102 protein-coding genes, 1 pseudogene and 1 riboswitch (2 of these 104 running past the window's edge) are annotated in these 111,489 nt (G+C 70.5%); of the genes and pseudogenes, 37 read left to right on the top strand and 66 right to left on the bottom strand.

What is annotated here, in order from left to right; genetic code table 11:
- Positions 1-2,519: the 3' portion of an AAA family ATPase gene (locus ACFQ6X_RS04815; RefSeq protein ID WP_383175921.1), read on the top strand. Its footprint begins 556 nt before the window's first position; the window shows 2,519 of its 3,075 coding nt (coding positions 557-3,075); its start codon lies off the left edge, out of view; the stop codon is at positions 2,517-2,519.
- Here the strand turns inward: ACFQ6X_RS04815 and ACFQ6X_RS04810 are convergent.
- Positions 2,509-2,955 carry an Lrp/AsnC family transcriptional regulator gene (locus tag ACFQ6X_RS04810; protein ID WP_383175918.1) on the bottom strand — a complete coding sequence of 149 codons (447 nt, stop codon included), beginning with the start codon at positions 2,953-2,955 and terminating at the stop codon, positions 2,509-2,511. The two genes, ACFQ6X_RS04815 and ACFQ6X_RS04810, sit on opposite strands and share 11 nt — an antisense overlap.
- A gap of 94 nt (positions 2,956-3,049) precedes the next feature.
- Between ACFQ6X_RS04810 and ACFQ6X_RS04805 the strand changes: the two genes are divergently transcribed.
- Entirely contained in the window at positions 3,050-3,535 is a 486-nt protein-coding gene (locus ACFQ6X_RS04805) for a rhodanese-like domain-containing protein (protein ID WP_383175915.1), read from the top strand.
- Between the two features lie 149 nt (positions 3,536-3,684).
- On the opposite strand, the gene ACFQ6X_RS04800 is transcribed toward ACFQ6X_RS04805, so the two are convergent.
- The 3 genes from ACFQ6X_RS04800 to ACFQ6X_RS04790 form a co-directional block, all read right to left on the bottom strand.
- Positions 3,685-4,578 carry an ATP-grasp domain-containing protein gene (locus tag ACFQ6X_RS04800; RefSeq protein WP_383175912.1) on the bottom strand — a complete coding sequence of 298 codons (894 nt, stop codon included), beginning with the start codon at positions 4,576-4,578 and terminating at the stop codon, positions 3,685-3,687.
- A 205-nt stretch (positions 4,579-4,783) separates the two neighbouring features.
- On the bottom strand, positions 4,784-6,469 hold the full coding sequence (locus tag ACFQ6X_RS04795) for a DUF885 domain-containing protein (RefSeq protein ID WP_383175908.1): 1,686 nt from the start codon (positions 6,467-6,469) through the stop codon (positions 4,784-4,786).
- 68 nt (positions 6,470-6,537) lie between these two features.
- Positions 6,538-7,050, bottom strand: coding sequence for an Lrp/AsnC family transcriptional regulator (locus tag ACFQ6X_RS04790; protein ID WP_383175905.1), 513 nt, complete (start codon positions 7,048-7,050; stop codon positions 6,538-6,540).
- Positions 7,051-7,109: 59 nt separating this feature from the next.
- On the opposite strand from ACFQ6X_RS04790, the gene ACFQ6X_RS04785 reads away from it, so the two are divergent.
- Positions 7,110-8,342: a trans-sulfuration enzyme family protein gene (locus ACFQ6X_RS04785; protein WP_383175902.1), complete on the top strand. Its 1,233-nt coding sequence runs from the start codon at positions 7,110-7,112 to the stop codon at positions 8,340-8,342.
- Here the strand turns inward: ACFQ6X_RS04785 and ACFQ6X_RS04780 are convergent.
- The 5 genes from ACFQ6X_RS04780 to ACFQ6X_RS04760 all read right to left on the bottom strand — a co-directional run bounded on the left by ACFQ6X_RS04780 (position 8,260) and on the right by ACFQ6X_RS04760 (position 17,168).
- Complete coding sequence (locus tag ACFQ6X_RS04780; protein ID WP_383175899.1) at positions 8,260-9,666, bottom strand: GNAT family N-acetyltransferase; 1,407 nt, start codon at positions 9,664-9,666, stop codon at positions 8,260-8,262. The genes ACFQ6X_RS04785 and ACFQ6X_RS04780 overlap by 83 nt on opposite strands.
- 31 nt (positions 9,667-9,697) lie before the next feature.
- Positions 9,698-12,454: a DUF6493 family protein gene (locus tag ACFQ6X_RS04775; RefSeq protein WP_383175896.1), complete on the bottom strand. Its 2,757-nt coding sequence runs from the start codon at positions 12,452-12,454 to the stop codon at positions 9,698-9,700.
- The gene (locus ACFQ6X_RS04770) at positions 12,451-13,842 is read right to left on the bottom strand and encodes an SWIM zinc finger family protein (protein WP_383175893.1); all 1,392 of its coding nucleotides are present in this window, start codon (positions 13,840-13,842) and stop codon (positions 12,451-12,453) included. Before ACFQ6X_RS04770 ends, ACFQ6X_RS04775 begins: the two co-directional genes overlap by 4 nt.
- 107 nt (positions 13,843-13,949) lie before the next feature.
- A complete protein-coding gene (locus ACFQ6X_RS04765) occupies positions 13,950-15,545 on the bottom strand; it encodes an alkaline phosphatase D family protein (protein ID WP_383175891.1) in 1,596 nt (531 codons plus the stop codon).
- Positions 15,546-15,710: 165 nt separating this feature from the next.
- Complete coding sequence (locus ACFQ6X_RS04760) at positions 15,711-17,168, bottom strand: PLP-dependent aminotransferase family protein (RefSeq protein ID WP_383175888.1); 1,458 nt, start codon at positions 17,166-17,168, stop codon at positions 15,711-15,713.
- A 47-nt stretch (positions 17,169-17,215) separates the two neighbouring features.
- On the opposite strand from ACFQ6X_RS04760, the pseudogene ACFQ6X_RS04755 reads away from it, so the two are divergent.
- A pseudogene (locus tag ACFQ6X_RS04755) lies at positions 17,216-17,629 on the top strand (EamA family transporter); the annotation flags it as partial.
- A gap of 552 nt (positions 17,630-18,181) precedes the next feature.
- On the opposite strand, the gene ACFQ6X_RS04750 reads toward ACFQ6X_RS04755, so the two are convergent.
- Positions 18,182-19,012, bottom strand: coding sequence for an alpha/beta fold hydrolase (locus tag ACFQ6X_RS04750; RefSeq protein WP_383175885.1), 831 nt, complete (start codon positions 19,010-19,012; stop codon positions 18,182-18,184).
- 201 nt (positions 19,013-19,213) lie between these two features.
- Between ACFQ6X_RS04750 and ACFQ6X_RS04745 the strand changes: the two genes are divergently transcribed.
- The gene (locus ACFQ6X_RS04745) at positions 19,214-20,098 is read left to right on the top strand and encodes an RNA polymerase sigma-70 factor (protein WP_383175882.1); all 885 of its coding nucleotides are present in this window, start codon (positions 19,214-19,216) and stop codon (positions 20,096-20,098) included.
- A 318-nt stretch (positions 20,099-20,416) separates the two neighbouring features.
- A complete protein-coding gene (locus ACFQ6X_RS04740) occupies positions 20,417-21,184 on the top strand; it encodes a GntR family transcriptional regulator (protein WP_383175879.1) in 768 nt (255 codons plus the stop codon).
- Between the two features lie 82 nt (positions 21,185-21,266).
- On the opposite strand, the gene ACFQ6X_RS04735 is transcribed toward ACFQ6X_RS04740, so the two are convergent.
- The 3 genes from ACFQ6X_RS04735 to ACFQ6X_RS04725 all read right to left on the bottom strand — a co-directional run bounded on the left by ACFQ6X_RS04735 (position 21,267) and on the right by ACFQ6X_RS04725 (position 24,352).
- Positions 21,267-22,424, bottom strand: a complete 1,158-nt coding sequence (locus ACFQ6X_RS04735; protein WP_383175876.1) for an ROK family protein — start codon at positions 22,422-22,424, stop codon at positions 21,267-21,269.
- A 100-nt stretch (positions 22,425-22,524) separates the two neighbouring features.
- On the bottom strand, positions 22,525-23,175 hold the full coding sequence (locus ACFQ6X_RS04730) for a response regulator transcription factor (protein ID WP_329213378.1): 651 nt from the start codon (positions 23,173-23,175) through the stop codon (positions 22,525-22,527).
- A gap of 4 nt (positions 23,176-23,179) precedes the next feature.
- On the bottom strand, positions 23,180-24,352 hold the full coding sequence (locus tag ACFQ6X_RS04725) for a sensor histidine kinase (protein ID WP_383175872.1): 1,173 nt from the start codon (positions 24,350-24,352) through the stop codon (positions 23,180-23,182).
- Between the two features lie 107 nt (positions 24,353-24,459).
- Between ACFQ6X_RS04725 and ACFQ6X_RS04720 the strand changes: the two genes are divergently transcribed.
- Both ACFQ6X_RS04720 and ACFQ6X_RS04715 read left to right on the top strand, forming a co-directional pair.
- Positions 24,460-25,395 carry an ATP-binding cassette domain-containing protein gene (locus tag ACFQ6X_RS04720; protein WP_383175869.1) on the top strand — a complete coding sequence of 312 codons (936 nt, stop codon included), beginning with the start codon at positions 24,460-24,462 and terminating at the stop codon, positions 25,393-25,395.
- Positions 25,396-25,406: 11 nt separating this feature from the next.
- Complete coding sequence (locus ACFQ6X_RS04715) at positions 25,407-26,144, top strand: ABC transporter permease (RefSeq protein WP_383176175.1); 738 nt, start codon at positions 25,407-25,409, stop codon at positions 26,142-26,144.
- A 48-nt stretch (positions 26,145-26,192) separates the two neighbouring features.
- Here the strand turns inward: ACFQ6X_RS04715 and mug are convergent, their stop codons facing one another.
- From mug to ACFQ6X_RS04660, 11 genes are all read right to left on the bottom strand, one after another.
- Complete coding sequence (mug, locus tag ACFQ6X_RS04710) at positions 26,193-26,777, bottom strand: G/U mismatch-specific DNA glycosylase (RefSeq protein WP_383175866.1); 585 nt, start codon at positions 26,775-26,777, stop codon at positions 26,193-26,195.
- A gap of 19 nt (positions 26,778-26,796) precedes the next feature.
- Complete coding sequence (purB, locus tag ACFQ6X_RS04705; protein ID WP_383175863.1) at positions 26,797-28,239, bottom strand: adenylosuccinate lyase; 1,443 nt, start codon at positions 28,237-28,239, stop codon at positions 26,797-26,799.
- 108 nt (positions 28,240-28,347) lie between these two features.
- Entirely contained in the window at positions 28,348-29,142 is a 795-nt protein-coding gene (locus ACFQ6X_RS04700) for an SAM-dependent methyltransferase (RefSeq protein ID WP_383175860.1), read from the bottom strand.
- Between the two features lie 142 nt (positions 29,143-29,284).
- Positions 29,285-30,121: an SGNH/GDSL hydrolase family protein gene (locus ACFQ6X_RS04695; RefSeq protein WP_383175857.1), complete on the bottom strand. Its 837-nt coding sequence runs from the start codon at positions 30,119-30,121 to the stop codon at positions 29,285-29,287.
- A gap of 101 nt (positions 30,122-30,222) precedes the next feature.
- Entirely contained in the window at positions 30,223-31,245 is a 1,023-nt protein-coding gene (locus ACFQ6X_RS04690) for a hemolysin family protein (RefSeq protein WP_383175854.1), read from the bottom strand.
- Positions 31,242-32,579, bottom strand: a complete 1,338-nt coding sequence (locus ACFQ6X_RS04685) for a hemolysin family protein (protein ID WP_383175851.1) — start codon at positions 32,577-32,579, stop codon at positions 31,242-31,244. Before ACFQ6X_RS04685 ends, ACFQ6X_RS04690 begins: the two co-directional genes overlap by 4 nt.
- 370 nt (positions 32,580-32,949) lie before the next feature.
- Positions 32,950-33,390, bottom strand: coding sequence for a GNAT family N-acetyltransferase (locus ACFQ6X_RS04680; protein ID WP_383175848.1), 441 nt, complete (start codon positions 33,388-33,390; stop codon positions 32,950-32,952).
- A gap of 66 nt (positions 33,391-33,456) precedes the next feature.
- Entirely contained in the window at positions 33,457-35,136 is a 1,680-nt protein-coding gene (atzF, locus tag ACFQ6X_RS04675) for an allophanate hydrolase (RefSeq protein ID WP_383175845.1), read from the bottom strand.
- Positions 35,133-38,693 carry a 5-oxoprolinase/urea amidolyase family protein gene (locus tag ACFQ6X_RS04670; protein WP_383175843.1) on the bottom strand — a complete coding sequence of 1,187 codons (3,561 nt, stop codon included), beginning with the start codon at positions 38,691-38,693 and terminating at the stop codon, positions 35,133-35,135. Before ACFQ6X_RS04670 ends, atzF begins: the two co-directional genes overlap by 4 nt.
- Complete coding sequence (locus ACFQ6X_RS04665) at positions 38,690-39,328, bottom strand: urea amidolyase associated protein UAAP2 (protein WP_383175840.1); 639 nt, start codon at positions 39,326-39,328, stop codon at positions 38,690-38,692. The genes ACFQ6X_RS04670 and ACFQ6X_RS04665 overlap by 4 nt, the downstream gene beginning before the upstream one ends.
- Complete coding sequence (locus ACFQ6X_RS04660) at positions 39,325-40,143, bottom strand: urea amidolyase associated protein UAAP1 (protein ID WP_383175837.1); 819 nt, start codon at positions 40,141-40,143, stop codon at positions 39,325-39,327. The genes ACFQ6X_RS04665 and ACFQ6X_RS04660 overlap by 4 nt, the downstream gene beginning before the upstream one ends.
- 180 nt (positions 40,144-40,323) lie before the next feature.
- Between ACFQ6X_RS04660 and ACFQ6X_RS04655 the strand changes: the two genes are divergently transcribed.
- The gene (locus tag ACFQ6X_RS04655) at positions 40,324-40,959 is read left to right on the top strand and encodes a TetR/AcrR family transcriptional regulator (RefSeq protein WP_383175834.1); all 636 of its coding nucleotides are present in this window, start codon (positions 40,324-40,326) and stop codon (positions 40,957-40,959) included.
- 54 nt (positions 40,960-41,013) lie between these two features.
- Here the strand turns inward: ACFQ6X_RS04655 and ACFQ6X_RS04650 are convergent, their stop codons facing one another.
- A complete protein-coding gene (locus tag ACFQ6X_RS04650) occupies positions 41,014-42,549 on the bottom strand; it encodes an amino acid permease (RefSeq protein WP_383175831.1) in 1,536 nt (511 codons plus the stop codon).
- 355 nt (positions 42,550-42,904) lie between these two features.
- Here ACFQ6X_RS04650 and ACFQ6X_RS04645 point away from each other — a divergent pair, with 355 nt between their 5' ends.
- Positions 42,905-43,132, top strand: a complete 228-nt coding sequence (locus tag ACFQ6X_RS04645; RefSeq protein ID WP_329213408.1) for an antitoxin — start codon at positions 42,905-42,907, stop codon at positions 43,130-43,132.
- A complete protein-coding gene (locus ACFQ6X_RS04640; RefSeq protein WP_329213409.1) occupies positions 43,129-43,500 on the top strand; it encodes a fic family toxin-antitoxin system, toxin component in 372 nt (123 codons plus the stop codon). Before ACFQ6X_RS04645 ends, ACFQ6X_RS04640 begins: the two co-directional genes overlap by 4 nt.
- Positions 43,501-43,600: 100 nt before the next feature.
- Here ACFQ6X_RS04640 and ACFQ6X_RS04635 read toward each other — a convergent pair whose 3' ends face one another.
- The 4 genes from ACFQ6X_RS04635 to bioB all read right to left on the bottom strand — a co-directional run bounded on the left by ACFQ6X_RS04635 (position 43,601) and on the right by bioB (position 47,511).
- Positions 43,601-44,293, bottom strand: a complete 693-nt coding sequence (locus tag ACFQ6X_RS04635) for a class I SAM-dependent methyltransferase (protein ID WP_329213410.1) — start codon at positions 44,291-44,293, stop codon at positions 43,601-43,603.
- 66 nt (positions 44,294-44,359) lie between these two features.
- Positions 44,360-45,049: a dethiobiotin synthase gene (bioD, locus tag ACFQ6X_RS04630; protein ID WP_383175826.1), complete on the bottom strand. Its 690-nt coding sequence runs from the start codon at positions 45,047-45,049 to the stop codon at positions 44,360-44,362.
- A 1-nt stretch (position 45,050) separates the two neighbouring features.
- Complete coding sequence (locus ACFQ6X_RS04625; protein ID WP_383175824.1) at positions 45,051-46,355, bottom strand: adenosylmethionine--8-amino-7-oxononanoate transaminase; 1,305 nt, start codon at positions 46,353-46,355, stop codon at positions 45,051-45,053.
- Positions 46,348-47,511, bottom strand: a complete 1,164-nt coding sequence (bioB, locus tag ACFQ6X_RS04620; protein ID WP_383175821.1) for a biotin synthase BioB — start codon at positions 47,509-47,511, stop codon at positions 46,348-46,350. Before bioB ends, ACFQ6X_RS04625 begins: the two co-directional genes overlap by 8 nt.
- Before the next feature lie 143 nt (positions 47,512-47,654).
- Here bioB and ACFQ6X_RS04615 point away from each other — a divergent pair, with 143 nt between their 5' ends.
- On the top strand, positions 47,655-48,803 hold the full coding sequence (locus ACFQ6X_RS04615; protein ID WP_383175818.1) for an 8-amino-7-oxononanoate synthase: 1,149 nt from the start codon (positions 47,655-47,657) through the stop codon (positions 48,801-48,803).
- Here the strand turns inward: ACFQ6X_RS04615 and ACFQ6X_RS04610 are convergent.
- Positions 48,796-49,014 carry a DUF397 domain-containing protein gene (locus ACFQ6X_RS04610; RefSeq protein ID WP_383175815.1) on the bottom strand — a complete coding sequence of 73 codons (219 nt, stop codon included), beginning with the start codon at positions 49,012-49,014 and terminating at the stop codon, positions 48,796-48,798. The two genes, ACFQ6X_RS04615 and ACFQ6X_RS04610, sit on opposite strands and share 8 nt — an antisense overlap.
- Positions 49,015-49,045: 31 nt before the next feature.
- Positions 49,046-49,903 carry a helix-turn-helix domain-containing protein gene (locus ACFQ6X_RS04605; RefSeq protein ID WP_383175812.1) on the bottom strand — a complete coding sequence of 286 codons (858 nt, stop codon included), beginning with the start codon at positions 49,901-49,903 and terminating at the stop codon, positions 49,046-49,048.
- 232 nt (positions 49,904-50,135) lie between these two features.
- Here ACFQ6X_RS04605 and ACFQ6X_RS04600 point away from each other — a divergent pair, with 232 nt between their 5' ends.
- Positions 50,136-50,567, top strand: a complete 432-nt coding sequence (locus ACFQ6X_RS04600) for an ATP-binding protein (protein WP_383175809.1) — start codon at positions 50,136-50,138, stop codon at positions 50,565-50,567.
- A gap of 2 nt (positions 50,568-50,569) precedes the next feature.
- Here the strand turns inward: ACFQ6X_RS04600 and ACFQ6X_RS04595 are convergent, their stop codons facing one another.
- Positions 50,570-51,487, bottom strand: coding sequence for a LysR family transcriptional regulator (locus ACFQ6X_RS04595; RefSeq protein ID WP_329213423.1), 918 nt, complete (start codon positions 51,485-51,487; stop codon positions 50,570-50,572).
- 72 nt (positions 51,488-51,559) lie between these two features.
- Between ACFQ6X_RS04595 and ACFQ6X_RS04590 the strand changes: the two genes are divergently transcribed.
- Complete coding sequence (locus tag ACFQ6X_RS04590) at positions 51,560-52,195, top strand: LysE family translocator (protein ID WP_383175805.1); 636 nt, start codon at positions 51,560-51,562, stop codon at positions 52,193-52,195.
- Between the two features lie 68 nt (positions 52,196-52,263).
- On the opposite strand, the gene ACFQ6X_RS04585 is transcribed toward ACFQ6X_RS04590, so the two are convergent.
- The 4 genes from ACFQ6X_RS04585 to ACFQ6X_RS04570 all read right to left on the bottom strand — a co-directional run bounded on the left by ACFQ6X_RS04585 (position 52,264) and on the right by ACFQ6X_RS04570 (position 55,348).
- Positions 52,264-52,734, bottom strand: coding sequence for a C40 family peptidase (locus ACFQ6X_RS04585; protein WP_329213427.1), 471 nt, complete (start codon positions 52,732-52,734; stop codon positions 52,264-52,266).
- A gap of 2 nt (positions 52,735-52,736) precedes the next feature.
- A riboswitch (cyclic di-AMP (ydaO/yuaA leader) is annotated at positions 52,737-52,910 on the bottom strand.
- Between the two features lie 440 nt (positions 52,911-53,350).
- The gene (locus ACFQ6X_RS04580; RefSeq protein ID WP_383176172.1) at positions 53,351-54,262 is read right to left on the bottom strand and encodes a haloalkane dehalogenase; all 912 of its coding nucleotides are present in this window, start codon (positions 54,260-54,262) and stop codon (positions 53,351-53,353) included.
- A complete protein-coding gene (locus ACFQ6X_RS04575) occupies positions 54,255-54,659 on the bottom strand; it encodes a pyridoxamine 5'-phosphate oxidase family protein (protein ID WP_383175801.1) in 405 nt (134 codons plus the stop codon). The genes ACFQ6X_RS04580 and ACFQ6X_RS04575 overlap by 8 nt, the downstream gene beginning before the upstream one ends.
- Positions 54,656-55,348 (bottom strand): NAD(P)-dependent oxidoreductase, encoded by a 693-nt coding sequence (locus ACFQ6X_RS04570; RefSeq protein WP_383175799.1) that lies wholly within the window; start codon positions 55,346-55,348, stop codon positions 54,656-54,658. Before ACFQ6X_RS04570 ends, ACFQ6X_RS04575 begins: the two co-directional genes overlap by 4 nt.
- A 75-nt stretch (positions 55,349-55,423) precedes the next feature.
- On the opposite strand from ACFQ6X_RS04570, the gene ACFQ6X_RS04565 reads away from it, so the two are divergent.
- A complete protein-coding gene (locus ACFQ6X_RS04565) occupies positions 55,424-56,110 on the top strand; it encodes a TetR/AcrR family transcriptional regulator (RefSeq protein WP_383175796.1) in 687 nt (228 codons plus the stop codon).
- Between the two features lie 7 nt (positions 56,111-56,117).
- On the opposite strand, the gene ACFQ6X_RS04560 is transcribed toward ACFQ6X_RS04565, so the two are convergent.
- Positions 56,118-56,426: a hypothetical protein gene (locus ACFQ6X_RS04560; RefSeq protein ID WP_383175793.1), complete on the bottom strand. Its 309-nt coding sequence runs from the start codon at positions 56,424-56,426 to the stop codon at positions 56,118-56,120.
- A gap of 6 nt (positions 56,427-56,432) precedes the next feature.
- Positions 56,433-57,068, bottom strand: a complete 636-nt coding sequence (locus ACFQ6X_RS04555; protein ID WP_383175790.1) for an ATP-dependent Clp protease proteolytic subunit — start codon at positions 57,066-57,068, stop codon at positions 56,433-56,435.
- 290 nt (positions 57,069-57,358) lie between these two features.
- Between ACFQ6X_RS04555 and ACFQ6X_RS04550 the strand changes: the two genes are divergently transcribed.
- The 3 genes from ACFQ6X_RS04550 to ACFQ6X_RS04540 all read left to right on the top strand — a co-directional run bounded on the left by ACFQ6X_RS04550 (position 57,359) and on the right by ACFQ6X_RS04540 (position 58,504).
- Positions 57,359-57,493 carry a hypothetical protein gene (locus ACFQ6X_RS04550; protein ID WP_383175787.1) on the top strand — a complete coding sequence of 45 codons (135 nt, stop codon included), beginning with the start codon at positions 57,359-57,361 and terminating at the stop codon, positions 57,491-57,493.
- A gap of 165 nt (positions 57,494-57,658) precedes the next feature.
- Positions 57,659-58,054, top strand: coding sequence for a PPOX class F420-dependent oxidoreductase (locus ACFQ6X_RS04545; protein WP_383175784.1), 396 nt, complete (start codon positions 57,659-57,661; stop codon positions 58,052-58,054).
- 162 nt (positions 58,055-58,216) lie between these two features.
- Complete coding sequence (locus tag ACFQ6X_RS04540) at positions 58,217-58,504, top strand: type II toxin-antitoxin system Phd/YefM family antitoxin (RefSeq protein WP_383175781.1); 288 nt, start codon at positions 58,217-58,219, stop codon at positions 58,502-58,504.
- 80 nt (positions 58,505-58,584) lie between these two features.
- Here the strand turns inward: ACFQ6X_RS04540 and ACFQ6X_RS04535 are convergent, their stop codons facing one another.
- Positions 58,585-59,577: an ABC transporter permease gene (locus ACFQ6X_RS04535; protein ID WP_383175778.1), complete on the bottom strand. Its 993-nt coding sequence runs from the start codon at positions 59,575-59,577 to the stop codon at positions 58,585-58,587.
- 106 nt (positions 59,578-59,683) lie between these two features.
- Here ACFQ6X_RS04535 and ACFQ6X_RS04530 point away from each other — a divergent pair, with 106 nt between their 5' ends.
- The 8 genes from ACFQ6X_RS04530 to ACFQ6X_RS04495 all read left to right on the top strand — a co-directional run bounded on the left by ACFQ6X_RS04530 (position 59,684) and on the right by ACFQ6X_RS04495 (position 66,699).
- On the top strand, positions 59,684-60,313 hold the full coding sequence (locus ACFQ6X_RS04530) for a TetR/AcrR family transcriptional regulator (protein WP_383175775.1): 630 nt from the start codon (positions 59,684-59,686) through the stop codon (positions 60,311-60,313).
- Positions 60,314-60,449: 136 nt separating this feature from the next.
- Positions 60,450-60,752 (top strand): urease subunit gamma, encoded by a 303-nt coding sequence (locus ACFQ6X_RS04525; protein ID WP_329213448.1) that lies wholly within the window; start codon positions 60,450-60,452, stop codon positions 60,750-60,752.
- 15 nt (positions 60,753-60,767) lie between these two features.
- Positions 60,768-61,079 carry an urease subunit beta gene (locus ACFQ6X_RS04520; protein ID WP_356425701.1) on the top strand — a complete coding sequence of 104 codons (312 nt, stop codon included), beginning with the start codon at positions 60,768-60,770 and terminating at the stop codon, positions 61,077-61,079.
- The gene (locus ACFQ6X_RS04515) at positions 61,072-62,793 is read left to right on the top strand and encodes an urease subunit alpha (protein WP_383175770.1); all 1,722 of its coding nucleotides are present in this window, start codon (positions 61,072-61,074) and stop codon (positions 62,791-62,793) included. The genes ACFQ6X_RS04520 and ACFQ6X_RS04515 overlap by 8 nt, the downstream gene beginning before the upstream one ends.
- Positions 62,794-62,810: 17 nt before the next feature.
- Complete coding sequence (locus ACFQ6X_RS04510; RefSeq protein ID WP_383175767.1) at positions 62,811-63,476, top strand: urease accessory protein UreF; 666 nt, start codon at positions 62,811-62,813, stop codon at positions 63,474-63,476.
- 35 nt (positions 63,477-63,511) lie between these two features.
- A complete protein-coding gene (gene ureG / locus ACFQ6X_RS04505; RefSeq protein WP_383175764.1) occupies positions 63,512-64,189 on the top strand; it encodes an urease accessory protein UreG in 678 nt (225 codons plus the stop codon).
- On the top strand, positions 64,186-64,971 hold the full coding sequence (locus tag ACFQ6X_RS04500) for an urease accessory protein UreD (protein WP_383175761.1): 786 nt from the start codon (positions 64,186-64,188) through the stop codon (positions 64,969-64,971). Before ureG ends, ACFQ6X_RS04500 begins: the two co-directional genes overlap by 4 nt.
- Before the next feature lie 150 nt (positions 64,972-65,121).
- Positions 65,122-66,699: an alpha/beta hydrolase gene (locus ACFQ6X_RS04495; protein WP_383175758.1), complete on the top strand. Its 1,578-nt coding sequence runs from the start codon at positions 65,122-65,124 to the stop codon at positions 66,697-66,699.
- A 66-nt stretch (positions 66,700-66,765) separates the two neighbouring features.
- Here the strand turns inward: ACFQ6X_RS04495 and ACFQ6X_RS04490 are convergent, their stop codons facing one another.
- The 7 genes from ACFQ6X_RS04490 to ACFQ6X_RS04460 form a co-directional block, all read right to left on the bottom strand.
- Positions 66,766-67,815, bottom strand: a complete 1,050-nt coding sequence (locus tag ACFQ6X_RS04490; protein WP_383175755.1) for an NAD-dependent epimerase/dehydratase family protein — start codon at positions 67,813-67,815, stop codon at positions 66,766-66,768.
- Positions 67,816-67,880: 65 nt separating this feature from the next.
- On the bottom strand, positions 67,881-68,591 hold the full coding sequence (locus tag ACFQ6X_RS04485) for a lysophospholipid acyltransferase family protein (RefSeq protein ID WP_383175752.1): 711 nt from the start codon (positions 68,589-68,591) through the stop codon (positions 67,881-67,883).
- A 155-nt stretch (positions 68,592-68,746) separates the two neighbouring features.
- Positions 68,747-68,905, bottom strand: a complete 159-nt coding sequence (locus ACFQ6X_RS04480) for a hypothetical protein (RefSeq protein ID WP_329213465.1) — start codon at positions 68,903-68,905, stop codon at positions 68,747-68,749.
- A gap of 66 nt (positions 68,906-68,971) precedes the next feature.
- Positions 68,972-69,922: a cytochrome c oxidase assembly protein gene (locus ACFQ6X_RS04475; RefSeq protein WP_383175749.1), complete on the bottom strand. Its 951-nt coding sequence runs from the start codon at positions 69,920-69,922 to the stop codon at positions 68,972-68,974.
- A gap of 110 nt (positions 69,923-70,032) precedes the next feature.
- Positions 70,033-71,058, bottom strand: coding sequence for a 6-phosphofructokinase (locus ACFQ6X_RS04470; RefSeq protein WP_383175746.1), 1,026 nt, complete (start codon positions 71,056-71,058; stop codon positions 70,033-70,035).
- A gap of 203 nt (positions 71,059-71,261) precedes the next feature.
- Positions 71,262-71,990 carry a glutamine amidotransferase gene (locus tag ACFQ6X_RS04465; RefSeq protein ID WP_351178879.1) on the bottom strand — a complete coding sequence of 243 codons (729 nt, stop codon included), beginning with the start codon at positions 71,988-71,990 and terminating at the stop codon, positions 71,262-71,264.
- A gap of 34 nt (positions 71,991-72,024) precedes the next feature.
- Positions 72,025-73,263: a MurT ligase domain-containing protein gene (locus ACFQ6X_RS04460; RefSeq protein ID WP_329213472.1), complete on the bottom strand. Its 1,239-nt coding sequence runs from the start codon at positions 73,261-73,263 to the stop codon at positions 72,025-72,027.
- A 114-nt stretch (positions 73,264-73,377) separates the two neighbouring features.
- On the opposite strand from ACFQ6X_RS04460, the gene def reads away from it, so the two are divergent.
- Positions 73,378-73,923, top strand: a complete 546-nt coding sequence (gene def, locus ACFQ6X_RS04455; protein WP_383175742.1) for a peptide deformylase — start codon at positions 73,378-73,380, stop codon at positions 73,921-73,923.
- A 20-nt stretch (positions 73,924-73,943) separates the two neighbouring features.
- On the opposite strand, the gene ACFQ6X_RS04450 is transcribed toward def, so the two are convergent.
- Positions 73,944-74,594: a TetR family transcriptional regulator gene (locus tag ACFQ6X_RS04450; protein WP_383175739.1), complete on the bottom strand. Its 651-nt coding sequence runs from the start codon at positions 74,592-74,594 to the stop codon at positions 73,944-73,946.
- Positions 74,595-74,776: 182 nt separating this feature from the next.
- Here ACFQ6X_RS04450 and ACFQ6X_RS04445 point away from each other — a divergent pair, with 182 nt between their 5' ends.
- Entirely contained in the window at positions 74,777-76,003 is a 1,227-nt protein-coding gene (locus tag ACFQ6X_RS04445) for an acyl-CoA dehydrogenase family protein (protein WP_329213478.1), read from the top strand.
- A 60-nt stretch (positions 76,004-76,063) separates the two neighbouring features.
- Here the strand turns inward: ACFQ6X_RS04445 and ACFQ6X_RS04440 are convergent, their stop codons facing one another.
- The 3 genes from ACFQ6X_RS04440 to ACFQ6X_RS04430 are packed head-to-tail and all read right to left on the bottom strand — an operon-like array spanning position 76,064 to position 77,725.
- A complete protein-coding gene (locus tag ACFQ6X_RS04440) occupies positions 76,064-76,555 on the bottom strand; it encodes a glutathione peroxidase (protein WP_383175736.1) in 492 nt (163 codons plus the stop codon).
- Between the two features lie 32 nt (positions 76,556-76,587).
- Positions 76,588-77,130, bottom strand: coding sequence for a GNAT family N-acetyltransferase (locus ACFQ6X_RS04435; RefSeq protein WP_383175733.1), 543 nt, complete (start codon positions 77,128-77,130; stop codon positions 76,588-76,590).
- 19 nt (positions 77,131-77,149) lie between these two features.
- Positions 77,150-77,725: a helix-turn-helix domain-containing protein gene (locus ACFQ6X_RS04430; protein ID WP_383175730.1), complete on the bottom strand. Its 576-nt coding sequence runs from the start codon at positions 77,723-77,725 to the stop codon at positions 77,150-77,152.
- Positions 77,726-77,873: 148 nt separating this feature from the next.
- Between ACFQ6X_RS04430 and ACFQ6X_RS04425 the strand changes: the two genes are divergently transcribed.
- Positions 77,874-78,305 carry a hypothetical protein gene (locus ACFQ6X_RS04425; RefSeq protein ID WP_383175727.1) on the top strand — a complete coding sequence of 144 codons (432 nt, stop codon included), beginning with the start codon at positions 77,874-77,876 and terminating at the stop codon, positions 78,303-78,305.
- On the opposite strand, the gene ACFQ6X_RS04420 is transcribed toward ACFQ6X_RS04425, so the two are convergent.
- From ACFQ6X_RS04420 to ACFQ6X_RS04410, 3 genes are all read right to left on the bottom strand, one after another.
- A complete protein-coding gene (locus ACFQ6X_RS04420; protein ID WP_383175724.1) occupies positions 78,262-79,593 on the bottom strand; it encodes a chloride channel protein in 1,332 nt (443 codons plus the stop codon). The genes ACFQ6X_RS04425 and ACFQ6X_RS04420 overlap by 44 nt on opposite strands.
- Before the next feature lie 129 nt (positions 79,594-79,722).
- Positions 79,723-81,153, bottom strand: coding sequence for a DUF2252 domain-containing protein (locus ACFQ6X_RS04415; RefSeq protein WP_383175721.1), 1,431 nt, complete (start codon positions 81,151-81,153; stop codon positions 79,723-79,725).
- A gap of 115 nt (positions 81,154-81,268) precedes the next feature.
- Positions 81,269-82,222: a DUF389 domain-containing protein gene (locus tag ACFQ6X_RS04410; RefSeq protein ID WP_383175718.1), complete on the bottom strand. Its 954-nt coding sequence runs from the start codon at positions 82,220-82,222 to the stop codon at positions 81,269-81,271.
- 87 nt (positions 82,223-82,309) lie between these two features.
- Between ACFQ6X_RS04410 and ACFQ6X_RS04405 the strand changes: the two genes are divergently transcribed.
- Complete coding sequence (locus tag ACFQ6X_RS04405) at positions 82,310-84,124, top strand: glycoside hydrolase family 15 protein (protein WP_383175715.1); 1,815 nt, start codon at positions 82,310-82,312, stop codon at positions 84,122-84,124.
- A gap of 54 nt (positions 84,125-84,178) precedes the next feature.
- On the top strand, positions 84,179-84,409 hold the full coding sequence (locus tag ACFQ6X_RS04400) for a DUF6011 domain-containing protein (RefSeq protein WP_383175712.1): 231 nt from the start codon (positions 84,179-84,181) through the stop codon (positions 84,407-84,409).
- A gap of 14 nt (positions 84,410-84,423) precedes the next feature.
- On the opposite strand, the gene ACFQ6X_RS04395 is transcribed toward ACFQ6X_RS04400, so the two are convergent.
- Together ACFQ6X_RS04395 and ACFQ6X_RS04390 are read right to left on the bottom strand one after the other, a co-directional pair.
- Positions 84,424-85,302, bottom strand: a complete 879-nt coding sequence (locus ACFQ6X_RS04395) for an acyl-CoA thioesterase (RefSeq protein WP_383175708.1) — start codon at positions 85,300-85,302, stop codon at positions 84,424-84,426.
- Positions 85,303-85,336: 34 nt separating this feature from the next.
- Complete coding sequence (locus tag ACFQ6X_RS04390; RefSeq protein WP_383175705.1) at positions 85,337-87,850, bottom strand: DEAD/DEAH box helicase; 2,514 nt, start codon at positions 87,848-87,850, stop codon at positions 85,337-85,339.
- Between the two features lie 156 nt (positions 87,851-88,006).
- On the opposite strand from ACFQ6X_RS04390, the gene ACFQ6X_RS04385 reads away from it, so the two are divergent.
- The gene (locus ACFQ6X_RS04385) at positions 88,007-88,798 is read left to right on the top strand and encodes a metal-dependent hydrolase (RefSeq protein ID WP_383175702.1); all 792 of its coding nucleotides are present in this window, start codon (positions 88,007-88,009) and stop codon (positions 88,796-88,798) included.
- A 55-nt stretch (positions 88,799-88,853) separates the two neighbouring features.
- On the top strand, positions 88,854-90,389 hold the full coding sequence (locus ACFQ6X_RS04380) for an ATP-dependent DNA ligase (RefSeq protein ID WP_383175699.1): 1,536 nt from the start codon (positions 88,854-88,856) through the stop codon (positions 90,387-90,389).
- A 46-nt stretch (positions 90,390-90,435) separates the two neighbouring features.
- Here the strand turns inward: ACFQ6X_RS04380 and ACFQ6X_RS04375 are convergent, their stop codons facing one another.
- From ACFQ6X_RS04375 to ACFQ6X_RS04350, 6 genes are all read right to left on the bottom strand, one after another.
- On the bottom strand, positions 90,436-91,797 hold the full coding sequence (locus tag ACFQ6X_RS04375) for an NAD(P)/FAD-dependent oxidoreductase (RefSeq protein ID WP_383175696.1): 1,362 nt from the start codon (positions 91,795-91,797) through the stop codon (positions 90,436-90,438).
- Positions 91,798-91,942: 145 nt separating this feature from the next.
- Positions 91,943-93,724, bottom strand: a complete 1,782-nt coding sequence (locus ACFQ6X_RS04370) for an ABC transporter ATP-binding protein (protein ID WP_383175693.1) — start codon at positions 93,722-93,724, stop codon at positions 91,943-91,945.
- Positions 93,721-95,559 (bottom strand): ABC transporter transmembrane domain-containing protein, encoded by a 1,839-nt coding sequence (locus ACFQ6X_RS04365; protein ID WP_383175691.1) that lies wholly within the window; start codon positions 95,557-95,559, stop codon positions 93,721-93,723. The genes ACFQ6X_RS04370 and ACFQ6X_RS04365 overlap by 4 nt, the downstream gene beginning before the upstream one ends.
- Before the next feature lie 246 nt (positions 95,560-95,805).
- Positions 95,806-97,257, bottom strand: a complete 1,452-nt coding sequence (locus tag ACFQ6X_RS04360; protein WP_383175689.1) for a Gfo/Idh/MocA family protein — start codon at positions 97,255-97,257, stop codon at positions 95,806-95,808.
- 564 nt (positions 97,258-97,821) lie between these two features.
- Entirely contained in the window at positions 97,822-100,764 is a 2,943-nt protein-coding gene (locus tag ACFQ6X_RS04355; RefSeq protein ID WP_383175686.1) for an FAD-binding and (Fe-S)-binding domain-containing protein, read from the bottom strand.
- A 45-nt stretch (positions 100,765-100,809) separates the two neighbouring features.
- Entirely contained in the window at positions 100,810-101,256 is a 447-nt protein-coding gene (locus ACFQ6X_RS04350; RefSeq protein WP_383175683.1) for a MarR family winged helix-turn-helix transcriptional regulator, read from the bottom strand.
- 137 nt (positions 101,257-101,393) lie between these two features.
- Here ACFQ6X_RS04350 and ACFQ6X_RS04345 point away from each other — a divergent pair, with 137 nt between their 5' ends.
- Both ACFQ6X_RS04345 and ACFQ6X_RS04340 read left to right on the top strand, forming a co-directional pair.
- A complete protein-coding gene (locus ACFQ6X_RS04345; protein WP_383175680.1) occupies positions 101,394-103,199 on the top strand; it encodes an ABC transporter ATP-binding protein in 1,806 nt (601 codons plus the stop codon).
- Positions 103,200-103,249: 50 nt separating this feature from the next.
- The gene (locus ACFQ6X_RS04340) at positions 103,250-103,867 is read left to right on the top strand and encodes a hypothetical protein (protein ID WP_383175677.1); all 618 of its coding nucleotides are present in this window, start codon (positions 103,250-103,252) and stop codon (positions 103,865-103,867) included.
- Between the two features lie 312 nt (positions 103,868-104,179).
- Here ACFQ6X_RS04340 and ACFQ6X_RS04335 read toward each other — a convergent pair whose 3' ends face one another.
- Positions 104,180-105,295, bottom strand: coding sequence for an FAD-dependent oxidoreductase (locus ACFQ6X_RS04335; protein WP_383175674.1), 1,116 nt, complete (start codon positions 105,293-105,295; stop codon positions 104,180-104,182).
- Positions 105,296-105,379: 84 nt separating this feature from the next.
- Between ACFQ6X_RS04335 and ACFQ6X_RS04330 the strand changes: the two genes are divergently transcribed.
- Positions 105,380-105,802, top strand: a complete 423-nt coding sequence (locus ACFQ6X_RS04330; protein WP_383175671.1) for a secondary thiamine-phosphate synthase enzyme YjbQ — start codon at positions 105,380-105,382, stop codon at positions 105,800-105,802.
- 68 nt (positions 105,803-105,870) lie between these two features.
- Here the strand turns inward: ACFQ6X_RS04330 and ACFQ6X_RS04325 are convergent, their stop codons facing one another.
- The 3 genes from ACFQ6X_RS04325 to ACFQ6X_RS04315 all read right to left on the bottom strand — a co-directional run bounded on the left by ACFQ6X_RS04325 (position 105,871) and on the right by ACFQ6X_RS04315 (position 109,732).
- The gene (locus ACFQ6X_RS04325; RefSeq protein WP_383175668.1) at positions 105,871-107,133 is read right to left on the bottom strand and encodes a DUF6357 family protein; all 1,263 of its coding nucleotides are present in this window, start codon (positions 107,131-107,133) and stop codon (positions 105,871-105,873) included.
- Positions 107,134-107,203: 70 nt separating this feature from the next.
- On the bottom strand, positions 107,204-107,857 hold the full coding sequence (locus ACFQ6X_RS04320; RefSeq protein ID WP_383175665.1) for a hypothetical protein: 654 nt from the start codon (positions 107,855-107,857) through the stop codon (positions 107,204-107,206).
- 366 nt (positions 107,858-108,223) lie between these two features.
- Positions 108,224-109,732, bottom strand: coding sequence for a DUF4246 domain-containing protein (locus ACFQ6X_RS04315; protein WP_383175662.1), 1,509 nt, complete (start codon positions 109,730-109,732; stop codon positions 108,224-108,226).
- Between the two features lie 294 nt (positions 109,733-110,026).
- Between ACFQ6X_RS04315 and ACFQ6X_RS04310 the strand changes: the two genes are divergently transcribed.
- On the top strand, positions 110,027-110,752 hold the full coding sequence (locus ACFQ6X_RS04310) for a DUF4232 domain-containing protein (protein ID WP_383175659.1): 726 nt from the start codon (positions 110,027-110,029) through the stop codon (positions 110,750-110,752).
- A gap of 53 nt (positions 110,753-110,805) precedes the next feature.
- On the opposite strand, the gene ACFQ6X_RS04305 is transcribed toward ACFQ6X_RS04310, so the two are convergent.
- Positions 110,806-111,489 carry the 3' portion of a PP2C family protein-serine/threonine phosphatase gene (locus ACFQ6X_RS04305; protein WP_383175656.1) on the bottom strand. Its footprint extends 498 nt past the window's final position, so the window shows 684 of its 1,182 coding nt (coding positions 499-1,182); its start codon lies beyond the right edge, outside the window — the gene reads right to left on this strand; its stop codon occupies positions 110,806-110,808.

Here is a 111,489-nt window from a genome sequence, read left to right as displayed (position 1 = left end):
GGTTCGCCGCGGTGGAGGACCACCTGGCCGAGCTGCGCCGTCGGGCGGAAGCGCAGGTCCGAACCGGCGACGAGCACATCCTGGCCCTCGCCCAGCGCATCGCGCAGGCCGCCGGCCCGGCCGCCCGGGAATCGCCCCTGCCCGAGGACCGGCCCGGTGAACCCGGACTGGCCGAGGGCGTACTGCAGTGGGCGGCCGTCGCCCGCGGCGGTGCGGGCGAACGGCTCGACGTCGCCCGGTGCGCACTGTCCGCGGCGGAGGCCCGGAACGACGCCGCGCGCCACGCCCTGGACGCCGAGCGCGAGCTCGCCCGGCTGCAGCAGCGGTACGCGGAAACACGTCGCCGCGCCGCCGGACTCGAGGAGCGCCGCCTCGAGCGCGACCGCTGCCACGAACAGCTCACGCGCGCACGCAAGGCGGACCTCGTCGCTCCGGCGCTCGAGCTGCGCGAGGAGGCCGAACGCGCCCACCGGACGGCGAGCGCGGCCCGTGAACGCTCTCGAGCGGAGCTGCCCCCTGAGCTGGCCGACGCGGGCGTCGAACAGCTCGCCGGCGCTGAGCGCACCCTCCGGTCGGACCTGGGCGCACTCGAGGCGGCGCGCCGCGCCGAACGGCGCAGCAGGCGGATCGACGCCGAACGGGCGGAGATCGAACGGCAGTCACGTGCCGACGACGAACTGATCCAGGAGGCGGCGGACTGGCTGGCCGACTGGGACGGTGTCCACCGGGAACTGCGGGAGCGCATCGAGAGCGCGCAGGAGGCCGCGACCCGTGCCGAGCAACTGGCCGGCCGACTGGACCCTGCGCGCCGCAGGCTGGACGCGGCGCGGCGGCGCGACGCACTCGTCGTTCGGGAAGGGGCTGCCGGGGACAGTCTGACGGCGGCCCGCGAACACGCACTCGCGGCTCACGAGACCTGGCTCGGGCTGCGGGAGCGGCGGCTGCGCGATATCGCGGCGGAGCTGGCCGCGGGGCTTGCCGACGGCGTGGCCTGCACCGTGTGCGGGTCGGCCGATCACCCGGAGCCGGCCCGGCCGCGAGACGGCCATGTGGACCGCGCGACGGAGGAAGCGGCACTCGCCGCGCACCGGCGTGCGGAGCAGTCCCGCGCGGAGGCGGAGCGCGAACTCGGCGTCCTGCGCGAACGGCTCGCCGCTGCGCGGGCGGAGGCTTCGGGGGACCTGTCCGGGGACCTGGCGGAGCCGGAGGACCAGGGGACGGCGCAGGCTGCCGGCCGGGGTACGGCCTCCGTGGCCGAACTCGAGGCGGTCGTCACCGGGCTGACCCGGGAGCACGCGGAGGCGCACCGGCTGGCGGCGGGGATGCACGGCGCCCGGGAGGCACTCGCCGCCGCCGAGCGGGAGCACCTGGGACGGCTCGACGCCCGGCAGCAGGCCGAACGGCGCGCAGCGGCCCGTGCCTCGCAGCGGGAAGCACTCGAGCGCGAACAGGCCGCGCTGGAGGCCGAACTGTTGACGGCACGGGGGGCGTCGGGCTCCGTCGCCGCACACGCGGACCTCCTGGAGCGGCGGGTCTCCCTGCTCGCCGATGCCGCGGATGCGCTGCGGGCCGAACAGAGCGCCGCGCAGCGCCGCAAGGAGGCCGACGGCACACTCGCCGATGCCGCCTTCCGGGCCGGGTTCGACACCCCGCAGGCCGCTGCTTCGGCGCTCGTCGACGGCACCGCCCAGCGGGAACTCCAGCACCGGATCGACGCCTGGCAGGCGGAGGCCGCAGCCGTCGCCGACCGGCTTGCCGAGGAGGACGCCCGGGCAGCCGCCGCGCACCCACCCGCGACGCCGGATGCCGCGCAGTCGGCGTACGACGCTTCAGGACGGCTGCTGCGTGACAGCGCGGCCGCGCTCGCCGCCGCCCAGGAGCGCTGCACGGAGCTCGGCCGGCTCTCCCGGCAGACCGCGGACGAGGTGCGCAGGATGGGGCCGCTCCGGCAGGAGCACGAACGGGTCGCACGCCTCGCCGGGCTGACCGCGGGCACCTCGGCCGACAACGAGCGCAAGATGCGGCTCGAGGCGTATGTGCTCGCCGCCCGCCTGGAACAGGTCGCCGCAGCCGCGACAGCCCGCCTCCAGCGCATGTCGTCGGGCCGCTACACCTTGGTCCACTCCGACGCGCGGAGCGGTGGGCGCAGAGCAGGACTCGGGCTGCACGTCGTGGACTCCTGGACGGGCCGCGAGCGCGACACGGCGACCCTGTCCGGCGGCGAGACGTTCTTCGCCTCGCTCGCCCTCGCGCTCGGCCTCGCCGATGTCGTGACGGACGAGGCCGGCGGTGTCCGGCTGGACACGCTCTTCATCGACGAGGGCTTCGGCAGCCTGGACGAGCAGACACTGGACGAAGTCCTCGACGTCCTGGACTCGCTGCGCGAACGCGACCGCAGTGTCGGCATCGTCAGCCATGTCGCCGATCTGCGGCGCCGCATCCCGGCACAGTTGGAAGTGGTGAAGGAACGGCACGGGTCGGCGGTGCGGCATCGCGCCGCGGGCATGCTCAGCGGCTGATCGCCCGGCGGGGGAGCGGCGAGGAGTACACGATGCTGGTGGTCACGGAGCCGAGGGTGCCGATCCTCCCCGTGACCTCCTCGAGGTGGCGCATCGAACGGGCGGTCACCTTCAGTACGAAGCAGTCGTCCCCGGTCACGTGGTGTGCCTCCACGATCTCCGGCGTCGTTTCCGTCAGATCGTGGAACGGCTTGTAGTTGCCGTTCGGATAGCGCAGCCGTACGAGGGCCAGGATCGGCATCCCGAGCCGCTCGGGGTCCACCACCGCGGTGTAACCGCTGATCACCCCGACCTCCTCGAGGCGGCGGACCCGTTCGGTGACGGCGCTCGGGGACATGGCCACCGCGCGGGCCAGCTCGGCGAAGGTCGCGCGTCCGTCGCGTTGCAGCACCTCGATGATGCGCCAGTCCGTGGCGTCCGGGGAATAGTCGGTCATGGTCCACAGACAACAGGGCGATCCCCGGCAGATCAAGCGATGTGCCGGGGATCGTCACTTCCGGCAGACGATCACCGACCGTAGATTTTTGGACATGACCTCACAGCTCACCCCTACGGACAACCCCGTCCTGCGCGTGGCGCCGGCGACCCCCGCAGCCGCTGCCGCGTATTTCGGCGCCTCGCTGGCCTTCCACGCCGACGTCTCCGACGTGGCCGCTGCACTGGCGGCCGGCGGCGACCCGGGCTTCGTCGTGCTGGATTCCCGGTCCACCGCCGCCTGGGACCAGGGACACGTTCCCGGCGCGGTGCACCTGCCCACCGCACTCGTCGCGGAGCAGGCGCCGGGACTCCTGGACCCGGCGGTACCTGTGGTCACCTACTGCTGGGGCCCCGGCTGCAACGGTGCGACCCGCGCCGCGCTGGCCCTCGCCGAACTCGGCTATCAGGTCAAGGAGATGCTCGGCGGATTCGAGTACTGGGCACGCGAGGGCTTCGAGTTCGAGACCTGGCAGGGCCTGGAGCGGCGGACCGCCGACCCGCTCACGGCACCGGCCGATGCCGACGACTGCGGCTGCTGATGCCCGCCCCGGGCTGACGGCTGCCGCTGCTGCCCACCTGGCCGGGTCGGCGCCCGCGAGGCAGACCGCAGCGCCCTCGCGACCGGCCGGGTCGGCCCGTGAGACCGACCGGGTCAGCCCGTGCGACGTGCCGGTCGGCGACGTGCCGGTCAGCGCCTGCGGGACCTGCCCGCGGCATGGAGGAGGGCAGCGAACACGGCCTCCCCGTCGTGGCCGGCAGGCAGTCCGCTGACCTGCCCGTCGCCGACCTCCACCACCCGCCAGACCCCGTCGTCACGCAGGGCCATGTCCGTCGTCACCCAACGGCAGTCGAGGCCGCGCACCGCCTCACCGACGGCGTCGAGCCCCGGCGAGGGCACCTGGGCGGGCGTGTCGGGGTGGGCGGTCACCAGCACGGCCTCACCGTCCACCCACCACACCCGGGCCTCACCGCCCGGAACGAACGACTCATAGGTACGCAGGACCACACCACCGGTGAGGAAGTCGCCCTGCAGCTCGACGAACCGGCCGACGACCGAGGCGAGCCGAGGACCGTCCGACAACTCCGGTACGAAGCAGGCCTCGTCCCACTCGTGCTTGCGGGACTTCACGAAGTCCTTCACGATGCCCGCCCCGGAGCCGAGAGGCCCGGCGAGGCGTGACCAGAACTCCGGGCCGGCGGACGCGGCGTCGTCGGGCGGCAGCGAGCACCAGACACTGTGCGGTGTGAGACCGGCGAATGTCCCGTACCAGCCGGGCAGTTCATGCGCGGTGCGGTACGCGCCGGCATCCGTGAGGAGCGAGCAGCCGCGCCCTGCCAGCGCCCCCTCCAGTTCCTCGTAGCGTTCCGGAGGAATCATCCAGCCGCGGTACCAGAACGGCCCCGAATCCCGCGGGACCCGCCCGACGGACGCTTCCGGGTCCCCGGCGAGCAGCGCGTCGTGATCGACCAGGACGACCTGCGCACCCGCCCTGCGGGCAGCGCCGGCCTCCTGCGCGAACTGGGGGTCGGGGCGTCCGGGGCGCAGAGGGTCGGAGCAGAACAGGAAACCGGTCGGCGTCATGCGGAACCGTTCTCGATCTTTCGCTCGGGACTTCGGCGGAAACGGGAGGGAGCGTGCAGGGGCGGGGGTGTCGCGGGCGGACAGGGCCGGTGATTCCACCGGTCCCGTCGGCCGCGCGGACCGGAACGCGGAACCCGATCCGCGGAACCCGATCCGCGGAACCCGATCCGCGGAACGGATCCAATTCAGGGCGTTCGCCCCGGCGTCAGATCCTGGACAGCTCGTCCACCAGATCGTCCAGGCCGAGCGAACCCTGCGAGAGGGCCGCCATGTGCCAGGCCTTGAGGTCGAACGCGTCACCGTGGGCCTTGCGTGCGTTCTCCCTGCCCAGCAGCCAGGCGCGCTCGCCCAGCTTGTACCCGATGGCCTGCCCCGGCATCGACAGGTAGCGGGTCAGCTCGCTCTCCACGAAGTCGGCGGGCCGGCCGCTGTGCCTGCCGAAGAACTCCTGGGCCAGTTCCGGCGTCCACCGCTCGCCCGGGTGGAACGGCGAGTCCGCGGGGATCTCCAGCTCCAGGTGCATGCCGATGTCCACGATCACCCGGCAGGCACGCATCATCTGCGCGTCCAGATATCCGAGCCGCCGCTCGGCGTCGGGCAGGAAGCCCAGCTCGTCCATCAGCCGCTCCGCATACAGCGCCCAGCCCTCGGCGTTGGCACTGACATGGCCGATCGACGCCTGATAGCGGGAGAGGCTGTCGGCGACGTGGGTCCACTGGGCGATCTGCAGATGGTGGCCCGGTACTCCCTCGTGGTACCAGGTGGACACCAGGTCGTACACGGGGAAACGCGTCTCGCCCATGGTGGGCAGCCAGGTGCGGCCGGGCCGGGAGAAGTCCTCGGAAGGACCCGTGTAGTACGGAGCTGCGGCTCCCCCCGCCGGAGCGATCCGGGACTCCACCTTCCTTACCCGCTCGGCGAGTTCGAAGTGGGTTCCGTCGAGCGCGTCGATGGCTTCGTCCATCAGCCCCTGCAGCCACACACGGACCTCGTCCACGCCCTCGATGTGCTTGCCGTGCACATCGAGATGGGCGAGTGCCTCCCAGGGGCCGGAGCCCGGAAGGATCTTGTCGGCCTCGGTCCTCATCTCGGCCAGCAGCCGGTGGTACTCGGACCAGCCGTACGCGTACGCCTCGTCGAGATCGAGGTCCGTGCCGTTGTACTGGCGCGCCCAACGTGCGTAGCGCTCACGGCCGACCGTGTCGGGGGCGCCCTCGATCGCGGGGGCGTAGACCTCCCTCAGCCACCCGCGCAGCGCGAGGAGCCCCTCGGTCGCCCGGCGTGCGGCGTCGTCCAGCTCAGCGCGCAGCGACTCCGGACCCGGGGCCACGAATTCCTGGAAGAACCCGGTGCCGTTCTCCCCGGCCCAGGTGCCGAGTTGCTCGATGAACGTGGCTGTCGGGCGCGGGCCCGCGTACAGCTTGCGGTCGAGACCGAGCGCGAGCGAGGCACGGTATCCCTCCAACGCCGCCGGGACCGCGAGCAGTCGGTCCACGACCGCCGCCCAGTCCTCGTCCGTCGCGGTCGGCGTCGCCGTGAAGACGTCCCGCAGGCTGTGCGCCGGTGAGTGGATGTTGGAGATGGTCCGCAGGCCCTCCTCGGTCTCGTGGATGGCGAGTTCGGCCGTCAGACGCTCGCGCAGCAGCCGCGCGCAGCGCTGCTCGGCGTCGGTGTCCGAGCCCGGCGCCTGCTCGGCGGCGTCGAGCTCCACCAGGGTGCGGCGGATCAGCTCGGCAACGGCTTCCTGGCCGGCCGGAGAGAAATCGGGCAGCCGGCGAGAGCTTTCTGCGACACCCAGGTAGGTACCGGTGATCGGGTCGAGTTCGATGAACGCGTCGACGTAGGCGTCGGCGACCTGGCGCGGCAGCGTGCTGCTCGATGTGTCTGACATGTGGACATCCTCATACGGCGAAGGGCTCTGCGTCACCCGGATAGGACTTCGGTCGCCGTGGAGATCCATTACGGCGTTGTGGAGTCGGGGTGCACCTCGTTGGGGCCTGCGGTGGGCGGCAGCAGCGGACCGCACTCCCACTGCTGGAAGATCAGCCGCGTCTCCACCCGCGCCACCTCACGTTGCGAGGTGAACTCGTCCAGGACCAGCCGCTGCAGGTCCGCGGTGCCGGCCACGGCCACATGGACGAGGTAGTCGTCGGGCCCGGTGAGGTGGAAGAGCGCGCGGGACTCGGGCAGTGCGCGGATGCGTTCGACGAACGGTCCGATGAGTTCCCTGCGGTGCGGTCTGACCTGCACCAGGAGCAGCGCCTCGAGGCCCCGGCCGAGCCGCGCAGGATCGAGCCGCAGCTGGTGCCCGAGGATGACGCCGGAGCGGCGCAGCCGGGCCACCCTGTCCAGACAGGTGGACGGCGCCACCCCGACTTCGGCGGCCAGCTCCCGATACGTCATCCGTGCATCGTTCTGCAGCAATCGCAGAATATGCAGATCCACCGGGTCCAGAGCGACAGATTCAGCCATCGGGCGAACGTAACACGGGATTCTCGCCCTACTGGCCGGTCACTGTTCAGAGTAGTGACATGGACACCGAAGCCTCCTCGCTGACATCCCCGGCCCCCCTCCGGTCCAGGGCGCTCGCCACCGAAGCCGTGCACGCCGGACGCGACGATCTCGCCTCTCTCGGACTGCACGCCGCGCCCATCGATCTGTCCACCACCTACCCCTCGTACGACTCACGGGGTGAGGCCGAGCGGATCGATGCCTTCGCCGCCACAGGAGCCAGGCCGGACGGGCCGCCCGTCTACGCCCGGCTGGACAATCCGACGACCGCCCGCTTCGAGACGGCACTGGCCCGTCTGGAGGGGACCGAGAGCGCTGTGGCCTTCGCCAGCGGAATGGCGGCGCTCAGCGCCGTGCTGCTGGCCCGCGCGAGCATGGGGCTGCGCCATGTCGTCGCCGTCCGGCCGTTGTACGGCTGCAGCGACCACCTCCTCGGCGCCGGGCTGCTCGGGACCGAGGTGACCTGGACCGATCCGGCGGGCATCGCCGAGGCGATCCGCCCGGACACCGGGCTGGTGATGGTCGAGACCCCGGCCAACCCCACGCTGGCCGAGATCGACATCCGGGCGGTGGCGCACTCCTGCGGTTCCGTACCGCTGCTCGTCGACAACACCTTCGCGACACCCGTCCTGCAGCGTCCGGTCGAGCACGGTGCCCGGGTCGTGCTGCACAGCGCGACCAAGTACCTCGGCGGCCACGGCGATGTCATGGGCGGGGTCGTGGCGTGCGACGAGGAGTTCGCGGCGAAGCTCCGGCAGGTCCGGTTCGCCACCGGTGGCGTGCTGCATCCGCTGGCCGGCTATCTGCTGCTGCGCGGCCTCGCCACACTGTCGGTGCGGGTCAGGGCCGCGTCGGCGAGCGCCGCCGAACTCACCCGCCGGCTCTCCGCCGACCCCCGCATCGCACGGGTGCACTACCCGAAGCTGGGCGGCGCGATGGTCTCGTTCGAGGTCTACGGGGACCCGCACCGGGTGATCGCGGGAGTCGGGCTCATCACGCCCGCCGTGAGCCTCGGCAGCGTCGACACGCTGATCCAGCATCCGGCCTCCATCAGCCACCGCATTGTGGATGAGGGAGACCGGCAGGCCGCGGGCGTCGGCGACCGGCTGCTGCGGATGTCCGTCGGCCTGGAGGACGTCGAGGACCTCTGGGCCGATCTGTGTCAGGCGCTCAGCGACGGGCCTGCGGTGTCTGCTCGGTCTGCCCGTGCGGGGCGGCCGGCAGGACTGGAGTCGCACCCAGCCGGGCTGTGATGACGAGGGTTCCTTCTTCGATCTGGTAGTCGAGGGGCAGCGAGAGCGCACGCATGGCCGCGACCATGCCGGTGTTGTGCGCCTGGGTGACGGCGTACACGCTCTCGCAGCCCGCCTCGACGGCCAGGGCCACCAGCCGGCCCAGGAGTTCGGAGCCGATGCCCCTGCGCTGCCAGTCGTCCTCGACCATCAGGGCGACCTCGGTCTCGTCCCCGTCCCAGAGCAGGTGGCCGAGCGCGACCAGCCTGCCGGAAGCCGTCTGAACAGTGAGGGTCCGGCCGAAACGCGGGCTCAGCAGGTGGTCCAGGTAACGGTCGGCGTCACGCACCGGGCCGTGGTACCGCAGACCGAGGGTGCGGTCGGAGCAGCGGTCGTGCATGGCGCGGGCGGCAGCGAGGTCGCTGCGGTCCGCGCGGCGCACCGTGATCTCGTTGCCCTCGGGAAGAGTGAGGACGTCCTCGCTGCGCGGGACACGCGGCCCGAGACGGGCATCGAGCTCCACCAGGGCGCGGGCCCTGGCGAATTCGGTCGGGGTGAACGGAAGATAGGGCCGCTCGACGGTGATGACGCCGCCGGAGGGATCGCGAAGCCTCATCACGGTCTCCTCCAGAACTCCCTCCACGGGAGCACTCTCCCCGGTGGGCCGCCCCGTGATCGACAGGGCCGGCAGCGAATGGATGGTGCAGCGGCCGAGCAGCTGGCGCAGCGCGAGAGGAAGCTCCGCCGCGTCCAGAGCGGTGCGGGTCGCGAGGCCGAGGACCCTGGTGGGCGCGTCCACCAGGTCGTGGGCGTCCGCTCGCTCGATCCAGGTGGCGGACCCGCCCGCGGCGGAGATCTCCCGGGTGAGCTGCTGAGCCGGCAGCGCTGCGGGCGCCCGCAGCAGGAACTCGTCGACCGTGCCCTCCGCCAGCGGGTGTGTCTGCAGCGTGAGAATGTCGATCCGGTGCCGGGCCAGGGCGATGCAGAGGGCGGCCAGGGTGCCGGGAGTGTCCCGCACCGTCGTCCGCATCCGCCACAGCACCGTCTCCAGGTCCTCCTCCACGCCGGAGGACGCGAGCGCGCCGTCCGTGTCGCCTGTGTCCGTATCGGTCTCCGGCGGCGGGGCGTGGCTGTGGCGTCGTGCCCACCATGTGTGGAACGCCGCTGTGACCGCGAGGGCCACGGCCGAAGCGACCAGCAGGTACGGGCCGTCGGGGGTGTGCCCGATCAGATTGGCGATCGCGTCGGCCACCGCGACCGCTGTGAAGAGGGCGGCCAGCTCGATCAGGTCCCGCCGCCAGTGGTGGGGGCGGCGGGCACTCTTTGCGGATGTCACATCAGTCATGTCCTCACGGTGACCGAACGGTGTTGCCTGATCACGAACGCATTGTGACTGATGGGTTACGTGTGGATCTGGCGTCTATCCATACCTTTTGGCTGCCCCCGTCGACGGTCTCCCCGCCGCACCCCGGTCCGGACGCCGCCAGCAGCCGGGCGGCCTGCCGCACCAGCTGCGAGGACCCCCGCCGGCCGGCCGTCGCGGCGAGGCCGGCGATCGGCTCCGCGGCCACCGGTCCGCAGCGTTCCGCGCACGCAGCCGCCACGGCCAGGATGTCGCCCAGCCCGTGCGGCGCCTTCTCGTAGGCCAGCAGGCTCGGCAGCGCTGCCGTCAGCACCGAGAGGACCGTCCGGTTCGCACCGGTGGCGGCGGCTGTACGGGCCGAGTCCGCGAGCCGGTTCGGCTTCACGAGATCGTGGTCGACGAGAATGGCGAGCTCCCGGCCGAGCAGCCCCGCGTCCAGGCGCCCCTGTGCGGCGAGTACGAGGAGGGTGTCCACCGCCGAGAGGCGGTCCTCCGCATGGCGTGCCCCCAGCCCGTACGCCAGGGCGAGATGAATGGCATCGGCGGCAGGTCCACCCGCCTCGGCGAGTCCCGGGAGGACCCAGGCCCCGCCGTCCGGGCCGTCGTCGGCGCCGTGCATGAGGGTGGGTATCAGCCAGGCCGCCAGCGCCTCGCCGTCTTCGGGGAGGGCCGCGAGCCAGTGCTCCGAGCGTGCGGCGGCCCAGTGGTAGCAGGGACTCTGATCGGGGTAGTGCGGCCTGCCCAGCCAGTGGAACGCCCGTGGGAACTCCTGCTGGATGTCGAGGCGTTCCTTCGTGGCGAGCAGCACCCGCCGGGTCCCGGTGGCGGACCGCTGCCACCAGGTACCGGAGGTCGGACGGTCGCTGTCGGACCGGTGCCGCAGGACGGGTGCGACCGGTGTGTCCGCCCGCAGCCACGAGGCGAGCCGGTCGCCCTCCGCCGTGCCGAGCAGGGCGGCGTCTTCCGCTGCCCGCAGGCTGTCGGTCCTTCGCACGCGAAGCAGCGCCTGCGCGAAGTCGGCGGGCCCCGGCCGGACGCCGAGCCGACGGTAGGCACGCAGCCTCTCCACGAGCTCGTCGGCGTCCAGAGAACCGGTGTGCCAGGTCGGCGTGGCCAGCAGGAACGGCACCTGCCCCGTCGTCGCGAAGGCGGCCGCCTCCCACAGCCTCGCGTACATCACCCCGTCCAGCGCCGCGTGCGGGCAGGTGCCCGCTGCCGTCCAGCGGTTGCGTCCGTCGTGAACGGACCGGAACGAGATCCGGCCGAGCAGCGATGCGGCGACAAGATCGAGACCGCCGGGATTCCTGGTGAACCACCGGTCCACCTGCTCCTGGCGAAGGTCATCGAGCCACCATTGTCCGGCCATGGCCTCGCGCAGTGCCTCCGTCAGCGCCGTACGGTCGGTCCGGGCATGACGGATCAGCCCGTCGAGCGCGCGCTCGAACGAACCGACCTCCCGTGAACCGGAGTTCACGAGGGCGGCGACCTCCTCGACGAGCTCGGCCACCGTCCCCGGAGCCGGTCCGACGAGACGCGCGGCGGGCACCGGCGGCAGGGTCTCCTCGTAGGGCCCCTCCGCGGGTCCCTCGTCCAGCAGGTCCCCGAACACCTCCTGGGCGGCAGCACGGTGCATCGGTCCCAGCTGCGCCGCGGCAACGGCGAGATCCTCACGCACGGCCCCACCGGCCGAGCGGAGATGACGTGCCGTCAGCTTCAGGGCCCGCTCCTGGATGTCCATGTCCTCGTGCCCGAAGGCCTCGGCGACGACCGGAAGCAGCTCGTCGGCGGTGGACGCGTCCCGGCGCAACACCTTGCCGATCAGTATCAACTGGGTCCGCACCAGCTTCTTCTCCGTGCGGAACAGCACCGATCCCGAGACCTCGGCGAGGACACGCGTGGGCAGTTCCCCGCGGGCGTCCAGCCGGGAGAGGACCTCCTGCGCATGGCCCGCGACGATCGGAATGCCGTCCCCGGCCATCCCCGACCAGTCCGGGACACGCGCACTCTCCTCCTCCTCGGTCAGGCCGAGCGCACGCACCACGGCCAGGTAGAACCGCAGACTCCCCGGCTTTCCCCCACGCAGCAGACGCTTCACGGCCCCGTCGACCAGGACGGCACGGTCCAGCACCCCTTCCGCAGCCAGCGTCGCCAGTGCGGCCGGCCAATGATCGCCGGAGTCCGGATCGTCGTACCAGTACAGGGTGGACGGTGGCTCGGACCCCTCGAACAGCCTCGGCACCATGGTCCTGAGATGCGGATCGGCGCGCAGGATCTCGATCAGGGGGTTCCGCTTGTTGCCGTGCCACCTGCTGGAACCGACGTACGACAGCCAGGCCTCAACGATGGTGTCCGTGACCGGCATCGGGCACTGCGCGATGCGCACCAGTTCGGCGACGAACCGGTAGTCGGCGTCCGTCGAGGCCATCGACGGACGTGCGGCCAGCCGATGGGCGAGGTCGGCGAGCCAGGTCGGATCGCGGTCCGCGAGGACCTTCAGGACCAAGGGGTACGGAGTGCTCGACCAGTCGCGCAGGTCTCTGCCGCCGATCCAGGCCGCGCAGGCCGCAGCACCGGTGTGACACCCCGCACCCGCGACCAGCAGCGTGTTCTGGACGGCTGCACGCTGCTGCCAGTCCCAGCCCCGGGCCTCCTTGCGCATGGACTTCAACTCGGCGAGGGCAGCCCTGCGTCCCGCGCGGTCGAGTCCGGCCACGAGTTCGGGCACGGCCTGTTTGCGGCCTTCCCGGACGGCCGCGAGGAGCTCCTTCATCGCACACCGCCCGCGACCGGGGTGCCGCCGGCAACCGCGGCACCGCGGCGGACCATACGGACCGCCAGCGCGTGCTTGCAGGGACCGCGACGTCCTCGGTAGTCCGCCCACCACTGGCAGGTACAGCTCAGCACCCCGTCCCTCTCCCGTACCTGATAGCGGCGTTCACCGGAGGAGACGGCCGCCAGCTCACCGTCGACGACGACCGCTCCCGAACCGGCCAACTGCCGCGCCGCGACCAGACGCGGATTGTGCCGCTCGGCCCGGCGCGCGTCGTACGGAAGCTCCCGGTGGAAGTACGCCGCGTTCGCGAGGTCGTACCCCACGCGCCCGGCCGTGCCCAACCGGGTGAGCGCCGCCCGGATCCGTTCCACCGTCAGCCCCGACTGCTCGGCCAGATCGGCGGGTTCGATCCTGGGCTCCCACGCCAGCAACACGGACACCAGTTCGGCATCCGCCGCGGCATCGTCCGTGGCCAGCGCCTCCAGCACTCCTCCCTCACCGGAGAACCCGCGGGACGCGTCGGGCGACAGGGTCAGTGTCAGCCGCATTCCCGGCAGCACCACCTCCCAGGCGCTCGCCGTCGCCGCACCGTCGGCCACCGGACCGTAGATCCGCAGAGCCGTCGCATGCCGCAACACCCGCTGCAGCGCGACCAGTCGCTCCGGACCCGGCAGGCAGACCGCGCCCGCGACGGGGCGGGTCGTCGGCCGCAGGGTCTTCCCGGCGGGCACGACCCACTGGGCTCCCCGCGAGGCGTTCCCCGAGGAGCGCGGCAGCGAACGGAGGAACCGTACAGCCTCCGCCGCCGGAAGCTCGGCCCTCAGATCGAAACCGGCGGACACCACCTGGGCCTCGGCGAAACCGCGCAGCCAGCGGCCCGGCAGCGGCACCTTCTTCTCCACCACCGGGCCGTCCACGGTGGTCACCGCCATCTCGTCGGGCCCGACCCGCAGATGCAGCGGATCGTCCGTGGTTATCCGCGACAGCGCCTCACGCAAGGGGTGGTTGACATCCACGTTCGTCGTCCCGTGCCCCGTCTCCGCCCCGTCGAGGCCGTCCTGCAGCACATCGAGGCGCGCGTACACCCCGCAGCATCCGGAGAACGACTCGAAGCGCAGCCGGTCGCCGTTGCCCGTGACCACCGGGTCGAGGGACGACGGCAGCATCCGCTGGTAGTAGCGGGCGGACGCCACATCGGCGACGGCCAGGAGCCCCCGCGCGGCGATCCTCGGCGACGTGAGGAATCCGGAGAAGAACCGCGGGTGCGCCTCGGTGCCGCGCGGCGTGAGACCGCCCGCGGTCTCCAGTCCGAGCAACTGCCCGGCCTGCGAGGACTCCAGGACGGACGGGCGTGAGTAGGCCAAGGCCTGAACGGATCGGGTCATGGGAAAACCGTAGGACCCGCCACTGACAACGGCCCCGGACGCGAACCCGGGGCCGGTCCTCGATGCCGCCGCTCACCAACCCGGGGCCGGTCCTCGACGGCGCCCGCTCACTGCCCCGTATGCCCCGGCTGCAGCACCTTGGTGAACAGAACCGTGCCACCCTGCGCCCGCAGCCGCACCGTCAGTTCCCCGCTCCCACCGTCGATGTCGACCTCTCCGAAGAACTGCGGGGACTCCATGGGCGACACGTTCGCCCGGTCCGGCGCCCGGACGAAGACCCGCTCGGGGCCGAACGTGCCGTCGAGCGCGTTGGCGGGGAAGCCGCCTGCGGCCAGCGGACCCGAGACGAACTCCCAGAAGGGTGCGAAGTCCTTGAACGCCGCACGCTCGGGTGAGTAGTGCTGGGCGCTGGTGTAGTGCACGTCGGCGGTCAGCCAGACCGTGCCCGTGATCCGACGGTGCTTGATGTACCGCAGCAGCTCGGCGATCTGCAGCTCACGTCCCAGCGGTGCGCCGGGATCACCCTGGGCGACCGCTTCGAAGTTCGTGGCCCCGTCGGGGACGACCAGGCCGAGCGGCATGTCCGCGGCGATCACCTTCCACACCGCGCGCGACTGCGAGAGCTCGCGCTTGAGCCAGCTCAACTGCTCGGCGCCGAGGATTCCGGTGGTGTCGTCGGGCTGCCGGCCGGGGGAGTTGGCGTTGCGGAAGGACCGCATGTCCAGGACGAACAGGTCGAGCAGCGGGCCGTGCCGCACGACGCGGTGCATGCGCCCTTCCCTGGACGAACCGTGCGCGGAGGAGCCGTGCAGGGCCGACGCGGGGAAGTACTCACGGAACGCGCGCATCGAGCGGGCGGCCAGGAGATCCACGTTCTTCTCCGTGTAGCGCACGTCGTCGAGGATCTGACCGGGGTACCAGTTGTTCCGGACCTCGTGGTCGTCCCACTGGATCACGGAGGGAACCTGTGCGTTGAACGCGCGCAGATTGTCGTCCAGCAGGTTGTACCGGAAGTTACCTCGGTACTCGTCGAGGGTCTCGGCGACCTTCGACTTCTCCTGGGTCGTGATGTTGCGCCAGGTCCGGCCGTCGGGCAGCGCCACGCTCGGTTCGAGCACGCCGTCCGCGTAGATGTTGTCGCCGCTGCACAGGAAGAAGTCCGGGTCCAGGCGCCGCATTTCGTCGTACACCACGTAGCCGCCGATGTCGGGATTGATGCCCCACCCCTGGCCCGCGATGTCACCCGACCACAGGAAGCGCACCCCCTCGCGGCGCCTGGCGGGGGCGGTGCGGAAGGTTCCGTACACCGGCTTGCTTGTACGGCGCGGGTCGTGCGGGTCCGCGAGCGTCACCCGGTAATGCACCTGCTCGCCTGCGGGCAGGCCGTACAGGGGGGTCGTGCCCGTGAAGTCCGTTCGGGCCCCGATCAGCGGACCGTGCCATCTGCGGGCCCTGCGGAAGGACTCGGTGGCCGACGTCTCGACCAGCATCCGGGCCGGTCGGTCCGAACGCACCCATACCAGGGCCGACGACGCCGTCACATCGCCCACCTGCACACCCCATGTCGCGCTCGGCCTGCCCGAGAGCGCGAAGGCGGGAGCGGCGGCCAGGGTGGTGGGAACGGCGGCCGCGGCCGAGGCGAGCAGCGAGCCGCGCAGCACGGTGCGACGGCCCGGGGCCGGTACGCGAGGACGGTTCGACATCGGGTTGCCTCCAGGGGCGACGGGACGGGCGGCCTGCCGGAACGGCCTTGCACGCATGGCTGGTTGCCGACTCATGCCTAGTGCCTGGCGGCAGCCGGAACGCCAACCCCGGATGAACAGGCGGCATGTTCCTTCCAAGGACGGAACATGCTGCCCGTTCCTTCCCTAGGACGCCTTGAGCCCGTGGGCCAGCAGACGGATCCCGTGCGCGATATCGGCCGGGGCCAGATGCGCGTAGCCGAGTACCAGACGGACCGCGGGGTCCTCGGTGCCGGCCGTCCCGTAGTCGCTCAGCGGGCGCAGGGCGATCCCGGCCGCCGCCGCCCGGACCAGGATCTCCGTGCGGGAGCCGCAGCGTTCGGGCAGACGGGCGATGATGTGCAGCCCCGCGGCGATCCCGCTGACCTCCGCCCCGGGAAAGTGTTCCGCCAGCGCAGCGGTCATGGCGTCCCGGCGTTCCCGGTACGCGCGCTGGCAGCGGCGCAGGTGACGGTCGTAGCCGCCGCGGGTGACGAAGTCCGCGAGGACGGCCTGGTCGATGGCGGGATTGCCGAGGTCCATGGTGCGCTTGCGGTCGACGATCTCGTCGGTCATCGACGCGGGGGCGATCAGCCAGCCCAGCCGCAGTCCCGGCGCCAGCGACTTGCTCACCGAGCCCGTGTACACGACATGCTCCGGGTCCAGACCCTGGAGAGCCCCGACCGGTGCCCTGTCGTAGCGGAAGTCGCCGTCGTAGTCGTCCTCCATGATCACGGCCGAGGAACTGCGGGCCCAGTCGAGGAGCCTGCTGCGCCGCTCGGCCGAATAGGCGATCCCGGTGGGGAACTGATGCGCCGGGGTCGTGACGAGAGCGCGCACGCCGGAGCGCAGCAGGGGTGCCACGGCGAGTCCCTCGTCGTCCAGCGGAAGCGGGACCGTCCCGAGCCCTGCCGAGGCGAACAGCGTGGCGTGCTCCGGGCTTCCCGGGTCCTCGACGCCGACCGCCGCGGCGCCGCGCGCCCCCAGCACGAAGCCGAGCAGCGTCGTCGCCTGCGCCACCCCCGAACACACCACCAGCCGCTCGGGATCGGCCACCACCCCGCGGCGCCGCGTCAGCAGGGCGGCCAGCGCCTCGCGCAGTTCCGGAAGCCCGCGCGGGTCCGGATAGCCCAGAGCACTGTGCGGCAGCCGGCCGAGGACCGCGCGGTGGGCGGCGCCCCAGGCACTCCGCGGGAAGAGGGAGAGGTCGGGGGTGCCCGGGCGGAAGTCCACCCGTACGCCCGGCGCACGCGGCGCCAAGTCACGCGCCCCCTGGGCGGCCGGCCGCACCCCACCGCTCACCCAGGTGCCCGCGCCTCGGCCGCTGCGCAGATAACTCTCGGCCGTGAGCTGCTCGTACGCCTCCGTCACCAGACCGCGTGACACCCCGAGGTCGGCGGCGAGTTCACGGCTGGCCGGAAGCCTGGTCCCCGCCGCGAGCCGGCCCGAACGCACGGCCTCGCGCAGCGCCGACTGCAGAGCACGCCCGCGCCGGCGGGCGGGCGCGGAGACTGCGGGCACCAACAGCTCCCAGGCGGCGGTGGCGAGGGGCCGCTCTTCCTGAACGCCCGGGTCGGGTCGCGAATTGGTCTCCGAAGACGTCATGGAAGTGGACCTTAAACCGGACCGCGCCGGAACCTAGCGTCGGTTCCATGAACGCTACCGAGCTGCGCGGCGCCCTTCTCGCTGCCTTCGCCTGCACCCTGGTCGGTGCCTCCTTCACCGCGAACAGCCTCCTCGGCGACTACCCGTACGCGGGCGGACAGGCACTGAGGTACGGCCTGGCCGCACTGTTACTGCTCCCGCTCCTGCGCAGCGGCGGCACGTCGGGGCTCGCAACTCTGCGTACCCTCACACGCCGTCAGTGGGGCCGCCTCGCGGCCCTCGCGGCCATCGGCATGGTCGGCTTCAACCTGGCGGTGCTGGCCGCCGAACGCTCGGCGGAGCCTGCCGTTCCGGGCGTGTTCGTCGGCTGCGCGCCCATCGTCGTGGGCGTCATGGTGCCTGTGATGGAAGGCCGCCGCCCCTCCCGGACCGTCCTGTACGCGGCCGGCTTCGTCGCCGCCGGGGCGTTCACCGTCCAGGGCTGGGGCCGCACCGACCTGGCGGGCATCCTCTTCTCGACGGGCGCGCTCGCCGGTGAGGTCGGCTTCGCGGTACTGGCCGTGCCGGTGCTGCGTCCGCTGGGCCCGAAGCTGCTGTCGGCGACCGTCTGTGCCGTCGCCGCCGTGGAATCGGCGCTGCTCGGCGTACTGCTGGACGGGGCGGGATTCGTACGGGTGCCCACGGGGGGAGAGGCGTTGGCGCTGCTGTGGCAGGCGGCCGTCGTCACGGTGATCGGATTCGTCTGCTGGTACAGCGGTATGCGGCGCATCGGTGCCGAGCGCGCCACGCTCTTCTCCGGGCTGATCCCGGTCTCGGCCGCACTCACCGCGCCTGTCGTCGGTGTGGGGGTGTACGGCATGGCGCAGGGGGCGGGCAGCCTTCTGGTGGGCGCGGGTGTGGCCCTCGGCTCGGGCGTCCTGAGGCGCCGCCTTCCCGCAGCCGGGAGGGCTGCCGCTGCCGTAAGCGGTGCGGGCCGTTCCGGGGCCGGGGCCGCAGCGCTGCGCGTCGGGCGTTCAGCGGCTCGTGTCGAGGATGACGCGCGCCACGGGGGCGGGGTCGTCGTTCATCGGAACATGACCGCAGTCGGGGAGCCGTACGAGCCGGGCACCGGGGATGAGGCACTTGGCACGGATCCCCTGCCGACGCAGGAGCAGACGGTCCCGGCTGCCCCAGGCGATGGTGACCGGAAGATCCGGCACATCATCGGTGAACGCGAGGCCCCGGCCGGCGGCAAGAGTCTGGTGGAAGCCCGTCGCCCCGCGCAGAGCGACCGTCTCGGACACGACGGCATCGGGTGAACGGCGGCCGGGCCGTGCGTAGATGGTGCTCGTCAGCGCCGCACGGCCGGCCGAGCTCCGCGAAAGCCGCTCGATCACGGGCATCGGCATCGTCAGCGCACCGCGGCGCATCGTGCGCAGCACCCCGAAGGCGTAGCGGCGCTCGCCCTCCGTCCAGAACCCGGCCGGGGACAGGGCCGTCACCGAGGAGACGAGCTTCTCGCGGCCCAGCTCCAGAGCCAGGAGCCCTCCGAGGGAGTTCCCCGCGACGTGCGGGCGCTCCACCCCGATCGCCTCGCAGAAGGCGGCGAGCACCGGGACCACGGTCCCCAGGTCGTAGGGGAGGCCGTCCGGCAGCGCCGGTGAGTCCCCGAACCCGGGCAGGTCCACGGCTATGACATCCCGCTCGGCGGCCAGGATCCGTACGACCGGGTCCCAGGCCTGACGGTGGTGACCGATGCCGTGGAGCAGGAGCAACGGCTCGCCGGACCCGGTTCGTTCGTACGCCATGGACACGGTGTGCCGGCCGACGGCCGAATCGACTGCGAACGAGACCGTGGTGGCCATGCTGCTCCTCAGGTGATCCGTCCCCGGGTGGGCGGGGGATGAGTGGACAGGCCCCTCGTCAGCAATAATTACCGCCCGGTAGCTTGTAGTTCAATAGGTGTGCCCGATTCCTGCTGTCCCGCGGTTCCTGCTGTCCCGCGGTTCCCCCTGTTCCTGCTGTTCCTGCTGGACAGCGTCCGACGTGTCCGCTGGGATGGGGAAGTGACTGCCGACACCGTGACCGATCTCTTCGAAGAAAGCCGGCCCGTCCTCACCGGGGTCGCCTACCGCATGCTCGGCCGCATCGCCGACGCCGAGGACGTGGTGCAGGAGGCGTGGCTGCGCTGGTCGTCGGCGGGACGCGAGGACGTGCGGGAACCGAGGGCCTTCCTCGTACGCATCACCACCCGGCTCGCCATCGACCGGCTGCGTCACCTGCAGTCCAGGCGCGAGGCGTACGTGGGGCCGTGGCTGCCCGAGCCTGTCGTCACCGAGTTCGGGCCTTCCGTCCCCGACACCGCGGAACAGGCGGTCCTCGCCGACTCCGTGTCCCTCGCCGTGCTGGTCGTCCTCGAGTCGCTCTCGCCGCTGGAGCGCGCGGTGTTCGTCCTCCGCGAGGCCTTCGGATTCCCCTACGCCGAGATCGCGGTCACCCTCGACCGGACCGAGGCAGCGGTTCGCCAGCTCGCCGGGCGCGCCAAGCGGCACGTGGAGGAGCGCAAGCCGCGCTACGACGTGGATCCGGCTGTTCGCCGTGATCTCACGGAGCGGTTCCTCTCCGCCGCGTCGGGTGGCGACATCGAGAAGCTGCTCGACCTGTTGGCGCCCGACGTACGGCTGGTCAGCGACAGCGGGGGCAAGTCGAAGGCGCCGCTGCGGATCATCGAGACCGCTGACAAGGTCAGCCGCTTCCTCTACGCGGTCGGGCGGGACATGTCCGTGGAAATGGAGGCGCGGACCGTGGAGCTCAACGGTGGTCCGGCCGTGGCGTTGTTCGACGACGGAAAAGTGGACACGGTCTTCCAGGTGGACGTCGAAGGGGGATTCATTCAATGCGTCTATATCGTTCGTAATCCAGACAAACTTTCTGGATTGTCCGTGAGTTAGGTGGCCGCTCGGCGGATAACCGTCCGCCTTCCTCTCCGCGGCGGCCCTTCTCCCGGCACCCGCGAACCCATGAACCCGCGCGCCCATGAACCACCTGAGCCCCACGAGCCTCCTCGGACGTGGGGCTCAGTGCTGCGTGGTGCCCACCGCTCCGCGAACGTCCTGTGAACGCTCTGCGGCAGTGGACCGTTTCGCTCCGTTACGGGGTGAGGATTGGTCTTGACCAAGGTGGTACGCCGTCCTAAGGTCTCCATGTTAAGACAGGGACCTTTAATAAATAACGTCGCGGAAAGACGCCGGGCGAATGCGGAGGACAGGGTGGGGACCACGCAGCTGGAATCGGTACAGGAGCCGAAGTACTGGCACCTCAAGACCGTGCTCAGTGAGGCACTCGACTCGGACTTTGCGGTAGGAGAAATCCTGCCCAACGAGCGTGACCTCGCGGCGCGTTTCGGAGTCGCCAGGGCCACGCTTCGACAGGCTCTCGAGCAGCTCGAACTCGAAGGCAGACTGCAGCGACGTCGGGGCGTCGGCACGACCGTCGCTCCGCCTCGTGTCGGTGTGGCCGTCGCTGCCGCGCAGCACGACTGGGCGGGCGGAGGCTCGGACGAGGCATGGCAGCCCGTCGAATGCACCGTTGCGACAGCTCCCGCCGCGGTTGCCGCCGTGCTGGAGTGCGACGCCGAGGAACCCGTGCACGTGGTGCGCCGCATCCGTGTCACCCATGGGCAGTCGGTGGCGGCGGAGCTCCTGTACGTCCCCTCGTCGTCCGTACCGGAACTCTCCGCGATCGAAGCGCCGTCCGGGCCCACCCGGGCCCGCAGCGTCCTGCGTGAGCTGCACCGACTCGGCCTCGACGGCCAGGACCGCTCGGTCGAGCTCGGCTCGGCCCGCGCGGACGACGCCAAGGAGCTCGACCGGCTTCCGGGTGCCCCGGTTCTCGTGGTCACGACACGCTACTTCGCCGCCTCCGGTACGGCGGCCGTATCTGTCGCCACGTACCGGGCCGACACCTGCCGCCTGACCTTCGGGGACTCGGGGGCGCTGGAGATCAGCCACGACGAGCAGGAGCAGCAGGCCTCCTGACCTGAGGGCGCAGCGGTTCCTGTCCCCGGCACCCGAGCCCGGCCACTCGCTCGTGCCATGGCCAACGTGCGGCCCGTCGCAGTCAGCGGCGGGCCGTTACCGTTGCCTCCACCGCGAAGAGCTGCTCCTCGACATGGTCCAGCGCGAGCCGCAGGGCGCCCGTGGCCACGGCCGCCTCGCCCAGCAGTGACAGGGCAACCCGGGGCGGCCGCAGGCAGTAACGGGCCAGCTCGTCCCGGAGCGGGTCGAGGACACCGTCCAGGCCGGCGGCCCAGCCGCCGATGACCACGAGCTCCGGATCGAGCGCCAGCACCAGGGCCGCGACGTCGTGCACCAGACGCTGGATGAACCGCTCCACAGCGGCTTGCGCGCCGGCATCGCCGTGCTTGGCCTTCGAGAAGACGGCGGCCACGGCGTGCTCGTCCAGCGGGTCCAGCGGGGTGTCGGTCGTCGAGAGGAGATGCTCCGGGGTGACGTCCCGACCCAGCAGGTGCAGCGCGCCGATCTCGCCGGCCGCCCCGCCGAATCCGCGGTGCAGCCGTCCGCCGATCAGTGAACCCGCCCCGGGGCTCAAGCCCGCGAGAACGAAGACGATGTCATCGGACTCGGTTGCCGCACCCTTCCAGTGCTCGGCCACCGCCGCGGCATTGGCGTCGTTCTCCACCAGCACAGGGCACCGGAAGGAGCGCCGCAGCTTCTCGCCGAGCGCCAGGCCGGTCCAGTCCGGCAGAGCGGTGGCCAGCCGCACGGTCCCGTCGGCCTCGACAATTCCGGGGCTGCCCACCCCGACCGCGCGCAAACTGCTCCGCGCGACTCCGGTACGCCGCAGTACATCGGCGATCACGGCCCGGACCTGATCGATCCTGTCATCCGCGCACGCGGTCTCGGAGACCTCACGCGAGCCCGCGCCCACGATCCTTCCGTCCAGCCCGGACAGCAGCGCGGAGACCCGGTGGGGGCCGATCTCGACACCCAGCAAGTACCCGGCCTCGGCACGGAACCGGAACCGCCTGGCAGGCCGCCCCTGCCGCCGTGCCTCGCTCTCGTCAGGCGGGGCCTCGACGACCAGGCCTGCCTCGAAGAGGCCCTCGACGACTCCCTCGACGGTGGGGCGGGACAGCCCCGTGAGCCGCGTCAGATCCGTGAGAGTGGGTGACTGGGCCCCCCGCAGGGCGTGCAGCACCACCGCGGAATTGATCCGCCGGAGCAGAGACGGGTCCCCACCGGTCAGCCGGCCCACGGTGTGTCCTCCCAGGTCGCGCGCATGTCTGCCGGATCGTACTCGCTGACCCAGGCTGCGGCGACCGGCTGCGGAAGCCGGTACCGAGAGGTGACCTGAGTCAGCCCGGAGCCACGAAGCCGGACTCGTAGGCGGCGATCACCGCCTGGGTACGGTCCCTGGCGCCCAACTTCGCCAGAACCGCGCTTACATGGCTCTTCACCGTCTCCACCCCGACCGTGAGTTTCGCGGCGATCTCCGAGTTGGACAGGCCCCGTGCCATCAACCGGAGCACTGCGGCCTCACGGTCGGTGAGAGCCGCACGGTCCATCGCCGCCCGCGCCTTGCTCGTGCCGTACTCCGCCGCGAGCCGGCGGACCGCAGCGGGGAACAGCAGCGACTCTCCCTCCGCCACCAGCCGCACCGCGTGCACGATCTCCGCAGGCCTGGCGCGCTTGAGGAGGAACCCGTCCGCACCGGCACGCAGGGCCTCGTACACGTACTCGTCGTTCTCGAAGGTCGTCACCACGAGGATCTTCGGCGGATCGGCAACCGTGCGCAGCACCAGCCGGGTCGCCTCGATCCCGTCCATCAAAGGCATACGGACGTCCATCGCCACGACGTCGGGGCGCAGTTGACGCACGAGAGGGATCACCGCGGCACCATCGGCCGCCTCACCCACCACGGTGATATCGGGCTGCGCCTCGAGGACCGCACGCAGTCCCGTGCGTACGAGGGGCTCGTCGTCGACCAGAAGTACGGTAACCGGCATCCGGTCAGCGTATGTGGTCCAGCGGGAGGCTCGCGTGCACCATCCACTCTCCTTCGTACGGGCCCGTCTTGGCCTTTCCGCCCAGCATGGAGGCTCGCTCCCGTATGCCCCGCAGGCCGCTGCCGCCGCCCCGCGCCTTCGATGATCCGTCGAGCGGATTGGCCACCTCGAGCTCCAGCCACCCGTCTATCACCGCGAGCCTCACCCGGACGGGTACGGGGCCGGCGTGACGCAGCACGTTGGTGAGTGACTCCTGAAGAATGCGGTAGCCCTCGCGGGAGACGGGGTCGGGGACCAGATCCAGCGGCCCAGACACATCCGCTTTGATCTTCGCACCGGCGCCGCGAGCCGAGTCCAGCAGTCTGTCGGCCTCGAGCAGCGTGGGCCGCCGGCTGACGGGGGTGCCCGACTCCCGCAGTACGCGCAGGACGCGCTCCAGATCGTCCAACGCGCTGCGGCCCGTCTCCTCGATGGCGGCGAGTGCCCGGTCGGTGAACTCGGGGTCGCGCGCAGTCCGGGCGGCCCCCGCCTGCACGACCGCGACCGTCAGCGCGTGCCCGATCGAATCATGGAGCTCGCGCGCTATCCGGTTGCGCTCGAGCAACTGCTCGGTGCGTTCTTCCAGGGCGGTCATCCGCTCCACCCGCGACGGGCCGAGCAACCAGCGGGCAACGGCTGTGACCAGGTGGCCGAGCACAACGACCAGCCCGAGCAGCAGCAGGATCGGCAGGGGAGCGAGCAGCGCGAACCACCAGCTCGGCTCGACGCCACGGACCAGCCAGTCACCGCTCAGCGGGGTCCCGAACGAGGCGCTGACGAGGTCGACCGTCGTGGCCGGCAGCCAGACCGTTGCGAAGGTGGCCGCGGTCGCGAACAGCAGCCGTGCCTCCAGCCAGGCCGCGGTGCGCCAGCGGTCCGCCCATGTCGCCGCGGGCGCAATGGAGATCGCGGCGTCCGGGCGGCCGCGCTCCCGCGGTGTGAGGAGCAGTTGGGCCTGCACTCCTTCGGCGAGACGCATCGCGGGAATCAGCCCCACAGGAATCGCGAGGAAGAAGGGAACCCACGGCCGTTCCGGGGAAATGAAAAGCCACACACTGACGACCGCGGACGGGATGAGCAGGTGAAGCCATCGGCTGTAGGTGGCGGGGACTGCCAACGGTCTGAGGAGGCGGCGCATGCTGCCATCGTGCCAGTGCCGAACGGCGGGAGGCTCCCCCGTGAGAGGGAGACGGTCCACTCGGGCGGGGGAGGCCACGGACCGTGGCCGGCGGCCAGTCTGGGGTCATGACCAGCATCGACGTTCACGAGCTCACAAAGGACTATGGACCTACCCGCGCCGTGGACCACCTCACGTTCAGCGTGCGGCCGGGCCGGGTGACGGGATTTCTCGGTCCGAACGGCGCCGGGAAGTCCACCACCATGCGACTCGTCCTCGGCCTGGACCGGGCCACGGGTGGTTCCGCCACGATCGGCGGACAGCCCTACGCGTCGCTCGCCGACCCGCTGCGCCGGGTCGGCGCCCTGCTCGATGCGCAGGCGGCGCACGGTTCGCGGACAGCGCGCAACCACCTGCTGGCGCTCGCCGCGAGCAACCGCATAGCAGGCAGCCGGGTCGAGGAGGTGCTCGAGGAAGCCGGTCTCGGCGCGGTCGGCGGGAAGCGGATCAAGACGTTCTCGCTCGGCATGCGCCAGCGTCTCGGTATTGCTGCCGCCCTGCTCGGAGATCCGGAGGTGGTGATGCTGGACGAACCGTCGAACGGACTGGACCCGGAAGGCATCATCTGGATCCGTGAGCTGATGCGGCGGCTGGCCCGGGAGGGCCGCACCGTCCTCGTCTCCAGCCACTTGATGAACGAGACCTCTTCCTTCGCCGACCACCTGGTGGTCCTCGGCCGGGGCCGGCTCCTCGTCGATCTGCCGATGCAGGAGTTCCTCGACTCGCGGAGCCGTCCGCGCGTACGTCTCAGGACGACCGAATCCGCGCGTCTGAGGGATGTGCTGATCCGCAAGGGATACGCGCCGGAGCAGGGAGACGACGGCCGCTGGACGGTGGAGGGAGTCAAGGCGGAGGAAATCGGTGCCATCGCCGCCTTCGAAGGAATCCCCATCCTTGAGCTCATCGATGAGCAGGCCACCTTGGAACAGGCGTATCTCGACCTCACCGCGGCCGAAACGGAATTCGCCGCCTCTACTTTACCCACCGCCCGCCAGGAGGTCTGATCGTCGTGACGATGTCGCCAACTGCTGTTCTCCACTCCGAGTGGATCAAGATCAAGTCGGTGCGGTCCGTGTCCGGATCCCTGATAGCGGTCTTCGCCGCCACCCTCGCCATCACCGTGCTCGCGTTCGCCACGGTCGGACAGGCGGAGGCGGACAACGCGGACGCGGAGCCGGTCTTCGACGCCTTCTACGCACTGAACTTCGGCCAGATCGCCGCTATAAGTTTCGGTGCGACCGCCCTGTCCTCCGAGTTCCTGAACGGGGCCCTGCGGATATCGCTGTCGGCCGTTCCACGCCGAGGCCTCTTCTACGCGGCCAAGATGTCCGTGGTCGGCGGACTCGCTCTCGCTGTAGGGATGATCACCAGCTTCGCCACGTTCCTCGTGGGGCAGATGTTCATGGGCGACTACGCGATCGGTCTGGGAGAACCCGGCGCTCTGCGTGCGGCGTTCGGCGGGGGTATCTACCTCACGCTGATGGCGCTGTTCGCGGCGGGACTGACGGCGCTGCTGCGCAGTGCGGTTGCCGTCCTCAGTCTGCTCATCCCCTTCATCCTGATCGTCTCCTTCGTGGTCGGAGACATCGCGGGCGGTGTCGCGCAGTATCTTCCGGACCGGGCAGGGCAGTTGGTGCTCCACCAGACTCCCCAAGGAAGTCTCGGGCCGTGGACGGGGCTGGCCGTCACCGCCGCATGGGCCGGTGCCGCGCTGTTCGCCGGCTGGTGGGCGGTGCGCAAGAGGGACGCCTGACCGGCGCCCGACGGGCACAGGAGCTCCGGTGCTCAGGAGCTCCGCGGCTCAGGGGCGCTCAGGGGTGTGGCGGCCAGGGGCGGGAGGTGCGGATGTCTCCTGTCCCACGGCCGTGCGCAGGCGGGCGAATTCCTCCGCCATCGTCCTCACGGTCCAGTGGGCGTTGAGCCCACTGGGGTTGGGCAGGGCCCAGACACGGGCGCCGCCGATGGTTCGCTCCTGAGGGCCGATCTGCGCACGGCGTTCACCGAAAGCTGTGCGGTAGGCGGTGACGCCGACGACAGCGAGCCACGAAGGCCCGAACCGCTCCACCTTCGCCGACAGAAGTTCGCCCCCTTCGCGGAATTCCGCGGGGCTCAACTCGTCCGCACGTGCCGTGGCGCGGACCACCACGTTGGTGATGCCGAGCCCATGGGTGAGCAGCTCGTACTGTTCCGACGGTTTCAGTTGCCTCGGAGTGAAGCCCGACAGATGCAGAACGGGCCAGAACCGATTGCCCGGGTGGGCGAAATGGTGGCCAGTGGCCCCGGTCATGAGACTCGGGTTGATGCCGCAGAAGAGCACACGCAGACCACCCGCGACCACATCGGGGACGATGCGGTCGCGGGCGGCCAGGAGTTCCTCGGGTGTCATGCGACGGTGGTACGGACCGTCAGAGGATGGAACCGGGCGTGTAGCCGGCCGCTTCCGGGTGCTGCTTGGTGATCTCCTCGATCCGGGCCACCAGAGCGGCGACCTGGTCGCCGGCCGCGCCGGTGAAGGACAGCTTGTCCGCCATCAGGGCGTCCAGCTGTGCACGGTCGAGCGGGATGCGCTCGTCGGCGGCCAGCTTGTCCAGCAGCTCGTTGCGTTCCGCACCCTGCTCGCGCATGGCCAGTGCCGAGGCGACAGCGTTCTCCTTGATCGCCTCGTGGGCGACCTCACGGCCGACCCCTGCCCGTACCGCGCCCATCAGCACCTTGGTGGTGGCGAGGAACGGGAGGTAGCGGTCCAGCTCACGCGCCACGACCGCGGGGAACGCACCGAACTCGTCGAGGACCGTCAGGAAGGTCTCCAGCAGACCGTCGAACGCGAAGAACGCGTCCGGCAGTGCGACGCGGCGGACCACGGAACAGGACACGTCGCCCTCGTTCCACTGATCGCCCGCCAGCTCGCCCGTCATCGACGCGTAGCCGCGCAGGATGACCATCAGGCCGTTGACGCGCTCGCAGGAGCGGGTGTTCATCTTGTGCGGCATGGCCGACGAGCCGACCTGACCCGGCTTGAAGCCTTCGGTCACCAGCTCGTGGCCGGCCATCAGCCGGATGGTCTTGGCGACCGACGAGGGTGCAGCGGCCAGCTGGACCAGCGCGGTGACCACGTCGTAGTCGAGAGAGCGGGGGTAGACCTGGCCGACCGAAGTGAAGGCCTGCGCGAAGCCGAGGTGACCGGCGATGCGGTGCTCCAGGTCGGCGAGCTTGTCCGCGTCGCCGCCCAGCAGGTCCAGCATGTCCTGGGCGGTTCCGACGGGGCCCTTGATGCCACGCAGCGGGTAACGGTCGAGCAGGTCCTCGAGCCGTCCGTAGGCCACGAGCAGCTCGTCCGCGGCAGTCGCGAAACGCTTGCCGAGCGTCGTCGCCTGTGCGGCGACATTGTGGGAGCGGCCCGCGATGACCAGCTCGCGGTACTCGGCGGCCAGCTTGCCCAGGCGGGCCAGAACCGACACCGTACGGTCGCGCATGAGCTCCAGCGAGAGCCGGATCTGCAACTGTTCGACGTTCTCGGTGAGGTCCCGGGAGGTCATGCCCTTGTGCACCTGCTCATGGCCGGCGAGGGCGTTGAACTCCTCGATCCTGGCCTTCACGTCGTGCCGGGTCACCTTCTCGCGCTCGGCGATCGAGGCCAGGTCGACCTGGTCGATCACCCGCTCGTAGTCGGCGAGCGCTGCGTCGGGCACCTCGATCCCGAGGTCCTTCTGAGCGCGCAGCACCGCCAGCCACAGCTGACGCTCCAGCTTCACCTTCTGCTCGGGGGACCAGAGGACGGCCAGCTCCGTGGAGGCATAGCGGCCGGCCAGGACATTGGGGATGCGAGGCTTCGCAGACACAGCAGTCACGTGTCCAGATTCTACTGGCGGTTTCTGCAGGCCGACGCCGCGGGCCGGTGTGTGCTTTCCTACGAACGCGATGCCGGGCCTGATCCCAAGGCCTTGCCAGGGGAGGCCCTACCGCTTCGCGGCCACGAATCCCCACTGGTCGACCGGCTCACCGGTGACGGGCTCCTCCGGGCGCCACAGGCTGATCGACCCGAAGCCCGGCTCGACCAGGTCCAGACCGTCGGAGAAGGAGCGCATGATCTCCCTCGGCCGTGAGATGTAGGGCATGGCGCCGCCGCTGGCATAGTCGTCGGACGCCGCCCGGGTCTCCTCCGTCTCGATCGTGTCGCACAGCATCAGGAAACTTCCGGCGGGGAAAGCGTCGAGGTAGCTGCGCAGAAGGGCGGCGGCCTCGCCGCCGTCCGCGATGTGCCCCAGGGTCGAGAGCACCATCAGGGCGACCGGCTGCTGGAGATCCAGTGTCCTGGCGGCCTCGCGCAGTACCGTCCCGGAGTCCCTCAGATCCGCGTGCACGTAGTCCGTTGCGCCCTCGGGCCGGCTGGTCAGCAGGGCGCGCGCGTGGGCCAGCACGATCGGGTCGTGGTCCACGTAGACGATGCGGGCCGAAGGGGCGACCGCCTGGGCCACCTCGTGCGTCGCGTTCGCTGTCGGCAGGCCGGTGCCGAGGTCGAGGAACTGCCGTACCCCGGCTTCCTGGGCCAGATAGCGAACAGCCCGCGCCTGGAAGAGTCGGGAGGCACGGGCGATGTCGATGATCTGCGGGTACGACTCCTCCATGGCCGCGCCCAGCAGGCGGTCCACCTCGTAGTTGTCCTTGCCGCCCAGCCAGTAGTTCCAGACGCGAGCCGAGTGCGGTGTGCCTGTGTCGATCCGGTCCGCCGGCGCCGAGGTGTCGTCACTCATCGTTCATCCCTGTCCTGGTGCCCAGGGTGGCCCTGCGCGGTGGACGACCAGCCTGGCTCATCCGCCTCTTGCGTACCAGGTGCAACTGCGCCAACTCGGCCGCCGGGCAATGAAGTCGGGAAGTCGGGCCCGCGCTAAGGCGTCAGCCGTCCAGCCGGCGCCACTCCGTCACAGGCCCGGGGTTCGCCGCGTCCACGGGCGTGACATAGAAGGCACGCCCGAGCCCGGCGTCGAACTGAGCGCCGGCCCGTCCGTCGCCGGACGAGCGTCCGGTAAGACGCCGCCCGATCCAGGGCATCAGATGCTGGCGGGCGAACCTGACGTCATCGACGCGCCGTCTCGCCCAGCGGGCCGGCTGGGAAGCCGGCACGGGGGTCTGCCAGTCGCTCTCCGCAGGCAGTCCGAGCGTCTGCCAGACCGCCTCGGCGACCCTTCGGTGTCCCTCGGGCGTCAGATGCAGCCGGTCGACGTCCCACATCCGGGGATCCCCCAGAGAGGGCGCGCCGTACAGATCGGCCACCACCGCGCCGTGCCGTTCCGCCAGGTCGTCGACCAGCGAGAAGAGCTCCTCCATGCGCGGACGGAAGCGTTCCATCACGGGACCGTTGCGCCCGGGGCTGCGCATCAGCACCAGCTTCTTGCACGACGGCGCGAGACGCTCCACGGCCTCCTCAAGCCGACCCCGCACCATGCCCATGTCGCACTTCGGCCGCAGGGTGTCGTTGAGCCCGCCGACGAGCGTGATCACGTCGGGCTGCAGCGCTGCCGCGACGGCTACCTGCTCGTCGACGATCTGGCTGATGAGTTTTCCGCGCACGGCCAGATTCGCGTACCGGAATCCGGGCGTGTGGGCCGCGAGCCGGGCAGCGAGGACATCGGCCCAGCCGCGGTAGGAACCGTTGGGCAGCAGGTCCGACATGCCCTCGGTGAACGAGTCGCCGACCGCGACAAGACTGGTGTAGGAGGCATTCAATTCCATGACCATGCGATCTTACCGTGGTGGGAACACGCGGCCGGATCCCGACGGAAGAGGGGCGCGACCGCAGTCGCGCCCCTCGCCACTCCCGCAGGACACCGGCGTCAGCGTGCCTGGGCCCTCCCCACCAGCTCACGCAGCACGTCCTCCATCGTGACCATGCCGACCAGCCGGTCGTTGTCCTCGTCCAGCACGGCTGCCAGGTGTGTACGGCTCCGTCGCAGCGCGGTCAGGACATCGTCGAGCGGCGTATTGGCCCGCACCCGGGCGATCGGCCGCATCGCCGTCACCGGGAACGGAACGTCGCGAGGTGTGGCGTCCAGGGCGTCCTTCACGTGCAGGTACCCGAGAATCCGCTGCTCGCTGTCCATGACGGGAAAGCGGGAGAAGCCGGATTCCGACGAGAGCCGCTCCAGCTCTTCGGGCGTAGTCCCGACCCGCGTGTACAGCACCCGGTCGACCGGCAGCAGGACGTCCCGGACCGGTCGTCGGCCGAGTTCCAGGGCATGCCGCAGCCGCTCCGCCGAGCGGTCGTCGACGAGGCCTGCGTCACCCGCGTCCTTGACGAGCCGGGCCAGCTCGTCGTCGGAGAAGGTCGCGGACACCTCGTCCTTGGTCTCCACCCGCAGAAGTTTCAGCAGAGCGTTGGCGAAGGCGTTGATGGTGAAGATCACCGGGCGCAGCCCCCTGGCCAGGGTCACGAGCGGCGGTCCGAGCAGCAGCGCGGTGCGGGCCGGTTCGGCCAGCGCGATGTTCTTCGGCACCATCTCGCCCAGCAGCATGTGCAGATAGGTTGCCACGGTCAGGGCGATCACGAACGAGATCGGGTGCACCAGTCCGTGCGGCACCCCCACCGCGTCGAAGACGGGCTCCAGCAGGTGCGCGATGGCGGGTTCCGCGACGATACCGAGCACCAGCGTGCAGAGCGTGATGCCCAGCTGCGCCGCGGCAAGGAGCGCCGACACATGCTCGAGGCCCCAGATGACGCTGCGCGCCCGCCGGTTCCCGGCCTCGGCCTCCGGCTCGATCTGGCTGCGCCGTACGGAGATCAGTGCGAACTCCGCGCCGACGAAGAAGGCGTTCACGACCAGGGTCAGCAGCCCGATGAAGAGCTGCACGGCGATCATCGTTCGTTCTCCGTCGGATCGTCGGTACCGGGCAGCGGTGCGTGCAGCAGGGCGCGCGCGGCGCGGTGCCCCGAGGCGTCCACCACATCGAGCCGCCAGCCCGTGAGCTCGACGGTGTCGCCGACCACGGGGATGCGGCCGACTTCGGTCGCGATGAGCCCGGCGAGTGTCTCGTAGGGCCCGTCCGGGACCCGCAGCCCGATGGTCCGGAGCTGGTCCGTGCGTGCCGCGCCGTCGGCGGACCACAGGGTGCGGCCGTCGGCGTCCTCGCCGGCGGGTGCGAGGTCGGGCGTCTCGTGCGGGTCGTGCTCGTCGCGTACCTCTCCGACGACCTCCTCGACGATGTCCTCCAGCGTCACGACGCCTGCCGTGCCGCCGTACTCGTCGATGACGACAGCCATGGCGAGTTTGCCGGACAACCGGTCCAGCAACCGGTCCACGGTGAGGGTCTCGGGCACGAGGAGCGGCTCGCGCAGCATGTCCGACACCCGTTTGCGGGGCCGCTGCGCTGCCGGGATGGCCAGCACGTCCTTGATGTGCGCGACTCCCACGACCGAGTCCAGGCTGCCCCGGTAGACGGGGAAGCGGGAGAGACCGGTCGCCCGGGTGGCGTTCGCGACGTCCTCCGCGGTCGCCCGGATCTCGAGGGCGGTCACCTGGACGCGCGGCGTCATCACGTTCTCCGCGGTCAGCTCGGACAGGTTGAGGGTGCGGACGAACAGTTCCGCGGTGTCGGCCTCCAGGGCGCCCTCCTTCGCGGAGTGACGCGCCAGGGCCACCAGCTCCTGAGGGCTGCGCGCGGAGGCAAGCTCCTCCGTCGGTTCGAGGCCGAAGCGGCGCACGATCCGGTTGGCGGTGTTGTTGAGGTGGCTGATGAACGGGCGGAAGACGGCGGTGAAGACCCGCTGCGGAGTGGCGACCACCTTGGCGACGGCCAGCGGGGACGAGATCGCCCAGTTCTTCGGGACGAGCTCGCCGACCACCATCAGGACCACGGTGGACAGGGCGGTACCGATCACGAGCGCCAGCGTGGAAGCCACACCGGGGGAGGCCCCCATGGCCTCGACCGGTCCCCGGATCAGCTTGGCGATGGACGGCTCGGAGAGCATGCCGACCACCAGATTGGTGACGGTGATACCGAGCTGCGCGCCGGAGAGCTGATAGGTGAGGCTGCGGACAGCCTTGAGTGCTCCCGCCGCACCTCGTTCCCCCCGCTCGACGGCCCGTTCGAGGTCGCCGCGCTCCACTGTGGTCAGAGAGAACTCCGCCGCCACGAAAGCGCCGCAGGCGAGTGAGAGCAGCACCGCCACGAGGAGCAGAAGCACTTCGGTCATCGGTTCACCTCCGTCCCATGATCGGGCAGGGGCAGGAGGTTCGCGCGATGTCGGCGGGATCTACTACTGGGAGGCTCGCCCATGGGCGGACGCTCACACCTTTCGAAAAGTGGGACGGTTGAGGATCCATAGTAAAGGGTCGGCAAAATGCCGGGTGCGCCGGGCGTTCCCGGAGGCCACCCATGGTCGCAGCCGGTGAGGTGCTCCAGTCCTCTGCCCGCATCGGATTCCGGCATGCGCCGGAGGAAGGTCCGAATCCGCCGGAGGAGGGTCCGAATCCGGTGGAGGAGGTTCCGAATCCCGCCGGAGGAGGGTCCGATCCGCCGGCGAAGGGCCGAATCCGGCGGAGTCCGCAGCGTCCCACGCGTGGCTACAGCGTCTTCACCCATCGCCGCCAGTGATCCTCGCGGTGGTACCCGGTCGCCGCCCATGTGCGGTGCGCCGTCGCGTTGGCCTCCAGGACCATGGCGTCGACCCGGCGCCCGCCCAGGGCGATGAACCGCTGCTCGGCTGCGTCCATCAGGGCGCCGGCGATGCCTTGCCGGCGGCAGTCCGGGTGCACGGCGAGCCGGTAGGCGGAGCAGCGCCAGCCGTCGAAACCGGCGATGACGGTTCCCGCGAGGACACCGTCGCGCTCGGCGAGCAGCAGGGCTTCCGGGTCCCTCGCGATGAGCCCGGCCACCCCGTCGTAGTCGTCACTGATACTCGTCCCCTCCGCGGCCTCGCCCCAGAACCGCAGCACGGTGCTGATGTCGGCCGGAGTCGCGCAACGGATCGCGAGGATCGCGGAAGGGACAGGGAGATCGCTCATGGGGCGACCCAAGCAGAGCGCCGACCTGTTCTGCGAACCATTTCCTCGCCGAGGACGGGCGCGCGGTCATGAGGTGGCCGCGTGCCCGCCCCCGCCGGTTTCCGCTGCGAGGTACGCCCGCCAGCCACCGTGCGCCGTGATGTCCGCGGCCCCGTGCAGTGCGTACGGCTCACAGAGGAATCCAGGGGCCGTGGTGCCGTCGGCGAGGTCGATGCGGCCCAGCGTCATCGGGTGCGGGAGCTGCGCCGTCAGAGTCCCCAGCCCCTCCGGCGGCAGTTCCCAGATCTCCGTCTCGACGGATGCGCCGTCCTCGGCGACCCGTTCAAGGCCCGGCTTGGCGGGAGCCGTACGCAACGCGTGCAGTCTGTAGGTGGGCGCTGTCCTCGTCGTACGGACCAGCCGGGCACCCAGCGCGAGGAGCTGTGAGTTGAGCGGCTGGCCCGTCAGGTGGGCGCCGACCACGGCGAGCTGTACGGGCGGGGTCAGGAGTGCCGCGATCCGGGGCAGCCGTTCGTCGGTGTCCGCCGGGCCGATCAGCATGACGCCGAAGGGCAGTCCCGCGATGTCGCCCGCGGGCACGGCGAGCGCGCACATGTCGAACAGGTTCGTGGAGTTGGTGAACCGTCCCAGTCGGGTGTTCGTGCCGACGGGGTCGGCGGCCACATCGGCGAGAGTGGGGTGCCCGGGCGTGGTGGGGAGCAGGAGGGCGTCGGCGTCGCCGAGTGCGCTCAGGGCCGCTGTACGGAGACGGGCCAGGCGGTCCCGGTCGGCGAAGAGGCGGTGCGCGGGGATGTCGCGGGCGGCGGAAATGATCGCGGCCACCGTGGGGTCGAGATCCGGGGGCGCGGGAGTGCTGTCGATGAAGTCACCCACGGCGGTGTAGCGCTCGGCCACGAACGCCCCCTGGTACAGCAGGGCCGCCGCCTCGGTGAACGGGGTGAGGTCCAGCTGCCTGATCTCGGCACCCGCCGCGCGGAACCGCTCGACGGCAGCGTCGTACGCCTCTGGCCAGCCGGGGTCGAGCGTTCCCAGCTGCTGGACGGGAGGGACGGCGACGCGCCAGGGTCCCGGTGTCCGAGGAGGGACGGCACGCGGTGCGGGAGCGCTCATCAGGCCCAGTGCCTGCTCCGCCTCGGGGAGCGTACGGGCGAACACCGTGACGCAGTCCAGGCTCGCGCAGGCCGGCACCACCCCCTCGGTCGGGACAAGACCTCGGGTCGGCTTCACACCGACGATGCCGTTGAACGCCGCGGGAACGCGCCCCGAGCCCGCGGTGTCCGTGCCGAGGGCCAGGTCGGCGATGCCCAGGGCGACCGCAACTGCCGACCCGGAACTCGAACCGCCGCTGACGCGCGAGGGGTCGACGGCGTTGCGCACCGCACCGTACGGGGAGCGGGTCCCGACCAGACCGGTGGCGAACTGGTCGAGGTTCGTCGTGCCGATCACCAGCGCACCGGCCGCGCGCAGACGGGCCACGGCGGGAGCGTCGGCGGCGGGCTTGTACGCGTACGAGGGGCAGCCTGCCGTGGTCGGCAGCCCGGCCACGTCGATATTGCCCTTGACCGCCAGGAGGCGGCCCGACAGCGGAAGGTGTTCGCCCGCCGCGATGCGGGCGTCCAGAGCGCGGGCCTCCTCCTCCAAGTCGGCGAGCGGACGCAGGTCGATCCAGATCTCGGGCCGGTCGACCTTACGGACACGCGCGTGGGCTGTCCGGACCCGCCGGAGAACGGGGCTGGGGTCGGTCATGGTGCCACCTCGGGTCGGCGGGACAGGACGAGCAGCGGTGTTCCCGATTCCACCTGGGCGCCGGGCCTGGTGAGGATCCGGACGACCGTGCCGTCCATCGGGGCATGAACGCGGGACTCCATCTTCATCGCCTCCAGGGCGAGCAGCGGCTGACCCGCCGTGACCGTGTCCCCCGCGGCCACATTCAACTGCCAGACGGATGCGGCGAACTCGGCTTCCAGCAGCCGGCCGCCCTCCGGTATCTCGATCTCCACCGGAACCTCGGGAGGGGCGGTTGCCGCCTCGGCCCTGGTGAACTCCCCGGCCTCCTCCCAGGCGTCACGCTCGGCGCCGAACGCGGTGCCCTGCCGGGCGCGGAACGCGGCGATCGAGGTGGCGTTCCCGTCGAGGAACGCCTGGTACCGCGCCAGCGAGAACTCGCCTTCCTCGATACGCGGTACGAAGCGCCCGGACGCGATGTCCGCGCGGAGCTCGAGGAGTTCGTCCGCCTCCACCGGATACCACTTGATGCGGTCGAAGAAGCGCAGCAGCCAGGGCGAGCCCGGCTCGAAGGCACCGCGCTGCTGCCAGCCCGACCACACCTGGGTCGTGCGGCCCACGAACTGGTAGCCGCCGGGGCCCTCCATCCCGTAGACACACAGGTACGCGCCGCCGATGCCGACCGAGTTCTCGGCCGTCCAGGTGCGGGCCGGGTTGTACTTCGTGGTGACCAGCCGGTGGCGCGGGTCCAGCGGAGTGGCGACGGGCGCGCCCAGGTAGACATCGCCGAGCCCCATCACCAGGTACTCGGCGTCGAAGACCGTGCGGTAGACGTCGTCCACGGAGTCCAGGCCGTTGACCCGGCGGATGAACTCGATGTTCCACGGGCACCAGGGGGCGTCGTCCCGGACCCCCGCCATGTAGCGCGCGATGGCCTCGCGGGTCGCCGGGTCGTCCCAGGACAACGGCAGATGCACGGTCCTGGACCGTACGACGAGGGCGTCGGTCGGCGGGAGCGCGGCCTCGGTGCGGTGGAGCAGCTGCAGAAGGCGTTCCTGCGGAAGGACCGAGGGGTCGGTCTGGATCTGGAGCGAGCGGATGCCGGGTGTGAGGCCGGTGATGCCGGGGACGGCCTGCGCCGTCAGCGCCTCCATCAGCGCGTGGATGCGCATCCGCAGCGCCAGGTCCAGCTGCATCGGCCCGTACTCGACCAGGACGTTGTCGTCACCGCTGCGGCGGTAGGTGAGGGTGCCGTCCTGGAACAGGATGCCGCCGTCGACGATCGCGGGGCGCGGCGCACCGGTGATCGTGACCGGCTGGAAGCGGACCGTGTCGCCGGGGCGGAGCTGCCCCAGCTTCCAGCGTTCGCCCGTCACCACCGTCGCCGGGCAGACGAACCCGCCCAGCGAGGGCCCGTCGGGACCGAGGAGCACCGGCATGTCGCCGGTGTAGTCGACGGCGCCCACGGAGTAGGGCGTGTCATGGATGTTGGACGGGTGCAGGCCGGCCTCGCCGCCGTCGGTGCGGGCCCAGCGCGGCTTGGGACCGATCAGGCGCACACCGGTCCTGGCCGAGTTGAAGTGGACCTTCCAGTCGGCCGCGTAGAAGTCGTGGATGTCCTCCTCGGTGAAGAACTCGGGCGCTGCGTGGGGGCCTTCGGCCGCCCCGATCCGCCACACGGAACCGAAGTGGGGACGTGCACCCGCCGGGACGGCGACGCCCGCGGTCGCGCCGGTCTCGTCGGTGGCGCCGGTCCCGTCGGTCCCGCAGTGCAGGACGTCGCCGGTGCGCAGCGCCCGCCCGCCGTGGCCGCCGAAGCCGCCGAGCGTGAACGTGGCGGCGCTGCCCAGGAAGTCGGGAACGTCCAGACCCCCTCCCGCGAACAGGACGTAGGTCCGCAGTCCGTGCTCCGCCGGGGTGCCGACAGCGAGGGTGGCGCCGGCCGGGACGGTCACGGGCTCCCACTGCCCGACCGGCTCGCCGTCGAGCGTCACCGGGGCGGGTGCGCCCGTGACACAGACCGTCGTCGTACGGGTGAAGCGCAGCGTCGGGCCCTGGAGCGTGCATTCGAGGCCGGGCGCGCCCGGGGCGTTGCCCAGGGCGGTGTTGCCGAGCCGGAAGGAGAGGTTGTCCATGGGGCCCGAAGGCGGTACGCCCACCTGCCAGTAGCCCGTGCGACCGGGCCAGTCCTGCACGGTGGTGAGTGTGCCGCCGGACACCACCTCGATACGGGGGGTCGGGTCCGTGACCGTGGCCAGGGTGGCGGTCGAGTGTGCGGCGTCCCTGACCCGGTCGTCGGCCAGGGCGGCCCGCACCAGGCCCAGATTGGTCTCGATGCCGTCCACCCGGGTGGCGGCCAGGGCCTCGTCCAGCCGGGTGAGGGCGTCGGCGCGGTCGGTGCCGTACGCGATGACCTTGGCCAGCATCGGGTCGTACGAGGTCGTCACCTCCGTACCCGTCTCGATCCAGGTATCCACCCGGATGCCCTCGGCCTCGGGGAACGCGACGCGGGTCAGCAGGCCGGCGCCGGGACGGTGGTCGCGCGTCGGGTCCTCGGCGTACACGCGGGCCTCGACCGCGTGGCCGCGCGGAGCCGGCGGATCCTGCACGACGCCGGTGTCGCCCTGTGCCAGGCGCAGCATCCAGGCGACGAGATCGACACCGAAGATCTCCTCGGTGACCGGGTGTTCGACCTGGAGACGGGTGTTGACCTCCAGGAAGTACGCCTCCTCGCGGGCGGCGTCGTACACGAACTCCACCGTTCCCGCGGACCGGTAGTCGACGGAGGCACACAACTCACGTGCCGAAGTGGCCAGTCGGCTGCGGATGTCGTCCGGGAGGCCCGGGGCGGGGGCCTCCTCCAGGACCTTCTGGTTGCGGCGCTGGAGCGAGCAGTCGCGGTCGCCGAAGGTGACCACGCGGCCCCGGCCGTCACCGAAGACCTGCACCTCCACATGCCGCGCGTGCTCGACGAGCCGCTCCAGGAAGACCCCAGCCGAGGCGAAGGACGCGGCGGCGACGCGCTGCACCCGCTCCCAGGCGTCGGTCAGCTCCTCGGCGGACCGGCAGGCCGACATGCCGATCCCGCCACCTCCTCCGGTGGCCTTGAGCATCACCGGGTAGCCGATGTCCTCCGCCGCGGTGAGGGCCGCGAGCAAGTCGGGGAGCAGCCCGGTGCCGGGCGCCAGGGGGACACCCGCCTCCTCGGCCGCCGCGCGCGCGGTGTGCTTGGCGCCGAACAGTTCCAGCTGATCGGCGGTCGGACCGACGAAGACGATGCCGGCGTCCTCGCAACGCCGGGCGAACTCCGCGTCCTCGGAGAGGAATCCGTATCCCGGGTGGATGGCACCGGCGCCGGTGTCCTTGGCGGCCTTGAGTACCAGGTCGGCGTCGAGGTACGACTCCTTGGCCGGCGCCGGGCCGAGGCGCACCGCCTCGTCGGCGAGCCGGACATGAGGGGCGGAGCGATCGGCGTCGGAGAACACCGCGACGGTACGCAGGCCCAGTTCGCGGGCCGTCCGGATGATCCGGACGGCGATCTCGCCGCGGTTGGCGATCAGGAGGGTGTCGAAGGTCATCGCGCGGCCCCCGTCGCCCCGGGGGTGGTGATGGTGGCCTCGACGGCTGTCGGGTCGAAGCCGTTGCACGGGTTGTTGATCTGGGGGCAGTTGGAGACCAGGACGAGGACGTCCGTCTCGGCGCGGAGGGTGACCTTCAGGCCGGGAGCCGAGATGCCGTCCACGATGCCGAGGGTGCCGTCCTTCTCGACCGGCACGTTCATGTACCAGTTGATGTTGGAGACGAGATCCCGTTTGCCGAGCCCGTGCCGGGCGCCCTCCGCGAGGAAGTTGTCCACGCAGGCGTGCTGCGACCAGGTGTGGTGCCCGTAGCGCAGGGTGTTGGATTCCTTGGAGCACGCGCCGCCGACGGTGTCGTGCCGGCCGCAGGTGTCCTCGGTGACCGTCATGAGCGGGGTGTGCTCGTTCGACATCAGCACGCTGCCGGTGGTGAGGAAGATGCTGCCCTGCGCGTGGAGGGTGTCCGGCGCGCTGTAGCGGACAGCGGTGTCCCGGGCGTCGTACACAAGGAAGTCGACGGCCTGATTGCCGTGCAGGTCGGTGAGGGTGAGGTGCTCGCCGGCGCGGACCACGGCGGACCACGCGGCCCGTGCGGGGATCGTGGCGGAGGTGGTCGTGGCGGTCGTCCGGGTCATGCTCGCCCCCTGGCGGTGAGGAAGTCGTACGTGTTGAGGAAGGCCCGGCGCCCCTCGGGTGCGGCGTCCCAGAGCGGGTCGCCGGGCTGCGTCGGCCGGGCACGCCAGGCGAGCACCTCCAGCGAGGTGCAGGTGTACGCCGGGCGGGGATCCAGCGGATGCGGGACGTTCGCGACGAGCACCGTCACGTCCTGCTCGGCGCGCAGTGTCACGGCCGTGCCCGCTCCCGCGGAGCCGGTGAAGTCCAGGGCGCCGTCCTCGCGTATCTCCACGCCCTGGAAGAAGGAGAGGGAGGGTGGCAGATCCCGGGGCTCGAGGCCGTTCTTGGCGGCGGCGAGCTTCAGCAGTTCACGCCCGGCGGGGGACCCGGACTGCGCAGTGCCGTCCCCGTACCGCGCGGTGTTGCGCAGGAGGGTCGACGTACCGCACAGCGCGTCGTGCCGGCCCGAGGAGTCGGCGATCACCGAAGCGAGGACGCGCCCCTGGTCGGAGAGGAGCAGCCGGTCCGCGCCGAGGTAGGCATTCCACTGCACCTTGATCGTGTCGGCGGTGTTCAGCCGCTCCCACGGGCGGTCGTCGGCGTACAGGAGCACATGGGCGCAGGCGTCGCCGTCGAGGTCGGTGAGGCGCAGTTCCGTACCGCGGGCGAGGACGCGGTGTGTGTAGTTGCCTCCCGCGACGGTCTCGGCCCACACGGGCTCGCCCGGCAGGCCGGCCGGCCAGTCGGCCGCGGGCACCATCGGCATGTCACGGGTACGGGTGACGTGTTGGGAGCGGGCGTGCTCCCGCGCTCCGTGTGTTGTCGCTGTCGCCATGGCTGGACCTCCGGTCGGCGGTGGCATCACTGCGCGGCTCGCTCGGGGCCCCGCGCCAGTTTCTGTCGCTCGACAGAAATTAAGTCGCCCGGGATTCGGGTTCGTTGCCCGTCCATTGCGGGTGCGTTACCGACTGCTCACCAAGATCCGCGCAGTCCGCGATGTGCGACGATCGGCCCCATGCCTCCCACCGGAAGAAAGGTCGGTCGCCCGCGCGCCCAGCAGCGGCCCGACAGCGGTCTGTCCGCACGAGACGAACTGCTGGGCGCGGCCGCGGAGCTGTTCACCAGTCGCGGCTACTCGGCGACCACCACCCGGGCCGTCGCCGAACGGGCGGGCATGCGCCAGGCGACGATGTACCACTACGTCGCGGGCAAGGAGGACCTGCTCGCGGAGCTCCTCGAATCCACCGTCACCCCGTCCCTGGCGGTGGCCAGGCAACTGCTCGCCGATGACGCGACCAGTGCGGAGGACCGGCTGTGGGAGCTGTGCCGCTCGGATGTGGCCCTGCTGTGCGCGGGCCCGCACAATCTGGGTGCGCTGTACGTGCTGCCCGAGGTGCAGGCGGAACGGTTCGCCGGATTCCATCGCGTCCGGACCGAGCTCAAGGACGCGTACGCGCAGCTGCTGGCAGGCACGGAGGCGTGCGCGGATCTCGACAAGGACGAGCTGGCGCTCCGTACCGATCTGGTCTTCGGCCTGATCGAAGGGGTGATCCTGGTGCACCGCTCCGACCCGGACAGGTCGGCCGACGTGTTCGCCGCCGCGACGGCGGACGCGGCGCTGCGGATCGCCGGGGCGCGGCGCGACGGGTAGGGCACACGGCGGCCCCGGACACCGGCGGTTCTGCCGGGATCCGGGGCCATCGGGTCAGCGCGCGGAAGCGGCTCGCCTGCGGTACGTGCGGTACGCGGCGCCCAGGACGACCGTGCCGGTCAGGAACAGGACCGTGAACCACTGGAAGTACCAGTGGCCGCCCGCCGGGTCGTAGACCTCTGCCCTGGGCCAGGCGAGGTTGACCGTCATGAACAGGCCGTAGAGCAGGGCCAGAACATTGACCGGCAGGCCCCAGCGCCCCAGTGAGAACAGCGGCTTGCCCGCCTCGTCCAGGGCCTCGGTGCGGGGGCTGTACGTGCCGCGCAGCCGGCGGACCAGGAGCGGGCCGGTCACCATCGAGTACGCGAGGTACAGCATCACGATGCACGTGGTGCCGATGGCCAGGAACGCGTCGGGCGAGGAGAAGTTGAGGAGCAGAAGGGCCGCGGCGAGTACCCCGACGACCACCGCGGGTGCGGTCGGCATCCCGGTGCGGCGGTTGACCTTGGACAGCAGGCCGGAGCAGGGCAGCTGGCCGTCACGGGCCATCGAGAACAGCATCCGGCACGCCGCCGTCTGGACCGCCAGCGTCGCCACCACGATGGCGACCACCACATCGGCCAGCAGAACCCGGCCCAGGCCGTCACCCAGGCTGCTGGTCAGGACGTAGCTCATGCCGTCGGCCACGAGGTTCCCGTCCGTGAGACTGGGCGCGGCCAGCAGCCCGCCCAGTACCAGCAGGCCGCCGAGCAGGCCGGCCGCCCCGAGCGCGGACAGGATCGTGCGCGGAGCGGTCCGGAGGGGATCGCGGGTCTCCTCGCTCATCTCCCCGGCGCTGTCGAAGCCGATCATCACGTACGCGGCCGTGAACGAACCCACCAGCAGGGCGCCGAACAGGCCCGTCTCCGCGCCACTCGTGTGAAAGGTGATCCCCGGACTGCGCTCGGAGTGCGTCAGCAGCAGTACCACGATCAGGACGGCGCCGATGATCTCGGCCGTCACCCCGATCCGGTTGATCACCGACATGACGCGGTTGTCGATGACGTTCACCCAGGTCGTCAGTACCAGCAGCAGCGTACCGAGGACCGCCGCGTTGGCCGCCCCGGTCGGCGACAGCGGTGACGGGTCGCCGCCGAGTACCTGGAAACCGGACCAGATCGGGGGCATCACCATCTGGAGAGCCAGGGCCGCGGCTGCCACCACCACGACCTGGCCGATGACCATGATCCAGCCCGCGAACCAGCCGAAGGTCAGATTGCTGAGCCGGGACGACCACTGGTAGATCGCACCCGAAATCGGGTAGCGGGCGGCGAGTTCGGCGAAACACGCGGCGACCAGCAGCTGTCCGGCCAGCACGGCCGGCCAGGCCCAGAAGAAGACCGGGCCACCGAAGGCGTAGCCGACGGCGAAGAACTGAAAGACCGTCGTCAGGACGGAGATGAACGAGAATCCGGCGGCGAAGGAGGCGTACCGGCCGAGGCTGCGGTGCAGTTCCTGTCGGTAGCCGAACTCCTCGAGGGAGGAGCCGGCTTCCGCGGCCGGGGGTACGGGCGGGTCGGGACGTAGGTCGGCGGGGGCGGTGGCGGCCATGGCTGGACCTGCTCTCAGGGGGAGGGCGGACGGGTTCCGGGAGCGCGGGGCAGTCGGCCGAAGCCGTATTCCTGTCGGACGATAGAAATTAGGGAGAGGGTGTTTCCGCCGGATGACGCAGCCGTGTCCGCACGGAGCCGAAGCGCTCACTCCGCGTGGGGCGCGCCCGTGGCCCACAGGTGTGCGGCACTCGGGTGCATGCGGCACGGCGGAGGCGTGCGGCGGCGTTGTCCCAGCTCACCGGCGTCCCGCCGGGCAGTGTGGGGGCGTGCGTCCTGCAGGTGGTGGCACCGGTGCACGGGGCACGCGCCGGTTCCTCTTGCCGGTGCTAGCGCAGGCACGCTAGCGTAATGGTGTGCCCAAGACTCAGCTGAACGTTCGAGTGGACGAGGCCACCGCCGAAGCAGCGCGACAGCGCGCGCTGCAGCGGGGGATGAGCGTGAACCGCTACATAGAGGAGCTCGTCAAACAGGATGCGGGCGAGGTGGGACACACCTTCGTCGAGGCCGCGGCCGACTTCATGAAGCAGTACGAGTCGGTGTTCGCCGAGGAGTTCGGCACGGAGCGCAAAGGCAGCCGTTGAACCTGCAGATCGACCTTTCCTGGCTGCTCATGGTCGCCGAGCACAAGACGCCCGGTGATCCGCAGGTCGTCGACTGGGGTGCGCTCGTCGCCGCGGTCGGCCGGCACGAGGCGGAGATCTTCGGCAGCCCCGTCTACAGCGATCCGCACTCCCGGGCCGCAGCTCTGCTGCAACTGCTCCTTCACGTACCGGCTCTGGAGCACTCCAACGCCATGTTCGCGTCCGCGGTCGCGTACGGCTACCTCGTCGCGTCGGGACTGAAGGTCATTACGTCGCCCGAACAGGTGCGCGACCTTGCCCTGCTGGTGAAGGAGGGCAAGGCGGATGTCCGGGCCATCGCGGACGAACTGCGCCAGTGGACCCTGTGACCGGGCAGGCCCCGCCCGCACGCCACGCGCCTGAGCCCATGGCGCCACGCGCCTGAGCCCACGGCCGGAACCCTCTGTCCACGGCCGCGGGCCGGGTGTCTCAGTCCACGGCCATGGGGCGCCGGGCCACCCCGAGCACGCAGGGTGAGGACGGCAGCTGCACACCCCGTTCCGGGATACGCAGCCTGCGGTACGTCCCCAGCTCGAAGCCGGCCGCCTCGATCGCCGCAAGGGTGTCCCGCGCCGTGTGGCAGCCCCCGAAGAGCAGCGGCCACACGGTGCGGTCCACCGCGCGCTGGGCGGTCGCCAGCGCTCGTCCGGACGCCAGCGTGTGCTCGAAGAAGCGCAGTTCACCGCCCGGCCGCAGCACCCGCTTGATCTCACCGAGGGCCCGGGGCAGATCCCGGACGGTGCACAGGACGAGCGAGGCGACGGCCGCGTCGAAGGCCTCGCTCTTGACCGGCAGGGCCTCGGCCGTGCCCGGCACCACATCGACCGGGACCTCCGCACGCAGTCCGGCGCCGGCCGCCAGTTGACGCAGGCTGCGCTCGGGTTCGATCGCCACGACCTCGGAGACGGCCCCGGGGTAGTGCGCGAAGTTGAGCCCGTTGCCCGCGCCGATCTCGATGACCCGGCCCGAGAGCCCGGACAGGAGCTCCTCGCGGTGGGCGGCGATGCCGCCCTTCAGATCGGCGGTCACGCTCATCCGGGCGTAGAACCGGGCGAAGACCGGGTGGTGCACCGCATCCCGTGGAATCTTCGTGCTGCGCAGGTGCGTGACGGACCTCGGCATGACGGGCCTCCTTGAGGGGCAGGTACGGCTACCTCGATTCTCCCCCGTGCGGGCCCGCTCAGCCGCTCAACGGCCGTACCCGTCCCCGCCGAGCTCCGGTGCCAGCCAACTCGCGGCCCGCGCACGGAACTCCGCCGGAGGCAGCGATCCCGCCCCGGCCGGGACCGCGCCGAGAAGTGGGGCGCCCGCCACGACCGGAAGGTCGTCGAGATTGCAGCGGGCGGCGAGATCCGGTTCGAGCGGCATGCTGCCCACCACCACGCCGAGGCACTCGATGCCGCGCGCCCGCAGCGCCTCGGCCGTGAGCGCGGTGGCGTTCAGGGTCCCGAGCCCCGCGGGTGCCACCACCAGCACGGGCGCTGCCATCAGGCGTGCGGCGTCCGCGAGGGTGGCACCCTCGTCATCGAACCGGACCAGCAGTCCGCCCGCACCCTCGACGAGCACCAGATCGTGCTCCGTCGCCAGTTTCTGCGCGGCTTCAGCTACTTCGTACGGGCGTACGGGCGCCATGCCGGCACGGCGCGCGGCCGTCGCCGGGGCCAGCGGCTCCGGGAAACGCGCCAGTTCGACCGCAGTCACATGGGCGCCCGCCAGCCGTGCCACCTCGGCGGCGTCCCCGGGCTCGCCGGGGGCCAGCCCGGTCTGGGCCGGCTTGAGCACCGCGACCCGGCGGCCCCGGAAGGCCGCGGCCACCGCGGCTGTCACGATCGTCTTGCCGATCTCCGTGCCCGTACCCGACACCACCAGAATCGTCATGTCACCCTTCCCGCGCTGCCGCGCACACGGCCCGGCAGATCCGTGCCACATCGTCGTCGCCCGTCACATAGGGCGGCATGGTGTACACGAGGTCGCGGAACGGCCGCAGCCAGACGCCCTCGCGGACGGCGGCGCGCGTAGCGGCCGTCATGTCCACCTCGTGATCGAGCTGTACCACTCCGATCGCGCCCAGCACCCGTACGTCCCGGACACCCGGCAGACCGGAGGCCTCCGCGAGGCCGTCCCGCAGTCCCGTGCCGATCCGCTTCACCTCCTGCTCCCAGTCCTGGCCCAGCAGCAGGTCGATGGAGGCGGAGGCCACCGCCGCGGCGAGCGGATTGCCCATGAACGTCGGTCCGTGCGCCAGCACCGGCACGTCCCCGCTCGAGATGCCCTCCGCCACCCGTGAGGTGCACAGCGTCGCGGCCAGCGTCAGATAGCCGCCGGTCAGAGCCTTGCCGACACACATGACGTCGGGGGAGACCCCGGCGTGCCCGGCTGCGAACAGCTGCCCCGTGCGGCCGAATCCCGTCGCGATCTCGTCGAACACGAGCAGTACGTCGTTCTCGTCGCACGCCTCGCGGAGCACCCGCAGGTACGCGGGCGAGTGGAACCGCATCCCGCCGGCACCCTGGACCACCGGTTCCACGATCACCGCGGCCAGTTCATCGGCGTGGTCCGCGACGATCTCCCGCAGATGACGCACGTAGGCCTCGTCCGGCTCGGCGTCGAAACCGTCCGGCGGCGCGTCCGCGAAGATCTGACGCGGGAGCGCCCCCGACCACAGTTCGTGCATCCCGCCCTCGGGATCGCACACCGACATCGGCTGCCAGGTGTCCCCGTGGTAGCCCCCGCGCCATGTCAGCAGCCGGTGCTTGGCGGGCCGGCCGGCCGAGCGCCAGTACTGCAGACACATCTTCACCGCGACCTCGACCGAGACCGATCCGGAGTCGGCGAGGAAGACGTGCTGCAGCGGCTCCGGAGTGATCTCCACCAGCCGGGTGGCCAGCCGGACGGCGGGCTCGTGGGTGAGCCCGCCGAACATCACATGGCTCATCCGGTCCAGCTGGCCGCGTGCGGCCTCGTTGAGAACCGGATGGTTGTAGCCGTGTACCGCCGACCACCAGGAGGACATGCCGTCCACCAGCTCGCGGTGCCCTTCGGCGGGTTCGGCGAGCCGGAGCCGCACACCGGACGCGGACTCCACGACCAGCGGCTCCTGACGGCCCGGCATCGGACCGTAGGGGTGCCAGACGTGGGCCCGGTCCAGAGCACGCAGCCTGCCGGGCGTGAGCGGTTCAGGCATTGGGCGCGAGGTCCGTACCGGCACCGCGGCGGCGGACCGCCACCAGATCCGTGCGCGCCGCCGGGACCTCGGCGTCCTCCGCGGCCGCTTCGGGGGTGTCACCGCAGGGTGCGCAGCCGCCGTCGTGCGAACCGCAGCCGCCGCCCGCCTGGGCGCGGTGCTCGGGAAGCGTCGTCGTGCCCGCCCCCTCCACCTCGAAACCGGCGTCCGCGATCATGTCGAGGTCGGTCTGGCCGGACTGGCCCTCACTGGTCAGGTAGTCGCCCAGGAAGATCGAGTTGACCAGGTTCAGGGCGAGTGGCTGCATCGAGCGCAGATGGACCTCGCGCCCGCCCGCGAGACGTACCTCGACGTCCGGGCAGACGAACCGGACCATCGCCAGAATGCGCAGGCACCGCTGAGGGGTGAGGTGCCAGTCCTTGGCGAGCGGGGTCCCCTCCATCGGAATCAGGAAGTTCACCGGCACCGAGTCCGGGTTGAGCTCGCGCAGCGAGAAGACGACGTCCACCAGGTCGGCGTCGGTCTCGCCCATGCCCGCGATCAGCCCGGAGCACGCCGAAAGGCCCGCGGCCTGGGCCTGCTGCACGGTGTCCACCCGGTCGGCGTACGTGTGGGTCGTAGTGATGTCCCCGTACGTCCCCTCCGACGTGTTGAGGTTGTGGTTGTACGCGTCGGCGCCCGCGGACCTGAGACGGTCCGCCTGGCCCTCGGAGAGCAGACCGAGGCAGGCGCACACCTCGACGTCCTCGTGCTGCTCCTTGATGGCCTCGATGGTCTTCGACACCCGGTCGACGTCCCGGTCCGTCGGCCCGCGGCCGCTCGCCACCAGGCACACGCGCTTCGCGCCACCGGCCACTCCGGCGGTCGCTGCCTTCGTCGCCTCGTCCGGCTTGAGCCAGGTGTACTTGAGGATCTCCGCCTTGGAGCCGAGCCGCTGCGAGCAGTACGAGCAGTCCTCGGGGCAGAGCCCGGACTTGAGGTTGACCAGGTAGTTCAGTTTCACGCGCCGCCCGAACCACTGGCGGCGCACCTTTCCGGCCGCGGCCACCACGTCGAGCAGTTCGTCGTCGGAGGTCGCCAGTACGGCGAGCGCTTCTTCACGGGTCGGCAGTTCGCGCCGCAGCCCCTTGTCCACCAGCGTGTTCAGCAGGTCCATGGATCTGATCCTTACGTACGGCACGGCCTCCGGCCAAGGAGGAACCGGACAGGAGAGGCGGCCAAGGGTGTGTGTATTGCCACATCCTGACCTGCTGCGCACCGGGCTAGGGTCTGTGAGCTGCCTACAAAAGGGACCCTCCCATGCCCTTCGCCCCGTTCGACTGGATCGATGACGAGGCCCGTCGCCGTGCCGCCGCCGGACTCGTCCGGACACTGCGCCCCCGGCCGGCCGAAGCGGAACTGCTGGACCTCGCGAGCAACGACTACCTCGGCCTCACCCGGCACCCCGAAGTCACCGCCGCGGCGGCGGACGCGGCCCTGCGCTGGGGCGCCGGCGCCACGGGCTCACGGCTGGTCACCGGGTCCACCGCGCTGCACGCCGAACTCGAACGCGAGCTCGCGGACTTCTGCGGGTTCGAAGCCGCCCTGGTGCTCTCGTCCGGCTATGCCGCCAACCTCGCCGCTCTCACCGCACTCACCGGACACGGCTCGCTGATCGTGTCCGACGCGGGCAACCACGCCTCGATCGTCGACGGGTGCAGGCTCTCGCGGGCCGCCACGGCGGTCGTACCGCACGCGGACCCCGACGCCGTTCGCAAATCGCTCCAGGCGCACGACGGACGTGCGCTGGCCGTCTCGGACTCCGTCTTCTCGGTGGACGGAGATGCCGCGCCGCTGGCCGAGCTCGCCGATGTCTGCCGCGCCGAGGGTGCGGCACTGCTCGTGGACGACGCGCACGGTCTGGGCGTGCTGGGCGAGGGCGGACGCGGAGCGCTCGCCGCCGCCGGGCTGGCGGGCGGCGAGGGCATCGTCGCCACGCTCACGCTCTCCAAATCCCTGGGCAGCCAGGGCGGTGCGGTCCTCGGCCCCGCCCGGGTCATCGACCATCTGGTCAACACGGCCCGTACGTTCATCTTCGACACCGGTCTCGCACCGGCGGCGGCAGGCGCGGCCCTGGGCGCTCTCCGGCTGCTCCGCAGCGAACCGGAACGGGCGGGCAGGGCCCGTGAGGTCGCCCTCGACCTCTACGGGCGGCTGACCGCGGCGGGCCTGACAGCGGTACGACCCGACGCGGCCGTCGTCTCCGTCCGCGCGCCGTCCGCGGAGGCGGCGGTGCGCTGGGCGGCGGACTGCCGCACGGCCGGCCTCGCGGTCGGGTGCTTCAGGCCGCCGTCGGTACCGGACGGGATCTCCAGGCTGCGGCTGACCGCACGGGCCGACCTGAGCCGTGAGCAGATCGCGACCGCGGTGGCCACGATCGTGGCATCGGCACCCTCGCAGGTCAGCTGACCCGGCGGTCACCCAGCCCGGCGACGAAGGAGGTCCAGGCCGTCGCCGAGAAGCGCAGCGGCGGCAGGTCCACGTCCTTGGAGTCGCGTACGGCGAGATGTTCGTCGCCGAGCCGGGCTGCTTCCACGCAGTTGTTCATCCCGGTGCTGCGGCTGCTGCGGCGCCACCGCAGTGCGTGCTGATCGAGACGGTGTGCGAGACGGTCGGACATCGTGCCCCCCTCGGGCAGTCTGTAGGTCCGGTCAATCGCCGCGGCTGACTGCGGCGATGAGGTCCAGCGATCGCTCCGGCGACAGCGCGTGAGCCTGCATCGTGCGGAAGGCCGAGCTGTACGCCTCAAGGTCTTCTCTCCGCTCCAGATAGAGACTACTCGTCAGATGGTCAAGAACGACCACATCCAGATCAGAAATGTTCGGGAAGGAGAAGATAACGAAAGGTCCTGTGAGGCCGATATAGCTGCCGGCCTCGAACGGCAGTAACTGCAGTTGCACGTGGGGTAGTTGAGCTGCGTGTGCCAGATGGTCGAGCTGTTCTCTCATCACCTGGGGGCCGCCGACCGAGCGCCGCAGCACGGCTTCGTCGAGCACGACGCTCAACTGCAGCGGGCGCTGCGCGTACAGCACCCCCTGGCGGGCGAGCCGGACCTCCACCAGGGAGTCCAGCTGCCCGGACGGCAGCCCGTCCAGCGAGGACCGGGTCACCGCCCGTGCGTAGCCCGCGGTCTGGAGCAGCCCCGGGACCACCGAGGTCTCCAGCGTGCGGGCGGCTCCGGCCTGGGACTCCAGGCTGATGAAGTCGCGGTACTGGGGCGGGATGAGGCCACGGTAGGCATGCCACCACCCGGTGCCCCCGCCGCCCGCCGAACCCGCGAGCGCCTCCAGGAGGGACCGGAGGTGGACGTCGTCCACGTCGTAGGCGTCAAGCAACCGGGTCACATCGCCGGGAGTCACACCGCTCGCGCCCGTCTCGATCCGGCTCACCTTCGACTGGTGCCAGCCCAGCAGACGGGCTGCCTCCCGGCTCGTGAGTCCTGTGGTGTGGCGCAGACTCCGCAGCTCCTCCCCGAGCTTGCGTCGGCGTACCGCTGGGCCGTGCCGCATGCCGGCCTCCTTCCGCTCTGCGGGGAGCCGGCCCGTACCGGGTCCGGCTCGGAAGGGGGCCAGTGTTGCGCTCGTATACGGCTTCCGGGGCAGAGTTCACCGTATTGGGCGACAGATATATGCATATCTTGATGGATTGCCGTTACAGAGGGCGGCATCAGTGGCAATCTGGCGCGAAGCACAATCCAGGCCGATCGCAGGTCGGTCAGGGCGGGAAAGGGACGGCGTCGCCATGGCAGACCATCAAGAAGCAACCGTCACTCTGCCGAGCGACCCGGTCTCGGTCTCCAGGGCCCGGAGGTACGTGGCCGGCGTTCTCGCCGGCTGGGGCCTCCCCGACGGGACCGACGCCGCCGACACGATCCGCCTGATCGTCTCGGAGCTCGCCACCAACGCCGTCCAGCACACCTTCGGGCAGTCGCCCACCTTCACGGTGGATCTCCGCCTCGACCGGGACGTCGAGCTGTATCTGGGAGTGACGGACAGTCACCCCCGCTGGCCCCAACGGCTACCCGCCGCCGTCCAGCAGGACAACGGGCGCGGGATGGTGATCATCAGGGCCCTCGCCAAGGAATGCGGCGGCCGGCTGAGCGTCAGCCCCACCCCGGACGGCGGCAAGACCGTGTCGATCGCCCTTCCCTGGGCCGTGCCCGCTCAGGCCTGACGTCACCGCGCCCCCGTGGCGCGGCCGAAGCCGCTGCGCAGCAGAGCCCTGAGTGTCGCTGCCGCGGCCGTCGACCGGTCGCCGCGGTGCACCACGGAGATCGTCCGGCGGAAGGCTGAGGGTTCGAGGCGCCGCACGGCGAGCGGCGTCGGAGACATCGACGCGACCATCTCGGGCACCACGGCCACGCCGACGCCCGCGCTGACCAGTGCGCACACCAGCGCGTAACCGGGGGACTCGCACACCACGGCAGGCGTCGCCCCCGCGTCGGCCAGCGCGCGCTCCACCCCCTGCCGGGGTGGGTGCGCCGGTGCGCTGCTGATCAGCGGACGGCCCGCAAGCTCGGCCACCGGGAGCCGGCCGCTGCCCTCGGACAGCGCCTGGCCCACGGCCGTGATCAGCACGAGCTCCTCGACCAGCAGCGGCTCGGCGGACACCCCGGAAGGCAGCGGATCGGCGACAGCCGGTTCGTAGGCATGGGTCAGCGCCAGATCCACGTCGCCCGCGGCCACGGCTGCCACCCCGCCGGGCGGCTCGTAGTCCGTCACGGTGAGTTCCACGTCCGGGTGGGCACGCCGGAACGCACTGAGCACCGGCGGCAGCAGATGGATCCCGGCCGTGGTGAACGTGCCGACCCGAAGCCGTCCTCCCGACAGCCCCGCCAGCCGGGCCAACTCGTGCCGTGCCTGGTCCATCTCGTCCAGGACCCGTCGGGCACGCCCGGCCAGCAGCTCACCGGCAGCCGTCAGGCGCGCCCCGCGGTGGTGGCGCACCAGAAGCGCGGCACCGGCCTCCCGCTCCAGTTTCGCGAGCTGCTGGGAGAGGGCGGGCGCGGTGTAGCCGAGCCTCGCGGCCGCCTTCGTGATCGAACCGGCCTCGGCGACCGCCACCAGTGCGGCCAGCCGCGTCGGATCGTACATAAAGCATTCCTTTTGGCAGACCCAGAAGATTGCAAGTACACGCTAAAGGGCCGGCCGGGTCAGGGTGTACCCATGGACGCACAACTGCTCGCTTTCGTCCCGGTCGCCGCGGGAATGGTCGCCCTGCCCGGCGCGGACTTCACCGTGGTCGTACGCAACGCCCTCGCTTCGCGCAGGTCCGGCCTGGCCGCGGCACTGGGCGTCGCCGGGGGGCTGCTCGTGCACACCGCGCTGGCCGTCGCCGGACTTGCGGCGGTGCTGGTGGCGATGCCCGTCCTGTTCCGCACCGTGCAGCTGCTCGGTGGTGCGTATGTGCTCTACCTGGGGGTGAGCGCCCTGCACGCGCTCAGGCGGCAGGCCGCGGACGCCTCCGCAGCGGAGGAGGCGCCCGCCGCGAAGCTGGGGCCCGTGCGGGCATTGCGCCAGGGCTTCCTGACCAACGCCCTCAACCCGAAGGCGCCTGTGCTCTTCCTCAGCCTGCTGCCCCAGTTCGTCCCCGAGGGGCAGCCGCCGCTTCCCAGGACCCTGCTGCTGGCGGCCGTGGTCGTGGTGCTGGCGCTCCTCTGGTTCCCGGCCGTGGCCCTGCTGGTGGACCGTCTCGGCCGTTGGCTGCGCCGGCCGCGTACCGCCCGCGCGATCGAGGGCGGCAGCGGCGCGGCGCTCACCGCGCTGGGCCTCGTGCTGGTGACCGGGCCGCTGCTGCACTGACGCGGCAGGGCCGGCCACCAGGGGACCCGCAGGGACGGCCCGACGGAGGTGTCAGCCGGGGGCGGCCGTCAGCGGACCCGCCCGTACCAGATGCTCTTCGACCAGATCCGTTCCAGCCGGACCACCGCCCCGGTCTTCGGCGAGTGCCAGATCTTGCCGCCGCCGGCGTAGATGCCCACGTGGTAGACACTCCGGCCCGCGTGGAAGAAGACCAGGTCGCCGCGCCGCCGTTGCGACGAGGAGATGTGGCGGGTCTTGTTGTACTGCTGTTGGGCCGTGCGGGGGAGCTTCTTGCCCGCCTTCTTGAACGAGTAGAGCGTGAGGCCCGAACAGTCGAAGCGGTGGGGGCCGCTGGCGCCGTACCTGTAGGGCGACCCCTTCTTCGAGGCGGCGATGTCGAGCGCCCTCGTCGAATGGGCAGCGGCCTCGGCCTCGTTGACGAGGCCGGGGGCGAGCATGGTGGTGCCTACAGCGAATGTGAGAACCGAGGCCGTACCGACCCGGGCGAAAAGAGACGGGACATGAACCTGCGCAGTCATGCGCAACCCTTCGTCAGCCGCCTGTGAAGGATGACCTGTCGGGTTCGGGCTGGCGAAGTTGCCCGGCCGCACTTGGCGGCTTCACCCCGAGGGTCGAAGGGATATCCCGTCGGCCCGTTGTGCTCGGGTCCTCCACTCCTGCCGATCCACTTCTGTCGACCAGGCATCCGGACAGCGGCAGGACTCGGCGTCCGCCCGGACCGCCCCGCCGCGGTGGCGGGGGCTTGTCGTCCCAGGGATCTTTACTCACGGACCGCCGGATTTCCGCGGTGAAGGTCGTTATGTGAGAGTCATCACGACTGATCCGTTCGGGTGGACGGGGTGGGACGGAAGCTGGGGCGACGCTGCGTGACCGGCCTCGTACCAGCAGCGGAACGGTGAATTCCACTCAGTGTCCGCGCGGGCTGCGCAAGTTGAGCTGTCCCCCGTGAGGGGGATGGCCTACGCCGAACGAGCGAGGAAAATTGATCTGCGCATCGGGCGTGTCCGGCCTCGGGGGGCATCGGCGCAGCCGTTGACGCGACAACTGTTCGAAGACCTCGCCGGGCTCGCGGCGTGCCGAGGGTTCCATGGCTCGGGTGGCCGACGGTGACGGCACTGCCGCGTTCGAGGACACCTACAGGCGCGCCAGCCCGTGGCCGTCGGCCCAGGCGTTGATCGCCGCGGCCAGTTCCGCGGGGCGGTCCTCCGGGGAGTGGTGGCCGGCCAGGCCGTGGCGGGAGACCTCCAGGCCCGCGATGTTCTCCTCGCACCAGGCGACGGCCCCCTGGTCGGTCATCGCGCCGGGGCCCGGATCGAACGCGGCCAGCAGCTTGGGGACTTCGGGACTGGCAGCCAGCCAGGCGTCGTAGCGCTCGATGCGGGCCACGACATCGGCGGGCTCGGAGTCCAACGGCATCATGCGTGTCCACGCCAGGATCGGGCGTCGGCTGTGCGGGGTCGGGAAGGGGCGGCGGTAGACCTCGAGATCGGCGGGGTCCAGTGGGGTGGCGAGCGTGTCCGGCAGCCCGTCGATGAACAGCGAGTTCTCCAGAATCATCTTCTCGCCCACCCCGGGGGTGCGCAGGAGAGTGAACAACTCCCGCCCGGCCGCCGGGAATTCGTTGCCGACCAGCGGCTTGATGATCGTCTCGGTGAAGGCGAGGCCGCGCACGCTGCCCGGGAGGCGGGCCGCGCGGTCGAAGGCGAGCGCGCCGCCCCAGTCGTGGCCGACGAGGACGGCCTCGGCAATGCCGAGGGCGTCGAACCAGGCGTCGAGGTAGCGGGCGTGGTCGTCGAAGGAGTAGGCGAGGTCGGGCTTGCCGGAGTCGCCCATGCCGATGAGGTCGGGGGCCAGGAGGCGGCGGCCGGGCGCGGTCACGCCCGGCAGGACGTTCCGCCACAGGTGGGAGGAGGTGGGGTTGCCGTGGAGGAAGACGAACGGCAGCCCGTCGGGGTCGCCCCACTCGCGGTAGTGGAGGGTGGAATCGAGGACGGGAAGGGTGGGCATCGCGGTGTCACTTCGCTTTCTGTACGGGGATTCAGAGATTGAGGCTCAGGACGCGGTCGACGGGCATCTCGACGACGACCAGGTCCGGCGGGGCGGGCGGGGCCGCGCGGTAGCGGACGGTGTAGCGGCGGACGGCCTCGGCCAGGCGCGCGGGGTCGTCCGTGACGGCGGCCCGGCCTTCGAGAGTGAGCCAGCGGAAGCCGTCCGCCTGGCAGAGCGCGACACGGGCCGCCGCGCCGCCGGCCACCACGTTCCGGGTCTTGCGGGCTCCCGCCCGGGTGGTCACCCGGACCAGGCCGGCGGACGCGTCGAAGGTGAAGCGGACGGGCGTGACGTGCGGGGTCCCGTCGGGGCGGAGGGTGGTCAGCGTGGCCGTGCGGGGAAGAGCGAGGAACGCCCGTGCGGCGGCCGGTAGTCCGACGGTCGCCCGGCTCACTTCTTCCTCACGCTCTCGTTCCAGATCAGCTTGGCGATGTTCGGCCTCACGGCCGTGGTGATGACACCCATCGCCGTACGGACGAACCGTCGCTCCTCCAGCTCGCGCAGCATGCTCGCGGCGAGGTCGGGACGGGCGGTGAAGACGCCGTCGGCGCTGGTCGCGGCGGTGTGGTAGTCGGTGACGGTGGGGTGCTCGAAGAGGCCCGAGGGGCGGACCAGCGTCCAGTCGAGGTCCGTACGGCGGATCACCGCCTCCATGCGGCGCATGTCCTCGTGGAGGGTGCGGCCGAGGCGCCGATTGACCAGCGGGTCGAGCACATGGTTGAAGAAGTGCGCGCCGGTGGGCCGCCAGGCGGGGTCGGCGATGCTGGAGCTGACGGTGAGCAGCCGTGTGATGCCGTGGCGGGCCATGGCCCGGGTGATGGCGGTGGCGCTCGCCGAGTACGTGGTGATGGTCTCCTTGTTGAAGCGCGCGCCCAGAGAGGAGAGGACGGCGTCCGTCCCGCCGACCGCGGCGTCGACGGCCTCGGGGTCGGTGGCGTCGGCCACCGCCACGGTGAGGCCCGGCCGGGTGGGGAGGGAACCCGGGCGGCGGGTCACGGCGACGACCTCATGGCCGGTCGCGAGGGCCTGCTCGGTGAGGTGGCGACCTGTCGGTCCGTTGGCGCCGAAGACTGCGATACGCATGATGTGGGCCATCCCTTGGTGTGGCTTGCGGAACGCCCTTGACTGTGCCGACCGCGAAACGCAGGCTCAACGCTGATGAATAACGCCGCCCCTGCACCCGCCCGCCTCCGGGGCCGCCCCCGCGGCAACCCGCCGACCCGAGAGTCGATCGTCTCTGCGGCTCGTGAGCTGTTCCTGGAGCGCGGCTACCGGCGCACCACTCTGCGCGCGGTGGCCGGGGCCGCCGGGGTCGACCCGGCGCTGATCGCGTACCACTTCGGCTCGAAGAAGGGCCTGTTCGCAGACGTGATGCAGTTCCAGTGCGCCAACGCACTGGCGGTGGACGACGTCCTCGGCGGCGACCCAGCCACCCTCCCCGACCGCCTGATCGACGCCGTGACGGACCTGTGGGAGGACGCCGACTTCCGGCAGCTCACCACCCGGGGCGAGGAGGCGGCCGAGGTGATCCGCGAATACCTGGAACGCGAGTTGCTGGCCCGGCTTGTTGAATTCCTCGGAGGACGGGACGCGACCGCCCGCGCCACGGCCGTGGTGACGGTTCTCGGCGGCCTCATCTACACGCGCTACCTCAACCCCCTCCCCACCCCCGCCGCACTCACCCCGTCCGAGACCCGCCACGTCCTCACGCCGGCTCTGCGCGCCGCGCTTGCCCCGAGGCCGCGCACCGCGGCGACCGGGGCGGACCGTCGCGGCTCGCAGGCCTCCGGGGGCGGCGCCGTGAAGCACCGTCAGGGCGGCGGCGCGGCAGGGGAGCCGCGCTGAGGGGCGGTCAACTCGTCGATGCGGGCGGTACGGTGACCCGTCCCGCGCGACGCTCCCCGTCCAGTACCCGCAACGCGCGGGCCAACGTGGCCGCATGGATCTGGGCCTCGCCCCGCTCATGCATCAGTGCGAGCGCATCGCGCAGAGCGGTCGCCCGTGAGGTCAGCGCCTGGGCGGCCCGGAGCGCTCCGTAGGTGTCGCTGCCGCGGGCGGGGTTGATCCGGCCGACCTGGTCGAGCACCTCCAGGTAGCAGTCGATGAACTCTCCTTCGGCGCGGGTCAGCGCGGGGAGCGGCGGGAGCTGGGGGGAGAGCAACGGGGATCACCTCGCGGGGTGTGGCGGCCTAATCGGTTTGCGGTTCTCCGTGATGTGGTCGACCAGTCCGTACGCCTTGGCGGCCGGGGCGTCGAGGATGGTGTCCCGCTCGAGGTCGGTGCCGATGTCCTGTGCGGAACGCCCCGTATGGCGGGCCAGCATCGCGGTGAGCGAGTCGCGCTCACGCATCAGCTCGCGTGCCTGGATCTCGAGGTCGGAGGGCTGGCCCTGCACCGGCTCGTCGAGAGCCGGCTGCTGAATGACTACCCGGGCGCCGGGCAGAGCATGTCGGCGGCCGGGTGCGCCGGCTGCGAGCAGCGCGGCGGCGTAGGAACCCGCCTGGCCCAGGCAGAAGGTCTCCACCTCGCAGGACAGGAACTGCATGGTGTCGTAGACCGCCGCCATGGCGTTGAACGAGCCGCCGGGCGAGTTGATGTAGAGGGAGACCGGCCGGTCGGGTTCGGCGTACTCCAGGTACATGAACTGCGCGACGAGGTCGGTTGCCGCGGTGTCGTCGATGGGTGTGCCGAGAAAGACGATCCGCTCGGCGAGCAGCTTCGAGTACGGATCCAGCGTCCGGGTGCCGGTCGAGGTGCGTTCGGTGAACTCGGGCAGTACGTAGCGGGCGGAGGGACGGTGCACGGCGTTGCCTCTTCCTCGGAGTCCGTAAAAAATGTACAGGACGTACAGAAGGTTCTGAGGGGGACTATGACCCAGGGGTCCAGGGGGAAGCAACCGGTCGGATGCGGTTTCGCTTTCAGCGAGGAACGAAAGCTGACAACCCCTCACATGGCGGGCTGGGCAGGCCCGCGTCCGTGCGCCCGCCCACGCCATGGATGAGCGACACGCTGAGCATTCCTGGAGAGCACCGCTGTCCGTCGTCCGCCGGGTGAACTAAGGGGTGCAGAGACCCCACGAGAAAGGTCATTTCCATGTCTGAGGCTGATGCCGTCACCGTCTGCACGAAGTGCGGCGGCACCATCACCGTCTCTCCGGCCCGCCACGACCAGGCCGCACGTGTCCGCCACGTCGACGCCCCTGGCCAGCCCGAGAAGTGCCCTGACTAGGGCGCGCTCGACAGGCGGAGCGAGGGGTACCCGGTGTGCCCCTCGCTCTCGGTGCCCCTACCCCGGGCGGGCGCCTGCTATGTGACACTGCATCGGGAAGAACCCGGCCCCCGCAACCGTTCTGCCAGACAGCGAACACAAGCTCGGTGACAGAAGGGTGAGGCTGTGTCAGTAGTGTTCAACGAGGAGACGCGCAAGCTTCTGGACGGGAGGAACTTCGCCACCGTCGCGACGCTGAACCGGGACGGAGCGCCGCAGACCTCGGTGGTCTGGGTGGCGAGAGACGGAGACGCGGTGCTGTTCTCCACCACGGCAGGGCGGCAGAAGGCCCGAAACCTCACCCGGGACCCACGGGTCAGCCTCACCGTCTACGACATCGAGAACCCGTACCACTCCGTGGACATCCGCGGCACGGCCGAACTGATCGAGGACCGGGAAAAGTCGCTTCCGCGCGAGCTTTCGCAGAAGTACCTCGGGGAGGACCCGCCCGCCGAGTCGGACGATGTGCTGCGGCTGATCGTCAGGGTGACTCCGCACAGGATCTCCGGCTTCTCCGTCTGAGGCCGACAGCATCGGGTGGACCCCACCGAAGGGGCCTGAAGAGCGGGCGCCCCGTCTCGTACACATGGCACGCACCGAGAAGCCCAGCCCCGTCCGGAGCCGGGTTCTTCAGCTGCCGCACGGACTCCGGGGCCGCGAGACACGCGCCTTAAGCTGGGGGCCATGGCCTACGAGATTCCGGTGACGCAAGCCCGAGCAGAGCTCGCCGAACTGATCAACCGCGTTGTCTACGGTGGTGAGCGAGTGGTCGTGACACGGCACGGCAAGCCGCTCGTGGCTCTGGTGTCGGCGGCTGACCTGCAGCGACTCGAGAGCGATGAGGTGGTGGCCGAGGAGCAGATCGTTCGTACGGTGTCCTCGATCGGCTCCATGACGTCCGCCCCGGCCGAACGCCGCCGTTTCGGTATCGCCGCGGAGCACCGCGGCCACGACGACCGCCGGGACGACTGACTCAGGGCAGCCCGACGACAAAAGCCGTGCACCCCCGTCCGCTACAGCGGGGGTGCACGGCGGTACCGGTGCGGATTCGCTCAGCCCGCGTGGGCGGGTGCCGCCTTCCGCTCGGAGGGTTCGACGCGGTCGGGGTCACCCGGCCGCGTGCGAGCGCCGATCAGGACGGCGGCCAGGCCGAGCACGGCCCAGATCGCCAGGGTCGCCACGGCCCCGCCGGCCGCACTTCCGTCGAAGAACGCCACGGACCGCAGCAGTGATCCGCCCGCGCCCGGCGGCAGCCACTGACCGATCATGCCGACCGGTTCGGGGAGCAGCTCGGGGGCGCTGGTGACCCCGGAGAACGGATTGCCCAGCAGCACCATCAGCAGGGCGCCCAGTCCGATGCCCGGCGTGCCGATCAGGGCGGCGAGCCCCGCCACGGCCGCACCGATCGCCACCACGGTCAGCCCGATGGTGCCGGCCTCGGCCCACCAGTTGCCCGTGATCACTCCGAGCCAGCTGTGGGCCACGGCCGTGGCGGCGACACCCACCAGCACTGCCGCGCCGGTCAGAGTCACGGCGGCGCGGGCGCAGCGCAGTTTCATGAGGGTCACCACCGCTCCGGAGGCGACTCCCGCAAGCGCCAGCGGCAGGATGCTCGCGCCGAGCACGCCGCCCCTGGGGTCGGTCCCCGGCGCAGCGACGACGTCGGTGACCGGTACCTCGGCACCCGCGGGGGCCGCGGCGGTGACCGCCTCGCGCAGCAGCTGGGAGACGACCGGGCTCGCCGCCGACGCCGTGAGCAGGTGCGGGCCCTTCTCGGTGGCCACGACGGCGCCGTATACGACCCGGTCCTCGATGGCGGCACGGGCGGCGGGTGCGTCGTCGTAGCGGTGGATCTCGAAGGCGCCCCCGCGCCGCTCGAACTGCTCCTGCAGCTGGTCGGCCGCCGGTGCGCTGCCGGCGATGCCCACGGGCAGGTCCCGGGGTGCTGTGCGGGCGGCGGGCCACGAGAAGGCCCAGAGCGCCAGGGTCACCATCAGGGGTACGAGCAGGATGACCGCCACCGCGCGGCGGTTCTGTCCAGGCATGACGAGTGCCTCAATTCAAAGAGAAGGATCGTTCGTTTTACGTTTTCCCACTGTCCTGCCGGGTCGGAACCTTGTCAAGAAGGAACGTTCGTTTTAGATTGGGACCATGGCCCGTGTATCCCAGGAACACCTCGACGCCCGCCGCCGGCAGATCCTCGACGGCGCCGCACGCGCCTTCGCCCGTGACGGCTTCCACGGCACCTCGATGCAGGACGTCCTGAAGGAGGTCGGGCTGTCGGCGGGGGCGGTCTACCGGTACTTCAGCGGCAAGGAGGACCTGATCGCGGCCATCGCGGGGGAGGCGGTGGGCGGTGTCCGCCAGGCCTTCGAGCAGGCCTCCCGGGACAGTCCGCCGCCCACTCCCGATGTCCTGATCGGCCGTGTGGTGCGCTCACTTTTCGGTGACGGGACGGACAGGGCGGGCGGGCTGGACCGCAGGGCCTACGCCGGGCTGATCGTCCAGGTGTGGTCCGAGACGCTGCGCAGCGAGCGGCTGTCGGCCACGCTCGGTGAGGCCTACGCGGGTCTGCGCGTGGCCTGGGCGGAACTGGTCGGCGCGTACCGGGCCGCCGGAGTGCTCACCGCCGACGTGCCGGACGAGCACGTCGCCCGCACGCTGATCGCCGTCGCCCAGGGGTACATCGCCCAGTTGGCCATGTTCGGCGACGTCGGCCCGGAGGTCCTCGAAAGCGGCCTGCGCGGACTGATGTCCATGGATCTGCAAAAGATCAGTTAACGCGCCGGAAAAACTTCCGCCCTAACGTGCAATACCTGGCCGCGCGATCCGCTTCATCGTTCAACAGAGTGTTGAACGGGGATAGGGTCCCGCTGCGCCCGGGCCGGTCCCGGGCGGAAGACGAAGAGGTGGAAGCGTGCAACTGACTCCGCACGAACAGGAACGCCTGCTCATTCATGTGGCGGCCGATGTCGCCGAGAAGCGCAGGGCGCGCGGGCTGCGGCTCAATCACCCCGAGGCGATCGCTCTGATCACCTCCCACCTCCTGGAAGGCGCGCGTGACGGCCGGACCGTCGCCGAACTGATGGCCTCCGGCAGGAAGGTGCTCACCCGCGAGGACGTCATGGACGGCATCCCCGAGATGATCCACGACGTCCAGGTCGAAGCCACCTTCCCGGACGGCACCAAGCTCGTCACCGTCCACGATCCGATCGTCTGACGGGGGAGCGGCCGGATGATTCCCGGAGAGATCCTTTACGCGGAAGGCGCGGTGCGGCTCAACGAGGGGCGCCCCGTCACCCGTATCACTGTCCTCAACGCGGCCGACCGGCCCGTCCAGGTCGGCTCGCACTACCACTTCGCCGAGGCCAACCCCGGTCTGGACTTCGACCGCCGGGCAGCTCACGGGCTGCGGCTGAACATCGCAGCGGGTACCGCCGTCCGCTTCGAACCCGGTGTTCCGGTCGACGTCGAACTCGTCCCGCTCGCAGGGCTGCGCACCGTCCCCGGGCTGCGCGGCGAAACCGGAGGTTCCCTCGATGCCTGAGCTCAGCCGTGCCGTGTACGCCGATCTGTTCGGGCCGACCACCGGTGACCGCATCCGGCTCGCCGACACCGATCTCGTCGTCGAGATCGAGGAGGACCGTTCGGGCGGCCCCGGGAGGGCCGGTGACGAGGCGGTGTTCGGCGGCGGCAAGGTGATCCGCGAATCGATGGGCCAGGCACGCACCACCCGCGCCGAGGGGGCACCCGACACGGTCGTCACCGGTGCCGTCATCATCGACCACTGGGGCATCGTCAAGGCCGACATCGGTATCCGCGACGGCCGGATCACCGGCATCGGCAAGGCCGGCAACCCCGACACGATGGACGGCGTCCACCCTGATCTGGTGATCGGCCCCGAGACCGAAATCATCGCGGGCAACGGCAAGTTCCTCACCGCGGGCGCCATCGACGCGCACGTCCACTTCATCTCCCCGACCCTCGTCGACCAGGCACTCTCCTCCGGTATCACCACGCTCGTCGGCGGCGGCACGGGCCCGGCGGAAGGGACCAAGGCCACCACGATCACCCCGGGCCCCTGGCACCTCGCCCGGATGTTCGAGGCCCTCGAGGGCTATCCGGTCAACATCGGCCTGCTCGGCAAGGGCAACACGATGTCCCGCGAGGCCATGCACTCCCAACTGCGCGCCGGAGCACTGGGGTTCAAGATCCATGAGGACTGGGGTGCCACTCCCGCCGTCATCGACGCCTGTCTGAGCGTCTGCGAGGAGACCGGCGCGCAACTGGCCATCCACACGGACACGCTCAACGAGGCCGGATTCGTCGCCGACACCCTCGCCGCCATCGCCGGGCGCTCCATTCACGCGTACCACACCGAAGGAGCGGGCGGCGGGCACGCGCCCGACATCATCAGCGTGGTCTCGGAGCCGTACGTGTTGCCCAGCTCCACCAACCCGACCCGGCCGCACACCGTCAACACGATCGAGGAACACCTCGACATGCTGATGGTCTGCCATCACCTCAATCCCGCCGTGCCGGAGGACCTGGCCTTCGCCGAGTCCCGGATCCGGCCCTCGACCATCGCGGCCGAGGACATCCTCCACGACCTCGGCGCCATCTCGATCATCTCCTCCGACTCCCAGGCGATGGGACGGATCGGCGAGGTGATCCTGCGTACCTGGCAGACCGCCCACGTGATGAAGCGTCGGCGCGGTTCCCTGGCGGGCGACGGGGCCGCCGACAACCACCGGGCTCGTCGCTATGTCGCCAAATACACCATCAACCCGGCGGTCGCCCAGGGCCTGGACCGGGAGATCGGCTCGGTCGAGACAGGGAAGCTCGCCGACCTCGTGCTGTGGGACCCCGCCTTCTTCGGCGTCAAGCCGCAGACCGTGATCAAGGGCGGCCAGATCGCGTACGCGCAGATGGGCGATGCCAACGCCTCGATCCCCACCCCGCAGCCCGTCATGCCCCGCCCGATGTTCGGCGCCGTGGGGCGTGCGCCCGCCGCCAACTCCTTCAACTTCGTGTCCGCGGCCGCCATCGAGGACGGGCTGCCGGACCGGCTGGGGCTGGGCAAGGCATTCGTGCCGATCACCAGCACCCGTGGCGTCACCAAGGTGGACATGCGGGAGAACGACGCCATGCCGCAGGTCAAGGTCGACCCCGACAGCTTTGCCGTCACCATCGACGGGGAGCAGGTCGAACCTGCTCCGGCAGCCGAACTCCCCATGGCCCAGCGTTACTTCCTCTTCTGAGGGCGGGGCAGCACTCCATGACGACGCGCGCCGCACTCCTCGTCCTCGCCGACGGCCGGTTCCCCGCCGGTGGCCACGCCCACTCGGGTGGCGCCGAACCGGCCGTCAAGGCAGGGCACATCCGCAACCCCCAGGACCTGGCGGGCTTCTGCCTGGGCCGGCTCCACACCACCGGACTGACCTCGGCCGCTCTTGCGGCGGCGGCGGCCCACGGCCTCGACCCGCTCGCGCTCGACGAGGCCGCCGACGCCCGGACGCCCTCGCCCGCGCTGCGGGCCGTCGCACGCAAGCTCGGCCGCCAGCTGATGCGGGCAGCGCGGGCAACCTGGCCCAGCACCGAACTGGCCGCGCTCGCAGCGGCCCGGCCGCGTGGCGCCCACCAGCCCGTCGTCCTCGGCCTCACCGCCCGCGCCGCAGGCCTGGGGCCCGAGGACGCCGCACACTGCGCCGTGTACGAAGCAGTCAGCGGTCCGGCCACCGCGGTCGTCCGGCTGCTCTCCCTGGACCCCTTCGAGGCCACCGCCGTCCTCGCCCGCCTCGCGCCCGAACTCGACCGGGTCGCCGAACAGGCCGCCGCAGCCGCGCGGAACGGCATCGACGCACTGCCCGCCGCCTCGGCGCCGCTGCTCGACATCACCGCCGAAGCGCACGCCGCCTGGCCGGTCCGCCTGTTCGCGTCCTGAGAACTCCACACCTGCCACCACCAGGAGTCACCCCCATGCACCTCGACCACACCCACAGCGGCCCCGCAGCCGTCAGCGCCGACGCCGCACGCCCCGACGGCACCCGGCGCGCCCTGCGCATCGGCCTCGGCGGACCTGTCGGCTCCGGGAAGACCGCGACGGTCGCCGCTTTGTGCCGCGCCCTGCGCGACCGGCTGTCGATCGCCGTCGTCACCAACGACATCTACACCCGCGAGGACGCCGCCTTCCTCCTGCGCAACGCCGTGCTGCCGCCCGAGCGCATCCAGGCCGTCGAGACCGGCGCCTGCCCGCACACCGCGATCCGCGACGACATCTCCGCCAACCTCGAAGCCGTCGAGGACCTGGAGGACTCCGTGGGGCCGCTCGACCTGATCCTCGTCGAATCCGGGGGCGACAACCTCACCGCCACCTTCTCCAAGGGACTCGTCGACGCACAGGTCTTCGTGATCGATGTGGCGGGGGGCGACGACATCCCGCGCAAGGGTGGCCCCGGGGTCACCACCGCCGACCTCCTCGTCATCAACAAGACGGATCTCGCCCCGTACGTCGGGTCCGACCTGGGCCGCATGGCCCGCGACGCCGCCGAACAGCGCGGTGAACTCCCCGTCGTGTTCACCTCCCTGACCTCCGCCGAGGGCGTGGCGCCCGTCGCGGACTGGGTGCGGGCACAGCTCGCGGCCTGGACCGCATGAGCATCGAGGCCACCGCTCGCGTCACCGCGGTCCCCGACGGGCGCGGTTCCACCGCGCTCCCCGTGCTGGAGAGCGCGGGGCCGCTGGCCCTGCGCCGCACCAGATCACCGGAGCCCGGACGCGCCCGCGTCACCGTGGTCGGAGCGATGAGCGCGCCCCTCGGCGGCGACCGTCTCGCCATCGAGGCGCGGGCCGAGGACGGCGCACGGCTGGCGGTGGACTCCGCCGCGGCCACCGTGGCGCTCCCCGGCGCCCGTCCGGACGCGGGCCGCGCCTCGTACGACCTGCGGCTGAGCGTGGGGGAGGGCGCGGAACTCCGCTGGCTCCCGGAGCAGCTCATCTCCGCGTACGGCAGCGAGCTCGATCAGAGCACCCGGGTCGAACTCGCCGCCACCGCACGTCTGGTGCTGCGCGAGGAACAGATCCTGGGACGGCACGGCGAGGTCACCGGCAGCCTCACCACCCGCCTGACGGTCCGCCGGGCCGGCCGTCCGCTGCTCGACCAACAGCTGGGGTATGGGCCCGGGGCACCCGGCGGATGGGACGGGGCGGCGGTCCTGGGGGGTCACCGGGCCGTGGGACAACTACTCGTCGTCCACCCCGCGTTCGAGGACGCCCTGCCCGAACCCCGGCTCCTGGGCCCCACCGCCGCGCTCGCCCCGCTGGCCGGCCCCGCCGTCCTGGTGACCGCGCTCGCCGCCGACGCCCGGCTGCTGCGCACGGTTCTGGACGAGGCGCTCGCCGGGCTGTTGGACGGACTCAAGGCCTTCCACGGGGCCTGAGTCCGCTCAGCGGGACGGGGTCACCGGTTATTGGTTCGGTAAAGAAACATGCGTACGCCCTGTTCGCAGCAACCCCACAGACGAAAGGATCCGCTGGACATACGAACACCTGCGCCACCAGCGGGCGCATCACACAGGGGGAGGTTCCACTTGAGACGCACAGCAGTGCTCGGCTCGGCCGGCACTCTGATCGCGGGCACGCTCATAGCGGGGGCGATAGCCGCACCGGCAGCCAGTGCCGACGGCCGCCACCACGGCGGTTCCGAGGCACGCGGCGTCCAGGTCGCCGCGGCCCGAGCGGCGAGAGCCGGCATCGACTGGACGGACTGTCCGGCCGACTGGGCGCTCGCCACACCCATCCAGTGCGGATGGGTGACCGTGCCGGTCGACTACGCCAAGCCGAACGGCAAGCAGATCAAGCTCGCCGTCGACCGGCACGTGAGCACGGGCACGAAGGACGAGCGCCAGGGCGCGCTCCTCTACAACCCCGGTGGCCCCGGCGGCTCCGGTATGGCGTTCCCGAGGCGCATCGTCACCAAGAACCCGCTCTGGGCGAAGGCGGCGAAGGCATACGACTTCGTCGGCTTCGACCCGCGCGGTGTCGGCCACTCGGCGCCGATCTCCTGCATCGACCCGCAGGAGTTCGTGAAGGCCCCGAAGGCGGACCCCGTACCCGACAGCGAGGCCGACAAGCGCGCGCAGCGCAAGCTCGCCGCCGAGTACGCGGACGGCTGCGCCGAACGCAGCGGCGACATGCTGCCGCACATGACCACGCTCAACACCGCACGCGACCTGGATGTCATCCGCGCCGCGCTCGGTGAGAAGAAGCTCAACTTCCTGGGCGTCTCCTACGGCACCTACCTGGGCGCGGTCTACGGCACGCTCTTCCCGGACCACGTGCGCCGCATGATCGTCGACAGCGTGGTCGATCCTTCGAAGGACAACATCTGGTACGAGGCCAACCTCAACCAGGACGTCGCCTTCCAGGTGCGCTGGGAGGACTGGAAGGCGTGGGTCGCCAAGAACGACGCCGTCTACCACATCGGCGACACACCCGAGAAGGTCGAGCAGGCGTGGCTGAAGCTGCGCGCGGCCGCCAAGAAGGACCCGATCGGCGGCGTCGTCGGCCCCGCCGAGCTCATCGGGTTCTTCCAGGGTGCGCCGTACTACGACTCCGCCTGGGCACCCACCGCCCAGGTCTGGAGCGACTACCTGGGCGGCGACACCCAGGCGCTGATCGACGCCGCGGCCCCCGACCTGTCGGACACCAAGGGCAACGCCTCCTCGGAGAACAGCAACGCCGTGTACACGGCGGTCGAGTGCGCGGACGCCAAGTGGCCCACCAGCTGGTCGAAGTGGGACCGTGACAACACCAGGCTGCACAAGGACAACCCGTTCATGACCTGGGCGAACGCCTGGATGAACCTGCCCTGCGCGACCTGGTCGGCGAAGCAGCAGACCCCGCTGGACGTCAGGACCGGCAAGGGCCTGCCGCCCGTGCTGATCGTGCAGTCCACGCGTGACGCCGCCACTCCGTACGAGGGCGCCGTCGAACTGCACCAGCGCTTCAAGGGCTCGCGCCTCATCACCGAGAAGGACGCCGGCTCGCACGGCGTCACCGGCCTGGTCAACCCCTGCATCAACGAGCGGGTGGACACCTACCTGCTCACCGGGAAGACCGACCCGCGTGATGTGACGTGCACCCCGCACGCCACACCGAAGCCGTGAGCGTCATCTGAAGTGAGCGAGCGGGCGGCCGGAGTACCAACCGGCCGCCCGTTCCGCCGACCTGGCTCAGGGCCTGCGGTCGTACCCCTCCAGCCAGGCGTCCTCCGCCGCGTAGTCGAAGAGGGCCTCGCCGTAGTTCCGCGCCATCTTCGGGAAGGCATCCGTCCACTCCCGTCCGTGCAGCTCGGACGCGAGCCACTCGACGGTTCCCGGAAGCGATTGCGCATAGTCCGTCACCGGCACATAGCCGAGCTCATGCCGGGCGGACGCCATGTCGTAGACGATCGGATGGGCGCTGGTCCATGGCGTCTCGCCGACGTGACCCTCGGGTGGGGCGCCCGCCACCAGGACCGTCTCGGTCTTCCGACCGAGCACGTCGTCGATGGCCGCGGCGATCTCGGAGACGGTCGGCGCCTGCGGATCCCCGGCGTTGAGCACCCGCGAAGCCGGCCGCAGAGCCGCCAGACGTATCAGCTCGGCAAGGTTGGACACATGGACCGGGTGGAAGCGGCACATCCCGTCGTACGCGAGCACCCGCCGTCCGCGTCCGTCGAGCAGACGCTTGACGAAGTACAGCTCGCGCGGCGTGCGGCAGTACTCCCCGTGTATCGCGCCCGCCCGCAGCAGCGTCACCGGAAGGTCGCCGCCCGCCGCGAGCAGCTCCTGCTCCAGCTGGATCTTCCGTGTCGCGTAGGTCGTGTCGCCGGGGGCCACCGTGCGCTGTGTCTCCGGGATCGGCAGCGGATAGCGAGGGGCGCCGTCGGGCTCGCCCTGGGTGTCGAAGCCGCGCCCCCTGTCGTCCTCGTACACCGCGCCGCTGGAGATGACGACGGCCGAGCCGATACGGCCGGCGAGCCCGGTCAGCTGCCGGGCGTGGGCGCCGTCGAACGCCACCATGTCGACCAGGACGTCGCAGCCGTCGCCGAGCGCGGCGGCCAGCGCCCCCTCGTCCTCACGGTCGAGCGACACGCTGCGGACGTCCGACCCCCACGTGCCGTCACGGCCGCCCCCGCGGGACCCCGCCGTCACGTCCCAGCCGTCCTCGGCCAGGGCGCGCACCGCGGCCCGGCCGACCTGCCCCGTCGCGCCCAGTACGAACGCTCGTCCTCTGCTCATACGGGAAACGCTACGGGGCGCCACAACGCCGGGCCAGGGCGATCTGCCAGGAGCAGACTCCACGCTCAGCGTTGCCGCCGCGGGAACTTTCTGGACTGCTCGGCCTGCGCGGCCTTCACCTTGACCGCGTACTCATCGACGTACTCCTGCCCGGAGAGGCCCAGGATGGCGTACATGATCTCGTCGGTGACCGCGCGGATCGCCGCCTTCTGGTCCTCCAGCCCGGCGTAGCGGGAGAACTCCAGGGGCTCTCCGAAGCGGATCGTGACCCGCTTGATCCGCGGCACGACCTTCCCGGGCGGCTGGATCTCGAACGTACCGACCATCGCGCACGGGACGACCGGGACGCCTGCCCTGATCGCCATCACGGCGACCCCGACCTTGCCCTTGTACAGGCGCCCGTCGTGCGAGCGGGTGCCCTCCGGATAGATCCCCAGCAGCTCACCCTTGCTCAGCACCCCCAGCCCCTCGCGGATCGCCGCCTGACCGGCCTCCTTGCCCGACCGGTCCACCGGAATCTGCCCGATGCTGTGGAAGAAGGCCGCGGTGAGCTTGCCCTTGATGCCGGGGCCGGTGAAGTACTCGGCCTTCGCGAGGAACGTGATGCGCCGCTTGATGATCGCGGGCATCAGGAAATGGTCGGAGAAGGACAGATGATTGCCCGCGACGATGGCCGCACCTTCGGCAGGGATGTGCTCCAGTCCTTCGATACGGGGCCGGAACCCCAGCCGGAGCAGTGGTCCGAGCACGACATATTTCAGGACGTAATAGAACAAGGTCTCTCCCACTCTGGATCGGGCTGGTGACCGTGTTCAGCCAGGTCACAGGAGACAACCTCGCACATCGCCGATCGGCGTGTGTGATCGCCTGCGGCCAGGCCCTCCCGGTCATAGCGGCACCGCACCGGTTGCCCTGGGCGACGCGGACGGACTCAGGTGTCGCGGGTGGCCACCATCCCCAGGGTGGCCAGCCCCAGGACCACCCAGCCGAACCAGAGCCAGCCGTTGCTCCCCAGCGCCACCGTGTACGCCGTCACCGCAACCAGCGCCCCGACGGTAAGCACTCCCATGGTCTTCGTGGATCCGGACATGAGCGCACGCTCCTCATCGGCCGCACGGCCGTTGAAGCCATGGTCACCCCACAGGCGTGCCTGCCGCTACTGTCCGCGGGCCTGCAATGAGGCGAGATAGGCGTTGTACGCGTTCAGCTCGCGATCGCCGTCCCGGTCGGCTGCCCGGTCCACACGCTTGGCCGTCCGCTGCTCGGAGCGGTACCACTGGAAGACCAGCGCGATCAGAACCAGCACCGACGGGATCTCGCTGAACGCCCAGGCGATGCCGCCCGCCCAGTTCTGATCGCTCAGCGGATCGATGCCGAGGGACGCCGGAGGCGTCTTGTACGTCTCCACCATCGGCCCGCTCGCCATCATCAGGGCGATACCGAAGAACGCGTGGAACGGCATGCCCGCGAAGAGCTCCAGCATCCGCATCAGATAGCCCGGCCGGTGCGGCCCGGGGTCCACGCCCATGATCGGCCAGAAGAACACCAGGCCGACGCCGAGGAAGTGCACCATCATCGCCAGATGGCCGGGCTTCGACCCCATCAGGAAGTCGAACAGCGGGGTGAAGTAGAGCGCGTACAGGCTGGCGATGAAGAGCGGGATCGTGAACACCGGATGCGTGACGATCTTCATGTAGCGGCTGTGCAGCAGCATGAGCAGCAGTTCACGCGGCCCGGTGCGGTCCCGGCCCGCGACCGGAAGCGCCCGCAGCGCCAGTGTCACCGGGGCGCCCAGCAGCAGGAGAATCGGCGACAGCATGCTGATCACCATGTGCTGCACCATGTGCACGCTGAACATGACCATGCCGTAGTCGTTGAGCTTGGTGCACATCACCAGAGCGATGGACAGCACGCCGACGACGAAGAAGACGATCCGGTTGACCGGCCAGGCGTCGCCGCGCCTGCGCAGCCGCAGCACCGCGTACCCGTAGAGAGCCAGCGCGGCGACGGAACCGACAAGGAAGAACGGGTCCGCGGAGAACTCGAGCCCGCGTCCCAGCGTGAACGGCGGCAGATCCATGTTCATGCCGTGCCCGCTGTGATCCATCTGTTCACTCCCGCCGGGGCGTCCCCGATTCGTGCCGGTTGTCCGGTCCAGACTAGAACCGCCCCCGGCCGCGGTTGCGGGCGGGGGCGGTTCGTGGACCTATGTGTCGGTCAGAGCACGCACTGGGCCTCGGCGTAGCGCTCGGCGGGGACCGTCTTCAGGGTCTCCACGGCCGCCGCCAGCGGGACCATCGTGATGTCCGTGCCGCGCAGCGCCGTCATCATGCCGAACTCACCGCGGTGGGCCGCCTCCACCGCGTGCCAGCCGAAGCGGGTGGCGAGGACGCGGTCGTACGCGGTCGGGGTCCCGCCGCGCTGGACGTGGCCGAGGATCACCGGGCGGGCCTCCTTCTGGAGGCGCTGCTCCAGCTCGATGGAGAGCTGCGTCGCCACACCGGCGAAACGCTCGTGCCCGTAGATGTCCTTGGTGCCCTGGTTGAACTCCATGGAGCCCGCGCGCGGCTTCGCACCCTCGGCGACGACGACGATCGCGAACTTCTTGCCGGCCGAGAAACGCTGCCCGACGAGCGCGGTCAGCTCGTCGATGTCGAAGGGCCGCTCGGGCACCACGATGGCGTGCGCGCCGGCCGCCATGCCGGAGTGCAGCGCGATCCAGCCGGTGTGCCGCCCCATGACCTCGACGATGAGCACCCGCTGGTGCGACTCGGCCGTGGTCTTCAGCCGGTCGAGAGCCTCGGTCGCGACGCCGACAGCCGTGTCGAAACCGAAGGTCACATCGGTGGAGGCGATGTCGTTGTCGATGGTCTTCGGCACACCGACGATGGGCAGCCCCGCCTCGGAGAGCAGGTTGGCCGCCTTCAGCGTGCCTTCGCCGCCGATGGGGATGATCGCGTCGAGGCCGAGGTCGGCGACATGGCCCTTGGCCCGCTCCACCCCGTCACGCAGGTGGGCCGGCTGGACCCTGGAGGAGCCGAGGATCGTGCCGCCGCGGGCGAGGATACCGCCGACCGCATCGAGGTCGAGCTTGCGGTAATCGCACTCGAGGAGGCCCTTCCAGCCGTCGTGGAAGCCGATGACCTCGTCGCCGTGATCTACCACCGCGCGGTGCACGACGGAACGGATGACGGCGTTCAGGCCGGGGCAGTCGCCGCCGGAGGTGAGCACACCAATTCGCATTGCCCGGGAAACCTTTGCAACGTGGGCCGACGACCGGACCACGTCGTCCGGTTGGATCCCCGCCACCCTACCGGCGCAAGGTGGCGGGACCGAACCCACCGTCCGCCTGCTGGACGTCCACCGGCCGTACACGAAACCCCACAGCTACGGGCAGCCTGTCAACAGGGCGTGCCCGCAGGGGAGACCGCGACGGCCGGGAGGAGTCAGGCAGGCTGCGTCGCCGCGGCGATCCGCTCGGAGCGGAGTGCCTCGTACCAGCGGTCGTCGCACGGCGGCAGCGCGTTCACATCGAGGGCCAGCTTCAGCAGGTGGTCCGCGATCAGCGGATTGCGTGCCAGCACGGGGCCGTGCATGTACGTGCCGAAGACCGTGTCGTTGTACGCGCCCTCGGTGCCGTCGCCCGTGCCGTTGCCCCGCCCGATCCGGGTGCGGGCGAACGGCCGGGCCGTCGGGCCGAGGTGGGTGATGCCCTGGTGGTTCTCGAATCCGGTCAGCGGCGGGAGCCCCAGGTTCGGATCGATGTCACCGAGCACGTCGCCGACGCACCGGGCGCCCTCGCCGCGCGTGGAGACCACATCGAGCAGCCCGAGGCCGGGCTCGCGCTCGCCGAGGTCGTTGATGAACTCGTGCCCGAGGATCTGGTAGCCCGCGCAGACCGAGAAGATGATCGCGCCGTTGGACGCGGCCCTGCTCAGCCCGCCGTCACGGCGCAGCCGCTCCGCGGCAAGACGCTGCGGACGGTCCTCACCGCCGCCGATCAGATAGATGTCGCCCGAGGTGGGGATGGGCTGGTCGCTGCGCACGTCGACACGCGACACGTCGAGACCGCGCTGCCGTGCCCGGCGCTCCACCACGAGGGCGTTGCCCTGATCGCCGTAGGTGCTGAGGAGGTCGGGGTAGACCCACACCAGCCGCAGGCTGTTGTTGCTCATGCTTCGTCCTCTCCGGGGGTGGCCGGCGCCGGGGTCAGTTGCCGACACGACGGCGCAGGTCCTGGAAGGCGGTGTAGTTGGCGATGACTTCGATGCGGCCGGGCGGAGCCATCTGGACGGCCTCGTCCAGGGTCTCGCAGACACGGAAGTCCAGTCCGGCGACCTCGAGCCGCACCGCGAGGTCCAGCTTGCGGTCACCGAGCACGAAGATCGGGTGGCCGTACAGCTGGGTGTAGTCGACGTCCCACAGCCACGAGGTGTCCGTACCGTCCGCGCCTCGGGCGTTCACGGAGAGGATCACCGGGGTGGGCGGGGGGTCGATCAGGGAGAACGTCTCGAGCCAGCCCGCCGGGTTCTTCGCCAGCAGGAGCCGCAGCTCGCGGCCGAGGAAGGTGACGACGTCGTAGCGGCCCGCGACAGCCTGCACCTGGTACATCCGCTCCAGGGCGACCTGCGGCGGCACACCGAAGACCGCGGCGACCGCGGCCGAACTGGTGGCGTTCGCCTTGTTGGCCCGGCCCGGCAGCTGCAGATGGATCGGCCACGCGGAACCGTGCGGGTCCAGGACGTAGTCGCCGTTGAGCGCCCAGCTGGGGGCGGGACGGCGGAAGCCGCACTCGCCGCAGAACCAGTCGTCGCCGGGGCGCTGCATCACACCGCCGCAGGACGGGCAGGACCAGGCGTCGTCCTTCCACGCCTGTCCGGCCGCGACCCACACCACGTTGGGGGAGGAGGACGCCGCCCAGACGATCAGCGGGTCGTCCGCGTTGGCGACGATCACGGCCTTCGAGCCGGAGAGGCCCTCACGCCACTTCTCGGCCAGCATCCGGGTCTCCGCGGCACGGTCCAGCTGGTCGCGGGAGAGGTTGAGCAGCGCGATCACCTTCGGCGTCGTATCGCGTGCGACGCCGGCGAGATACTTCTCGTCGACCTCGATCACGCCGTACTTCGCGTCCGATCCGCCGGCCAGCGCGGAGGTGATTCCCGCGGGCATGTTGGCGCCGAGCGCGTTCGACACGACGGGCCCAGCGGCCCGGAGCGCCTCGGCGATCAGCCGGGTGGTGGTCGTCTTGCCGTTCGTCGCGGACACGAGGATCACGTCCAAGTGCTGCGCCAGCCGCCCCAGCAGGTCGGGGTCGAGCTTGAGCGCCACCCGGCCGCCGATCACCGATCCGCTGCCACGCCCCGCAGCGCGCGACACCGCCGCCGCGGCCTTGCCCGCCGTCACGGCGAGCTTGGCCCGCGGCGACAACGGCTCCGTGTTGCCTGCCATCGTCCTAGATCCTCCTTGCATCAGTCCGCGCCCAGCCTATCGATGTCCGGCGCGTCGACCGCACCTCGGCACCACGGGGAACGTGGAGGTCACGTGGAACGTACGCTTCTCCCCATGCGAAACCGCCCGATCCCCGGCAGTTCCGGACTCGTTCGTGCCCTGAGTCTGCTCGGCGACCCGGTGCTCCACAGTCCGTGCGAGGACGTCACCGACTTCGGGCCCTCGCTCGCCCGGCTGGTCGAGGACATGTACGCCACCATGTACGCGGCGCAGGGGGTCGGGCTCGCCGCGAACCAGATCGGCGTCCCGTTGAAGGTGTTCGTCTACGACTGCCCGGACGACGACGAAGTCCGACATCTGGGACATTTCGTCAATCCGGTACTCGTCGAGGCGGACGGCATCACCGTACGCGGGCCGGAGGGGTGCCTTTCACTTCCCGGCCTCGAAGCCGGTACCCAGCGCTTCGACCATGCGGTGGTCGAGGGCAGGTCCATGACGGGCGAGCCGGTGCGGGTCACCGGCACCGGCTGGTTCGCCCGCTGTCTTCAGCACGAGTGCGACCACCTGGACGGCCGGGTCTACACCGACCGGCTGACCGGACTGCGCCGCGCCAGGGCGCTGCGCGCGGCCCGGCGGGCGCCGTGGGGGCGTACGGACTGACTCCGGAGGCGGGGGGCGGTTCAGAAACCCTGGCCGCCCGGCAGGTCGCCGGCCTCGGCCAGCCTGCCCCAGAGCAGGTCGGCGAGGCTGCGTACCAGCTGTTCGCGCGAGCAGGGGCGGTCGCCGAGCCACCAGTCCCCGGCCGCGTGCATCATGCCGACGATGCCGTGGCCCCAGATGCGGGCCATCTGTTCGCTGTCCGGGCCGAGGTCGACCCGTTCGGCGATCACCTTGCCGAGCTCCTCGCCGAGGCGGCGCAGCAGCGGGGCGGAGTGCCGGCCCACGTCGAAGCCCTGCTCGGGGGAGGGTGCCGCGTCGTCGGACGGGTGCATCAGGAAGCGGTAGACCTGGGGGCGGGCCTCGATCGCCGCGAGATAGGTGTCCAGGGTCGCCTCGACCCGTTCGCGCCGCTCGGAGGGGGCGTCGAGCGCGGCTCGCAGGGCGCTCAGCAGTGCGTCCGTGTGGCGTTTGCCGAGGGCGCGGTAGAGGCCGCCCTTGTCGCCGAAGTGACGGTAGAGGATGGGCTTGGTGATCCCGGCCTCCGCCGCGATCGCGTTCATCGACGCTTTCGGCCCGTCCCTGAGCACCACTCGGTCCGCCGCTTCGAGCAGCTCCCGGCGGCGGCGCTCGGCCGCCGTCCGCTGTCGCTCGGCCCCTCGTGTGGTCTCCATGTCGTATCTCCCCGCCCCGGCCAGCCGTCCTGCGATCTCTTGACGCCCGGGCAACGTAACACCATGCCCCGCCGCGCGCGGATCCGCGTGTGACCGGTTGACAGTGGCTACTTGCTGGTAACAGACTGTTGTTACCGCGAGTAACGCATGTTTTTCATTTTACGGAAGCGCATGGAGGGAACATGGCCGAGTTCACGCTCGATCTCAACGACGACCAGAAGCAGGTCCGTGACTGGCTTCACGGCTTCGCCGCGGATGTGATCCGCCCGGCCGCTTCGGAGTGGGACGAGCGTGAGGAAACGCCCTGGCCCGTCATTCAGGAGGCGGCCAAGGTCGGCATCTACTCCCTCGACTTCTACGCCCAGCAGTTCTTCGACCCTACGGGTCTCGGCATCCCCGTGGCTATGGAGGAACTCTTCTGGGGCGACGCGGGCATCGCCCTGTCGATCGTCGGTACGGGCCTGGCGGCCGTCGGCGTCCTCGCCAACGGCACCGAGGAGCAGATCGGCACCTGGATCCCGCAGATGTACGGCGACGCGAACGATGTGAAGGTCGCCGCCTTCTGCTCCTCCGAGCCGGACGCCGGCTCCGACGTCGGCTCGATGCGTACCCGCGCGGTGTACGACGAGGCCAAGGACGAGTGGATCCTCAACGGCACCAAGACCTGGGCGACCAACGGCGGCATCGCCAACGTCCACGTCGTCGTCGCGGTCGTCGACCCGGAGCTGGGATCGAAGGGCCACGCCTCGTTCATCGTCCCGCCCGCCACCCCGGGCCTCTCCCAGGGACAGAAGTTCAAGAAGCACGGCATCCGCGCCTCGCACACGGCCGAAGTGGTCCTCGAGGACGCCCGTGTCCCCGGGCACTGCCTGCTCGGCGGCAAGGAGAAGCTGGACGAGCGCCTCGCCCGGGCCCGTGAGCGTGCCAAGTCCGGCGGGGAGCGCGTCAAGAACGCCGCGATGGCCACCTTCGAGGCGTCCCGCCCGGCCGTCGGCGCCATGGCGGTCGGCACCGCCCGCGCCGCGTACGAGGTCGCCCTCGACTACGCCAAGACCCGGACCCAGTTCGGCCGCCCCATCATCGACAACCAGGGCATCGCCTTCCAGCTGGCGGACATGCGTACGCAGATCGACGCCGCCCGGCTGCTGGTCTGGCGCGCCTCCTGGATGGCGAGCGCCGGCAAGCCGTTCACCTCTGCCGAGGGCTCGATGTCGAAGCTCTACGCGAGCGAGACGGCGAAGTCGGTGACCGCCCAGGCCGTCCAGATCCTCGGCGGCAACGGCTTCACCCGTGAGTACCCGGTGGAGCGCATGCACCGTGACGCCGCGATCTACACCATCTTCGAGGGCACGAGCGAGATCCAGCGCCTGGTGATCGCCCGCACCCTGTCGGGGATGCCGATCCGCTAGCGCCACTCCTCGACGTACCGCGGGGCCGGACCGGGCAACGGTCCGGCCCCGCGAGCCGTTCTACTTCTGCGGCAGGCTCGCCTCGATCGCAGCGATGACCTCGGGTGCATCCGGCTCGGTACGGGGGCGGATCCGGGCGACCGGCTCACCGGCCGGGGAGATCAGGAACTTCTCGAAGTTCCACTGGACGTCACCGGCCGCGCCCTCGGCGTCCGCGAGCTTCGTGAGCTCCGTGTAGAGCGGGTGCCGGTCCTCGCCGTTGACGTCGATCTTCGCCAGGAGCGGGAAGCTGACCCCGTACGTCGTCGAGCAGAACGTCTGGATCTCCTCCGCCGTACCCGGCTCCTGGCCCGCGAACTGGTTGCAGGGCACGCCGAGGACGGTGAACCCGCGGTCGCCGTACTCCTTCTGGAGCCGCTCCAGGCCGGCGTACTGCGGGGTGAGGCCGCACTTGGAGGCGACGTTCACCAGCAGGACCGCGGAGCCCTCGTAGGCCCCCAGCGTGGTCGGCTCGCCGGTGAGGGTGTTCAGCGGGATGTCGTGCAGGGTCATGGGATATCTCCTCGATAGCGTGGCGTCGCTGTTCATTGTGACGCCAGGGGATTCGCGGGGCCGACCGCCTTGTAGTAGAAGGTGGTCGCCCGCAGGGTGCCGGCGGGGTCCTGTGCGTACCGCGGGATCGACCCGCACTCCGTCCAGCCCGCCGAGCGGTAGAGCCGTTCGGCGGGACTGCCGGTCTCGGTGTCGAGGATGAGCAGGGAAAGCCCTTCGGCGGCGGCCGACCGCTCGACCGCCTCGAGCAGGGAGCGACCGACCCCCCGGCCGCGGGAGGAGGGCCGCACCATCAGCTTGGCGACCTCCGCGCGGTGCCCGGCGTTGGGCAGCGCGGGCCTGACCAGCCCGATGGTGCCGGCCACCCGTTCCCCGTCACGGGCGATCCACACCTGATGGCAGCCCGTCTCGACGGAGGCCGCCCGCTCCCGCCACCAGTTGGCGGCAGCCCCCCGGTCCAGCGGCGCCAGGAAGCCCACCGAGGATCCACCGTCCACGGTCTCGACCAGCAGGGCAGCCAACTCGTCGGCGTACGTGACCAGTTCGGGGCCGGACACGGAGACGATCTCGGTCATGGAACAAGTCCTTTCACATTCACGGCAGGACGATCATCAGGGCATAGCGGACCCGGTCGGGGCCGGGGCAGTGGAACCGGGAAGGGCCGTGCAGACGGAAGCGCAGGCAGTCGCCGGGGCCGACGGTGTGCGCCGTGCCTCCGACGGTGATCTCGACCGTGCCCTCGAGTACCCAGATGTGCTGCTCCACACCGGGCACGGGCGGATTCTCGTACGTGACGACGGAGCCCGCTGCGAGCGTGCCCTCGATGACCTCGGCACGCAGCCCGGCGTGCGGCGGCGACACGGAACGGCGTACGAATCCGGCGTGTTCGTCCCGCCACACCGGCTGCTGGGCGGCGGGCACGAGCCCCGGCGGCTCCGCCTCCACTTCCATCAGCAGCCGCGACATGGTCCGCTCGTACACCGTGCACAGCTGTCCGAGCACGGTGGTGGTGGGACTCAGCTCGCCGCGCTCCAGTCGTGACAGCGTCGAGCGGCTCACACCGGCGCGGCGGGACAGCTCGTCCAGCGACCAGCCGCGTTCGGTGCGGAGCAGGCCCAGCCGGGTCGCGAGCCGGGCGTCGACGGATTCCGGCGCACCTTGTTCTCTCATATGCGGGATTATATCTCTGAGCAGAGATGTGCGGCAGGCGGTCTACGTGCCGATCGGGTGATGGTGTGTCAGGCTGATAAATGCGACATAAGCCATATGTGGGGCGCGCCCCGCACCGCACATCGGCTGTAGAACCAAGGAGACCGACATGGCTGGAAGTACGAGTGGAGCGCGAACGGACCATGACGTCCCGGACGCGCACAAAACGGTTCCGTCCGGCTGGACGGTGTTCGCCGCAGTGATGATGATCTTCGGCGGGGCCATGGCCATCTTCGAGGGGATCGCGGCCATAGCCAAGGACGATCTCTTCGTCTCCACGAGCAACTACGTGTTCAAGTTCAGCCTGACCGGCTGGGGCTGGGTGCACCTCATCCTGGGCATCGTGGTCGTTCTCGCCGGCTGCGCCCTGTTCACCGGAGCGCTCTGGGCGCGCGCGGTGGGCGTGGTGCTGGCCGGACTCCTGGCCATCGCCAACTTCCTGTGGCTCCCCTACTACCCGTTCTGGTCGATCGTGCTCATCGCGATCAACGTCCTCATCATCTGGGCGCTGTGTTCGGGGCAGCAGAAGGCTCGAGCCTGAGCACGAGGACGTAGGAGACCACGACGGAGACGATCACGAGCGGCATGACCGTGATGCCCTCGGATCCCAGCAGCAGCGTGGCGAGCAGCACCGATGTCATCGGCAGCTTGAGCATCGCCACGCACATCGCCCCGATTCCCATCGCGAAACCCGAGGTGGCGTTCAGGCCGGGCAGGTGCGACAGCGCCAGCCCGCCTGCCGCCCCCAGGAACATCGACGGGAAGATCGGGCCACCTCTGAAGCTGCTCAACGACAAGGCGTACGCGAGCGCTTTGCAGGTGATCAGCACCAGGAGCGTTCCGACCGAATACGCGGCGTCCTCGGCGAGCAGACCGCCGAGGGCGTTCTGGCCCGAGTACAGCACCTCGGACGCGTCCCCTCCCGTGCTCTCGGCGTACAGGAGCGCGAGTACGCCGACGGCCACGCCCATGCCCACGGTGGCGATCACCCTCCGTCGATCGACCCACTCCTGAAGGGCCAGGGAGAGCCTTCTGATGCCCGTCCCCGCGACGGCGGCCGCGACTCCGAGGGCGATGGCCCAGCCGAACTCGGCGACGGTGGGCGTGGGCGTGTGCGGCACGTTCGGGAGGGCGAGGGAGTACGTCCCCAGCCCGGTCCACGATCCCAGCCCGACGAAGATGAGCGCCCCGATGCCCGAGGCGAGCAGCCCCGGCACGAGCACGAGGCCGAGCATCATCCCGGCGAGACCGGACGCCTCCATCAGAAGGAACGCGCCGGCGAGCGGGGATCCCAGGAGGGCGCTGATGGCGGCGAAGCTGCCCGCGGCCGCCACCATGGCGCTCGCGCTCGGCTTGATGCCCGGTTTCAGCAGGCGTACCGCGCAGACGGCCAGCCCGCCGCCGATGGCGATGAGAGGGGCCTCGGGTCCCAGGACCGCACCGAGCGAGAGGGATGCGATGGCGGCGAGCGCGACCCCCGGAAGTTCCGCGGCCGTCGGTGCCCCCGTGTTCACCAGCCCCTCGGCCGGCTTGTGTCCGCTCGTTCCCGGGAGGTAACGGATGCTCAGTCCCGTCAGCAGGCCGGCAACGGCGAGCAACGGGACCGGCCACCACGACGGCGTGCCGTCGAAGCCCAGCGCGTGGGGCAGATCCTTGTAGGTCAGGTTCTGGAGCTCGTGGACGAGTGCCAGAAACCCGAACGCCACGGCGGAGATGGGGACTCCGAGGGCCGCCACCATGACCAGAAGTACTGCGTAACTCCGGGTGCGGATCACCGCGCGCGGATCCGGGGACTCCGTGCCGGGGGGTCCGACCGGTTCGGCCGACATGGTCATGGTCTCCTCGGTTTCGGGTCCCGGTCGGCTCGTCCTGCCCTGCCGGGCTCCCCACGTGATACCACGATGTCCCGCTATGCCCGCGATGTACCCGCTGTTGAGGTGTAGTGAATCCGGGGCTCGCTACGTCGCGCCCGCCCCGGCCGCGGGAAGGCGGCCCGTGGCCACCGCATCGACCAGTGCCCGGTGGTCCCGCTCGTTCTGGTCGGCGTACCGCTCGGCGAACGTCTGGAGCGCCCGGTCGAACGCCGTGCCGTGGCCCAGGTAGGCCGCGATGGCGATCCGGTCACCGGACCGTGCGTGCGCACGGGCCAGCGTCGTCCCGCACAACTCCCCGAAAGCGGCCATTCCGCGCGGCACCATCAGCTCCGGTTCGACGACGCCCTTCCAGTCGCGCAACTGGCGTACGTAGAAGTCCCGCCGCTTCCCGTCGAACCCGTCCACCCGCTCCCAGCCCAGGAAGATGTCGCCGGCAGCCTGCATCAGGCGCTGGCCGGCCACCACCCGCTCGCCCTGATTCCGGTACGCGCTCGCCCCGGCGTGCGGCGCGAGCACCGAGGAGTCGGCCTCCTTCGCCTGGAGGACGAGCGGATCCCCGCCGTCCCTGCCCAGCAGGAGGATGATCCAGCAGCGGGTCCCCACGCTCCCCACGCCCACGACCTTTCGGGCCATGTCCACGGGCCGGAAGTCGGCGAGCAGGGCCCGCCGGTCCGAAGGAAGGCTGCGCCCGTACCGCCGCAGAAGGGTCCGGAACTGCTTCTCCGTCGCGCTGCGTTCCCCGTCGGGCAGCAAGTCCATGACCGGCACGATCAGGGGCGGATCCGCAGCGAACCGGAGCCGTCCGCCGGCCACCTCGGTGAGCTTGTCGAAAGCCTGCATGCTGTCCCGGGTGCGGGCCTTCGCCGTCACTCTGGCCACGCGCTTGCGGCCCCGGGAGGCCAGTCGGTCGGCGGCCAAGGCCTTGAGGCGGCCCTCGTCGGTCTGCGTGTACCAGACATCGAGATTACGCATGCCCGCGAACCGGATCATCGACTCCCGGTACGACCGAACGGTGGCCCGGACGATGTGGGCCCGCTCCTTGTCCGAGAAGCCGTTGGCGCGCCCTGCGATGACGAGGCTGGCCGCCAGCCGCTTGATGTCCCACTCCCAGGGGCCCGGCAACGTCTCGTCGAAGTCGTTGATGTCGAACAGCAGATGGCGCTCCGGGGAGGCCAGCAGCCTGAAGTTCATCATGTGGGCGTCACCGCACAGCTGCGCCCTGATTCCCGAGGCGGGCGTCCCGGCGAGGTCGGAGGCCATGACCGCCGCGGCGCCCCGGTAGAAGCGGAAGGGCGACTCCGTCATCCGCCCGTAGCGGATCGGGACGAGCTCCTGCACCCTGGCCGCCGACTGGGCCTCCAGGAGGGCCAGCGGATCCGGCCGGTCCTCCGGTGGCTCGTACACCTGATGGCTGGACCGGGGGGCCCGTTTGCGGGCTGCCTTGCCGAGCGCGGCCCGTTCCTTCGGTGTCGCGCCCGGGACGGCACGGAGCGGTGAGGTGCGTTCCTGGGGCATGTCGGCCCTCCTGACTGCGCGCGGGCCCATGCGGGCGGCCCTGCCCTCCATCATCCCCGGACGGACGGATTCCGGCCGCTCGGTGCGATCCGGCGGCCGGGGCCGACGTGCGGCATCAGGCGTGCCCGCGCTTCCTGGCCCGGCGGCCCACCCTCCGCCAGATCGCGCGCTGACACCGGAGTGCGCCCGCGCCCACCACGATGAGCACCACGATGTTCACCAGGAGCTGGATGAGGGAGCCCCGCGCCTCGGACCAGCTGGCGAAGGCCGTGGACACACTGATGGCCGCGGCGGCCGGAATTGTCGTGACCGAGATGAACACCCCGAGGAGGGCGCTAGTGCGGGCTTCCGTGAGCGACACGATGCCGACGACAGCGGCGAGGGCGGCGACGGCGAAGGAGAAGAAGTTGGGGGTGTTGATCAGGTCGGAGACCGGCCGGAGCCCCAGGTCGAAGGCCTCCGACTGAAGGCCGAAGCCGCGGATGAGGAGGCTGAAGAGGAAGGTGACCGCGATCGTCAGGAGGAAGCCCGTGGACAGGGCGCCCAGCCCCGCGCGGATCATGGTCCGGTCGCCCCTGTCGATGCCCAGCGCCACGGCGACGATGGCGCCGTACTCGGGGCCGACGACCATGGCCCCGACGATCAGGATCTGGGAGTTGGTGACGATGCCGACCGAGCCGATGAGACCCGCGATGACCAGGTAGAGGTAGAAGCTCGGCGCGTACCTCCCCTCGGACCTGATGCGCGCCTCCACCTGGGCCCAGACCGGGGCGTTGGCCAGTGCCCCCAGGCGGCGCACCGCTTTCTCCGAGGCCCGCCCCGCGAACGCCATGTCCACCGGCTCGATGACGACGGAACCGCGCACGTCGATCTCAAGTCCCCGCAGGCCCCGCAGCACCTCGTTCGCCGCCCCCGCCAGCACGTCGCAGGCGAAGGCGTCACCGTCCGGGTGGCGCGCGGCGCCGCGCTGCACGATCAGGTTCAGCACGTAGGGGTCACCGGCGAGGAGCTCCACGACCTGGTCCGTGCGGTCCGGAGGGCTCACCGCACGGACATGGATCATGTCCATTCCGTGCCTCCACGAGGCAGGGCGGGCGGCCGGATGCCGGGTGACGGATAGTGGCATAGATACTGATATGCCGGAGATTGGACGGTCATGGACCGATACCCTCCCATAGCCACTCACGGTCTGGTGGGCGACCTGCAGACCTGCGCACTGATCTCTTCGCAGGGCGTCGTCGACTGGCTGGCCGCGCCCCGGTTCGATTCCCCCAGCGTCTTCGCCGCGCTGCTCGACCACGACCGGGGCGGCTACTTCCGGCTGTCGCCCGACGGCCCGGAGAGCTCCTGCAAACAGCTCTACTACCCGGACACCGCTGTCCTGGTCACCCGCTTCATGTCCCCCGACGGCGTCGGCGAGGTGCTCGACTGGATGGCACCGATCACCTCCGGGGGCGCCACCGGCCGGCACACCCTGGTACGGAAGGTGCGCGCGGTGCGGGGGACCGTACGGTTCTCGATGGAGTGCAGGCCGCGGTTCGACTACGGACGTGCCTCCCATGAGCTCGAACTCGGCCCGGAGGGAGCGGTGTTCAGGTCTGCGGGGATGACCGGGCATCTACAGGCAGGCTTTCCCCTGGAGCGCGACGGCCACGATGTGCGCGGGACGGTGACCCTGGGCGTGGGCGAGACGGCGGTCGCCGTCTTCACCGCCTGCGGGGCCGACGAACCCGCACCGCCGCCGCCCACCGTCGAGAAGACCGACGAGCAGCTCTGGGAGGTCGTCGAGTTCTGGCAGAACTGGCTGCGCACCTCCCGCTACCGGGGCCGTTGGTCGGACATGGTCCACCGTTCCGCCATCACCCTGAAGCTCCTCACCTACGCCCCCACCGGCGCACCGGTCGCCGCCGCCACGATGGGCCTGCCCGAGCAGATCGGCGGTGAACGCAACTGGGACTACCGGTACACCTGGGTCAGGGACGGGTCACTGTCGGTGCGGGCCTTGCTGGACCTGGGTTTCGTCGAGGAAGCGACCTCTTTCACCCGCTGGCTGGGCGCCCGCCTCGGGGACGGCGACATCGACGGCGAGGCACTGCAGACGATGTATCGCGTCGACGGGGAACCCCTGCCGGAGGAGGAGATCCTCGGGCACCTCGAGGGCTACCGCGGTTCCCATCCGGTACGCCTGGGCAACGCCGCCTCCGACCAGTTGCAGCTCGACATCTACGGGGAGGCCCTCTACGCACTCTCCGAAGGGCACGAGGTCGGCATCCAGTCGGGCTACCGCGGCTGGAAGAAGGTCGCCCGCACCCTGGACTGGCTCGCCGACTCCTGGGACCGCCCCGACGAGGGCATCTGGGAAACGCGCGGCGGACGCAAGGACTTCACCTACAGCCGGGTGATGTGCTGGGCCGCGTTCGACCGCGGACTGAAGCTCGCGACCGCGTTCAGCAGACCGGCCGACACCGTCCGGTGGACCCGCGCCAGGGACTCCATCCTCGAACAGGTCATGGCCCGGGGCTGGAGCGAACAGGAACAGGCGTACGTCCAGCACTACGAGGGGGACGTGCTCGACGCCTCGCTGCTCCTGATGCCCAGGGTGGGTTTCCTCGCACCCAAGGACCCCAGCTGGCTGTCCACGCTGGACGCCATGAACGACACCCTCGTCTCCGACAGCCTCGTCTACCGCTACGACCCGGCCGCTTCCCCGGACGGCCTGCGCGGCTCCGAGGGAACGTTCAGCCTCTGCACGTTCCTCTACGTCGACGCGCTGGCCCGCGCCGGGCGGCTGCGGATGGCCCGCTACACGTTCGAGAAGATGCTCACCTACGCCAACCACGTCGGCCTCTTCGCCGAGGAGATCGGCCCCAGTGGCGAGCAGCTGGGCAACTTCCCCCAGGCGTTCACCCACCTGTCCCTCATCTCGGCCGCCCGCACCCTCGACGAGGCACTCGACCGGCTCCGCGACTGACAGGCCGCACGGTCGCCGGTCGTGCCTGCCGCCCGGACTTGAGAGGATCCGTACGTGGAGTCCCCCGAGCCCTTCCCCGACCTCTTCCCCGGACCGCAGCCCGAAGCCGAACGGACCGAGGGCCGACGCACGGTGCGCTGCGCCCTGTGCGGACGCCCCCTCACCGGCGCGGACTCACGCCGCACCGGACTCGGTCCCGCCTGCGACGCCAAACTGCATCCGGCGGGCCCGGACATCCGGACCCGCCGTCACGACGTCGAGCAGGACACCCTGCCCGGCGTCTGAACCCGCAGTGGGCGCTACGCGCCGTCGAGACGGCGGAACAGGCCCTCCTGGACCACCGACACGAGCAACTGCCCCTGGCGGTCGTAGATCCGGCCCCTGGCCAGTCCGCGGCCGCCCGTGGCGATCGGCGACTCCTGGTCGTACAGGAACCACTCGTCCGCCCGGAACGGCCGGTGGAACCACATGGCGTGGTCCAGCGACGCCATGTCGAAGCCGCGCGGACCCCACAGCGGCTCCACCGGGATCCGGACCGCGTCCAGCAGCGTCATGTCGCTCGCGTACGTCAGCGCACAGGTGTGCACGAGCGGGTCGTCGCCCAGCGGGCCCACCGCGCGCATCCACACGGCGCTGCGCGGGTCCGCGTCCTTGATCTCCTCCTGCGTCCAGCGCAGCCGGTCGACGTAGCGGATGTCGAAGGGCTGGCGCCGCGCCATCCGCTCCAGCGCCTCCGGCAGCCCGCCCAGGTGCTCGCGCACCTCGTCGGCGACCGTCGGAAGGTCGTCGGGGTCCGGCACCGTACGGGCGGGCGGCAGCTGATGCTCGAAGCCCGCCTCCTCGGGGCGGTGGAAGGACGCCGTCAGGTTGAAGATCGTCCGGCCCTGCTGGACGGCCGTGACCCGCCGGGTGGTGAAGGACCGGCCGTCCCTCACCCGCTCGACGTCGTACACGATCGGCACGCCCGGGCGCCCGGGCCGCAGGAAGTAGGCGTGCAGCGAGTGGACGGGACGGTCCCCGTCCGTGGTGCGGCCGGCCGCGACCAGGGCCTGTCCCGCGACCTGACCGCCGAAGACCCGTTGCAGGGACTCGTCGGGGCTGCGGCCACGGAAGATATTGACCTCGATCCGCTCCAGGTCGAGAAGATCGACCAAGCGCTCGGCGGGGTTCGTCGTCATGCGGTTCGTCTCCACTCTCGAAGCAGGTGCGCCGTCACAGCTGACCCACGGCCGTGACCCGGACAACCGCCCGGCCCTCCTCGTCGGAGGCCGCCAGATCGACCTCCGCACGGATACCCCAGTCATGGTCACCCGCCGGGTCGGCAAAGGCCTGCCACACCCGCCACAGACCGTGCTCGAGATCCTCGTCGATCTTCAGCAGCTTCGGGCCGCGCGCGTCCGGACCCGTCCCCAGGTCCTCGTGCGCCTCCCAGTAGCCGTCCATCGCCTCGCCCCAGGCGTCCTCGTCCCAGCCCGAGTCGGCGTCGAGCTCGCCCAGGTCGCGGACCCGGTCCAGGGCGGCCAGCTCCACCCGGCGGAACATCGCGTTGCGCACCAGGACCCGGAAGGCGCGGGCGTTGGCGGTGACCGGCTTGACCTCGTCGGCCCGCTCCTGCGCCTGCTCGGCGGTCTCCACCTCCGGGTTCGCCAGCTGCTCCCACTCGTCCAGGAGGCTGGAGTCCACCTGACGCACCATCTCGCCGAGCCAGGCGATCAGATCCTCCAGGTCCTCGGACTTCAGGTCGTCCGGGATGGTGTGCTCGAGCGCCTTGTACGCACTCGCCAGGTAGCGCAGCACGATGCCCTCGGTACGGGCCAGCTCGTAGTTCGAGGTGAACTCCGTGAACGTCATGGCCCGTTCGTACATGTCCCGGATCACCGACTTGGGCGACACGGGATGGTCGCCGACCCACGGGTGGCTCGTGCGGTAGACGTCGTACGCGTGCCAGAGCAGCTCGCTCAGCGGCTTCGGGTACGTGACCTCCTGGAGCCGCTCCATCCGCTCCTCGTACTCGACGCCGTCCGCCTTCATCTGCCCGACGGCCTCTCCCCGCGCCTTGTTCTGCTGGGCGGCGAGGATCTGCCGCGGGTCGTCCAGGGTCGACTCGACGACGGAGACCATGTCCAGGGCGTAGGAGGGGGATTCGGCGTCCAGCAGGTCGAACGCGGCCAGCGCGAAGGTCGACAGCGGCTGGTTCAGCGCGAAGTCCTGCTGGAGATCGACGGTGAGACGCACGATCCGGCCCTCGGCGTCCGGGGTGTCGAGCTGTTCCACGACACCGCCGTCGAGCAGCGACCGGTAGATGGCGATGGCCCGCCGGATGTGCCGCAGCTGGGCCCGGCGCGGCTCGTGGTTGTCCTCCAGCAGGTGCCGCATCGCCTCGAAGGCGTTGCCCGGGCGGGCGATCACCGAGAGCAGCATCGTGTGCGTGACCCTGAAGCGGGAGGTCAGCGGCTCGGGATCGGAGGTGATGAGCTTGTCGAAGGTGGTCTCGGACCAGGCGACGAAGCCCTCGGGGGCCTTCTTGCGGACCACCTTGCGCTTCTTCTTGGGGTCGTCGCCCGCCTTCTTGACGGCCTTCTCGTTCTCGATGACGTGCTCGGGCGCCTGCGCGACCACGAAGCCGGCCGTGTCGAAACCGGCCCGGCCCGCGCGGCCGGCGATCTGGTGGAACTCGCGGGCGCGCAGCGTACGGACCCGGGTGCCGTCGTACTTGGTGAGGGCGGTGAACAGCACCGTACGGATCGGGACGTTGACGCCGACGCCGAGCGTGTCCGTTCCGCAGATCACCTTCAGCAGGCCCGCCTGCGCGAGCTTCTCGACCAGACGGCGGTACTTGGGGAGCATGCCCGCGTGGTGCACCCCGATGCCGTGCCGCACATAACGGGAGAGGTTCTGGCCGAACTTGGTGGTGAAGCGGAAGTTGCCGATCAGATCGGCGATCTTCTCCTTCTCCTCCTTCGTGCACATGTTGATGCTCATCAGCGACTGTGCGCGCTCGACGGCCGCCGCCTGGGTGAAGTGCACGATGTAGACCGGCGACTGCCGGGTGTCCAGGAGCTCGGTGAGCGTCTCGGTGATCGGCGTCAGCCGGTACTCGTAACTGAGCGGGACCGGACGCGTCGCCGAGCGCACCACGGAGGTGGGGCGGCCGGTGCGGCGGGTCAGATCCTCCTCGAACATCTTGACGTCACCGAGCGTGGCCGACATCAGGATGAACTGGGCCTGCGGCAGTTCCAGGATCGGGATCTGCCAGGCCCAGCCGCGGTCCTGCTCCGCGTAGAAGTGGAACTCGTCCATCACGACCTGGCCGACGTCCGCGTACTTCCCGTCACGCAGCGCGATGGAGGCCAGCACCTCGGCCGTGCAGCAGATCACCGGGGCGTCGGCGTTGACCGAGGCGTCGCCGGTCAGCATGCCCACGTTCTCCGTGCCGAACATCTTGCACAGGTCGAAGAACTTCTCCGAGACCAGCGCCTTGATCGGCGCGGTGTAGAACGTGACCTTGTCCTGGGCCAGGGCGGTGAAGTGCGCACCCGCCGCGACCAGGCTCTTTCCGGAGCCGGTGGGGGTCGAAAGGATGACATTCGCCCCGGAGACCACCTCGATCAGCGCCTCCTCCTGAGCCGGATAGAGGGTGATGCCCTGCGATTCGGTCCATGACGAGAAGGCCTCGAAGAGGGCGTCCGGGTCGGCGGTCGGGGGCAGCTGATCGATAAGGGTCACGCCCCCATCTTGCCTGCCTTGTGCCCGGATGCGGGAACCGGAGGACCGCCCGAAGATCACGGACGATACGCTGCCCACTCAACTCGGCCGCAGCGCACAGGCAATGGCGGCCCGGCCGTGCCGCACGGCCGAATCACGATGGGGGCGGAAACAGCCATGATGGGACCGGCACACTCTCTGTCAGGGGCAGCGGCCTGGCTGGGGGTGGGCGCCGCGGCCGCCGCCGCGGGCCACACGATGCCCTGGCCCGTCCTCGTCGTGGGGGCACTGATCTGCGCGGGCGCCGCGCTCGCCCCCGACCTCGACCACAAGTCCGCCACGATCTCGCGAGCCTTCGGCCCGATCTCCAAGGGCGTGTGCGAGATCGTCGACAAACTCTCCTACGCCGTCTACAAGGCGACCAAGGGAGCCGGCGACCCGCGCAGGACGGGCGGACACCGCACCCTCACCCATACCTGGCTCTGGGCGGTGCTGACCGGCGGGGGAGCCTCTCTCGCGGCGATCACCGGCGGCCGGTGGGCGGTCCTGGCGATTCTCTTCGTCCACCTCGTGCTTGCCGTCGAGGGCCTGCTGTGGCGGGCCGCGCGCATGTCCAGCGACGTCCTCGTCTGGCTGCTCGGCGCGACCAGCGCGTGGATCCTGGCCGGGGTGCTCGACAAGCCGGGCAACGGTTCGGACTGGCTGTTCGCCGAGCCCGGGCAGGAGTACCTGTGGCTGGGGCTGCCGATCGTGCTCGGGTCCCTCGTCCACTGCATCGGCGACGCGCTCACCGTCTCGGGCTGCCCGATCCTGTGGCCGATACCGCTCGGCCGCAAGCGCTGGTACCCGCTCGGACCCCCGAAGTTCATGCGCTTCCGGGCCGGCAGCTGGGTGGAGATCAAGGTGCTGATGCCCGCGTTCATGGTGCTCGGGGGCGTGGGCGCGGCCGCGGCGCTCAACTTCATCTGACCGCCGCGCGCCCGTTCCGGGGGCGGTGCGCCCCGGGCCGTAGCACCATGACCCCATGCTGCTCGCCCGGCTCGCCCACGTGTCCATCGAGGTCGCCGCGACGTCGGCACGGACCCGGAAGGTCGCCCTGCTCGCCGGACTGTTCCGGGAGGCCGGTCCCGACGACGTCCCCGTAGTCATCCCGTACCTCGCCGGCCGCCTCCCACAGGGGCGGCTCGGCATCGGGTGGAGCACCCTGGGCGATCCGGTGGCGCCCGCGGACACCGCCGCACTGACGGTGACGGACGTCGACGCGGAACTGACAGCGATCGGGGCTCTGACCGGTCCCGGCTCGCAGGCCGCGCGCAAGGAGCGCCTCCAGCGGCTGCTCGGCGCCGCCACCGCCGACGAACAGCACTTCCTGCGCGGGCTGCTCACCGGAGAGGTACGCCAGGGGGCACTCGACGCCGTCGCCATGGACGCCCTGGCCGGTGCCACCGGCGCGGAGCCCGCCGAGGTGCGCCGCGCCGTCATGCTCGCCGGATCACTGGAGGCGGTGGCCCGCGCGCTGCTCGCGGACGGCCCCGGGGCCCTCCCCGCCTTCAGACTCACCGTCGGCCGGCCGGTCCTGCCGATGCTCGCGCACACCGCGCGCTCGGTCACCGAAGCCATCGACAAGCTCGGGCCGTGCGCCGTCGAGGAAAAGCTCGACGGCATTCGCGTACAGGTGCACCGCGACGGGGCGCGGGTGCGGGTCCACACCCGCACGCTCGACGACATCACCGACCGGCTTCCCGAACTGGTCACGGCGGTGGCCGGCTTCGGCGGCGACCGGTTCGTCCTCGACGGCGAAGTGATCGCTCTCGGGCCCGACGGCAGACCGAGGCCCTTCCAGGAGACAGCCGGGCGGGTCGGATCCCGGCGGGATGTCGCCACAGCGGCGGCCGAGGTCCCCGTGGTCGCCGTCTTCTTCGACGTGCTGTCCGTCGACGGACGCGAACTGCTGGATCTCCCCCTCACAGAACGGCACACGGAGCTGGCCGCCCTGGTCCCGGAGCCGATGCGGGTGCGGCGCTTCCTCGTGACGGACCCCGGGGACGAAGCGGCACGCGGGGGAGCGGTGGCGTTCTTCGAGGGCACCCTGGCGCACGGACACGAAGGGGTGGTGGTCAAGGGCCTGACCGCGCCCTACAGTGCGGGCCGACGGGGCGCGTCCTGGCTGAAGGTGAAGCCCGTACACACCCTGGACCTCGTGGTCCTGGCGGCCGAGTGGGGGCACGGCAGGCGTACCGGAAAACTGTCCAACCTCCACCTGGGAGCGAGGCGGCAGGACGGCTCCTTCGCCATGCTCGGCAAGACCTTCAAAGGGCTCACGGACAAGATGCTCGCCTGGCAGACCGAACGCCTGAGGGAACTGTCCACCGGCGACGACGGACACGTCGTCACCGTGCGGCCGGAGCTCGTCGTCGAGATCGCCTACGACGGACTCCAGAGCTCCACCCGCTACCCGGCGGGCGTCACCCTGCGGTTCGCCCGGGTGCTCCGCTACCGCGAGGACAAGTCGCCGCAGGAGGCGGACACGGTCGACACGGTGCTCGGCCGCCGGACCTGAGCGCCGGCCCCCACCGGTGCGGCGGGGGCCGGCGCCCGAGCGCTGATCAGCCGCGGGTGGCCGACGACGCGGTGTGTGCGCGGAGCTGTTCCGGCGTGAGATAGGCGTCGGTGTACTCGAAGTCGCGCAGGGTGGCGGGCTTGCGGGCCTGGAATCCGGTCCGTACGAAGTCGTCCCCCGCGATCGCGTTCAGCATCCAGTTCGTCAGGACCCGGGTCTTGGCGACATTGGTCCGCAGCCCCGTCCAGTGGTAGCCGCGTGCCACCAGCTGGGCGGGCATGCCCTTCAGCTCGATGCCCAGCGGCTTGGACACCGCGTCCCGGCCGCCGAGGTCCACGACGAGACCGAGGTCCTTGTGGACGTACGGCTGCAGCGGACGGCCGCGCAGCGAAGCGATGAGGTTGTCCGCCAGCATCCGCCCCTGCCGTATGGCGTGCTGCGCGGTGGGAGGGCAGATCGCCCCGTCGCCCGTGGCCAGGTCGGGTACCGCCGCCGAGTCGCCCAGGGCGAACACCCCGTCCATGCCGGGCACCTGCATCTCCGGCGTCACCGCGAGCCTGCCGCGCACCGTCTCCGCGTCGAGGGTGGCGACGAGCGGGCTGGCCGCGACCCCGGCGGTCCAGATGAGCGTGCGGCAGGGCAGGACCCGGCCGTCGGTGAAGGTCACCTTGTCCGGAGCCGCCTCGGCCACCGAGACACCGAGCGACACCTCGATGCCTCGCTTGCGCAGGATCTCCAGCGCGGTGCGCCCCAGCTTGTCGCCGAGCTCCGGCATGAGCTTCGGCGCGATGTCGATCAGATGCCACTTGATCAGCTTCGGGTCCAGCCGGGGGTAGTGCCGGACCGCGTTGGCGGTCAGCCGCTGCAGGCAGGCAGCGGTCTCCGTGCCGGCGTATCCGCCGCCCACCACCACGAACTGCAGCCGGGACTCCCGCTCGGCCTCGTCATGGCTGGCATCGGCCAGGTCGAGCTGGGAGATGACGTGGTCCCGGATGTAGGCGGCCTCGGCCAGCGTCTTCATCCCCCGCGCGTTGTCGATCAGCCCGGGGATGTCGAACGTCCGGGTGACGCTCCCGGCGGCCAGTACGAGGTGGTCGTACGGCTCGTTCACGATCTCATCGGTGATCTTGCGGATGACGCAGACCTTCGCCTTGGTGTCCACGCCGATGGCGCCGCCCGGCACGATCCGGGTGCGGTGGCGCCGGCTCCTGCGCAGGGAGACGGCGACGGACTGGGGGGTGAGCACCCCGGACGCCACCTGCGGGAGCAGCGGAAGATAGAGCTGGTACGAGAACGGCGTGACGAGGGCGATGTCCGCCTCACCGGGGGTGAGGCTGCGTTCCAGCCGGCGCACGCACTCGACTCCGGCGAAGCCTGCACCGACAACGAGGATCCTGGGTCGTGCCACGGTGTGCGTCCCTTCTCGGGCTTACGCGGTCATCGCTCACCTGCCCCGTATCCGGGGCCAGTCACTCCTCATCCTTACCGGAGGGGCCGCAGTCCGCCTCTTGTGAGGCGGCGGCCGGAGGGTCGGTCCGGCCGCCGCACCGGGTTCATCCGTGCCAGGACCGCCAGAGCGCCGCGTACGCGCCGTCCGCCGCCACCAGCTCGTCGTGGCTGCCCAGCTCGCTGATCCTGCCCTCCTCGACGACCGCGATCACATCCGCGTCGTGCGCCGTGTGCAGCCGGTGCGCGATCGCGATCACCGTCCGGCCGTCCAGGACCCGGGCCAGTGAACGCTCCAGGTGCCGCGCCGCCCGCGGATCGAGCAGCGACGTCGCCTCGTCCAGCACCAGGGTGTGCGGATCCGCGAGCACCAGCCGGGCCAGCGCGATCTGCTGCGCCTGCGCCGGGGTGAGGGCCAGACCGCCCGAGCCGACCTCCGCGTCCAGACCGTCCGCCAGGGCCTTGGCCCAGCCGTCCGCGTCGACCGCCGCGAGCGAGGCCCACAGCTCCGCGTCCTTTGCGCCCGAACGGGCCAGCAGCAGGTTGTCCCGCAGCGAGCCCACGAACACGTGGTGCTCCTGGTTCACCAGAGCCACATGGGTCCGTACCCGCTCCGCCGGCATCCGGGACAGCTCCGCCCCGCCCAGCGTGACCTCACCGGTCCGGGGTGCGTAGATCCCGGCCAGCAGACGCCCCAGAGTGGACTTGCCCGCTCCGGACGGCCCGACCAGGGCAAGACGCGTACCCGGGGCCACGTCCAGGGACACCTTGTGCAGGACGTCGACACCGGCGCGGTAACCGAAGTGCACCCCGTCGGCCCGTACTTCCCGGCCGTCCGGCCCGACCGCGTCGTCGCCTGCGTCCGGCTCGATCTCCCGTACGCCGACCAGCCTCGCCAGGGACACCTGGGCGACCTGCAACTCGTCGTACCAGCGCAGGATCAGGCCGATCGGGTCGACCATCATCTGTGCCAGCAGCGCCCCCGTCGTCAGCTGCCCGACGGTGAGCCAGCCCTCCAGCACGAACCAGCCGCCGAGCAGCAGTACCGCGCCGAGGATCGTCACATACGTGGCGTTGATGACGGGGAACAGCACCGAGCGCAGGAACAGCGTGTACCGCTCCCACGCGACCCACTCCTTGACCCGCCGGTCGGAGAGCGCGACCCTGCCCGCTCCCAGCCGGTGGGACTCCACGGTCCGGCCGGCGTCCACGGTCTCGGCGAGCATCGCCGCGACCGCCGCGTACCCGGCGGCCTCCGAACGGTACGCGGAAGGCGCCCGCCGGAAGTACCAGCGGCAGCCGGTGATCAGCACCGGCAGCGCGATCAGAACGGCCAGAGCGAGCGGCGGGGCGGTGACCGTCAGCGCGCCGAGCAGCAGCCCGGCCCACACGACACCGATCGCCAGCTGCGGCACGGCCTCCCGCATCGCGTTCCCCAGCCGGTCGATGTCCGTCGTGATCCTGGAGAGCAGATCCCCGGTGCCGGCCCGCTCCAGAACACCCGGCGGCAGCCCGACCGACCGCACGAGGAAGTCCTCGCGCAGATCGGCCAGCATCTCCTCACCGAGCACCGCTCCGCGCAGCCGCATCGTCCGCGTGAAGACCGTCTGCACGACCAGCGCGAGGGCGAACACCCCGGCAGTGCGCTCCAGATGGAGGTCGGTGACGCCGTTGGAAAGGTCCTCGACCAGTCCGCCCAGGAGATACGGTCCGGTGATCGACGCGATCACCGCGATCGCGTTGACCGCGATGAGCGCCGCGAACGGCTTCCGGTGGCGCCGAAGCAGAGAACGCACGTACGACCGTACGGTCAGTGGTGTGCCGACCGGCAGGGTCGTCGCCGACTGCGGTGCGGCCGGGTCGTATGCGGGGGGTGCGACGCCGATCATGCCCTCTCCTCGAATTCCTCGATCGTTTCGGCCGACGTCGACGCACCGATTCCGGCGAGCCCGTCCTGCACGACAGGTGCCGCGATCTCCGCATCGGTCTCACGGGTGACGACCGCCCGGTACCGCGGTTCGTCCCGCAGCAGTTCCCGGTGCGCACCGACCGCCACGACCGTGCCCGAGTGGACCAGCACCACGCGGTCGGCGAGGTCCAGAAGCAGCGGCGACGAGGCGAACGCCACGGTCGTACGGCCCCGGCGAAGCTGCTTGATACCGGCGGCGACCCGGGCCTCCGTGTGCGAGTCGACGGCGGACGTCGGCTCGTCGAGCACGAGTGCCTCCGGGTCGGTGACCAGGGAGCGGGCCAGGGCGAGCCGCTGGCGCTGGCCCCCCGACAGAGACCGGCCGCGTTCGGTGATCCGGGTGCGCATCGGGTCGCCGTCCGTGTCGACGGACGCCTGGGCCAGAGCATCCAGCACGTCACCGCAGTGAGCGGCCGCGAGCGCGTCCTCGGCGGTGACCCTGCCCGACGACGGCACGTCGAGCAGCTCCCGCAGCGTCCCCGAGAGCAGCACCGGATCCTTGTCCTGCACCAGCACCGCGGCCCTCGCCGAGTCGAGCGGCAGCTCGTCCAGAGCCACACCGCCCAGGAGCACAGACGGTTCCGGGTCCGAGGCATCGTCCGTCTCCGCATGCCCGCCGAGCCGCTCGGCCAGCCGGCCCGCCTCGTCGGGATCACCGCAGACAACGGCCGTGAACAGGCCGCGCGGTGCCATCAGTCCGCTCACCGGGTCGTAGAGATCGCCCTCGGGTGACATGGCGTCGATCGTCGAGGGCTGCGCACTGCGCCGCAGCGACAGGACCCGGACCGCGCGCTGTGCCGACGGCCGCGAGAACGAGTACGCCATGGCGATCTCCTCGAAGTGCCGCAGAGGGAAGAGCATCAGCGTCGCCGCGCTGTACACGGTGACCAGCTGACCGACGTCGATCCGGCCGTCCCGGGCCAGCGTCGCCCCGTACCAGACCAGCGAGATGAGCAGGATTCCGGGCAGCAGCACCTGGATCGCCGAGATCAGCGCCCACATCCGCGCACTGCGCACGGCTGCCTTGCGGACTTCCTGCGAGGCACGCCGGTAGCGGGTCAGGAAGAGTTCCTCGCCGCCGATGCCACGCAGCACCCGCAGGCCGGCGACGGTGTCGGAGGCCAGCTCGGTCGCCTTGCCCGCCTTCTCACGCTGGAGATCCGCCCGCCGGGTGGCGCGGGGGAGCAGGGGCAGCACGGTGAGTGCCAGGACAGGCATGGCGATCGCGACCAGCACGCCCAGCGAGGGCAGGTAGATGATGAGTCCGATGCTGATGAGTACGAGGGCGGTGGCGGCAGCGGCGAAGCGCGACAGCGCCTCGACGAACCAGCCGATCTTCTCGACGTCCCCGGTGGAGACGGCGACGACCTCTCCCGCCGCGACCCGCCGGGTCAGTGCCGAGCCGAGCTCGGCGGTCTTACGGGCCAGCAGCTGCTGGACCCTGGCCGCCGCGGTGATCCAGTTGGTGACCGCTGTGCGGTGGAGCATGGTGTCGCCCACGGCGATGAGGATGCCGAGGGCGACGATGAGTGCGCCGGCCAGCGCAAGGCCGCGGCCGGAGCGTTCGACGACGGCCTGGACCGCGACTCCCACGGCGAGCGGCAGCCCGGCGATCGCGCACTGGTGCAGCAGCCCCCAGGAGAGGGATTTGAGCTGGCCGGTGAGCTGACTGCGCCCGAGCCAGAACAGAAAACGTGGGCCTGAACGGACATCGGGGTCGCCGGGATCCGAGTACGGAAGATCGCGAATCTGCATGACGTTCCAAGGATCGGAAGGGGCAGAGATCCGTGGCGGATCTCGTGGAACAGTAGGTGACCAAACCGTGCAAGGTTCGCGTCATGCCCCGGTCCGAAGCAAGCGATTATTGGTGGATACGCCGCGGGCCTCCGACGGCGGCGGAGCGGGACGGCAGGGCGGGAGGCAGGCCCGCTCCGCCCGGTTTGTCAGGTACCCGGGCACGCGGCGGGGCTCCGTGCCCTTCGGCGCGGAGCCCCGTCCCGTCTACTCCGCGGGCTTGTCGGAGTCCATGCCCGGACGGGCCTTCTTCCACTCGCCGCGGGTGAAGTCCGGGATCTGCTGCGGAACACCCTTGGCCTTGATGGAGAGGTGACTCAGCGGAACCGGCGCGGTCCAGGTGGCCGCGTCGTACACGTCGAAGTCGGGTGCGAGTCCGAGCCGCATGCACTGCATCAGACGGAACACCAGCATGTAGTCCATTCCGCCGTGACCACCGGGCGGATTGGCGTGCTCCTTCCACAGCCAGTGGTCCCAGTCGGCGTACGCGGAGAAGTCCTTCCACTGGTCGTCGGTGTGGTCGGGCTCGAGATAGATGCGCGTCGGGTAGTCCTCGAAGACGCCCTTGGTGCCACCGAGGCTGTTGATGCGTGAGTACGGGTGGGGCGTCGACACGTCGTGCTCCAGGCGGATCACCCGGCCCTTCGCCGTCTGGACGAGACTGATCGTCCGGTCGCTCTCGATGTAGGTCTCCTTCCAGCTCGGGTCACCGGCGGGCATGTGCTGCTCGCGGTACTCGGCGAGACCGCGCGCGGGTGAGCCGACGCTGGTGATGCTCACCGCGCGGTCGCCGCGGTTGATGTCCATGTAGTTGGCGACCGGCCCGAATCCGTGGTTGGGATACAGATCGCCGCGCAGCCGGGTGTGCCACAGGCGGCGCCACGGACCCTCGTAGTAGTCGGGGTCGAACATCAGCCCCCGCAGATCGTGGTTGTACGCGCCCGCGCCGTGCAGCAGGTCGCCGAAGAGACCGGCGTGCGCCATCCGCAGCACCCGCATCTCGTTCCGGCCGTAGCAGCAGTTCTCCAACTGCATGCAGTGCCGCCGGGTCCGCTCGGAGAGGTCGACCAACTGCCAGAGCTGGTCGAGCTGGAGAGCGATCGGACACTCGACCCCGACATGCTTGCCGTTGAGCATGGCGGTCTTCGCCATCTCGAAGTGGAAGTCCCAGGGAGTCGCCACGTAGACGAAGTCGATGTCCCCGCGCTTGCAGAGGTTCTCGTAGTCGTCCTCGCCGTTGGTGTACACGGCGGGCGCGGGCTGACCCGCCGCCGTCACCTTCGCGGATGCCTGTTCGGCCTTGGCCTTCACGGGGTCGCAGACGGCGACGACCTGTACTCCGGTGACGGCGAGGAAGAGATCGATCATGCTGCCGCCGCGGTTGCCGAGGCCCACGATGCCGACCCGTACGGTGGAGCGCCGGTCGAAGGGCACCCCGGCCATGGTCCTGCCCTGGCGTGCGGGGGCGGTCGCCGGATTCTCGGCCGTCGCCGCCGTGGTGGTTGCTGCTGCGGCCGTGCCGCTGCCGAGCGTCCCAAGTCCTAGACCGGCTCCGGCCATTCCGGCCACTCCGGCTGTGGTGCGAAGCACGGAACGACGGCTCATGGAGCCGTCGTCCGTGTTCTGCGGGTCCTGGTCCTGTGGTGCGTCGTCGTTCATCGAGCCTCCAGGGAGGGGGATCTGACGGTGCGCGTAGGGAGGCGGGAACGCATGCGGGCATGACGGGTTCCCGAACCTCGGTAAGGACCCTGGACGGTGGGACTGCTGTTGCGCAAGGGATGCGTTTGGACGCGCGCGTGGACTCTCGCGCCGAAACCATGGACTTTCCGGCTGTGTTGCCGCCGGGCGGGCGCGCTTGGTCCGGAGGGCCGGCCGGGCGTCCGAGACCGGGGTGGCGCGACTGGTTTCAGAGGGCCGGCCGGGCGTCCGAGGCCGGGGTGGGGTGCTTGGTCCGGAGGGCCGGCCGGGCGTCCGAGACCGGGGTGGCGCGCCTGGTTTCAGAGGGCCGGCCGGGTGTCCGAGGCCGGGGTGGGGTGCTTGGTCCGGAGGGCCGGCCGGGTGTCCGAGACCGGGGTGGCGCGCCTGGTTTCAGAGGGCCGGCCGGGCGTCCGAGGCCGGGGTGGGGTGCTTGGTCCGGAGGGCCGGCCGGGTGTCCGAGACCGGGGTGGCGCGCCTGGTTTCAGAGGGCCGGCCGGATGCCCGAGGCCGGGGTGCGCGCGGGGTTCAGAGGGCCGGCCGGGTCGCCCGCTCCAGCTCCATCAGTGCCGAGTAGTACGTGCGGCCGGTCGCCCGGTCCATCCCGATCTCGCACATCCGATTCGCCGACAGATACGCGTCGTACTCCCGGGTGTTCACCTCGGCCGCCTCCTTGGCGGTCGCCGAATCGGTGAGCTCCTTGTGCAGCATGCCGCGGTCGCCCGCGAACGCACAGCAGCCCGCGTCGTCGGGGATGACGACGTCCTCCGCGCATGCCTCGGCGACAGCGCGCAGCTGTGCCACGTCTCCCAGATGCTCCATCGAGCAGGTGGGATGCAGGACGGCCGAACCCACCCTGCGGAACACGGTCAGCGAGGGAAGCAGCTCCTCGGCGGCCCAGACGAGCGAGTCGACGACAGTCAGCTCACGGTGCAGGTCCCGGTTGGCCTCGGTGAGATGGGGCACCACCTCGTGGGACAGGCCGAGCGTGCACGAGGAGGCGTCGACGACGAGCGGCAGCCTGCCGCCCGCGGTCCAGCCCCAGGCCGCCTCCACGATGCGGTTGGCCATCACGGCGTTGGCCACGTCGTACCCCTTGGAGTGCCAGATCGTCGCGCAGCAGGTGCCCGCGACGTCCTCGGGGATCCACACGGGCTTCGCGGCGCGGGCGGACAGGGAGACGACGGCCTCGGCGAGCGACGGCGATCCCTCGTCCTCGGGCCCGGCGAAGATGCGGTTCACGCAGGCCGGGTAGTAGACGGCGTGCGCACCCGTCCGGGAGGTGGGAGGCATCCTCCGGCGGGCAGCGCCGGGAATCTGGGGCAGCCACTCCGGTACCAGATCGGGGCGAACGGCCCTGCGGGCCAACCGGGTCACGGACTCGAGCAGGCGGTCGCCGACCCGGTCGGAGACGGCGTCGGCCGCGGCGACCGCGAGCCGTGCCGAGACCTCCACCGCCTTGAAGTGCTTCGCCGTGAGAGCCGCGATGCGCTCCTCGCGCGGCGAGTGCCGGTGATGACGGAAATCCTTCATCATCGCGCCGGTGTCGATACCGACCGGGCACGCCAGCTTGCACGTGGAGTCGCCCGCGCAGGTGTCCACGGCGTCGTACCCGTATGCGTCGAGGAGACCGGCCTCCACCGGGGAGCGGTCCGGCTGGCGCATCATCTCCCGGCGCAGGACGATGCGTTGACGGGGCGTGGTGGTCAGGTCCTCGCTGGGGCAGGTCGGTTCGCAGAAGCCGCACTCGATGCACGGATCAGCGACCGGCTCGACCTTGGGGATCGTCTTGAGCCCACGCAGGTGCGCCTTCGGGTCACGGTCCAGGACGATCCGCGGCGCCAGCACCCCGTCGGGGTCGATGATCTGCTTCGTACGCCACATCAGTTCGGTGGCCTTCGGGCCCCACTCCAGCTCGAGGAACGGCGCGATGTTGCGGCCCGTGGCGTGCTCCGCCTTCAGCGAGCCGTCGAAACGGTCGACGACGAGCGAGCAGAAGCTGTCCATGAAGGCCGCGTACCGGTCGACGTCCGCGGATTCCGCGGCGTCGAAAGCGAGCAGGAAGTGCAGGTTCCCGTGGGCCGCATGACCTGCGACGGCGGCGTCGAAGCCGTGGACCGCCTGAAGTTCGAGCAGGGCCTCGCAGGCCTCGGCGAGCCGGGACGGCGGCACCGCGAAGTCCTCCGTGATCAGCGTGGTGCCCGAGGGGCGGGAGCCGCCGACGGCGGTGACGAACGCCTTGCGGGCCTTCCAGTAGCCCGCGACCGTGCCGGCGTCCCGGGTGAATGCGTTGGTCACGGATACGGCCGGCACGACGAGGTCGAGACCCGTGACGACCGAGGCCGCAGCCTGCTCGTAGGTCTCCAGAGCCGCCTCGTCCGGGGCGCGGAACTCCACCAGGAGCGCCGTCGTATCCCTGGGCAGGGACGCCCAGTCGGAAGGAACGCCCTGGACGCGCACCGATGCGCGCAGCGTGTTGCCGTCCATCAGCTCCACGGCGATCGCACCCGCCTCGTTGAACTGCGGGACAGCTGCCGCCGCAGCGGTGAGGGAGGGGAAGAACAGCAGCGCGGAGGAGACCAGGCGGTCCAGCGGCAGCGTGTCGAAGACGACCTCAGAGATGAAGCCGAAGGTGCCCTCGGAGCCGACCATCAGCCCGCGGAGGATCTCCACGGGGGTCGATCCGTCCAGGAACGCGTCGAGCCGGTAGCCGTTGGTGTTCTTGATCTCGTACTTGGCGCGGATCCGGGCGGTGAGCTGCTCGTCCGCCTCGATCTCCGCCTTCACGGCCAGCAGGCCCTCGCACAGACGCGGCTCGGCGTGGCGCAGCAACTCGTCGGCGGCCGGTTCGGCCGTGTCGACCACGGTGCCGCTCGGCAGGACAAAGGTGAGGGAGGAGACCGTGCGGTACGAATTGCGGGTCGTGCCGGCGGTCATTCCCGAGGCGTTGTTCGCGACGACCCCGCCGATGGTGCAGGCGATGGCGCTGGCGGGGTCGGGGCCCAGCAGCCTGCCGTGCCGGGCGAGCGTGGCGTTGGCCCGCATGACGGTGGTCCCCGGCCGGATCCGGGCCCGCGCCCCGTCGTCGAGGACTTCGATGCCTGTCCAGTGGTGGCGTACGTCGACAAGGATGTCCTCGCCCTGTGCCTGGCCGTTGAGGCTGGTGCCCGCGGCCCGGAAGACCACGTTGCGGCCCTTGCCGTGGGCGTAGGAGAGGATCGCCGAGATGTCGTCGATGTCCTTGGGGACCAGGACGACCTGCGGCAGGAAGCGGTAGGGGCTGGCATCGGAGGCGTACCGCACGAGGTCGGAGATCTTCCACAGCACCTTCTCCGCGCCGAGCAGGGCGGTCAGGTCGGCACGCAGCGGTGCGGGTGTGCCCGCGGCCTTCCAGCCCGGCACCCGGTCGGGGGACGGCGTCCGTGCCGTACCAGGGCGGAGGGCTTCCGGCTTCGGCTCCAGCAGCGGCATCTCAGCGTCTCCTCGACGACACGATGCGGTGCCCCGCACCGCGCCTCAGCAGCGGCGGCGCTCCGGCATCCCGTCCACCAGAGCGGTCAGCAGTCCGCCGAGCACCTCGCGCTGCTCGGCGGTCAATGGAGCCAGGATCTCCTCTGCGGCGGCCTTCCGCGCGTTGCGCAGCGAGCGGAGCGTGGCCCTGCCCTCCTCGGTGATCTCGATGCGGACCACCCGGCGGTTGGTCGGGTCCGGCGCACGGCGCACCCGGTCATTGGCCTCCAGGCCGTCCACCAGTGTGGTGACCGCACGCGGGACGACGTCGAGGCGCTGGGCGAGATCGGCCATCCGGGGCGGATCCTCGTAGTGCGCGACCGTGCGCAGCAGCCGGAACTGCGCCGGAGTGATGTCGATCGGCTCCAGCTGGCGGCTCTGGATGCGCTGGAGTCTGCGGGTGAGCCGCAGCAGCTGTTCGGCCAGAAGACCGTCGGGATCGGGGGAGTCCATGAGGGAACAATATCAGGACCTTGTTCATTGTGAATAGAGGTAACAATGAGCTAGGCTCCGTAAAGTCGAAATCCCGCACGTCCTCCGCCGCACGCCTCCCCCCGAGGCCTGTCGGCCACACGCTCTCGAAGGAGCACATGAAACCCGACGAACCCACGTGGACACCCCCTGCCGGTGATGCCCAGCAGCCGCCCGCCGAGCTGCGCCGCATCTTCCGCCTCTTCCGCCCCTACCGAGGCAGGCTGGCGATCGTGGGGCTGCTGGTCGGCGCCTCGTCACTGGTGTCGGTCGCCACCCCTTTCCTGCTCCGCGAGATCCTGGACACCGCGATCCCTCAGGGGCGTACGGGACTGCTCACACTGCTCGCGCTCGGCATGATCCTCACCGCCGTGATGACCAGCGTCTTCGGTGTCCTGCAGACCCTGATCTCCACGACGGTCGGCCAGCGCGTCATGCACGACCTGCGCACCGCCGTCTACACCCAGCTGCAGCGGATGCCGCTCGCCTTCTTCACCAGGACCCGCACGGGGGAGGTCCAGTCCCGCATCGCCAACGACATCGGCGGCATGCAGGCGACGGTCACCTCCACCGCGACCTCGCTGGTCTCCAACCTCACCGCCGTCATCGCCACCGTGGTCGCCATGCTGGCGCTGGACTGGCGGCTCACCGTCGTCTCGCTGCTCCTGCTGCCCGTCTTCGTCTGGATCAGCCGCCGCGTCGGCCGTGAGCGCAAGAGGATCACCACCCAGCGCCAGAAGCAGATGGCGGCGATGGCGGCCACGGTCACCGAGTCGCTCTCGGTCAGCGGCATCCTGCTCGGCCGCACCATGGGCCGCTCGGACTCCCTCACCAAGGGCTTCGCCGAGGAGTCGGAGCGCCTGGTCGACCTCGAAGTGCGCTCCAACATGGCCGGGCGGTGGCGGATGTCGACGATCGGCATCGTCATGGCCGCCATGCCCGCCGTCATCTACTGGGCGGCCGGCCTCACCCTCCAGTCGGGTGCCACGGCTGTCTCCATCGGCACGCTGGTCGCCTTCGTCTCGCTGCAGCAGGGTCTGTTCCGGCCGGCGGTGAGCCTGCTCTCCACCGGCGTCCAGATGCAGACATCCCTCGCCCTGTTCCAGCGGATCTTCGAGTACCTCGATCTCGACGTGGACATCACCGAGCCCGAGAAGCCCGTCCGGCTGGAGAAGATCCGGGGCGAGGTCGCCTTCGAGAACGTCACCTTCAGCTACGACGAGAAGAGCGGCCCGACGCTGACCAGCATCGACGTGACCGTGCCCGCCGGACGCAGTCTGGCCGTCGTCGGTCCCACCGGATCGGGCAAGTCGACGCTCAGCTATCTGGTGCCGAGGCTGTACGACGTCACCGGCGGCCGGGTCACCATCGACGGGGTCGATGTCAGGGACCTGGACTTCGACACCCTCGCCAGGGCCGTCGGCGTGGTCTCGCAGGAGACTTACCTCTTCCACGCCTCCGTTGCCGAGAACCTTCGCTTCGCCAAGCCGGACGCCACCGACGAGGAGATCGAAGCGGCGGCCCGCGCCGCCCAGATCCACGACCACATCGCCTCGCTGCCCGACGGTTACGACACGCTCGTCGGCGAGCGCGGCTACCGCTTCTCGGGCGGTGAGAAGCAGCGTCTGGCCATCGCACGCACGATTCTCCGTGACCCGCCCGTGCTGATCCTCGACGAGGCGACCAGCGCCCTCGACACCCGTACGGAACACGCCGTGCAGCAAGCCATCGACGCGCTGTCGAAGGGCCGCACCACCCTCACCATCGCGCACCGGCTCTCCACCGTCAGGGACGCGGACCAGATCGTCGTCCTGGACGGCGGGCAGGCAGCCGAGCGCGGTACGCACGCGGAGTTGCTGGAGAGGGACGGCCGGTACGCGGCCCTCATCCGCCGCGACGGCGACCTCGCTCCCGCGGCCACATGAGGCGCGACCGGGGTGTGCGGCGGAATGTCCGTACGGCATGATCGCCGTCCATGAGAGCTCTGCTCGGGGTGGAACTCCCCGGATACCGGCCCGTGGACGACGACGCCTGGGCGAATGACGACGGCGATGTGGTCTCGCTGCACTACTTCGGTCTGCCGCCGGACCTTCCTGCCGCACTGGAGGACGGCCCGACCCTGCGCAACACGCTCACGCACTGGACCGCGCAAGCGGGCGGCGGGCTCATAGAGGCCTCGGTGAAGAAGCTGGGCGGACTGCCTGCGCTGCGTCAGATACTCAAGGTGCCGCTGCCCCAACAGGCCCACGGACAGGTGTTCATCGGCAGTTTCACGGTGCCGCGGGCCGGATGCAGCACGGTGGTGAAGATCCAGGCCCCCGAGCGCGGAATGACAGGCATGCGGGAAGCCGTCGTCCTCGCGAAGCTCGGCCCCGACCAGTACTTCCGGCCGCACCCCTACGCCCCCGAGGTCCAGGGCGGCCTTCCCTTCCATGCGGCGGACCACGCCAGGTGGGACGCGGAATTCCCGGACCACCCGCTGACCAGGGTCCGGCGGACACTCGACGCGCTGGTCGAGGCGGTCACCGTGGACCCCGGATTTGCCGCGCTGGCGCCCTTCGCGGGCCCGGTCGAACCTGCCCCCCACGGCTGACAAGCCGCGTAACACGGCGGCGCCGCCGCTCCCGTGGGACGGGGAGCGGCGGCGCCGGTCGAGCAATCGTCAGACGAGCCAACCCACGAAGTGGACGACGCCGGCAAGCAGGTTGGTGAGGAAGTTCATTCGGTGCTTCTCCTTGTGCATGGTGCATCGGTGGGACTGCGCAGTCGCGGTCTGCAGCCCGTTGCTTGCGCCCTGTAATCATCAGGCTGCGCACCGGAGTTGATCGACAGGAATGGACACGATCACACGTTCTGACGAACACCCGATCCCCTGTTCGTGTGTTCTGTTGTGCTCGGTGTGAGGTCAGGCGGAGACGCCCTGCGCGGCGGGCACAACGCTGCCGGTCCTTTCCAGCAGGCGGGTGATCGAACGGGCCGCGGCCCGGCCCGCCCGGTTGGCCCCGATCGTGCTGGCCGACGGCCCGTAGCCGACGAGATGGACGCGCTCGTCCCGTACCGCCCGGGTGCCCTCGACGCGTATGCCGCCGCCCGGCTCGCGCAGCTTCAGCGGGGCCAAATGATCGACTGCGGCCCGGAATCCGGTGGCCCACAGAATCACATCGGCCTCGACCGTCCGGCCGTCGGCCCAGGTCACCCCGTTCGGGGTGATCCGCTCGAACATGGGGAGCCGGTCGAGAACCCCCTCCTCGCGTGCACTTCGGACAGCGTCGGTCAGCGGCAGTCCGGTCACGCTCACCACGCTCTGCGGCGGAAGCCCCAGCCGTACACGCTCCTCCACCATGGCCACGGCGGCCCGCCCCTGCTCCTCGCCGAACGGCCCTTCCCGGAACACCGGGGGCCGACGCGTCACCCAGTACGTCGTAGCCGCCACCTCGGCGATCTCCATCAGATGCTGGGTGCCGGAGGCCCCGCCACCGACCACGATCACCCGCTGTCCGGCGAACTCCGCCGGCCCCGGATAGTCCGCAGTGTGCAACTGCCTTCCCCGGAAGGTCTCCTGGCCCGGATAGCGCGGCCAGAACGGCCGGTCCCAGGTCCCCGTCGCGTTGATCAGGGCACGCGTGGCGTAGGTGCCCTCGGACGTCTCGACGAGCAGTCGGCCATCCTCTCCTGCGCTCCCTTCGCGCACGGCGCTCACCTCGACGGGACGGTGTACCCGCAGGTCGAAGCGGTGTTCGTACGCGTCGAAGTACGCACCGATCACCTCGGACGAAGGGCGCCCGTCGTCGGCGTCCGTCAGCTCCATGCCGGGCAGGGAGTGCATCCCGTGGACCTTGCCGTAGGTGAGCGACGGCCAGCGGAACTGCCAGGCACCCCCGGGCCGCGGGGCGTGGTCGAGTACGACGAAGTCCCGGTCGGGATCGAGGCCGGCGCGCCGCAGATGGTAGGCGGCCGAGAGCCCCGCCTGCCCGGCGCCGATCACGACCACGTCCAGCTCGCGCACCCCGAAGTTGTTCACCCTTCTACCAACCGTGGAGGGCTTCCGGATCTTCCCGGATCCTCCGAGGGCGCGACGACCTGCCACCGGCGCCAGAATGGGGCCATGCCCGACTCCTTCGCCACGCACCTGCTGAGCATCACCACCGGACGTACCGAGACGGTCACGGACCTGACGGCGGACTGCGAACAGTTCCTCGCCCGTGTCACCCACGGAAGGGACGGCCTGCTCAACGTCTTCGTCCCTCACGCGACCGCCGGAATCGCGGTCCTGGAGACCGGAGCGGGAAGCGACGAAGACCTCCTCGCCGCCCTGCAGACCCTGCTTCCCGCAGACGACCGCTGGCGCCACCGCCACGGAAGCCCCGGCCACGGCCGCGACCATGTGCTCCCCGCCCTCGTACCGCCGCACGCGACTCTGCCGGTGATCGGGGGACGACTGGAACTCGGGACGTGGCAGTCGGTCTGCCTGGTCGACACGAACGTCGACAATGCGGACCGTCAGGTGCGGCTCAGCTTCTTCGGCTGAGCGTTGGCCTGGTCGAGACCCTCGGGCATACGGGGGCCTGGGTAGGGGATTGGGACGGCATCGGCGGACTACTTGGCGTCGCGCTGCCGGCGCGCGCGCTCGAACTCGGCGTTGTCCGACATCCAGGAGCCGTGCTGGTCGAGTGAGGCGCAGCCGCCGCGGACGAACGCGCTCACCAGGTTCCGGTACCCGCCGAGCCCGTCGACCAGGCTGTACTCGACCCGGTACTCCGGATCCGACCCGGCTCCGCCCTCGTGCACCGTCGTGACCCGGGCGATGGAGTCCGCGTAGAAGTGGAGCTGGATCCCTTCGCCCATCTCCTCGTCCTCGATGGTGAACACTTCGTTGTCCGCGGCAGAGCGATCGCCGACGAATTCCCAGAACTCCGCGGTGGCAGTGCGTGGACCACCAAGGTGCCACTTCTTCTCGACGCCCTTGTCGTCGGTGAACGACAGGATCGTCTTCCTCGCACTCTCGCCGAAGCCGGCGCGGCCGCCGGCAGCCTCCTCGTCGTCCTCCATGGGGGTGCTCCTGGCGTGGTCCGCGGCCTCCGAGCACATCAGGAAGCTCACGGTACGCACCGCGTCATCGACGAGCTCAGGGTGTGCACGGCGCACGGCCGCGTCGACCGTGCTCGCCATCCGGTCCCAGTCGCGCTTGTCCGTGGCGCGCTTGCCCCGTCGCGGATCGCGACCGATCCGCATCCCGGCGCACGCCTGCTCCGCGGTGGCGATCACACGCATGACCTCCGGCAGGAGCGCGGGGTCGACGGCATCGGGCATCCGCTTCGGAACCGTCGCGCCGTGCAGGTACTGGCCCGTGTACCTCAGTATCGCGGCGTCGAGTGGACCGAGCACCGCTCCGCGCTCGGCGCGACGGCGGTTCGCGTGGTACTCCTGAGCTCTTTTCCCGTTGGACGTCTCGGTCGCCGCGCTCATCGCCGCGCAGACCTGACCGCGCTCGAGCAGATCGATGTCAGCTCCATGGGCGATGAGCCGACCCCTGTCCCACGGGATGCGCTGGAAGAGCGCGTCGACGTCTGCGGGCGCGGAGAGGAGGATCGGGTCCAGGAGTGCGACGGCAGCGTCGTCGTCGAGACGGCCCCGGGTTCCGGCGGCGTCGCACAGCGGAAGGACCGCACTCCACAGCAGGAGGTGTCTGGCCAGGTCCTCCCGGATCACCGCGAGATGGGCTTCCTCGATCGAGAACGTGAACGTGCGAGGCTCGTGGTTGGCGTCGGCCCCGGCACCGAGCGTCAGCTTCAGTTCACCGTCCTCGCGGATCACGTTCGGGATCCAGCCGCTGCTGCGCGTGAAAACGATGTCTCTCATGGAATCAGTCTTGCCCATCGGACGAGACGAGCGCGTCTTGCCTGCACCGATCCCCTCCCGAACCGTCTGTTCATGACCACCGGTCGAATTCGGCGTCGAGGCGCATGTCGGTGCGCACCCAGACTTCGCCGGCGGCGGCCTCGGCCGGGGCGTCGACTCGTTCGAGACCGAGGAATTCGATCAACCTGAGCAGTTCGGCTCGTTCAGCTCGGTCATCGCCGACATCATGCGAGTCGAAGAAGACGTAGTACTGGTTGCTCGGGTCTACGATGCCCGAATTCCCCCAGATCCGACCGACTTCTTCGATTGCCCCGGCTTCGGTCGTGATCGTGGCTGCGCGGGTGGCACCGCGAGTCTCCGGTGACGCGTCGAGGTCGGCGAGGTCCGAGAACCACTGGCCGAAGTGGTCGAGGCCGGCATATCCGTTCTCGAAGAACAGCATCGCGCTCGGCATGTAGCGATTGGCCCTGTCGACCTTGAGGTATTCGGACCGGCGTCTGTCCGCCACTTCGATCCGGGCGATCACACCTTGACCGGGCATGAGCACCAGTCTTTGGCCCGCCGGTACATCTTCGATGGTGTAGGTGTCAGAATCTCGCTCCCGGAAGAACGCGGAGAATGCTACGTACGCTTCCTGAGGGTCGCCCACGGAGACCGGCTGGTCGTTGCCATCACCGACAGCGAAGACGAACTGTTTCGGTCCGGGGTTGTAAGGGCGAGCCATAGGTGTCCTTCGTTCACATGTGGTATTCCCACCAGCGTAGTCGCCCCCCTCCCGTAACTCCCGAGCACCACCGGAAGGCCGGCCCGACACGCGGCGGGCGCCGTTCGCCGCCGTGGGCGGTGCCTCTGTCTCAGGCGCCGGGCCAGAGCTGCCGGCCGTGCAATCTGCTGGCAACGGTCTGTTCGGGGACGACGAGGTGAACGCCGTTGCCCCGAACGCCGGTGTTCTGCGGCCCCGTTCCGGCAGTCCGCGGAACGGCTTGGTCGAACGCGTGGGTCGCGCGAGTCCTTGCCCCACGACGCCTCCATGCCGCCGCGGGACTTTCCTCCGGCGCTACGGGTTACTTCCCACGCCCTCTGCCTCGGTTCAGTGCTCGCAGAGGGAGAATTCTCGTTCGTAGAGCTGCTCGTTGTGCTCGGCGACGAAGAACTTGCGTTCCTGCATGAGCTGTTCGCGATAGGTCTTTGCCTGTTCAAGCGTCATGGTCGAGGTATCGGACCATGGTTGCTGCGGTGGCACGTCGGAGGTGGAGACGATCCTTTCCGACGGGTCGACCAGGAAGAACGCGAGAATTTTGCGATATCCGGGGCGGGTGGCGTCCGTGAGGCGGAATGAGCCGACGCGGTGCTGCAGGATGTTCGGGAACGCCAGGCAGCGGCCCGCCGGTGTCGATGCCGATCCCAGCCTCTGGTTCAGTGCGTCCTCGTCCTCCAGGCCGTAGACCTCACGCAGACCGTTGTCGTCGTTCTGTTCGTAGTTCGGGTCGTCGAGTGCCGCCCGGAAGCCCAGTCGGCTTTCGGTGATGTTCTCGCTGTCCCAGTAATAGATGCCGGTCGATACGATCCGCTCGTTCAACATCCCCTCGACGTGCCAGGAACCGCCGGTGTACTCGGGCTTGTCCGGCGTGAGATGGATGGTGGCGAGCTTGACGATGACCTGGAGGCGGCGGCCGCGCAGGTCCTCTCGGGCGGATTCATCGGGCAGCTCGGGCGGGGTGTAGACCGGGGCGTCCGGGATGACCGGGATGCGGTTTTCCCACCAGTCTTCCTGGGCCTCCTCCCATGCGCCGAGTGCCTCCTCGTAGGCCGCGTCTTCGCTGAAGGAGGATTTGTCCGGATGTACCGGCTCCGAGTCGTACCACCCGTATGGATCGGCCTCGATCCGCAGGGGCCGGGGGTGGCGCAGATCGGTGAGCACGTTCTCGAACAGAGGGCGAAAGCGCGCGAACAAGTCCGGTAGGACAGAAGCCAGTTCGTGATGAGTCTCGGGGTGGACGTTGTTGACGTACGAACCGAAGGCGACGTCGCCGTCGGAACTGACGTCGACGTCCGTGGGCAGCCACTGGAATTTTTCCGAGAATTCGTAGGTCGAGTAGCGGTCCGTCGGGTTGTGCCAAGCCCGCTCGGGCGCACGGCTCACCTCTCTCACCAGACAGAACAGTGAGGGATGAACCAGATCCAATACCTGGCCGTCGGATCCGGGATGCCAGTCCTGTTCTGCCTCGGGGACCTCTTCCAGAATCCGAACCGCCTCGCGCAGCCGGGACCTGAGCTTGTCGTCGACCAGCGCGTCCGACTGCCACACCCCGTCGACGGCGGAGACCTCGATGCCGGTTCGTGCGTCCCGCAGCGCGGCGTAATGCACGAGTTCGGCGAGGACGTAAAGAACCTGCGCTTCGGTGAGCCCTTGGGTGACCGCTTCCTGCGTCCACCTGGCGACGATGTCGGCATCGTTCATCTTGTCGAACCACCCGGGCTTCGCCCGAATGTGTGAGCTGCACTGCATCATCTGAATTTCCCGCAGCGTCCGGGGTGTCGCGAACGATATGGAACGGGAGGCATGGAAGGGCAGCGGGAAAGCAGACAGGCCGGTCAATTCTCTCGGTCCTCCGAGTCGGTGTGTGGTGGCCGGAAGGATACGTCAGCGGACTGACACCGCAGCTGTGGTCCCTCGCATCACCGGTCCGGGAGTCAGGGTATGACTCCCCCTCCTCGGGCCGTGGCGGCCGTGCCGCAGGCGCCATCGTCACGCCAAGGCATCAGTTCGTCCGAGGGCTGTAACAGACCCGGATCCGGGGTGACCGGCTGATGGGCGGCAACCACAATGGCTGTGCAGAGCTTGAGACATCGACCGGTCCTGGGGGCTGGTCTCGGGGGAGCGGAACACAGCGTGCACGCGAAGACAGTGAGAGTCGGATCGCTCCATCAGGGCCTGCGCGGCGCCCTCTTGGGGGCCGTTGCGGTGGCGGCGCTGCTGGGGGGCACCGCCTGCCAGGCCTCCGTGGGTGAGGACAACGCCGCCCCGTCGGCCTCCGCGTCGGCCGGGGAGAGCACGTCGAAGAGTCCCGAACCCTCGGGTGACTCCGGCACCGCCACCGGAACCGGCAGTGGCGACGCGACCGGGGACAGCGGCGAGACCGGCGGAGGCAACGGCACCGGCTACCAGGACTGCAAGGCCACCGACCTCAACACCGCGGTCGAGTTGCAGGACCCGTCCGGGGAGACCCCCCGCCACTTCCTGCTGACCGTCACCAACGGCAACAAGAAGCCCTGCGTCCTGAACGACGCACCGATGGTGCGGCTCGGGGCAGGGAACGACGCCTCCGTCGTCGAGACGCTCGGAGAGCCGGACACCGAGCCCGTCGTCGTCGAAGGAGACGGCAGGGCGTACGCGGGCCTGTACGTCTTCGGCAACGACGAGGGCGGCGAGGCGGAGTACGACCAGTCCGACCGGTTCACCGCCACCCTGGTCGCCGGTGAGGGCACCGAACTCAACGGCACGCTCATCTTCGATCTGCCCGACGGCCTCTCCTCCGTCTCCTACGACGACGCGGCGCGGGTGAACGGTTGGGCCGGCACCGAGGGCCTGGCGATGCGCGCGATCAACCAGCTCTGACCCGGGGCGTTCGGACCATGCCCCCTGCCGGGGCATGGTGCCCTCGACCGGCTTCACCGCCACTCGATCATGAGGATGGTCGCATCGTCGTTCAGCTTGTCGTTCTGGCGCTTCCGAATCGAGTGGATCAGCTGTCGGAGGGCCTCCGAGGCCGTTTCCCCCGCGGCAGTGGCGCGGATGATGGAGGCCGTGAATCCCTCCAGGCCGAATTGCGGTCCGCCGGCCAAGCGGGCTTCGGTCACTCCGTCCGTGTAGAGGAGGACTCGGTCGCCGGGCTGCAAAGGAACCTCGTGCACCACACGCGACGAGGGCACAAGGCTTCCGGGTGTGCCCATGGGCGGTTCGCCGGTTCGTTCCAGGGCATTCTCCAGGACCTGGTGATCGCGGATGAGCAGGGGCGGAGGGTGGCCGCAGTTGATCCAGCTCATGATCCCGCTGGACATGTCCAGTTGCAGGGCGATTCCGGTGCAGAACTGCTCCGGAAGCCACTCGGAGAGGGCGTCGTCGACAGTTCTGACGAGTTCCCGCAGCCCAGCTCCCTTGCGGCGGGCACTCCTGCACCCGGCCATCGCGATCGCGGTAGTCATTCCTGACGCAAGATTGTGGCCCATCGCGTCGAGGATCACGGCGTGCAGTGTCGACTCCGTCAGAGAGTGGTCGAACGCATCTCCGCCGAGCTCGTAGGCCGGTTCAAGGACCGCTGTGGAGAGGGCCCGGGCCTCACCCACCGTCCGGGG

The sequence above is a fragment of the Streptomyces sp. NPDC056452 genome (assembly GCF_042796085.1).
Taxonomy (GTDB): Bacteria; Actinomycetota; Actinomycetes; order Streptomycetales; family Streptomycetaceae; genus Streptomyces.
The sequence above is the reverse complement of the archived record's forward strand: the minus strand, read 5'-3'. Positions and strand labels throughout refer to the sequence as shown.

What these genes read in the sequence shown, in the direction of transcription:
- ACFQ6X_RS04810 (WP_383175918.1), bottom strand. Translation starts at nt 2,955, where the DNA reads ATGACCGACTATTCCCCGGACGCCACGGACTGGCGCATCATCGAGGTG.
- ACFQ6X_RS04805 (WP_383175915.1), top strand. Translation starts at nt 3,050, where the DNA reads ATGACCTCACAGCTCACCCCTACGGACAACCCCGTCCTGCGCGTGGCG.
- ACFQ6X_RS04800 (WP_383175912.1), bottom strand. Translation starts at nt 4,578, where the DNA reads ATGACGCCGACCGGTTTCCTGTTCTGCTCCGACCCTCTGCGCCCCGGA.
- ACFQ6X_RS04795 (WP_383175908.1), bottom strand. Translation starts at nt 6,469, where the DNA reads ATGTCAGACACATCGAGCAGCACGCTGCCGCGCCAGGTCGCCGACGCC.
- ACFQ6X_RS04790 (WP_383175905.1), bottom strand. Translation starts at nt 7,050, where the DNA reads ATGGCTGAATCTGTCGCTCTGGACCCGGTGGATCTGCATATTCTGCGA.
- ACFQ6X_RS04785 (WP_383175902.1), top strand. Translation starts at nt 7,110, where the DNA reads ATGGACACCGAAGCCTCCTCGCTGACATCCCCGGCCCCCCTCCGGTCC.
- ACFQ6X_RS04780 (WP_383175899.1), bottom strand. Translation starts at nt 9,666, where the DNA reads ATGACTGATGTGACATCCGCAAAGAGTGCCCGCCGCCCCCACCACTGG.
- ACFQ6X_RS04775 (WP_383175896.1), bottom strand. Translation starts at nt 12,454, where the DNA reads ATGAAGGAGCTCCTCGCGGCCGTCCGGGAAGGCCGCAAACAGGCCGTG.
- ACFQ6X_RS04770 (WP_383175893.1), bottom strand. Translation starts at nt 13,842, where the DNA reads ATGACCCGATCCGTTCAGGCCTTGGCCTACTCACGCCCGTCCGTCCTG.
- ACFQ6X_RS04765 (WP_383175891.1), bottom strand. Translation starts at nt 15,545, where the DNA reads ATGTCGAACCGTCCTCGCGTACCGGCCCCGGGCCGTCGCACCGTGCTG.
- ACFQ6X_RS04760 (WP_383175888.1), bottom strand. Translation starts at nt 17,168, where the DNA reads ATGACGTCTTCGGAGACCAATTCGCGACCCGACCCGGGCGTTCAGGAA.
- ACFQ6X_RS04750 (WP_383175885.1), bottom strand. Translation starts at nt 19,012, where the DNA reads ATGGCCACCACGGTCTCGTTCGCAGTCGATTCGGCCGTCGGCCGGCAC.
- ACFQ6X_RS04730 (WP_329213378.1), bottom strand. Translation starts at nt 23,175, where the DNA reads ATGCCGGTTACCGTACTTCTGGTCGACGACGAGCCCCTCGTACGCACG.
- ACFQ6X_RS04725 (WP_383175872.1), bottom strand. Translation starts at nt 24,352, where the DNA reads ATGCGCCGCCTCCTCAGACCGTTGGCAGTCCCCGCCACCTACAGCCGA.
- ACFQ6X_RS04720 (WP_383175869.1), top strand. Translation starts at nt 24,460, where the DNA reads ATGACCAGCATCGACGTTCACGAGCTCACAAAGGACTATGGACCTACC.
- ACFQ6X_RS04715 (WP_383176175.1), top strand. Translation starts at nt 25,407, where the DNA reads ATGTCGCCAACTGCTGTTCTCCACTCCGAGTGGATCAAGATCAAGTCG.
- mug (WP_383175866.1), bottom strand. Translation starts at nt 26,777, where the DNA reads ATGACACCCGAGGAACTCCTGGCCGCCCGCGACCGCATCGTCCCCGAT.
- ACFQ6X_RS04700 (WP_383175860.1), bottom strand. Translation starts at nt 29,142, where the DNA reads ATGAGTGACGACACCTCGGCGCCGGCGGACCGGATCGACACAGGCACA.
- ACFQ6X_RS04695 (WP_383175857.1), bottom strand. Translation starts at nt 30,121, where the DNA reads ATGGAATTGAATGCCTCCTACACCAGTCTTGTCGCGGTCGGCGACTCG.
- ACFQ6X_RS04690 (WP_383175854.1), bottom strand. Translation starts at nt 31,245, where the DNA reads ATGATCGCCGTGCAGCTCTTCATCGGGCTGCTGACCCTGGTCGTGAAC.
- ACFQ6X_RS04685 (WP_383175851.1), bottom strand. Translation starts at nt 32,579, where the DNA reads ATGACCGAAGTGCTTCTGCTCCTCGTGGCGGTGCTGCTCTCACTCGCC.
- ACFQ6X_RS04680 (WP_383175848.1), bottom strand. Translation starts at nt 33,390, where the DNA reads ATGAGCGATCTCCCTGTCCCTTCCGCGATCCTCGCGATCCGTTGCGCG.
- atzF (WP_383175845.1), bottom strand. Translation starts at nt 35,136, where the DNA reads ATGACCGACCCCAGCCCCGTTCTCCGGCGGGTCCGGACAGCCCACGCG.
- ACFQ6X_RS04670 (WP_383175843.1), bottom strand. Translation starts at nt 38,693, where the DNA reads ATGACCTTCGACACCCTCCTGATCGCCAACCGCGGCGAGATCGCCGTC.
- ACFQ6X_RS04665 (WP_383175840.1), bottom strand. Translation starts at nt 39,328, where the DNA reads ATGACCCGGACGACCGCCACGACCACCTCCGCCACGATCCCCGCACGG.
- ACFQ6X_RS04660 (WP_383175837.1), bottom strand. Translation starts at nt 40,143, where the DNA reads ATGGCGACAGCGACAACACACGGAGCGCGGGAGCACGCCCGCTCCCAA.
- ACFQ6X_RS04655 (WP_383175834.1), top strand. Translation starts at nt 40,324, where the DNA reads ATGCCTCCCACCGGAAGAAAGGTCGGTCGCCCGCGCGCCCAGCAGCGG.
- ACFQ6X_RS04650 (WP_383175831.1), bottom strand. Translation starts at nt 42,549, where the DNA reads ATGGCCGCCACCGCCCCCGCCGACCTACGTCCCGACCCGCCCGTACCC.
- ACFQ6X_RS04635 (WP_329213410.1), bottom strand. Translation starts at nt 44,293, where the DNA reads ATGCCGAGGTCCGTCACGCACCTGCGCAGCACGAAGATTCCACGGGAT.
- bioD (WP_383175826.1), bottom strand. Translation starts at nt 45,049, where the DNA reads ATGACGATTCTGGTGGTGTCGGGTACGGGCACGGAGATCGGCAAGACG.
- ACFQ6X_RS04625 (WP_383175824.1), bottom strand. Translation starts at nt 46,355, where the DNA reads ATGCCTGAACCGCTCACGCCCGGCAGGCTGCGTGCTCTGGACCGGGCC.
- bioB (WP_383175821.1), bottom strand. Translation starts at nt 47,511, where the DNA reads ATGGACCTGCTGAACACGCTGGTGGACAAGGGGCTGCGGCGCGAACTG.
- ACFQ6X_RS04615 (WP_383175818.1), top strand. Translation starts at nt 47,655, where the DNA reads ATGCCCTTCGCCCCGTTCGACTGGATCGATGACGAGGCCCGTCGCCGT.
- ACFQ6X_RS04610 (WP_383175815.1), bottom strand. Translation starts at nt 49,014, where the DNA reads ATGTCCGACCGTCTCGCACACCGTCTCGATCAGCACGCACTGCGGTGG.
- ACFQ6X_RS04605 (WP_383175812.1), bottom strand. Translation starts at nt 49,903, where the DNA reads ATGCGGCACGGCCCAGCGGTACGCCGACGCAAGCTCGGGGAGGAGCTG.
- ACFQ6X_RS04600 (WP_383175809.1), top strand. Translation starts at nt 50,136, where the DNA reads ATGGCAGACCATCAAGAAGCAACCGTCACTCTGCCGAGCGACCCGGTC.
- ACFQ6X_RS04595 (WP_329213423.1), bottom strand. Translation starts at nt 51,487, where the DNA reads ATGTACGATCCGACGCGGCTGGCCGCACTGGTGGCGGTCGCCGAGGCC.
- ACFQ6X_RS04590 (WP_383175805.1), top strand. Translation starts at nt 51,560, where the DNA reads ATGGACGCACAACTGCTCGCTTTCGTCCCGGTCGCCGCGGGAATGGTC.
- ACFQ6X_RS04585 (WP_329213427.1), bottom strand. Translation starts at nt 52,734, where the DNA reads ATGACTGCGCAGGTTCATGTCCCGTCTCTTTTCGCCCGGGTCGGTACG.
- ACFQ6X_RS04570 (WP_383175799.1), bottom strand. Translation starts at nt 55,348, where the DNA reads ATGCGTATCGCAGTCTTCGGCGCCAACGGACCGACAGGTCGCCACCTC.
- ACFQ6X_RS04565 (WP_383175796.1), top strand. Translation starts at nt 55,424, where the DNA reads ATGAATAACGCCGCCCCTGCACCCGCCCGCCTCCGGGGCCGCCCCCGC.
- ACFQ6X_RS04550 (WP_383175787.1), top strand. Translation starts at nt 57,359, where the DNA reads ATGTCTGAGGCTGATGCCGTCACCGTCTGCACGAAGTGCGGCGGCACC.
- ACFQ6X_RS04540 (WP_383175781.1), top strand. Translation starts at nt 58,217, where the DNA reads ATGGCCTACGAGATTCCGGTGACGCAAGCCCGAGCAGAGCTCGCCGAA.
- ACFQ6X_RS04535 (WP_383175778.1), bottom strand. Translation starts at nt 59,577, where the DNA reads ATGCCTGGACAGAACCGCCGCGCGGTGGCGGTCATCCTGCTCGTACCC.
- ACFQ6X_RS04530 (WP_383175775.1), top strand. Translation starts at nt 59,684, where the DNA reads ATGGCCCGTGTATCCCAGGAACACCTCGACGCCCGCCGCCGGCAGATC.
- ACFQ6X_RS04520 (WP_356425701.1), top strand. Translation starts at nt 60,768, where the DNA reads ATGATTCCCGGAGAGATCCTTTACGCGGAAGGCGCGGTGCGGCTCAAC.
- ACFQ6X_RS04515 (WP_383175770.1), top strand. Translation starts at nt 61,072, where the DNA reads ATGCCTGAGCTCAGCCGTGCCGTGTACGCCGATCTGTTCGGGCCGACC.
- ACFQ6X_RS04510 (WP_383175767.1), top strand. Translation starts at nt 62,811, where the DNA reads ATGACGACGCGCGCCGCACTCCTCGTCCTCGCCGACGGCCGGTTCCCC.
- ureG (WP_383175764.1), top strand. Translation starts at nt 63,512, where the DNA reads ATGCACCTCGACCACACCCACAGCGGCCCCGCAGCCGTCAGCGCCGAC.
- ACFQ6X_RS04500 (WP_383175761.1), top strand. Translation starts at nt 64,186, where the DNA reads ATGAGCATCGAGGCCACCGCTCGCGTCACCGCGGTCCCCGACGGGCGC.
- ACFQ6X_RS04490 (WP_383175755.1), bottom strand. Translation starts at nt 67,815, where the DNA reads ATGAGCAGAGGACGAGCGTTCGTACTGGGCGCGACGGGGCAGGTCGGC.
- ACFQ6X_RS04480 (WP_329213465.1), bottom strand. Translation starts at nt 68,905, where the DNA reads ATGTCCGGATCCACGAAGACCATGGGAGTGCTTACCGTCGGGGCGCTG.
- ACFQ6X_RS04475 (WP_383175749.1), bottom strand. Translation starts at nt 69,922, where the DNA reads ATGGATCACAGCGGGCACGGCATGAACATGGATCTGCCGCCGTTCACG.
- ACFQ6X_RS04470 (WP_383175746.1), bottom strand. Translation starts at nt 71,058, where the DNA reads ATGCGAATTGGTGTGCTCACCTCCGGCGGCGACTGCCCCGGCCTGAAC.
- ACFQ6X_RS04465 (WP_351178879.1), bottom strand. Translation starts at nt 71,990, where the DNA reads ATGAGCAACAACAGCCTGCGGCTGGTGTGGGTCTACCCCGACCTCCTC.
- ACFQ6X_RS04460 (WP_329213472.1), bottom strand. Translation starts at nt 73,263, where the DNA reads ATGGCAGGCAACACGGAGCCGTTGTCGCCGCGGGCCAAGCTCGCCGTG.
- def (WP_383175742.1), top strand. Translation starts at nt 73,378, where the DNA reads ATGCGAAACCGCCCGATCCCCGGCAGTTCCGGACTCGTTCGTGCCCTG.
- ACFQ6X_RS04450 (WP_383175739.1), bottom strand. Translation starts at nt 74,594, where the DNA reads ATGGAGACCACACGAGGGGCCGAGCGACAGCGGACGGCGGCCGAGCGC.
- ACFQ6X_RS04445 (WP_329213478.1), top strand. Translation starts at nt 74,777, where the DNA reads ATGGCCGAGTTCACGCTCGATCTCAACGACGACCAGAAGCAGGTCCGT.
- ACFQ6X_RS04440 (WP_383175736.1), bottom strand. Translation starts at nt 76,555, where the DNA reads ATGACCCTGCACGACATCCCGCTGAACACCCTCACCGGCGAGCCGACC.
- ACFQ6X_RS04435 (WP_383175733.1), bottom strand. Translation starts at nt 77,130, where the DNA reads ATGACCGAGATCGTCTCCGTGTCCGGCCCCGAACTGGTCACGTACGCC.
- ACFQ6X_RS04430 (WP_383175730.1), bottom strand. Translation starts at nt 77,725, where the DNA reads ATGAGAGAACAAGGTGCGCCGGAATCCGTCGACGCCCGGCTCGCGACC.
- ACFQ6X_RS04425 (WP_383175727.1), top strand. Translation starts at nt 77,874, where the DNA reads ATGGCTGGAAGTACGAGTGGAGCGCGAACGGACCATGACGTCCCGGAC.
- ACFQ6X_RS04420 (WP_383175724.1), bottom strand. Translation starts at nt 79,593, where the DNA reads ATGTCGGCCGAACCGGTCGGACCCCCCGGCACGGAGTCCCCGGATCCG.
- ACFQ6X_RS04415 (WP_383175721.1), bottom strand. Translation starts at nt 81,153, where the DNA reads ATGCCCCAGGAACGCACCTCACCGCTCCGTGCCGTCCCGGGCGCGACA.
- ACFQ6X_RS04410 (WP_383175718.1), bottom strand. Translation starts at nt 82,222, where the DNA reads ATGGACATGATCCATGTCCGTGCGGTGAGCCCTCCGGACCGCACGGAC.
- ACFQ6X_RS04405 (WP_383175715.1), top strand. Translation starts at nt 82,310, where the DNA reads ATGGACCGATACCCTCCCATAGCCACTCACGGTCTGGTGGGCGACCTG.
- ACFQ6X_RS04395 (WP_383175708.1), bottom strand. Translation starts at nt 85,302, where the DNA reads ATGACGACGAACCCCGCCGAGCGCTTGGTCGATCTTCTCGACCTGGAG.
- ACFQ6X_RS04385 (WP_383175702.1), top strand. Translation starts at nt 88,007, where the DNA reads ATGATGGGACCGGCACACTCTCTGTCAGGGGCAGCGGCCTGGCTGGGG.
- ACFQ6X_RS04380 (WP_383175699.1), top strand. Translation starts at nt 88,854, where the DNA reads ATGCTGCTCGCCCGGCTCGCCCACGTGTCCATCGAGGTCGCCGCGACG.
- ACFQ6X_RS04370 (WP_383175693.1), bottom strand. Translation starts at nt 93,724, where the DNA reads ATGATCGGCGTCGCACCCCCCGCATACGACCCGGCCGCACCGCAGTCG.
- ACFQ6X_RS04365 (WP_383175691.1), bottom strand. Translation starts at nt 95,559, where the DNA reads ATGCAGATTCGCGATCTTCCGTACTCGGATCCCGGCGACCCCGATGTC.
- ACFQ6X_RS04360 (WP_383175689.1), bottom strand. Translation starts at nt 97,257, where the DNA reads ATGAACGACGACGCACCACAGGACCAGGACCCGCAGAACACGGACGAC.
- ACFQ6X_RS04355 (WP_383175686.1), bottom strand. Translation starts at nt 100,764, where the DNA reads ATGCCGCTGCTGGAGCCGAAGCCGGAAGCCCTCCGCCCTGGTACGGCA.
- ACFQ6X_RS04350 (WP_383175683.1), bottom strand. Translation starts at nt 101,256, where the DNA reads ATGGACTCCCCCGATCCCGACGGTCTTCTGGCCGAACAGCTGCTGCGG.
- ACFQ6X_RS04345 (WP_383175680.1), top strand. Translation starts at nt 101,394, where the DNA reads ATGAAACCCGACGAACCCACGTGGACACCCCCTGCCGGTGATGCCCAG.
- ACFQ6X_RS04340 (WP_383175677.1), top strand. Translation starts at nt 103,250, where the DNA reads ATGAGAGCTCTGCTCGGGGTGGAACTCCCCGGATACCGGCCCGTGGAC.
- ACFQ6X_RS04330 (WP_383175671.1), top strand. Translation starts at nt 105,380, where the DNA reads ATGCCCGACTCCTTCGCCACGCACCTGCTGAGCATCACCACCGGACGT.
- ACFQ6X_RS04325 (WP_383175668.1), bottom strand. Translation starts at nt 107,133, where the DNA reads ATGAGAGACATCGTTTTCACGCGCAGCAGCGGCTGGATCCCGAACGTG.
- ACFQ6X_RS04320 (WP_383175665.1), bottom strand. Translation starts at nt 107,857, where the DNA reads ATGGCTCGCCCTTACAACCCCGGACCGAAACAGTTCGTCTTCGCTGTC.